The sequence below is a fragment of the Azospirillum oryzae genome (genome assembly GCF_900177515.1).
Lineage (GTDB): Bacteria > Pseudomonadota > Alphaproteobacteria > Azospirillales > Azospirillaceae > Azospirillum > Azospirillum oryzae_A.
In genome coordinates this window covers 655,212-765,730 of sequence record NZ_FXAK01000007.1, presented here as the reverse complement: position 1 = coordinate 765,730, position 110,519 = coordinate 655,212, and the positions used below count along the sequence as shown (strand labels likewise).

At 67.5% G+C, this 110,519-nt stretch carries 115 protein-coding genes (2 of these 115 cut by a window edge); 45 read left to right on the top strand and 70 right to left on the bottom strand.

Going from position 1 to position 110,519, the window contains the following annotated elements; genetic code table 11:
* From B9N97_RS16110 to B9N97_RS16100, 3 genes are all read right to left on the bottom strand, one after another.
* A protein-coding gene (locus tag B9N97_RS16110; protein WP_085090609.1) for a bifunctional enoyl-CoA hydratase/phosphate acetyltransferase crosses the window boundary here: on the bottom strand, positions 1–1,297 show its 5' portion. It extends 92 nt beyond the left edge of the window; the window shows 1,297 of its 1,389 coding nt (coding positions 1–1,297); it begins with the start codon at positions 1,295–1,297; its stop codon lies off the left edge, out of view.
* Positions 1,298–1,883: 586 nt separating this feature from the next.
* Positions 1,884–4,142: a CHASE domain-containing sensor histidine kinase gene (locus B9N97_RS16105; RefSeq protein ID WP_085088332.1), complete on the bottom strand. Its 2,259-nt coding sequence runs from the start codon at positions 4,140–4,142 to the stop codon at positions 1,884–1,886.
* A gap of 304 nt (positions 4,143–4,446) precedes the next feature.
* Positions 4,447–5,874, bottom strand: a complete 1,428-nt coding sequence (locus B9N97_RS16100) for an ATP-binding response regulator (protein WP_085090608.1) — start codon at positions 5,872–5,874, stop codon at positions 4,447–4,449.
* Between the two features lie 329 nt (positions 5,875–6,203).
* On the opposite strand from B9N97_RS16100, the gene B9N97_RS16095 reads away from it, so the two are divergent.
* The 3 genes from B9N97_RS16095 to B9N97_RS16085 all read left to right on the top strand — a co-directional run bounded on the left by B9N97_RS16095 (position 6,204) and on the right by B9N97_RS16085 (position 9,194).
* Entirely contained in the window at positions 6,204–7,745 is a 1,542-nt protein-coding gene (locus B9N97_RS16095) for a PAS domain-containing sensor histidine kinase (RefSeq protein ID WP_244560736.1), read from the top strand.
* A 113-nt stretch (positions 7,746–7,858) separates the two neighbouring features.
* Positions 7,859–8,350, top strand: coding sequence for an MmcB family DNA repair protein (locus B9N97_RS16090; protein WP_085088329.1), 492 nt, complete (start codon positions 7,859–7,861; stop codon positions 8,348–8,350).
* An 88-nt stretch (positions 8,351–8,438) separates the two neighbouring features.
* Positions 8,439–9,194 carry a response regulator gene (locus B9N97_RS16085; protein ID WP_085088327.1) on the top strand — a complete coding sequence of 252 codons (756 nt, stop codon included), beginning with the start codon at positions 8,439–8,441 and terminating at the stop codon, positions 9,192–9,194.
* Positions 9,195–9,219: 25 nt separating this feature from the next.
* Here the strand turns inward: B9N97_RS16085 and B9N97_RS16080 are convergent, their stop codons facing one another.
* Positions 9,220–10,458 carry a D-alanyl-D-alanine carboxypeptidase family protein gene (locus B9N97_RS16080; protein WP_244560735.1) on the bottom strand — a complete coding sequence of 413 codons (1,239 nt, stop codon included), beginning with the start codon at positions 10,456–10,458 and terminating at the stop codon, positions 9,220–9,222.
* A 478-nt stretch (positions 10,459–10,936) separates the two neighbouring features.
* On the opposite strand from B9N97_RS16080, the gene B9N97_RS16075 reads away from it, so the two are divergent.
* The gene (locus B9N97_RS16075; RefSeq protein ID WP_085090605.1) at positions 10,937–11,644 is read left to right on the top strand and encodes a hypothetical protein; all 708 of its coding nucleotides are present in this window, start codon (positions 10,937–10,939) and stop codon (positions 11,642–11,644) included.
* A gap of 18 nt (positions 11,645–11,662) precedes the next feature.
* Here the strand turns inward: B9N97_RS16075 and B9N97_RS16070 are convergent, their stop codons facing one another.
* A complete protein-coding gene (locus tag B9N97_RS16070) occupies positions 11,663–12,424 on the bottom strand; it encodes a proteasome-type protease (RefSeq protein ID WP_085088324.1) in 762 nt (253 codons plus the stop codon).
* Positions 12,425–12,922: 498 nt separating this feature from the next.
* On the opposite strand from B9N97_RS16070, the gene B9N97_RS16065 reads away from it, so the two are divergent.
* The 5 genes from B9N97_RS16065 to B9N97_RS16045 all read left to right on the top strand — a co-directional run bounded on the left by B9N97_RS16065 (position 12,923) and on the right by B9N97_RS16045 (position 18,269).
* Complete coding sequence (locus B9N97_RS16065; protein WP_085088322.1) at positions 12,923–13,435, top strand: phasin family protein; 513 nt, start codon at positions 12,923–12,925, stop codon at positions 13,433–13,435.
* A gap of 318 nt (positions 13,436–13,753) precedes the next feature.
* On the top strand, positions 13,754–14,233 hold the full coding sequence (locus tag B9N97_RS16060) for a phasin family protein (protein ID WP_085088319.1): 480 nt from the start codon (positions 13,754–13,756) through the stop codon (positions 14,231–14,233).
* 360 nt (positions 14,234–14,593) lie between these two features.
* Complete coding sequence (gene clpS / locus B9N97_RS16055) at positions 14,594–14,920, top strand: ATP-dependent Clp protease adapter ClpS (protein WP_014246998.1); 327 nt, start codon at positions 14,594–14,596, stop codon at positions 14,918–14,920.
* Positions 14,921–14,928: 8 nt separating this feature from the next.
* A complete protein-coding gene (gene clpA, locus B9N97_RS16050; protein ID WP_085088317.1) occupies positions 14,929–17,244 on the top strand; it encodes an ATP-dependent Clp protease ATP-binding subunit ClpA in 2,316 nt (771 codons plus the stop codon).
* A 236-nt stretch (positions 17,245–17,480) separates the two neighbouring features.
* A complete protein-coding gene (locus B9N97_RS16045; protein ID WP_085090604.1) occupies positions 17,481–18,269 on the top strand; it encodes an NAD kinase in 789 nt (262 codons plus the stop codon).
* 6 nt (positions 18,270–18,275) lie between these two features.
* Here the strand turns inward: B9N97_RS16045 and B9N97_RS16040 are convergent, their stop codons facing one another.
* The 3 genes from B9N97_RS16040 to B9N97_RS16030 all read right to left on the bottom strand — a co-directional run bounded on the left by B9N97_RS16040 (position 18,276) and on the right by B9N97_RS16030 (position 20,699).
* Positions 18,276–19,463 (bottom strand): PP2C family protein-serine/threonine phosphatase, encoded by a 1,188-nt coding sequence (locus B9N97_RS16040; protein WP_085088314.1) that lies wholly within the window; start codon positions 19,461–19,463, stop codon positions 18,276–18,278.
* Between the two features lie 10 nt (positions 19,464–19,473).
* Positions 19,474–20,301, bottom strand: coding sequence for an ATP-binding protein (locus B9N97_RS16035; RefSeq protein WP_085088312.1), 828 nt, complete (start codon positions 20,299–20,301; stop codon positions 19,474–19,476).
* Positions 20,302–20,384: 83 nt separating this feature from the next.
* Positions 20,385–20,699 (bottom strand): STAS domain-containing protein, encoded by a 315-nt coding sequence (locus B9N97_RS16030; protein ID WP_085088309.1) that lies wholly within the window; start codon positions 20,697–20,699, stop codon positions 20,385–20,387.
* 356 nt (positions 20,700–21,055) lie between these two features.
* On the opposite strand from B9N97_RS16030, the gene B9N97_RS16025 reads away from it, so the two are divergent.
* The 3 genes from B9N97_RS16025 to B9N97_RS16015 are packed head-to-tail and all read left to right on the top strand — an operon-like array spanning position 21,056 to position 27,587.
* Positions 21,056–23,488 (top strand): ATP-binding protein, encoded by a 2,433-nt coding sequence (locus tag B9N97_RS16025; RefSeq protein WP_085088305.1) that lies wholly within the window; start codon positions 21,056–21,058, stop codon positions 23,486–23,488.
* Positions 23,485–26,196, top strand: a complete 2,712-nt coding sequence (locus B9N97_RS16020; RefSeq protein ID WP_085088302.1) for an ATP-binding protein — start codon at positions 23,485–23,487, stop codon at positions 26,194–26,196. The genes B9N97_RS16025 and B9N97_RS16020 overlap by 4 nt, the downstream gene beginning before the upstream one ends.
* Positions 26,193–27,587, top strand: coding sequence for a DUF1329 domain-containing protein (locus B9N97_RS16015; protein ID WP_085088299.1), 1,395 nt, complete (start codon positions 26,193–26,195; stop codon positions 27,585–27,587). Before B9N97_RS16020 ends, B9N97_RS16015 begins: the two co-directional genes overlap by 4 nt.
* A gap of 30 nt (positions 27,588–27,617) precedes the next feature.
* Here the strand turns inward: B9N97_RS16015 and B9N97_RS16010 are convergent, their stop codons facing one another.
* Together B9N97_RS16010 and B9N97_RS35660 are read right to left on the bottom strand one after the other, a co-directional pair.
* Positions 27,618–28,244 carry a general stress protein gene (locus tag B9N97_RS16010; protein ID WP_085088296.1) on the bottom strand — a complete coding sequence of 209 codons (627 nt, stop codon included), beginning with the start codon at positions 28,242–28,244 and terminating at the stop codon, positions 27,618–27,620.
* Positions 28,245–28,316: 72 nt separating this feature from the next.
* The gene (locus tag B9N97_RS35660) at positions 28,317–28,475 is read right to left on the bottom strand and encodes a hypothetical protein (protein WP_167393317.1); all 159 of its coding nucleotides are present in this window, start codon (positions 28,473–28,475) and stop codon (positions 28,317–28,319) included.
* A gap of 110 nt (positions 28,476–28,585) precedes the next feature.
* Between B9N97_RS35660 and B9N97_RS16005 the strand changes: the two genes are divergently transcribed.
* The 3 genes from B9N97_RS16005 to B9N97_RS15995 all read left to right on the top strand — a co-directional run bounded on the left by B9N97_RS16005 (position 28,586) and on the right by B9N97_RS15995 (position 31,246).
* Positions 28,586–29,149 carry an ankyrin repeat domain-containing protein gene (locus B9N97_RS16005; protein ID WP_085088293.1) on the top strand — a complete coding sequence of 188 codons (564 nt, stop codon included), beginning with the start codon at positions 28,586–28,588 and terminating at the stop codon, positions 29,147–29,149.
* A gap of 42 nt (positions 29,150–29,191) precedes the next feature.
* A complete protein-coding gene (locus B9N97_RS16000; RefSeq protein WP_085088291.1) occupies positions 29,192–30,175 on the top strand; it encodes a CobD/CbiB family cobalamin biosynthesis protein in 984 nt (327 codons plus the stop codon).
* 141 nt (positions 30,176–30,316) lie between these two features.
* A complete protein-coding gene (locus tag B9N97_RS15995; protein ID WP_085088288.1) occupies positions 30,317–31,246 on the top strand; it encodes a DMT family transporter in 930 nt (309 codons plus the stop codon).
* A 4-nt stretch (positions 31,247–31,250) separates the two neighbouring features.
* On the opposite strand, the gene B9N97_RS15990 is transcribed toward B9N97_RS15995, so the two are convergent.
* The 3 genes from B9N97_RS15990 to htpX all read right to left on the bottom strand — a co-directional run bounded on the left by B9N97_RS15990 (position 31,251) and on the right by htpX (position 34,060).
* Entirely contained in the window at positions 31,251–31,970 is a 720-nt protein-coding gene (locus B9N97_RS15990) for a hypothetical protein (RefSeq protein ID WP_085088285.1), read from the bottom strand.
* A gap of 26 nt (positions 31,971–31,996) precedes the next feature.
* Positions 31,997–32,929: a DHH family phosphoesterase gene (locus B9N97_RS15985; protein WP_085088282.1), complete on the bottom strand. Its 933-nt coding sequence runs from the start codon at positions 32,927–32,929 to the stop codon at positions 31,997–31,999.
* 111 nt (positions 32,930–33,040) lie between these two features.
* Positions 33,041–34,060 (bottom strand): zinc metalloprotease HtpX, encoded by a 1,020-nt coding sequence (gene htpX / locus B9N97_RS15980; RefSeq protein WP_085088280.1) that lies wholly within the window; start codon positions 34,058–34,060, stop codon positions 33,041–33,043.
* Between the two features lie 93 nt (positions 34,061–34,153).
* On the opposite strand from htpX, the gene B9N97_RS15975 reads away from it, so the two are divergent.
* A complete protein-coding gene (locus tag B9N97_RS15975) occupies positions 34,154–34,342 on the top strand; it encodes a DUF1674 domain-containing protein (protein WP_143266733.1) in 189 nt (62 codons plus the stop codon).
* A gap of 9 nt (positions 34,343–34,351) precedes the next feature.
* On the opposite strand, the gene B9N97_RS15970 is transcribed toward B9N97_RS15975, so the two are convergent.
* The 5 genes from B9N97_RS15970 to B9N97_RS15950 form a co-directional block, all read right to left on the bottom strand.
* Entirely contained in the window at positions 34,352–35,416 is a 1,065-nt protein-coding gene (locus B9N97_RS15970) for a sn-glycerol-3-phosphate import ATP-binding protein UgpC (RefSeq protein ID WP_085088277.1), read from the bottom strand.
* Positions 35,417–35,441: 25 nt separating this feature from the next.
* The gene (ugpE, locus tag B9N97_RS15965; protein WP_085088274.1) at positions 35,442–36,290 is read right to left on the bottom strand and encodes a sn-glycerol-3-phosphate ABC transporter permease UgpE; all 849 of its coding nucleotides are present in this window, start codon (positions 36,288–36,290) and stop codon (positions 35,442–35,444) included.
* Positions 36,287–37,171 (bottom strand): sn-glycerol-3-phosphate ABC transporter permease UgpA, encoded by an 885-nt coding sequence (gene ugpA / locus B9N97_RS15960; protein WP_085088272.1) that lies wholly within the window; start codon positions 37,169–37,171, stop codon positions 36,287–36,289. Before ugpA ends, ugpE begins: the two co-directional genes overlap by 4 nt.
* 214 nt (positions 37,172–37,385) lie before the next feature.
* Entirely contained in the window at positions 37,386–38,741 is a 1,356-nt protein-coding gene (gene ugpB, locus B9N97_RS15955; protein ID WP_085088269.1) for a sn-glycerol-3-phosphate ABC transporter substrate-binding protein UgpB, read from the bottom strand.
* 297 nt (positions 38,742–39,038) lie between these two features.
* The gene (locus tag B9N97_RS15950) at positions 39,039–40,625 is read right to left on the bottom strand and encodes a hybrid sensor histidine kinase/response regulator (RefSeq protein ID WP_085088266.1); all 1,587 of its coding nucleotides are present in this window, start codon (positions 40,623–40,625) and stop codon (positions 39,039–39,041) included.
* A 269-nt stretch (positions 40,626–40,894) separates the two neighbouring features.
* On the opposite strand from B9N97_RS15950, the gene B9N97_RS15945 reads away from it, so the two are divergent.
* A complete protein-coding gene (locus tag B9N97_RS15945; protein ID WP_085088263.1) occupies positions 40,895–41,653 on the top strand; it encodes a M48 family metallopeptidase in 759 nt (252 codons plus the stop codon).
* A gap of 25 nt (positions 41,654–41,678) precedes the next feature.
* Here the strand turns inward: B9N97_RS15945 and B9N97_RS15940 are convergent, their stop codons facing one another.
* Entirely contained in the window at positions 41,679–44,951 is a 3,273-nt protein-coding gene (locus B9N97_RS15940; RefSeq protein WP_085088261.1) for a bifunctional diguanylate cyclase/phosphodiesterase, read from the bottom strand.
* Positions 44,952–45,366: 415 nt separating this feature from the next.
* Here B9N97_RS15940 and purB point away from each other — a divergent pair, with 415 nt between their 5' ends.
* From purB to rarD, 4 genes are all read left to right on the top strand, one after another.
* A complete protein-coding gene (gene purB, locus B9N97_RS15935) occupies positions 45,367–46,662 on the top strand; it encodes an adenylosuccinate lyase (RefSeq protein WP_085088258.1) in 1,296 nt (431 codons plus the stop codon).
* Positions 46,663–46,836: 174 nt separating this feature from the next.
* Positions 46,837–47,076, top strand: coding sequence for a BolA family protein (locus tag B9N97_RS15930; RefSeq protein WP_012973287.1), 240 nt, complete (start codon positions 46,837–46,839; stop codon positions 47,074–47,076).
* Positions 47,077–47,162: 86 nt separating this feature from the next.
* Positions 47,163–47,498 carry a Grx4 family monothiol glutaredoxin gene (gene grxD, locus B9N97_RS15925; RefSeq protein WP_085088255.1) on the top strand — a complete coding sequence of 112 codons (336 nt, stop codon included), beginning with the start codon at positions 47,163–47,165 and terminating at the stop codon, positions 47,496–47,498.
* A 158-nt stretch (positions 47,499–47,656) separates the two neighbouring features.
* The gene (rarD, locus tag B9N97_RS15920; protein ID WP_085088252.1) at positions 47,657–48,583 is read left to right on the top strand and encodes an EamA family transporter RarD; all 927 of its coding nucleotides are present in this window, start codon (positions 47,657–47,659) and stop codon (positions 48,581–48,583) included.
* 7 nt (positions 48,584–48,590) lie between these two features.
* Here the strand turns inward: rarD and B9N97_RS15915 are convergent, their stop codons facing one another.
* Positions 48,591–49,265: a TetR/AcrR family transcriptional regulator gene (locus B9N97_RS15915; protein ID WP_085088249.1), complete on the bottom strand. Its 675-nt coding sequence runs from the start codon at positions 49,263–49,265 to the stop codon at positions 48,591–48,593.
* A gap of 146 nt (positions 49,266–49,411) precedes the next feature.
* On the opposite strand from B9N97_RS15915, the gene B9N97_RS15910 reads away from it, so the two are divergent.
* Positions 49,412–50,527 (top strand): alkene reductase, encoded by a 1,116-nt coding sequence (locus tag B9N97_RS15910; protein ID WP_085088246.1) that lies wholly within the window; start codon positions 49,412–49,414, stop codon positions 50,525–50,527.
* A gap of 123 nt (positions 50,528–50,650) precedes the next feature.
* Here the strand turns inward: B9N97_RS15910 and B9N97_RS15905 are convergent, their stop codons facing one another.
* Positions 50,651–51,175 carry a hypothetical protein gene (locus B9N97_RS15905; RefSeq protein ID WP_085088244.1) on the bottom strand — a complete coding sequence of 175 codons (525 nt, stop codon included), beginning with the start codon at positions 51,173–51,175 and terminating at the stop codon, positions 50,651–50,653.
* Between the two features lie 311 nt (positions 51,176–51,486).
* Between B9N97_RS15905 and B9N97_RS15900 the strand changes: the two genes are divergently transcribed.
* From B9N97_RS15900 to nifW, 6 genes are all read left to right on the top strand, one after another.
* Entirely contained in the window at positions 51,487–51,882 is a 396-nt protein-coding gene (locus B9N97_RS15900) for a HesB/IscA family protein (RefSeq protein WP_085088241.1), read from the top strand.
* A 69-nt stretch (positions 51,883–51,951) separates the two neighbouring features.
* On the top strand, positions 51,952–52,875 hold the full coding sequence (gene nifU / locus B9N97_RS15895; protein WP_085088239.1) for a Fe-S cluster assembly protein NifU: 924 nt from the start codon (positions 51,952–51,954) through the stop codon (positions 52,873–52,875).
* 15 nt (positions 52,876–52,890) lie between these two features.
* Entirely contained in the window at positions 52,891–54,096 is a 1,206-nt protein-coding gene (nifS, locus tag B9N97_RS15890) for a cysteine desulfurase NifS (RefSeq protein WP_085088237.1), read from the top strand.
* A gap of 134 nt (positions 54,097–54,230) precedes the next feature.
* Complete coding sequence (gene nifV / locus B9N97_RS15885; protein WP_085088235.1) at positions 54,231–55,352, top strand: homocitrate synthase; 1,122 nt, start codon at positions 54,231–54,233, stop codon at positions 55,350–55,352.
* Entirely contained in the window at positions 55,349–56,188 is an 840-nt protein-coding gene (gene cysE / locus B9N97_RS15880; protein WP_085088233.1) for a serine O-acetyltransferase, read from the top strand. Before nifV ends, cysE begins: the two co-directional genes overlap by 4 nt.
* A gap of 13 nt (positions 56,189–56,201) precedes the next feature.
* On the top strand, positions 56,202–56,537 hold the full coding sequence (nifW, locus tag B9N97_RS15875; RefSeq protein WP_085088230.1) for a nitrogenase-stabilizing/protective protein NifW: 336 nt from the start codon (positions 56,202–56,204) through the stop codon (positions 56,535–56,537).
* Between the two features lie 55 nt (positions 56,538–56,592).
* Here nifW and B9N97_RS15870 read toward each other — a convergent pair whose 3' ends face one another.
* The gene (locus tag B9N97_RS15870) at positions 56,593–56,895 is read right to left on the bottom strand and encodes a hypothetical protein (RefSeq protein WP_085088227.1); all 303 of its coding nucleotides are present in this window, start codon (positions 56,893–56,895) and stop codon (positions 56,593–56,595) included.
* Between the two features lie 272 nt (positions 56,896–57,167).
* Here B9N97_RS15870 and B9N97_RS15865 point away from each other — a divergent pair, with 272 nt between their 5' ends.
* Positions 57,168–57,572 carry a response regulator gene (locus B9N97_RS15865; RefSeq protein ID WP_085088225.1) on the top strand — a complete coding sequence of 135 codons (405 nt, stop codon included), beginning with the start codon at positions 57,168–57,170 and terminating at the stop codon, positions 57,570–57,572.
* A gap of 84 nt (positions 57,573–57,656) precedes the next feature.
* Here B9N97_RS15865 and B9N97_RS15860 read toward each other — a convergent pair whose 3' ends face one another.
* The 5 genes from B9N97_RS15860 to B9N97_RS15840 all read right to left on the bottom strand — a co-directional run bounded on the left by B9N97_RS15860 (position 57,657) and on the right by B9N97_RS15840 (position 64,585).
* Entirely contained in the window at positions 57,657–57,950 is a 294-nt protein-coding gene (locus B9N97_RS15860) for a ferredoxin family protein (RefSeq protein WP_085088222.1), read from the bottom strand.
* Positions 57,947–59,248, bottom strand: a complete 1,302-nt coding sequence (locus tag B9N97_RS15855) for an FAD-dependent monooxygenase (protein WP_085088220.1) — start codon at positions 59,246–59,248, stop codon at positions 57,947–57,949. Before B9N97_RS15855 ends, B9N97_RS15860 begins: the two co-directional genes overlap by 4 nt.
* A 28-nt stretch (positions 59,249–59,276) precedes the next feature.
* The gene (locus tag B9N97_RS15850; protein WP_085088218.1) at positions 59,277–60,356 is read right to left on the bottom strand and encodes an electron transfer flavoprotein subunit alpha/FixB family protein; all 1,080 of its coding nucleotides are present in this window, start codon (positions 60,354–60,356) and stop codon (positions 59,277–59,279) included.
* Positions 60,357–60,381: 25 nt separating this feature from the next.
* The gene (locus B9N97_RS15845; RefSeq protein WP_085088215.1) at positions 60,382–61,233 is read right to left on the bottom strand and encodes an electron transfer flavoprotein subunit beta/FixA family protein; all 852 of its coding nucleotides are present in this window, start codon (positions 61,231–61,233) and stop codon (positions 60,382–60,384) included.
* A gap of 238 nt (positions 61,234–61,471) precedes the next feature.
* A complete protein-coding gene (locus tag B9N97_RS15840; RefSeq protein WP_085088212.1) occupies positions 61,472–64,585 on the bottom strand; it encodes a hybrid sensor histidine kinase/response regulator in 3,114 nt (1,037 codons plus the stop codon).
* A 189-nt stretch (positions 64,586–64,774) separates the two neighbouring features.
* Between B9N97_RS15840 and B9N97_RS15835 the strand changes: the two genes are divergently transcribed.
* Positions 64,775–65,620, top strand: a complete 846-nt coding sequence (locus B9N97_RS15835; RefSeq protein ID WP_085090602.1) for a BglII/BstYI family type II restriction endonuclease — start codon at positions 64,775–64,777, stop codon at positions 65,618–65,620.
* Between the two features lie 20 nt (positions 65,621–65,640).
* Here B9N97_RS15835 and B9N97_RS15830 read toward each other — a convergent pair whose 3' ends face one another.
* The 7 genes from B9N97_RS15830 to B9N97_RS15800 form a co-directional block, all read right to left on the bottom strand.
* Complete coding sequence (locus B9N97_RS15830) at positions 65,641–66,372, bottom strand: LysE family translocator (protein ID WP_244560734.1); 732 nt, start codon at positions 66,370–66,372, stop codon at positions 65,641–65,643.
* Positions 66,339–67,235, bottom strand: a complete 897-nt coding sequence (locus tag B9N97_RS15825) for an LpxL/LpxP family acyltransferase (RefSeq protein WP_085088210.1) — start codon at positions 67,233–67,235, stop codon at positions 66,339–66,341. The genes B9N97_RS15830 and B9N97_RS15825 overlap by 34 nt, the downstream gene beginning before the upstream one ends.
* On the bottom strand, positions 67,219–68,217 hold the full coding sequence (gene lpxK, locus B9N97_RS15820) for a tetraacyldisaccharide 4'-kinase (protein ID WP_085088208.1): 999 nt from the start codon (positions 68,215–68,217) through the stop codon (positions 67,219–67,221). Before lpxK ends, B9N97_RS15825 begins: the two co-directional genes overlap by 17 nt.
* Before the next feature lie 14 nt (positions 68,218–68,231).
* Positions 68,232–69,518: a 3-deoxy-D-manno-octulosonic acid transferase gene (locus B9N97_RS15815; RefSeq protein WP_085090600.1), complete on the bottom strand. Its 1,287-nt coding sequence runs from the start codon at positions 69,516–69,518 to the stop codon at positions 68,232–68,234.
* Between the two features lie 135 nt (positions 69,519–69,653).
* On the bottom strand, positions 69,654–70,277 hold the full coding sequence (locus B9N97_RS15810) for a LysE family translocator (RefSeq protein ID WP_085088205.1): 624 nt from the start codon (positions 70,275–70,277) through the stop codon (positions 69,654–69,656).
* Positions 70,278–70,362: 85 nt separating this feature from the next.
* Positions 70,363–71,361, bottom strand: a complete 999-nt coding sequence (locus B9N97_RS15805) for a glycosyltransferase family 4 protein (RefSeq protein WP_085088203.1) — start codon at positions 71,359–71,361, stop codon at positions 70,363–70,365.
* On the bottom strand, positions 71,358–72,179 hold the full coding sequence (locus tag B9N97_RS15800) for a UDP-2,3-diacylglucosamine diphosphatase (RefSeq protein ID WP_085090599.1): 822 nt from the start codon (positions 72,177–72,179) through the stop codon (positions 71,358–71,360). Before B9N97_RS15800 ends, B9N97_RS15805 begins: the two co-directional genes overlap by 4 nt.
* A 219-nt stretch (positions 72,180–72,398) precedes the next feature.
* Here B9N97_RS15800 and B9N97_RS15795 point away from each other — a divergent pair, with 219 nt between their 5' ends.
* The gene (locus tag B9N97_RS15795; RefSeq protein WP_085088200.1) at positions 72,399–73,382 is read left to right on the top strand and encodes a diacylglycerol/lipid kinase family protein; all 984 of its coding nucleotides are present in this window, start codon (positions 72,399–72,401) and stop codon (positions 73,380–73,382) included.
* Positions 73,383–73,388: 6 nt separating this feature from the next.
* Here the strand turns inward: B9N97_RS15795 and B9N97_RS15790 are convergent, their stop codons facing one another.
* The 4 genes from B9N97_RS15790 to B9N97_RS15775 all read right to left on the bottom strand — a co-directional run bounded on the left by B9N97_RS15790 (position 73,389) and on the right by B9N97_RS15775 (position 76,248).
* Positions 73,389–74,021, bottom strand: a complete 633-nt coding sequence (locus tag B9N97_RS15790) for a DNA-3-methyladenine glycosylase family protein (protein ID WP_085088197.1) — start codon at positions 74,019–74,021, stop codon at positions 73,389–73,391.
* A gap of 47 nt (positions 74,022–74,068) precedes the next feature.
* A complete protein-coding gene (gene purS / locus B9N97_RS15785; protein ID WP_014246942.1) occupies positions 74,069–74,311 on the bottom strand; it encodes a phosphoribosylformylglycinamidine synthase subunit PurS in 243 nt (80 codons plus the stop codon).
* Between the two features lie 54 nt (positions 74,312–74,365).
* Positions 74,366–75,130 carry a phosphoribosylaminoimidazolesuccinocarboxamide synthase gene (gene purC / locus B9N97_RS15780; RefSeq protein WP_042697247.1) on the bottom strand — a complete coding sequence of 255 codons (765 nt, stop codon included), beginning with the start codon at positions 75,128–75,130 and terminating at the stop codon, positions 74,366–74,368.
* Positions 75,131–75,474: 344 nt separating this feature from the next.
* Complete coding sequence (locus B9N97_RS15775) at positions 75,475–76,248, bottom strand: NRDE family protein (RefSeq protein ID WP_085088194.1); 774 nt, start codon at positions 76,246–76,248, stop codon at positions 75,475–75,477.
* A 160-nt stretch (positions 76,249–76,408) separates the two neighbouring features.
* Here B9N97_RS15775 and B9N97_RS15770 point away from each other — a divergent pair, with 160 nt between their 5' ends.
* Positions 76,409–76,729 (top strand): DUF1476 domain-containing protein, encoded by a 321-nt coding sequence (locus tag B9N97_RS15770; protein WP_085088192.1) that lies wholly within the window; start codon positions 76,409–76,411, stop codon positions 76,727–76,729.
* Positions 76,730–76,810: 81 nt separating this feature from the next.
* Here the strand turns inward: B9N97_RS15770 and B9N97_RS15765 are convergent, their stop codons facing one another.
* Entirely contained in the window at positions 76,811–77,677 is an 867-nt protein-coding gene (locus B9N97_RS15765) for an N-formylglutamate amidohydrolase (RefSeq protein ID WP_085088189.1), read from the bottom strand.
* Positions 77,678–77,945: 268 nt separating this feature from the next.
* On the opposite strand from B9N97_RS15765, the gene B9N97_RS15760 reads away from it, so the two are divergent.
* The gene (locus B9N97_RS15760; protein ID WP_085088187.1) at positions 77,946–78,899 is read left to right on the top strand and encodes a M14 family metallopeptidase; all 954 of its coding nucleotides are present in this window, start codon (positions 77,946–77,948) and stop codon (positions 78,897–78,899) included.
* A gap of 224 nt (positions 78,900–79,123) precedes the next feature.
* Here the strand turns inward: B9N97_RS15760 and B9N97_RS15755 are convergent, their stop codons facing one another.
* Positions 79,124–79,648 carry a CreA family protein gene (locus B9N97_RS15755; protein ID WP_085088185.1) on the bottom strand — a complete coding sequence of 175 codons (525 nt, stop codon included), beginning with the start codon at positions 79,646–79,648 and terminating at the stop codon, positions 79,124–79,126.
* A 125-nt stretch (positions 79,649–79,773) separates the two neighbouring features.
* Between B9N97_RS15755 and B9N97_RS15750 the strand changes: the two genes are divergently transcribed.
* Positions 79,774–80,919, top strand: a complete 1,146-nt coding sequence (locus B9N97_RS15750; protein WP_085088182.1) for an AI-2E family transporter — start codon at positions 79,774–79,776, stop codon at positions 80,917–80,919.
* A gap of 44 nt (positions 80,920–80,963) precedes the next feature.
* Here B9N97_RS15750 and B9N97_RS15745 read toward each other — a convergent pair whose 3' ends face one another.
* Positions 80,964–81,977: a DUF6352 family protein gene (locus B9N97_RS15745; RefSeq protein WP_085088180.1), complete on the bottom strand. Its 1,014-nt coding sequence runs from the start codon at positions 81,975–81,977 to the stop codon at positions 80,964–80,966.
* Positions 81,978–82,007: 30 nt separating this feature from the next.
* A complete protein-coding gene (locus B9N97_RS15740) occupies positions 82,008–83,057 on the bottom strand; it encodes an alpha/beta hydrolase (RefSeq protein ID WP_085088177.1) in 1,050 nt (349 codons plus the stop codon).
* A gap of 169 nt (positions 83,058–83,226) precedes the next feature.
* On the opposite strand from B9N97_RS15740, the gene B9N97_RS15735 reads away from it, so the two are divergent.
* From B9N97_RS15735 to B9N97_RS15720, 5 genes are all read left to right on the top strand, one after another.
* Positions 83,227–83,814 (top strand): septal ring lytic transglycosylase RlpA family protein, encoded by a 588-nt coding sequence (locus tag B9N97_RS15735; RefSeq protein ID WP_085088175.1) that lies wholly within the window; start codon positions 83,227–83,229, stop codon positions 83,812–83,814.
* Positions 83,815–84,279: 465 nt separating this feature from the next.
* Positions 84,280–84,729: a MaoC family dehydratase gene (locus B9N97_RS15730; RefSeq protein WP_085088172.1), complete on the top strand. Its 450-nt coding sequence runs from the start codon at positions 84,280–84,282 to the stop codon at positions 84,727–84,729.
* 128 nt (positions 84,730–84,857) lie between these two features.
* Positions 84,858–85,799 carry a bifunctional riboflavin kinase/FAD synthetase gene (locus B9N97_RS15725; protein ID WP_085088169.1) on the top strand — a complete coding sequence of 314 codons (942 nt, stop codon included), beginning with the start codon at positions 84,858–84,860 and terminating at the stop codon, positions 85,797–85,799.
* Between the two features lie 16 nt (positions 85,800–85,815).
* Entirely contained in the window at positions 85,816–85,992 is a 177-nt protein-coding gene (locus tag B9N97_RS35655) for a hypothetical protein (RefSeq protein ID WP_167393315.1), read from the top strand.
* Positions 85,993–86,150: 158 nt separating this feature from the next.
* Entirely contained in the window at positions 86,151–87,353 is a 1,203-nt protein-coding gene (locus B9N97_RS15720) for a multidrug effflux MFS transporter (RefSeq protein WP_085088166.1), read from the top strand.
* On the opposite strand, the gene B9N97_RS15715 is transcribed toward B9N97_RS15720, so the two are convergent.
* Positions 87,319–87,891: an MgtC/SapB family protein gene (locus tag B9N97_RS15715; protein ID WP_085088163.1), complete on the bottom strand. Its 573-nt coding sequence runs from the start codon at positions 87,889–87,891 to the stop codon at positions 87,319–87,321. The genes B9N97_RS15720 and B9N97_RS15715 overlap by 35 nt on opposite strands.
* Positions 87,892–88,330: 439 nt before the next feature.
* Here B9N97_RS15715 and B9N97_RS15710 point away from each other — a divergent pair, with 439 nt between their 5' ends.
* Entirely contained in the window at positions 88,331–89,467 is a 1,137-nt protein-coding gene (locus tag B9N97_RS15710) for a type III PLP-dependent enzyme (protein ID WP_085088161.1), read from the top strand.
* Between the two features lie 215 nt (positions 89,468–89,682).
* Here the strand turns inward: B9N97_RS15710 and B9N97_RS15705 are convergent, their stop codons facing one another.
* Positions 89,683–89,895, bottom strand: coding sequence for a DUF1127 domain-containing protein (locus B9N97_RS15705; protein ID WP_085088158.1), 213 nt, complete (start codon positions 89,893–89,895; stop codon positions 89,683–89,685).
* Between the two features lie 313 nt (positions 89,896–90,208).
* Between B9N97_RS15705 and B9N97_RS15700 the strand changes: the two genes are divergently transcribed.
* Together B9N97_RS15700 and B9N97_RS15695 are read left to right on the top strand one after the other, a co-directional pair.
* Positions 90,209–90,922 (top strand): HAD family hydrolase, encoded by a 714-nt coding sequence (locus B9N97_RS15700; RefSeq protein ID WP_085088156.1) that lies wholly within the window; start codon positions 90,209–90,211, stop codon positions 90,920–90,922.
* Positions 90,923–90,934: 12 nt separating this feature from the next.
* On the top strand, positions 90,935–91,285 hold the full coding sequence (locus B9N97_RS15695; protein ID WP_085088153.1) for a cupin domain-containing protein: 351 nt from the start codon (positions 90,935–90,937) through the stop codon (positions 91,283–91,285).
* A gap of 22 nt (positions 91,286–91,307) precedes the next feature.
* Here the strand turns inward: B9N97_RS15695 and B9N97_RS15690 are convergent, their stop codons facing one another.
* From B9N97_RS15690 to B9N97_RS15660, 7 genes are all read right to left on the bottom strand, one after another.
* The gene (locus tag B9N97_RS15690) at positions 91,308–91,541 is read right to left on the bottom strand and encodes a hypothetical protein (RefSeq protein ID WP_085088151.1); all 234 of its coding nucleotides are present in this window, start codon (positions 91,539–91,541) and stop codon (positions 91,308–91,310) included.
* Between the two features lie 111 nt (positions 91,542–91,652).
* Positions 91,653–92,369 (bottom strand): 7-cyano-7-deazaguanine synthase QueC, encoded by a 717-nt coding sequence (gene queC, locus B9N97_RS15685; protein ID WP_085088148.1) that lies wholly within the window; start codon positions 92,367–92,369, stop codon positions 91,653–91,655.
* Between the two features lie 85 nt (positions 92,370–92,454).
* A complete protein-coding gene (locus B9N97_RS15680; protein WP_244560733.1) occupies positions 92,455–94,377 on the bottom strand; it encodes a PAS domain S-box protein in 1,923 nt (640 codons plus the stop codon).
* Between the two features lie 146 nt (positions 94,378–94,523).
* Positions 94,524–95,339, bottom strand: a complete 816-nt coding sequence (locus B9N97_RS15675) for an alpha/beta fold hydrolase (protein WP_085088146.1) — start codon at positions 95,337–95,339, stop codon at positions 94,524–94,526.
* A 10-nt stretch (positions 95,340–95,349) separates the two neighbouring features.
* On the bottom strand, positions 95,350–96,684 hold the full coding sequence (locus B9N97_RS15670; protein WP_085088143.1) for an O-acetylhomoserine aminocarboxypropyltransferase: 1,335 nt from the start codon (positions 96,682–96,684) through the stop codon (positions 95,350–95,352).
* Positions 96,685–96,881: 197 nt separating this feature from the next.
* Positions 96,882–98,030: a carboxylate-amine ligase gene (locus tag B9N97_RS15665; RefSeq protein WP_085090598.1), complete on the bottom strand. Its 1,149-nt coding sequence runs from the start codon at positions 98,028–98,030 to the stop codon at positions 96,882–96,884.
* 25 nt (positions 98,031–98,055) lie between these two features.
* Complete coding sequence (locus tag B9N97_RS15660) at positions 98,056–98,913, bottom strand: N-formylglutamate amidohydrolase (protein ID WP_085088141.1); 858 nt, start codon at positions 98,911–98,913, stop codon at positions 98,056–98,058.
* Between the two features lie 119 nt (positions 98,914–99,032).
* Here B9N97_RS15660 and B9N97_RS15655 point away from each other — a divergent pair, with 119 nt between their 5' ends.
* The 3 genes from B9N97_RS15655 to B9N97_RS15645 all read left to right on the top strand — a co-directional run bounded on the left by B9N97_RS15655 (position 99,033) and on the right by B9N97_RS15645 (position 101,675).
* Complete coding sequence (locus tag B9N97_RS15655) at positions 99,033–99,722, top strand: MBT domain-containing protein (protein WP_085088138.1); 690 nt, start codon at positions 99,033–99,035, stop codon at positions 99,720–99,722.
* Positions 99,723–99,838: 116 nt separating this feature from the next.
* Positions 99,839–100,756, top strand: coding sequence for a DMT family transporter (locus B9N97_RS15650; RefSeq protein WP_085088136.1), 918 nt, complete (start codon positions 99,839–99,841; stop codon positions 100,754–100,756).
* A gap of 151 nt (positions 100,757–100,907) precedes the next feature.
* On the top strand, positions 100,908–101,675 hold the full coding sequence (locus B9N97_RS15645; protein ID WP_085090597.1) for a FadR/GntR family transcriptional regulator: 768 nt from the start codon (positions 100,908–100,910) through the stop codon (positions 101,673–101,675).
* 85 nt (positions 101,676–101,760) lie between these two features.
* On the opposite strand, the gene B9N97_RS15640 is transcribed toward B9N97_RS15645, so the two are convergent.
* The 19 genes from B9N97_RS15640 to rplB all read right to left on the bottom strand — a co-directional run.
* The gene (locus B9N97_RS15640) at positions 101,761–102,408 is read right to left on the bottom strand and encodes an adenylate kinase (protein ID WP_085088133.1); all 648 of its coding nucleotides are present in this window, start codon (positions 102,406–102,408) and stop codon (positions 101,761–101,763) included.
* Positions 102,408–103,748 carry a preprotein translocase subunit SecY gene (gene secY / locus B9N97_RS15635; protein WP_085088130.1) on the bottom strand — a complete coding sequence of 447 codons (1,341 nt, stop codon included), beginning with the start codon at positions 103,746–103,748 and terminating at the stop codon, positions 102,408–102,410. Before secY ends, B9N97_RS15640 begins: the two co-directional genes overlap by 1 nt.
* 123 nt (positions 103,749–103,871) lie before the next feature.
* Complete coding sequence (gene rplO, locus B9N97_RS15630) at positions 103,872–104,357, bottom strand: 50S ribosomal protein L15 (RefSeq protein ID WP_085088128.1); 486 nt, start codon at positions 104,355–104,357, stop codon at positions 103,872–103,874.
* A gap of 4 nt (positions 104,358–104,361) precedes the next feature.
* Positions 104,362–104,553, bottom strand: a complete 192-nt coding sequence (rpmD, locus tag B9N97_RS15625; protein WP_014246903.1) for a 50S ribosomal protein L30 — start codon at positions 104,551–104,553, stop codon at positions 104,362–104,364.
* A 2-nt stretch (positions 104,554–104,555) separates the two neighbouring features.
* A complete protein-coding gene (rpsE, locus tag B9N97_RS15620; protein ID WP_014246902.1) occupies positions 104,556–105,125 on the bottom strand; it encodes a 30S ribosomal protein S5 in 570 nt (189 codons plus the stop codon).
* Between the two features lie 12 nt (positions 105,126–105,137).
* On the bottom strand, positions 105,138–105,500 hold the full coding sequence (gene rplR, locus B9N97_RS15615) for a 50S ribosomal protein L18 (protein WP_085088125.1): 363 nt from the start codon (positions 105,498–105,500) through the stop codon (positions 105,138–105,140).
* Positions 105,501–105,505: 5 nt separating this feature from the next.
* Positions 105,506–106,039 (bottom strand): 50S ribosomal protein L6, encoded by a 534-nt coding sequence (gene rplF / locus B9N97_RS15610; protein WP_085088123.1) that lies wholly within the window; start codon positions 106,037–106,039, stop codon positions 105,506–105,508.
* 13 nt (positions 106,040–106,052) lie between these two features.
* On the bottom strand, positions 106,053–106,451 hold the full coding sequence (rpsH, locus tag B9N97_RS15605) for a 30S ribosomal protein S8 (RefSeq protein ID WP_085088120.1): 399 nt from the start codon (positions 106,449–106,451) through the stop codon (positions 106,053–106,055).
* Between the two features lie 13 nt (positions 106,452–106,464).
* Positions 106,465–106,770, bottom strand: coding sequence for a 30S ribosomal protein S14 (gene rpsN, locus B9N97_RS15600; RefSeq protein ID WP_012973218.1), 306 nt, complete (start codon positions 106,768–106,770; stop codon positions 106,465–106,467).
* Positions 106,771–106,785: 15 nt separating this feature from the next.
* A complete protein-coding gene (gene rplE, locus B9N97_RS15595; protein ID WP_012973217.1) occupies positions 106,786–107,328 on the bottom strand; it encodes a 50S ribosomal protein L5 in 543 nt (180 codons plus the stop codon).
* A gap of 10 nt (positions 107,329–107,338) precedes the next feature.
* Positions 107,339–107,656, bottom strand: coding sequence for a 50S ribosomal protein L24 (gene rplX / locus B9N97_RS15590; RefSeq protein ID WP_014246896.1), 318 nt, complete (start codon positions 107,654–107,656; stop codon positions 107,339–107,341).
* Positions 107,656–108,024, bottom strand: a complete 369-nt coding sequence (gene rplN, locus B9N97_RS15585; RefSeq protein ID WP_012973215.1) for a 50S ribosomal protein L14 — start codon at positions 108,022–108,024, stop codon at positions 107,656–107,658. Before rplN ends, rplX begins: the two co-directional genes overlap by 1 nt.
* A 19-nt stretch (positions 108,025–108,043) precedes the next feature.
* Positions 108,044–108,298, bottom strand: coding sequence for a 30S ribosomal protein S17 (gene rpsQ / locus B9N97_RS15580; protein WP_042694099.1), 255 nt, complete (start codon positions 108,296–108,298; stop codon positions 108,044–108,046).
* A 12-nt stretch (positions 108,299–108,310) separates the two neighbouring features.
* Positions 108,311–108,517 (bottom strand): 50S ribosomal protein L29, encoded by a 207-nt coding sequence (rpmC, locus tag B9N97_RS15575; RefSeq protein WP_012973213.1) that lies wholly within the window; start codon positions 108,515–108,517, stop codon positions 108,311–108,313.
* On the bottom strand, positions 108,514–108,945 hold the full coding sequence (gene rplP, locus B9N97_RS15570) for a 50S ribosomal protein L16 (protein WP_014246894.1): 432 nt from the start codon (positions 108,943–108,945) through the stop codon (positions 108,514–108,516). Before rplP ends, rpmC begins: the two co-directional genes overlap by 4 nt.
* Positions 108,946–108,957: 12 nt before the next feature.
* The gene (rpsC, locus tag B9N97_RS15565; RefSeq protein WP_085088119.1) at positions 108,958–109,707 is read right to left on the bottom strand and encodes a 30S ribosomal protein S3; all 750 of its coding nucleotides are present in this window, start codon (positions 109,705–109,707) and stop codon (positions 108,958–108,960) included.
* Entirely contained in the window at positions 109,707–110,102 is a 396-nt protein-coding gene (rplV, locus tag B9N97_RS15560) for a 50S ribosomal protein L22 (RefSeq protein WP_042694102.1), read from the bottom strand. Before rplV ends, rpsC begins: the two co-directional genes overlap by 1 nt.
* 3 nt (positions 110,103–110,105) lie before the next feature.
* On the bottom strand, positions 110,106–110,384 hold the full coding sequence (gene rpsS / locus B9N97_RS15555) for a 30S ribosomal protein S19 (protein ID WP_012973209.1): 279 nt from the start codon (positions 110,382–110,384) through the stop codon (positions 110,106–110,108).
* 12 nt (positions 110,385–110,396) lie between these two features.
* Positions 110,397–110,519 carry the 3' portion of a 50S ribosomal protein L2 gene (gene rplB, locus B9N97_RS15550; protein WP_012973208.1) on the bottom strand. It continues 705 nt past the right edge of the window, so the window shows 123 of its 828 coding nt (coding positions 706–828); the start codon falls outside the window, past its right edge; its stop codon occupies positions 110,397–110,399.

Genomic DNA, 110,519 nt, shown 5'->3' with positions numbered 1-110,519 from the left:
CGCGGCTGGTCAGGATGATCGGCACGCGGGCGCCCAGCACGATGCCGGCGGCGTCGGCATGGGCGAGGAAGGACAGCTGCTTGGCCAGCATGTTGCCGGCCTCAAGGTCGGGGACCAGCAGGATGTCGGCCTGTCCGGCCACATCGGACTTGATGCCCTTGGTGATGGCGGCCTCACGGCTGATGGCGTTGTCGAAGGCCAGCGGGCCGTCGAGGATGCCGCCGGTGATCTGGCCGCGGTCGGCCATCTTGCAGAGTGCGGCGGCTTCCAGCGTCGAGGCGATCTTGGTGTTGATGGTCTCGACCGCCGACAGGATGGCGACGCGCGGCACCTCGACGCCCAGCACCTTGGCGAGGTCGATGGCGTTCTGCACGATGCTGACCTTGTCCTCCAGCGTCGGGTAGATGTTGATCGCCGCATCGGTGATCAGCAGCGGACGCGGGTAGGTCGGGACGTTCATGACGAAGACGTGGCTGAGGCGGCGGCCGGTGCGCAGGCCCGTCTCCTTCCGCACCACCTCGCCCATCAGCTCATCAGTGTGCAGGCTGCCCTTCATCACCGCCTCGCACTCGCCGGTGCGGGCCAGCCGCACGCCGGTCTCGGCCGAAGCATGGCTGTGGGCGACGTCGACGATGCGGTAACGGGAGATGTCCAGGCCGAAGGTCTCGGCGACGGAGCGGATCTTGGACTCAGGACCGACCAGCACCGGGTCGATCAGGTTGGCCTCCGCCGCCTCGACGGCTCCGCGCAGCGAGCTTTCGTCGCAGGGATGGACGACGGCGGTCGGCACCGGCGGCAGCGACTCGCACTTCTTCAGCATCAGCTCGTGGCCGTCATGGCGGATCACCTGCACCTGCGGCAGTTCCGCCGCAGCGCGGCGCACCTTCTCGGTCGGGGCGATCACTTCGGCGATGCCGGTCGCCACCGTCTTGCCGTCCTGGTTGGCGGCGAGGCAGTCGAAGACGACCGTCTTGCGCTCCGCATCCTTGGACTTGGCGGTGACCGTCACGGTGACGATGTCGCCCAGCAGGACCGGACGCTCGAACCGCAGATCCTGGCCGACATAGACTGTGCCCGGGCCGGGCAGCAGGGTGCCGAGAACGGCGGAGATCAGCGAGCCCGACCACATGCCATGCCCGACCACCTTGTGGTCGACAGCGTAATCCTCGTCCACATGGGACGGGTTGAGGTCGCCGGACACCGTCGCGAACAGCTCGATGTCGGACATGGTCAGGCGGCGCGACAGGCTGGCCTGCTGGCCGATGTGGATTTCCTCGAACGTGACGTTTTCGATCATGGGGCTGCCGTTTTTGCCGGTCGGAACGAGGCCGCTGCGACCCGCCGGGACGGCGGAGGGGGCGGCGATGGCGGTGTCCATACTCAATGCTCCTGAAAAGGATCGCGGCGCCCGACCAACGGACCCGCCCCAGAACGGCGGAAGCCCGAATGCCGGTGACCGGAACGGATGCCCCGTTGGACCGGGGCATCCGTCGCGGCGGCAGGCCGTATCCTCCCAAGTCCGGTTCCCGTTGCCCCCGGCGCCCTCCTGGGGCGATGCCATGGCGACGGGCCGAACTCCGTCTTGTTGGGCTCCGTCGAAGCGGAACCTTCGCCCTCCAAGGATTTTCCAAGGAGTGTGCTTGTGCGAAAGAAATAGCCCCTATGGCAAAGGGGCCCAATGACCTACATCAATAAAGTTGCCAAGCTATTGTTGCAGCTGGGTTACTGGGTTCGTTTCGGCGCAGTGAGCAGCTGCAGCATAACCGAAACTTGCGCGAAGGCGGACGGGAAATGCGGACCCGCCGGCGGGACTGCCACCATTGCGCGCTGCGGCATCGGAAGGCAGGACGGGAGGGCGGGACGGGGAGACGGGCGGGTGCGGCTCACTCCGCGGCGGCGCAGCAGGAACATTCCTGCTCGATCAGTGGCACGCTGACCGCGAAAACGGTGCCGCGCCCCACCCGCGACCGCACAGTGACGGGATGGTCGAGCATCTGGGACATGCGGCGGACGATGGACAGCCCCAGCCCCAGCCCCCGGCCGCTGTCGCGCTGGTCGGTGCCGCAGCGGTAGAAATCCTCGAAGATCGCCGTCATTTCCGCTTCGGCGATGCCGGGGCCGGTGTCCCACACCTCGATGGACAAGCGGAATCCGCCGTTGGCATCGGAGCGGCGCCGGCAGCCCAGCAGGATCCGCCCTTCGGTGGTGTAGCGCAGGGCATTGACCAGCAGGTTGCGGATCATGCGCTCCAACAGGATCGGGTCGCTCTGCACCCGGGCGGAACAGCCGACGGTCCGCAGCTGAAGCCCGCGGTCGATCGCCTGGTCGCCGATCTCGATCGACAGCCGGGCGAGAATGTCCTGGATCTCGAATTCAGAGACCCGCGGCTTGACGTTGCCGACCTCCAGCGCGGAGGTGTCGAGCAGGGTGGACAGCAGCGTGTTGCCGGCGGTCAGCGCCTCCCCCAGCTTGTTCGCAACCTCCACCTGCTGGGGATCGTCCAGCTTGCTCATCAGGATGTGGTGGAACAGGCTCATCGCCTGGAAGGGCTGGCGGAGGTCGTGGCTGGCGGCGGCCAGGAAGCGGCTCTTCGCCTGGTTGGCCCGCTCCGCCTCGGCATGGGCGCGGGACAACGCATCCCGGATCTCGACCGATTCCGTCATGTCGATGGCGGCGCAGACGACGCCTGCCACCGCTCCGGTCTCGTCGCGCATCGGCTCCACCGACAGGTCGAGCACCCGCCGGCTGCCGCCATAGGTCAGCTCCAGCTCACAGCGGGTGCCGGTGCCGCTTTCCATCACCGACCGCTTGATGGCCGCCGTCCGCGCGGCCTCCGCCGCCGGGAACAGCTCGGCATCGGTCCGGCCGATCATCCGCTCCGGATGCAGGTCGGTGCGTGGGCAATAGATCCACAGATGCCGCAGGTCGCGGTCCTGGCTGAACAGCGAGACCTTGGAATAGCGTAACGCCAGCCGGAATCGCTCCTCGCTCTCGCGCAGGGCGCGGGCCATGGCGGCACGGGCACGCGCCTCGGTCCGCAGCAGGCGCTTGGTGCGCGCCTCCCGCAGGACATAGGCCGCGACACCTGCGGTCAGGAGGATCCCGCCGATCAGCATGGTCCAGGCCAGACGGTCGTCCGCGCTGAACAGCCGCGCCGCATCCGGCAGCACGTAGAGCCGCCAAACCCGCCCGGCGAAGGCGATGTCGCGGACGATGGCGTGCGGCGCTGCGTCTCCCGTCAACTGCTCGACGGTGAGGGGATCGACCGGCGGATGGGGCAGTTCTCCGGGACGGCCGATCGTCCCTTCGGCGGCCAGCATCCGTGGCGCGCCCATACCCGGCCGGGCCGGCGGCTCCAGAAGATAGACGTCGCCGATGGAGATGCCGACACGGCGCACCGCATCCTGCAGCAACTGCCCGATGTCGAAACTGGTCCACAGGAAGCCGGTCAGCAGGTCGCAGACGATAGGCTCGACCAGCCGGCCGGGATCATCTTCGACTTCGCGGGTGTAGACCGGCAGGTAGATCAGCACGGAACTCTCGCCCAGTTCCGCCCGCGGCAGCTCGCCTTCGGCCGCGACCAGCCGGTTCGCCGCGCAGGACCGCACCAGCACGTCGCGCTGGCCGGGAAGGCTGGCCATGTCGAGACCGATCAGTCCGGCGGCGGATCGCGGTTCGGCCAGCACATTGACGAACCGGTCGGCCGAAATCCCAGGGGCGCCGTGGTCCGGACCGCTCCCGCCATCGGCATTGCGAACCGCGAACGACGTGTAGCCGGCCGAACGCATCGCCCGCTCCAGCAGCGGTACGTTCCGTTCGGAAATCCGGCGCGCCCAGGCCACCGCCCGCAGATTGGGATAAAGCGGCAGCAGCGGTTCGGCCGCCGATGAGAAGCTCGCATCCGTCACCGGGGCGGGGCCGGCCAGCGGACCGCTGAGCGCACGCAGCAGCATGCTCTGGCGTTCCAGCCTCGCCTTCAGCTCGTCGTGGAGTTGGATCGCCTGACGGTCGGCCAGGGCATGTTCGGCTTGGCTCGTCGCGCTGCGGATCAGCAGAAAGGCCGAAAGCGACAGGAACAGCCCGGTGACGATGATCACCGGCAGCGCCGCCGTCCCTCTCCCTGCCCGATACCGCCGGTTCATCCGAACGCCCTCCACCCAATCCGTTCGAACAGTCAGTGTTCAAACTGGATCATAACGAAGGAAAAGCATAAATGGGCATGTTTAAGTTTACCATTGAACCAAAGGAAGAGCTCGATCCACCGATAGGAGGATAGGAATGGGCTTGCCTTGCGAATAAACGTCGCAACCTTGTTGCATTTTGCCGCATCCACCCTGCCTCTGTTTCAGTATTGTCATTGCACTGCAGCATGTACCGAAAGATGCGACACTAAATATTCGGTGCGCATTTCTTCAAGAGGTCAATTCCAGAATCAGATCTTTGTTATCAAAGGGGATCATGTCCGAGCAGGCGGACGACGGCGGCACGCAGGGCGAGCGGCGCGACCGGCTTGTGCAGCAGAGGGTATCCGGACAACCGGGCTTCGCGCAGGCGCTTGGGATCGGTATCGCCGGTCAGGATCATGCCGGGCACGGGACGGTCGAACAGCTTGGCGATCTGCCGGATCGCGACGATGCCGTTGGCAGCCCCCTTCAGCCGCAGATCGGAGATAATGAGGTCGAAGGGCGCCGGCGCCGGACCGATCCGTTCGACGGCCATGTCATAGGACTCGGCCCCGAGGACGCTGCATCCCCATTGCCCCAGCAGCGCCTCCAGCGCGGCCAGCACCATTGGATCGTCCTCGATCACCAGGATACGGGTGCGGCTGATGTCGGCGGTGCGGCTGTCCGGCGCCGGGGCTGCGACGGCCTCCTCCCGGCCGGAGGCGTCGGCCACATCGCCGCCCATTTCGACGGAGAGGGGAACCACGACGGCCATCACGGTGCCCCGCCCCTCCTCGGCACAGACCTCCAGTCCAAGACCGAGCTTCCGTGCAAGGCCGCGCACCAGGGTCAGGTCCAGCCCCAGCGCCCCCGCCCCTTCCCCGGCCGGCTTCGCCAGTTCCGTCCGCAAGGCGGCCAGACGTTGCGGCGACAGGCCGCGGCCACTGTCCCACAGCTCGATGCGCAGACGGTCGCCGCGCGTGCGGCAGCCCAGCAACACGCGGCCCCGGACCGTCGCGCGCAGGGCGTTGGCGACCAGGCCATGCAGCAGACGTTCGAGCAGCGCGGAATCCGTCCGCACCATGGCCGAACAGGGCATCACGGTGAAGCGCAGCCCACGGTCGGCGAAACGCGGCGCCACCTCCAGCGCAAGGCGCATCAGCACGCCGTTGACGGCGTGGGTGCGGATGTCCGGTTCGGTCAGGCCGCTTTCCAGCCGGACGAGGTCGAAATGGCCGTCGACCATGCTGCGCATGGATTCCACCGCCTGGGCCATCGAGCGCAGCAGGTCGCGATCCGGCCTGCCGTCAAGCCTGCCGTCGAGCGTGCCGATCAGCAGGGAAAGCGCCGCCAGAGGCTGGCGCAGGTCGTGGCTCGCGGCGGCGAACAGGCGCCCGGCAGGATCGCCCATCGGCGTGGCCGCCGCCTTGGGGGAGTCCGGCGACGGAGGCGATACGTCGAACCTCCACACCGCGCCGCCGCCGGCAAGCGGCAGGACCGTGCGCACCGGCGTCGCTCCGACCGGTGCGCTGGCCGACGCGCCGGAGGAGAGGCTGGCGTTCAGTTCATCGGCCGACAGTCCGATCGCCAGTCGACCGGCAAACGCCGGCAGGACCGCTGCCGCCGAAGTCCAATCGGTCAGCGCTCCACCGGCACCGAACACTAGAAGGGCCGGCACCGCACCGTCGGCGTCGTCTTGGCTGCCGTTCACGGTCACACCTGCATCCCATGCGTCATGCTCCGACAGGACTCAACACTATGGAAGGCGCGGCCCGTTGCAAAGCCCGCCATTCGGCAGACTCCACGCGAAGATCACAACGGCATCCTCAATCAAACCTTTCGTTGCTTTTTCGGCAAATCCTGAGCATTGCTTGAGCACTCGAATGCGGCTGTTACAATTCGACAAATATTCGATGACGCTCCAAGCCCGGCCTTCAGTGTTTTTTAGGAATGGCCCGCAATGATGGCTGAATGGATTGCGACGCGCAGACTTGTGCCGACGGAGGGCATGATGGAACCAAGACCGGGGAATTCCCGTCGGTGGATCCGCTGCTGTTCGGCATGTTGCAACTGCCGGACGCCGTTGCGCTCTTCAAGGCACATCATGATTGTACCGGCGCGCTGACGGATCTGGAATGGCAGTCTGCCAATCCGGCGGCGGAGCGGCTGCTGGGCGTCGCTCCGCTCACCGGCAAAAGGTTGCGCGGGGGTGGCACCGATGCCGCCTGCCCCGGGCTGTTCGCCGCCTTGACCGATGCCCTGCACGGCCCGGTGGAGCGCACCGTCGCCGCCCGGCGCGGGACGACGCCGGTGCGCTGGCGGGTGGCGGCCGGACCGGCTCCCGGCGGGCTGTGCGCCATCCTGACCGATCTCGGTCCCGAGAACCCGTCCGTGGCCGAGGCGCTGGCCGAAAGCCTGACCGCGGCGCTGGAACACAGCGCCGAGAGCTTCGCCCTGTTCGATCACGCGGACCGGCTGGTCCACGCCAACGGCCGGCTGAAGAAGGACCTGCCCGATCTGGCCGACCGGCTGGTTCCCGGCGTGCCGTTCGAAGAGCTGGCCCGCGGCTTCGCCTTGGCCGATCCGCGCCTGACCACCGACGAGGAACGCGCGGCCTGGATGACGGCGCGGCTGGAGCGCCATCGCCGCCTGGAGCCGCCGGTGGTGGTGCCGCTGCCCGACGGGCGCTGGCTGCTCAGCCGCGAGCATGCGGTGCCGGGAGGGGTGCTGGTCCATTACACCGACGTCACGACGCTGAAGCTGAACGAGGAGCGGCTGCGCGTTCGCGAGATGGAGGCACGGGCCGCCCGCGCGGACGCGGAAAGTGCCAGCCGCGCCAAGAGCGCCTTCCTGGCCCAGATGAGCCACGAGCTGCGCACGCCGTTGAACGCGGTTCTGGGCTTCTCGGAGATGCTGCTGACGGAGCCGTTCGGGCCGCTGGGCAACCCGCGCTACCGCAGCTATGCCGGCGACATCCGCGATGCCGGCACCCACCTGCTGGCGCTGATCGACGACATTCTGGAGCTGTCGCGCCTGGACGGCGGCGGCATGCCGCTGGCTGAGGAAGGGGTGGATCTGGACACGCTGTCGCTGCGGGTCGTCTCCGCCCTGAATGAGGTGGCGGCGGAAGGCGACGTGCGCATGCGCCGGGAGGTGCCGGCCGGCCTGCCGCTGCTGCAGGGCGACGCCCAGGCGCTGACCCAGATGCTGACCAACCTGCTGTCGAACGCCGTCACCCACACCCGTCCCGGCGGCGAGGTGGTGCTGACGGTGCATCTCATGCCCGACGGCGGGCTCGGGCTGATGGTGGCCGACACGGGCGTCGGCATCCCGACCGCCGATCTTCCCCGCATCCTCCACCCCTTCGAACCGTCGGACTCCACCATCGCCCGCAACTCCCGCGGGACGGGGCTGGGCCTGCCGATCGTCAAGCGGCTGGTGGAGATGCATGGCGGACGGCTGGAACTGACCAGCCAACCCGGCGTCGGCACCGCCGTGGTGCTGGTCTTCCCTGCCGAGCGCAGCCTGCCGCGCGACCGCTGCCGTCCGGCCCCCCTGCCCCCGGTCGTTCTGCCGGGCTGATCGGGGTGACCTGATCTCACCGGCCATCTTTTGCCCCTTGGCGACGACGCGCCGACAGGTCATTGTGGGGACATGTTCCCTACCCGTTCCTGTTTCGATGGTGGCACCGCGCCATGAGCGACGATATTGCCGTTCCGGTTTCCGACAGCGATCCCGGCCTCCCGGCCGGGGGGGCGCCGCCGATCTTCCGCGGCGTGCGGCGGGCACTGGCTCTGCGCGGCTATGCGACCCTGACCGAATTCCGGCTGGCGAGCGGCCGGCGGGCCGACGTGCTGGCCATCGACGAGGCCGGCAGCATCCTGATCGTCGAGGTGAAGAGCGGCGTTCCCGATTTCCGCTCCGACCAGAAATGGCAGGAGTATCGCGACTGGTGCGATGCCTTCTATTTTGCCGTCGACGACGGGTTCCCGACCGAACTGATCCCGGACGATTGCGGACTGATGGTCGCCGACGCCTATGGCGCGGAGGTCCTGCGCGAGGCGCCGGTCGCCAAGCTGGCCGCCGCCCGCCGCAAGACCCTGCTGCTGCGCGCCGCGATGACCGGCGCCGGACGGCTGCACCGGATCGAGGATCCGATGTTCACCCAGGCCTCGCCCACCGTTTGATCCCGCCGCTCCCCTGACCTTGGCGGTGCGCGGCGGCGCGGAACCGGGTAGACTGGGCGGCCACATCAACCAGGGAGAGCGGACCGGCATGACGGTGAACCGGACGGGCGGAGCCCACCCCTTGCAGATCCTGCTGGCGGAGGACGAGACGGTCACCCGCCTTGCCGCCCGCGCCCTGCTGGAACGTGCCGGCCATCGTGTGGTGGCGGTGGAGGATGGCCCGGCCGCCGTCGCGGCGGCTGCGCAGGGTGGCTTCGACCTCATCCTGATGGATCTGGACCTGCCCGGCCTGCCCGGCGACGAGGCGGTGCGCGCCATCCGCGGCCAGCCGAACGGCGCCGCCCCGCGCATTCTGATGCTGACCGCCAGCGCCACCGCCCAAGGGCGCTCCCGTTGCACGGACTGCGGCGCCGACGGCATGCTGACCAAGCCGCTGCGGCTGGACGCCTTGTTCTCCCTGCCGGAAAGCGGACCGCAAGCCGCACCGCCGGCAACCGGGCCGGATTTCGACGAGGGGGCGATCAAGACGATGCGGGAGATGCTGCCGCCCGTCCGTGCCGCCGAACTGCTCGACCGGACGGCAGCGGTTCTGGACCAGCACTGGCAGGCGCTGGACGCCGCTTTGAAGGCAGGGGATCTGGCAATGGCCGGGGCGCTGGCCCACAAGATCGCCGGAGTCTCGGGACAATATGGCTGTCTGGCTTTGCGCCGGGCGGCCCGTGCCCTGGAGGCGGGCCTGGAGCAGCCGGGCGCCGATCAGGCGCCGCCGGCCGGGGAACTGGCCGGCACGCTGGCGCCGGCCCTGGATTTCCTGAAACGGTGCGCCGCCGCGGCGCGGGGGTGAGACCGGCCGGCAGCGGCTGCCGTCGTCAGCCCCGCTCGCCCGGGGAGACGGCGACGCAATGGTGGCCGTGCTTGGTCAGAACGGCGCAGGCCTTGCGGGCGTCCTTCTCGTCCAGGCCGGTCAGGCGGGCACGGTAGACGGTCTCCTTGCCGGTCTTCGCCTGCACGACGCTGGGCTTGGCCGTCCGCAGCAGGAACGGCGCCTGCTTGACCGCCTGGCTGACCGCCTTGTTGCCGGCCGCCTTGCTGGAGAAGGCGCCGACCTGGACACCCCAATGCGAGGAGGCGCTGCCGCGGCTCGCCTTCTCCTCCTTCGCGGGGGCGACCGGGATCGCCGCCGTCTGCAGGGAGGCGCGAACCGGCCTGGCCTTCACCACCGGCTCCTCATCGTCATCCCCCTCGCCGTCGGTGGCGTCGGAGCGCGTGGTGTCGAGGCTCGCCATCACCGGCGCGTCCTCCTGGCCCCGGCTGGGCCGGCCGAAGGCCTGATCGAGCAGGGCCGCCATCTTGTTGTCGCGCGACACGGCCGACTTGCCGCCCATCACCACACCGACCAGACGCCGCCCGTCCCGCACCGCCGAGGCGGCGAGATTGAAGCCGGACGCCACGGTATAGCCGGTCTTGATGCCGTCCATGCCCTCGTAGCGGGACATCAGGTGGTTGTGGTTGGCCAGGGTACGGCCGCCGTAGACGAAGTTGCGGCGGCTGAAATAGGGGTAATATCTGGCATGGTCGCGCATCAGCGCGCGGGACAGCATCGCGTAGTCGCGGGCGGTCGTCACCTGCTCCATGTTCGGCAGCCCGGAGGCGTTGCGGTAGACGGTGTGGCGCATGCCGAGTTCGCGGGCCTTGCGCGTCATCATCTCGGCAAAGCGCGACTCGGTGCCGCCCAGCGCCTCCGCCAGCACCACCGCGGCGTCGTTCGCCGACTTGGTGACGAGGCCGAGGATCGCCGTCTCCACCTTCAGCGTCTGGCCGGCGCGCAGTCCCAGCTTGGTCGGCGACATGCTTTCCGCCCAGGACGAGACCGGCAACTGCTGGTCGAGGGTCAGGCGACCGTCGTCCAGCGCGTCGAAGGTCAGGTACAGGGTCATCATCTTGGTCAGGGACGCCGGATGGACGATCGCGTCCGCATCCTGGTCGATCAGCACCTGCCCAGTCCGGGCATCGATGACGATGGCTGCTGCCTTGGCCGCCAGCGCCTCTGCCGCGGACAGGCCGGACCCGACGGCCACCATGCCCAGCAGCGCAGCAGCCGCGAACAAATGGCGCCCAACACCCGCCGAACTCCGCCCCCCGTTCGTGTCCGCCGCGCGAAAGGCGAACGGAAACAATCCGTTACGAACGGTGTTGCGCGTTACACTCATGATGGCCCCGCCAACCGCTAGATACTGGTGCTTGGTTCAATGGTAAATTCGTGCGAAATCAGTGTCTAGCATGAATTCGTTAATTTACTGCTTTGGCTTTTCGCAGTTTCTGTGGCCAAAATTGCGGGTCCTGCATGACGAGGGAAAGGACGGCGGACAAGGGCACGGCGGAAGGGTTACGGCAGGGGGCAGACGGGGTACCGGCGCCCTCCGACAGGCCGAAGCCCGTCATCCGGGGCTTGCCGCAGCACCCGTTCTTCTCCACCTACCAGGGGCCGCAGACGCGAGGCAAGCGACAATGAGTCGTGGTCATCAAAGAACCGTTCCGGCCACCCTTTTCCGCCATGGCCTGGCCCACGGCGTCAAGGCGGCGGCCATGGCCGTCTCCCTGCTGGCGCTCGCCGGCTGCGGCTCGGTGGGGCCGACCGACAATCCGCTGGCGCGCAAGCTGACCTGGTTCAGCTATCTCAACGGCGACGATCTGCGGTCGCGCTGCGGCAAGGACGGCGCCGACCGCTTCCGGCTGATCTTCAACGCCGACTACAATCGGCACGTGCGAACCTACGACGTCGTCGGCGATTCCGACCGCGGCGGTGCGGCGGTGGAGGCGCATGTGATCGAGGCGACCGACCTCGCCCGCATGACGCTGACCGACCCGTTCTCCGCGGCGCGCGGCCGCACGGCCACCCTGCAGCTGACCGCGGCGCAATATGACAGCTTCATCGGCCGCCTGCGCGACGACGGGGCGTTCGACCCGCCGCCCCAAGGGCTGCGGCTGCCGTCCAACGGCTTCTATTGGCTGATCAACGGCTGCCGCGCCGGGCAGTGGTTCTTCACCGCCTTTCCCTACCCGTCCAGCCGCTTCACCAACGCCCACTTCCCGGAGCTTCTGCGCGGCCTCGACCCGACGGGCGTCGCCTTCCCCGGCCTGCCGGAACCCGACGACGCGCCACAGACCCTGCCCTCTTCCGGCCAGTTGGCCGACGGCGGGGTGTTCTTCGAAATCCAGGTCGGCCGCGACGGACTGGTTGGCCCGACCGCCCCCTTCGGGGCGCTGCTGCTGAGCGCCCTTCCGGGGAAGTGACCCCGGCCAAGTATCCCGTCAGACCGCTTCTTCGGCAGGCTGGCGCGGACGCATCTCTTCCGGGACCAGCGTCTCGACCCAGGGACCGTCCGGCATGCGGCGGGCCAGCTCCGTCAGGTTGCGGTTCCACCACTGGCGCTGTTCGCTGAGATCGTCATAGTCGTAGTTCGACTGGCGCCAGCTGCGCGACTCCGCATGGTAGGACACCATGTCGATGGGGAAGCCGACGTCGTTGGTGGAGAAGCGGGTGCTGTCGAAGGACAGATAGGCCAGCTTCAGCGCCGTCTGCATGTCGGTGCCGTAGGTCAGCGCGCGGTCCAGGATCGGCTTGCCGTAGGCGGTGGCGCCGATCGACAGGTAGGGCGTGCGTTCGTCCACCTCGATCCAGTTGCCTTCTGGATAGACCAGGAACATGTAGGGTTCGCGGTCTTCGGCCAGCTGGCCGCCGATGATGGCGTGCAGGTTGAAGTGCAGCTTGGACGCCTCCAGCGACTCCCGGTCCTCCGCGGCGACTTGCCGCAGGCAGGTGGTGAAGGCCGACACCGCGTCCAGCATGGTGGAGTAGGCCTCGCCCCGGCGCTTCTGCATGTCGCGGCGCAGATAGGCCAGCGTCTTGTCGCGGACGCTGCGCAGGCCCGAGTTCATGATGAAGAAGCGGTCGCCGCCGCTGCCCATCATCGTCACCTTGCGGGCCGACGACAGTTGCGATCCGCTGGTGATCCGGCCGTCCGACAGACCGATCAGGCCGTCGCGGGTCTTGATGCCAAGGCAATAGGTCATGGTCGAAATGGTCCCGAAGATGCGGCCTGATGAAGGGATGGCCCGGCGCGCCGCGTCCAAGCGCCGCACCTGACCAATGGCCGAGGCGAATCCCCTCCACGGCCACGCTACACTTGTCCCAGCGCCGGTAAAGTCTTCGTTAAGGACAGTCTCCATCGGAGACTTGCCGCCGCTTCCGCGACCGCCGCCCCCGCCCGCAACGAAAGCGGCGACGGTGTCACAGGATCTTCACGCATTCGGAGTAGGTTCGGCGCAAGGGATTAAGCCGCATACCCGCCGAACGGACTGTTGACACCGCGCAGTGCTTAGCCCATAAAACTCTTATATTGCAGTGCAGCATTTTCCGGGGCGCATCCGCGTCCACCGGGAAAATCGTGACAACGGCTGCACAACGTAAAAAACGCAACGCACACCGCTGCCGGCCGGCCCCGCGCCACGCTTTGCGGCGGCCGGGTCCACTCTCCATACGCCGGCATCAGCCAGGAAGGAACGCGCGTCATGAACCAGTTTACGCCGAAGTCGCTCGAAACCGTCGCCGCCCAGGCCAAGGAGCAGTACGAGGGTCTGGTGAAGGCCGGCCAGGAGCAGACGGTCAAGCAGTTCGAGCAGACCGCGACCGCCGCCAAGGAGCAGTTCGAGAAGACTGCCGCCCAGCTGCTGAAGAGCTATGAGGACCTGCAGGCCACCGGCAAGGCCAATGTCGAGGCGCTGATCGCCAGCAGCACCATCGCCGCCAAGGGCGCCGAGGATCTCGGCCGCGAGGTGGTCGCCTATGGCCAGTCGGCGCTGGACAAGTCCATCACCACCGGCAAGGCCCTGCTGGCCGCCAAGACCCTGCAGGAAGTGGTGGAGCTGCAGAACGACTTCATGAAGTCGAGCTTCGACGCGATGCTGGCCGAGACCAGCCGCCTGCAGGAGCTGACCACCAAGGTCACCAACGAGGCACTGGCCCCGCTGAACGCCCGCGTCACCGCGACGGTGGAGACCTTCTCCAAGCCGATCGCCGCCTGACCGGCGCGAACGGACGAGACCTGACGGCCGGGGTTCAGCCATGACCCCCGGCCCCGCAGACGGCCCGGCGACCTCCACGCGGTTGCCGGGCCGTTTTGCGTTCCGGGCTCCGCTCCCAGCACGCCGACGGATTTTGTGCAGTGCACAATACCCATTGACTCCGCGCCCGGATTTTCCTACATTCAGCTTATGTTGCAGTGCAGCATATCTCGGGCGCCCGGTTCTTCGGGGTCCGAGGGCCTCAACCCACTCCGCGCCCGGTCGCCGCATCGCCGGGGCCGCGCGGTTGACCCCTGAGAGAGCGCGAGGAGCATAGCCATGTCCGACCAGATCGCCGCCGTCACCAAGTCCGTCGAAGACGCCATCGCCACCGCCAAGCAGAACCTGGAAGGCCTCGTGAAGGCCCAGCAGGAGCAGATGGAAAAGGCCTCCGCCCAGGTGCTGAAGGGCTATGAGGAGCTGACCGCCCTCACCAAGGGGAATGTCGACGCGTTCGTGCAGTCCGGCACCGTCGTCGCCAAGGGCGCGGAAGAGGCCGGCAAGCAGGTCGCCGCCTTCACCCAGTCCTCGCTGGAAAAGAGCGTGTCGAACGCCAAGTCCATGCTGGCGGTGAAGACGATCCAGGAACTGGTCGAGCTGCAGAAGGCCTACACCAAGGCGAGCCTCGACGCCTTCGTGTCCGAGAGCACCAAGATGCAGGAGCTGACCGTCAAGGTCGCCAACGAGGCGCTGGCTCCGCTGAGCGCCCGTGTCAACGCCACGGTCGAGGTTCTGTCGAAGAAGCCGGTCGCCGCCTGATCGGCGCCCACGGGCCTGGACTGATCCTCCCGGCTTGATCGGCGGGCATCCTATGCCCACCTGAACGACCGCATCGCAGCGGCCCGGCATCCCGGACAGGGGTGCCGGGCCGCTTTTTTTGCGTCCGGAAGCCCCTCTGCCTGAGCCTAGCCCAAGCGATGCACACAAAGGCTTAGGGTTTCCCGCCGATTGCGGTCCGAAGGCAAGAGGTATCTCCTATTTAGGGGTATCGGAAGGCTGACCGGACCAAAGGAGGGTCTGCCAAATGGAGAGAGACCGAAAACGGCCCCTTCCCACCGCGCCCGAAATGACCATATCATTCACAGTGACAGTGCATCGCGATGACATTCGACTGGGACCATGGCCGACTCTGACAAGCAGGGCAACGACGGCACGAACAGCGGCGTGGTCGTAAAGGCCAAGCCGAAGACCAAAAAGCCGTCGATGTATAAGGTCTTGATGTTGAACGACGATTATACTCCGATGGAGTTCGTCGTTCTCGTTCTCGAACGCTTCTTCAGCAAATCGCGGGAGGAAGCGACCCAGATCATGCTGCATGTGCACCGGCGGGGTGTGGGGTTGTGCGGCGTGTTCACCTACGAGGTGGCGGAGACGAAAGTCACGCAGGTGATGGACTTTGCGCGCCAGAACCAGCATCCGCTGCAATGCACGTTAGAAAAGGATTAGACCCACACATGCTGTCGCGTAACCTGGAACAGACGCTGCACCGAGCCCTGGCCCACGCGAACGAGCGCAGGCATGAATACGCGACGCTCGAACATCTTTTGCTCGCGTTGACCGAAGACTCCGATGCTACTGCCGTCTTGCGCGCTTGCGGGATCGACCTCGACCGTCTGCGCGCGGAACTGTCGGATTACCTCGACAACGAACTGGCGAACCTTATCACGAACAGGCCTGATGATGCCAAGCCGACGGCTGGTTTCCAACGGGTTCTGCAGCGTGCGGCCATCCACGTCCAGTCGTCGGGACGTGAGGAGGTGACGGGAGCAAATGTGCTCGTTGCCTTGTTCTCTGAACGCGAGAGCCATGCGGTCTATTTCCTGCAGGAGCAGGAGATGACCCGGTTCGATGCGGTCAACTACATCTCTCACGGAATCGCGAAGGCTCCGGGCCGCTCGGAAACAAAGCGTGTCTCGGGCGCTGACGACGAGGCGGCGGCGGAGAAGGTCGTGAAAAAAGGCAGCGAAGCGCTAGAGGCGTATTGTGTCAACCTGAACAAGAAGGCGTCCGGCGGGAAGATCGATCCGCTGATCGGCCGGGAGCAGGAGGTCGAACGGACCATCCAGATCCTGTGCCGGCGGTCGAAGAACAACCCGCTCTACGTCGGCGACCCCGGTGTCGGTAAGACCGCCATCGCCGAGGGCCTTGCCCGCCGCATCGTCCAGCAGGAAGTGCCGGAGGTGCTGCGCAACGCCACCATCTTCGCGCTCGATATGGGCTCGCTGCTGGCAGGCACCCGCTATCGCGGCGATTTCGAGGAGCGGCTGAAGGCCGTCGTGTCGGAACTCGAGGCGACGGAGGGGGCCATTCTCTTCATCGACGAGATCCACACGGTGATCGGCGCCGGCGCCACCTCGGGCGGGGCGATGGACGCCTCGAACCTGCTGAAGCCGGCCCTGGCGTCGGGTTCGCTGCGCTGCATCGGGTCGACCACCTACAAGGAATACCGCAGCTACTTCGAGAAGGACCGGGCGCTGGTCCGCCGCTTCCAGAAGATCGACGTCAACGAGCCGTCGGTCGAGGATGCGGTGAAGATCCTGCAGGGCCTGAAGCCCTACTACGAGAAGCACCACAAGGTCACCTACACCAACGACGCCATCCGCGTCGCGGTGGAGCTGTCGGCCAAGTACATCGGCGACCGCAAGCTGCCCGACAAAGCCATCGACATCATCGACGAGGTCGGTGCGGCGCAGATGCTGCTGCCGGAGAACAAGCGCCGCAAGAAGATCGGCGTGAAGGACGTGGAGGCGGTGGTCGCCAAGATCGCCCGCATCCCGCCGAAGTCGGTCAGCCGCGACGACAAGGAAACGCTGCTGAACCTTGAGCGTGACCTGAAGACCATGGTCTTCGGCCAGAACAAGGCGATCGACGCGCTGGTGTCCGCGATCAAGCTGGCCCGCGCCGGCCTGCGCGAGCCGGAAAAGCCCATCGGCAACTACCTGTTCACCGGCCCGACCGGTGTCGGCAAAACCGAGGTGGCCCGCCAGCTCGCCATGACGCTGGGCATCGAGCTGACCCGCTTCGACATGTCCGAGTACATGGAGCGGCACACGGTGTCGCGCCTGATCGGCGCCCCTCCGGGCTATGTCGGCTTCGACCAGGGCGGCATGCTGACCGACGCCATCGACCAGCACCCGCACTGCGTCCTGCTGCTGGACGAGATCGAGAAGGCCCATCCGGATCTGTTCAACATCCTGTTGCAGATCATGGACCACGGCAAGCTGACCGATCACAACGGCAAGATCGTCGATTTCCGCAACGTCATCCTGATCATGACCTCGAACGCCGGGGCCGCCGACATGGCCAAGCCCGCCATCGGCTTCGAGCGTGACCGCCGGGTCGGCGAGGACATCGAAGCGGTCGAGAAGATGTTCACGCCGGAGTTCCGCAACCGCCTGGACGCGATCATCCCCTTCGCGCCGCTGACGCAGGAGGTCATCAACCGCGTCGTCGACAAGTTCATCATGCAGATGGAAGCGCAGTTGGAAGACCGCGGCGTGTCCATCGAGCTGAACGACGAGGCGCGCGAGTGGCTGGGCAAGAAGGGTTACGACCCGCTCTATGGCGCCCGCCCGCTCGGCCGCGTGATCCAGGAGTACATCAAGAAGCCGCTGGCGGAAGAGCTGCTGTTCGGCAAGCTCAGCAAGGGCGGTCTGGTCAAGGTCACCGTCAAGGACGACAAGCCGGCCTTCGAGTATGCCGAAGGCAACCGGCCGAAGCGCACCTCCGGCGACGACGACGAGGAGATGGTGTCGGAGATGGTCGAGTAACCTCGGCCGATCCGTCCCACGCCGCTCGTTCCACATGGTAAAAAAGGGGGCCGTCCGCGGCCCCCTTTTTCCATTGCGCGACAGGCGGATGCACTCATTTGCATCGCTTCGTCACCGCGCGAAACTTTTGCGCGACTGCCGGACTGCGCTATGGTCGCGGCATGACCGATCCCGTCGCCATGCAGTCCGCCGCTGCGCCCGCCCTTCCCCACTCCGCCGATGCCCAGGCGCCCCTGATGCCCGCGCCCGACGCGCTGCGCATCGCCTTCGCCTGCGCCGATACCGACGAGGCGCGGGCGGCCCGCACGCGGCTGGTCCACCGCTACGGCAACGCCACCGCGGACGAGGCCGACGTGATCGTGGCGCTGGGCGGCGACGGCTTCCTGCTGGAGACGCTGCACCGGGCGCTGACCCGCGACCGCCAGCGGCCGACGCCGGTCTACGGCATGAACCGCGGCTCGGTCGGCTTCCTGCTGAACGTCTACCGCGAAGAGGATCTGGCGGAGCGCATCGTGGCGTCCCAGCATGTCCATCTGCACCCGCTGCGCATGGTGGCCACGCGGGTCAATGGCGAGCGGGTGGAGGCGCTGGGCATCAACGAGGTGTCGCTTCTGCGCGAGACGCGGCAGGCGGCCAAGCTGCGCATCACCATCGACGGGGTGGTCCGGCTGCCGGAGCTGATCTGCGACGGCGCCCTGGTTGCGACGCCGGCCGGCAGCACCGCCTACAATCTGTCGGCCCATGGCCCGATCGTGCCGCTGAACGCCGGCGTGCTGGCCCTGACCCCGATCAGCGCCTTCCGTCCGCGGCGCTGGCGCGGCGCCCTGCTTCCCCATGCCGCCCACATCTGCTTCGACGTGCTGGAGGAGACCAAGCGCCCGGTCAGCGCCGTCGCCGACTTCACCGAGGTGCGCGAGGTGCTGCGGGTCGAGGTGCAGGAATGCCGCGACGTCGGCCTGACCCTGCTGTTCGACCCCGAACTGAATTTCGAGGAACGCATCCTGAAGGAGCAATTCGCACCCTGACGCCCCCTATGCCCGTCTGGCGACCCAGACGGCGGTCAGATCGTCGCGCAGCGGCAGGCTGGTGCGGGCATAGAAGCTGTCCATCATCGGACGCAGCGGATGCTGACGGTCGCGGGCCAATCCGTCGCGGACGAAATTGGGCACCGCCTCTTGCCCCAGTGGGCCGCACTCGTCGCCGCCGCATTCGATCAGGGCATCGCTGTACAGGAACAGGAAGCCGCCGCGCGGCAGGCGATGGCTCTGGTCGACATACTGCGCCCGGCGCGATGCCCCCAGCACCAGCCCCGCCGAATCGAGCAGGCGGATGTCCGGCGCGTTCCCCCTGGTGGCGGGCGGCGTCCCCAGCACCGGGTTGGGCGAACCCGCCGCGGCGAAGGTCAGCGTGTCGATGGCAAGGTCGAGGATGCCGAAGAAGGCGGTGGCGAACTGCCCGGTCGGCAGCACGTCCTTCAAGGCGGCGTTCAGTTGCGCCAGCCATTGCGACGGCGCCATGTGCTGCATCGGGAAGCGGTCGATCAGCGTGTGCAGGCGGAAGGTGTTGATCGCCGCGGTGATGCCGTGCCCGGCGAAATCGACCATCAGCAGCCCCAGCCGCCGGTCGCCCAGCGGGTAGAGGCCCCAGAAATCGCCGCCAAGCTCCGACGACGTCTCGAAATGCGCGTCCAGCGTCAGGCCGTAGCGGTCGGCCACCTCGGCCAGCCGGCGGTTCTCCGGCAGAAGCGAGGTCTGCATGGCGCGGGCATGCGACAACTCGCGCTGGACCCGCTCGCGGAAGGCGGCAAGGTCACCGAACAGCTTGCGCTTCTCCAGCTGGTGGCGGACGCGGGCCACGCATTCGCCCGGCTTGATCGGCTTGGAGATGAAGTCGCTGCCGCCGGCCTCGAAACAGCGCACCTGCTCCTCGTCGCTGTCCAGCGCGGTCTGGAACAGCACCGGAAGCTCCTCGTGGGTGGAATTGCGGCGCAGCGCCTCGCACATCTCCCAGCCGTTCATCACCGGCATGTCGACGTCGAGCAGGACGAGGTCTGGACGGAAACGGTCGACGGCCGCCAGCCCTTCGCGGCCATTCTCGGCGAAGGCGATGTCGGTGATGCCGGCGCGGCGGATCACCAGGGCAAGGGATTTGCGGTTGAATTCGTTGTCGTCGACGATCAGGACGCGGCAGTCCGACAGCGACAGGGCAGGCCCGGCCATGGACGCTCCGTCAGCGGTCGAACTGCAGGACGGTGCAGCGCCCGCCGTCGGTCACCGTCACCCGGGAGGCCAGCGTGCGCATGAAGACGAAGCCGCGGCCCGACCGCGCCCTGTTGCCGCTGACGGCCGGAGCCAGTTCGGTGTCGAAGCCGCCGCCCTGGTCCACCACCGCGATGGCGATGCTGCGCTCGTTCCAGCGGCAGAAGATGTCCAGCCTGCGCCGCACGACGGCGGGATCGCCCAGCCGGTCGCGCATCATCTCGCTGAAGCGGCGGTAACCGCCCGGCTCCCCCTTCACCGAGCTGGAAAGGCCGAGATTGCCGTGGACGATGGCGTTGGCCACCGCCTCGTGCAGGCAGAGTTCGACATTGGAACGGCGCTGCGGGTCGAGCGCGCCCCGCCGCACCAGTTCGTCGCAGACCAGCACCGGACATTGCAGGCCATAGGCGCTGCCGGTGGTCAGCGACAGGTAGAATCCGGGCAGGTCCGGATGATCCGCCGCCGGAGCGCCCGACCAGTCGTCCAGCAGGGCCGCCGCCTCGTCGGCCCCCTCACCCAGTTCCACGGTCAGGAACGGGCCGCGGTCGAAGGCGGCGCGCAGCCGGTCGCGGTCCGCCCGGTCCATCAGCAGCGTTTCCACCACAGGTTCGCGTGGCGGTTCGTTCTGCCGCGCGCCCGGTGCCGCGGAGACATCCGCCGGAAGCTGGTCCGCTCCGCCGAAGCGCGCGGCCACGCGGGCGGCCATATCGGCAGGCACCCGGTCGCGCAGCAGGCTGAAGCCACGCAAAGCCGCGTCGGCCGGAGGCTCGGCCCTGCGGTCGTGGTGAGCGGCGTCCATGCGGCAAACTCCCATCGGACGGAAACCGGCAGGCGGGCGGGCGGGATCGGATCGGTCCGTCCCCGCAGTTCGAATTCAGCCGCTCAGGGCTCGATGGTGATGATCTCGCTCAACCGCGCGAGTTCGATCGACCGCCTGACGTCTCCCGCCGGGCCGCTGACAATCATCTTGATTTCGCGGCTCTCGGCCTCTTCCTGAAGGATCAGCAGCATGCCGAGACCGGCGGAGTCGATGAACTCCAGCGCCGACATGTCGATGACCAGACGACGCCTGCCATTCCCCGCCATCTGGTCCAGCAGCTCGACGATGTCGGGTATCTTGTCGTGGTCGGTGAACTCCAGGCGGCCCGTCAGCCTGACGTCGGTCGCATCGCCTGTATTGGTCGTCTTGAAATCCATAAATCCCCTCAACCGGTCCACAGCCCTGGCCGCATCCATACGAATGCGCGCGAAACCCAGGCATATTGCTTATGCACAGTAGTGCATTCCGCCATCTTGTCTCAAGTGCCGATGCTGAGACTGTGCAGCATTTCCCCGGAGCGGCGTCACCGCATCCATGGACTGCCTCGGGATTCACCCCCATGGACGGGTTACGCGCAACAGAGTAGAACATATCCGGGAAGGCACGCGCGCCGCGTGCCGAACCGGCAGCGCCGGCTCCAGACACACCAGCCGCGGACGTCCACCGCCGGGCACCGCCCGTTCCGCACGTCCCGTCCAACCGCCCTTACCCAGAACCTCCGGAACGGCAACGCATGACCAGGATCGCTGAGGCGTGGCGTTGTGTCCCGACGGTATCGGCCAAGTTCCTTCTGATCCTCGTGCCGAGTCTGGTGGTCACCGTCTCGCTGTGTTCCGCCCTGTTCTATTACGACCGCTACAAGGATCTTCAGGCCGGGCTGCGGGAGAAGGTGGCGGCCATCGCCGACGTCAACGCGGCGGCGCTGACCAACAGCCTATGGACCTTCGACGTCCCGGCGATCCGCAACGTCATCCAGGCCATCGGCGCCAACCGGGAACTGGTCTGCGTCGAGGTCAGCGACGATCTGGCGGAGGGGCGGTTCGTCTGGCCGGGATCGGACTGCCCGGCCGCCGACGACGCCCTTGTCGAGCGCCGTGCGATCCGGGTGCAGAACCTCCAGGTCGGCACCCTCACGCTGCATTACAGCCAGGACGTCGTGCGCGAACAGCTGCGGCAGGAGGTGATGAACACGGCGGCACTGCTTCTGCTGATGCTGGCCGGCACCATCGCGGCGGCGCTGGCGGCGTTGCGGCTGACGGTGGGGCGGCCGCTGGGGCGGCTGATCGCCTCCATCCTGGAAGCGGAGCGCGGCGGCGGGCACGAGCCGGTGGACTGGGGCGCCGCCGACGAACTGGGCCGGGTGATCCAGGCCTACAACGCGATGCTCGCCCGGCTGGGGCAGGAGGAGGCCGCCCTGCGCAAGAGCGAGCAGCGGCTGGCGCTGGCGATCACCGCGACCCGGTCCTCCGTCTGGGACTATGACCTGCACACCGGGCATTATTGGTGGTCGAAGGAATTTCCCGCCCTGCTCGGCTATGGCTCCAGCGAATTGCCGATGACGGCGGCGACCTGGTCCTCGCTGCTGCACCCGGACGAGGCGGAACGGGTGATGGCCGAATCGCGCCGGCGCCTGCGCGATCACGCCATGGCCTACACCGCCGTCTACCGCATGCGCCGGCGCGACGGGAAATGGGCCTGGATCGAGGATCGCGCCACCGCCCAGCGCGATGCCGACGGCCGCGCGCTGCGCCTGACCGGAACCATGTCCGACGTCACCGAGCGGGTGCGGGCGGAGCTGGATCTGGCGCATGAACGCAACGTGCTGCAGGTGACGCTGGACAACACCGACCAGGGCATTATCAAGGTCGACGGCGACGGGCGCGTGGTGACGGCCAACCGCCGGGCCGCGGAACTGCTGAACATCGCGCCGGAGGTGCTGTCCGGCAACCCCCGCTTCGCCGACATCGTGGCGATCCAGCGCCGCCAGGGCGAGTTCGGGGAAATGGGCGACGATCCCGACCTTTATCTGAGTTTCGGGACCGGCCTGGGGGGTGCGGGCCTGGGAGGCAACGGTCTGGGGGCCGCCGGAGCGGGGTCCGACGACGGATTCGGGATTCCGCTGGGCGAGCCGGCGGGGATGATCGACCAGCCCTTCACCTTCAAGCGCCGCCGCCCCGACGGCCGCATCGTCGAGGTGCGCACCAACCCCCTGCCGGAGGGCGGCTTCGTCCGCACCCTCACCGACGTGACGGTGGAGGCGCGCTCGGCCGAGGAGATCTTCAATGCGATGCAGGAGCTGGAGCGCGCCTACGCCGACCTGAAGGAGACCCAGGCCAGTCTGGTCCAGGCGGAGAAGATGGCCTCGCTCGCCCTGCTGGTCGCCGGCGTCGCGCACGAGATCAACACCCCCATCGGCATCGCCTTCGGCTGCGCCACCCACCTGTCCGGGCGGACGGCGGTGCTGGCCGACGCGTTCGAAGGCGGTACGATGAAGAAGTCCGAACTGGCCGCCTATGTCGCCACCGCCGGCGAATCCTCCCGTCTGATCGAACAGAACCTGACCCGCGCGGCCGAACTGATCCAGAGCTTCAAGCGCGTCGCCGTCGACCAGACCAGCGAGGAGCGGCGCCGCTTCGACCTGCTGGCCTATCTGGAGGAGGTGGTGACCTCGCTCGGCCCCACCCTGCGCAAGAGCCGCCACCGCGTCGCCATCGCCTGTTCGCCCGGCATCGTGATGGACAGCTTCCCCGGCGCGCTGAGCCAGGTGGTGACCAATCTGGTGATGAACGCGCTGACCCACGCCTTTCCGGCCGACAGCAAGGGACACATGGTCATCGACGTGGACGAGACGGCGGACGGCGAGGTGGAAATCCGCTTCGCCGACGACGGCGTCGGCATCGCCGCCGAGAACCTGCCGAAGGTGTTCGAGCCCTTCTTCACCACGCGGCGCGGGTCGGGCGGCAGCGGGCTGGGGCTGCACATCGTCTTCAATCTGGTGACGCAGTCGCTGGGCGGGCGGATCTCGGTTGACAGCGTTCCCGGCGATGGAACTACCTTCACCCTGCGCATCCCGAAGACCGCAGCAGCCGCCTCGCCCCCCACAGCTTCGCTCACGACGACGCCCGTTTCGCTGGAGCCCGCATCGCAGGAGAAGGAACCCGCATGAGCAGCGGCGCCTACGACGACGACGAGATTCTGTTCGCCGACGAGGAGGCGGACGGCGCCGCGGCCGGGCATGGCGCGGTGGCGGCGGCGCGCGCCGCCATCGTCGACCCGGCGGCGGCGCCCTGGCCAATCCTGGTGGTCGACGACGAATCCGACGTGCATTCCATGACCGGGCTGCTGCTGGCCGACGTCACCTTCCAGCGGCGGCGGCTGAACCTGATCAGCTGCTTCACCGCGGCGGACGCCCGCAACGTTCTGGAACACCGGCGCGATATCGCCGTGATCCTGCTGGACGTGGTGATGGAGGAGGACGATTCCGGCCTGAAGCTGGTGCGCTGGATCCGCGACGAGCTGGGCAACCGCGACATCCGCATCATCCTGCGCACCGGCCAGCCGGGACAGGCGCCGCAGCGCGACGTGATCGTCGATTACGACATCAACGACTACAAGCCCAAGGCCGACCTGTCGGCCGAAAGCCTGTTCACCGCGGTGATCGCGGCCCTGCGCGCCTTCGACCAGATCCAGTCGATCGAAACCCGGGTGGCGGAGCGCACGCGCGAGCTGCGCGAGAGCCGCGAGCAGGCGGAAGAGGCGACCAGGGCCAAATCCGCCTTCCTCGCCACCATGAGCCACGAGATCCGCACGCCGATGAACGGGGTGCTGGGAATGCTGGGCCTGCTGGAACGGACCGACCTGGACGAGCAGCAGCGCGACACCGTCGGCACCATGCGCGAATCGGCCAACGCCCTGCTGCGGATCATCGACGACATCCTGGACTTCTCGAAGATCGAAGCCGGGAAGATGGATCTGGAGCGGGTGGCGCTGTCGGTGCCGGCCCTGGTCGAGGGGGTGGCGGAAACGCTGGCGCCGGCCGCCGGGGGCAAGGGGCTGACGCTGCTGACCTATGTGGACCCTGCGATTCCGCAGGCGGTTTTGGGCGATCCGGTGCGGCTGCGCCAGATCCTGTTCAATCTGGCCGGCAACGCCATCAAGTTCACCGAGGCGGGCCGGGTCGTGCTGCGCGCCGAACTGGAGCCGCCCGGCGCACAACACGGCGCGGCCGGGCCGCTGCTGCGCATCGCCGTGTCCGACACCGGCATCGGCATCGCCGAGGACAGCTGCCAGCGCCTGTTCCAGCCCTTCACCCAGGCCGAAAGCTCCACCACCCGGCGTTTCGGCGGCACCGGACTGGGGCTGTCGATCAGCCGGCGGCTGGCGGCGCTGATGGGCGGCGAGATCGGGGTGGAGAGCAAGCCCGGCGAAGGCTCCACATTCTGGCTGCGCCTGCCGGCGGACCGCGCCGCGGGGCCGGCGTCGGCGGAGGACGGCCAGGACGCCATCGGGCTGGACGGGCTGACGGTCCTGCTGGGGGTGCCCGACGACATGGAGCGCGGCTTCCTCGCCCGCTATCTGGAACAGGCCGGCGCCCGCGTGCTGCCGGCCGCCTCGCCGCCCGAACTGGCGGCCCAGGCCCGCATCGCGCGGGAGGCCGGCTGCGCCGTCGGAGTGGTCGCCATCGACGAGGCGCTGCACATCCCCGCCGCCGCCTGCGCACCGGAAGAGCTGGGCCGCCGCAGCGGCGAGGCCCGGCCGCCGGTGGTCCTGCTCTGCCACGAAACCGGCGGAAAGCCCGGTCCCGACTCCCTCCCCGGCACGCGGGGGGCGGAGCCGGGCACGATGGTGCTGAGCCGGCCGTTGCGCCGGCTGGTGCTGCTGCGCGCGGTGGCCATCGCCGCGGGGCGTCTGTGCCCTTCCCAACCGGCGGCCCAAACCGGTTCCGACCGTTCCCCGACGGCGCAGTCCTCGACCAGGGCCGGGCGCGGCCAGACCGGCCCGGCAAATGGTCAGGGGGCACCCACCGTCGAGGAGGCGATGGCCCAGGGGCGGCTGATCCTGGTGGCGGAAGACAACCCGGTGAATCGCAAGGTCCTGCAGATGCAGTTGCAGGCGCTGGGCTATGCCGCCGAGATGGCGCCGGGCGGGGCGGAGGCGTTGGAGGCGCTGGACGCCATGCGGCAGGGCCGGCGCCGCTATGCCATGCTGCTGACCGACGTCCAGATGCCGGAGATCGACGGGTTCGAACTGACCCGTCAGGTCCGCAGCGGCGAGGCGTCGGCCGGCGCGGGCAGCCGCCTGCCCATCGTCGCCATCACCGCCAACGCCGCACCGGCCGACATCGAGAGCTACCGCGCCGCCGGAATGGACGATGTGCTGAGCAAGCCGTTGGAACTGTCGCAACTGGCGGTGACGCTCGCCCGCTGGATGCCGCCGGCCCCGGCCGATGCCGCGATGCCCGATGCGGCACCGGCGCCTGTGCCCACCGCCACCGCCGCCACCGCGGCCGGCAGCGCCGCCTTGGTCGACCTCGGCAATCTGCGTGCGCTGTGCGGCGGCGATGCGGCGATGCTGGCGGAACTGCTGAACGATTTCGTCACCATCGGCCGTGGCGTGCTTGCCGACCTGGGGACGGCGCTCGGCAACGGCGACCGCGATTGGGTGCGGGCCTGCGCCCACAATCTGAAGGGCTCCTCCCGCAATGCCGGCGCCAAGCCGCTGGCGGAGGCGGCCCGCCTTCTGGAACAGGCCGCCAGCGAAGGCGCCCCGCCCGACCGTCTGGCGGAGGCGGCCGACCGGCTGCGCGACAGCTTCGCCGCGACCTGTGCCGCCATCGAACGGGACCTTGCCGGAACGGAGCGGTCAACGGCATGAGTGATCCGATGGATTTCCGGCCCGATTTCCGACCTGACCGGCGGGAGGCCCTGGGTCTGCTGCTGGGGGCTGCCGCCACGACCGCCGCACCATGCGCCTTCGCCCAGGACGCTCCGCCTGACGTCGGCATGCCGCGGCTGGGCGAGGAGTTGACGCCCTTCGGGGCGGTTCAGGCCGGCAACCGCACGCGGGCGATCCCGCGCTGGACCGGGGGGCTGACCACCGCGCCGCGCGGCTATGTGCCCGGCCGGCCGCCGCCCGATCCCTACATCGAGGATGTCCGCTGGTTCACCGTCGGCGCCGCCGATGTCGAGCGCTACAAGGTCCGGCTGACCGCCGGGCAGCAGGCGCTGCTGGCGAAATATCCGGAAAGCTTCGAACTGGCGCTGTTCCCCTGCCACCGCAGCGCCGCCGCACCGCAAAGGATCTATGACGCATCACTCGCCAACGCCGACCGCGCCAATCTCGGCGACAACGGGCTGGCGTTGCACGACGCGTCGGTCGGCGTGCCCTTTCCCATCCCGGCCAACGGCGTGCAGGCGATGTGGAACCACAAGCTGCGCTGGCGCGGCGGCAGCGTGGCGCGCACCAGCCTGACCGTGGTCCAGTCCGGCGACGGCAGCCGTTCGACGACGAAGCTGCGGGAGGAGTTCGCCTCCCCCTATGCCGACGGCGACATGGCGGCACCGCCGCTGCTCTATCGCCGCACCATCCTGGAACCGAGGGAGCAGGCCGGCAGCAGCCTGATCCTGCAGGGGACGCTCGATCCCATCGCCGCGCGCACCCACGCCTGGGCGCGGGAGGGGGAGCGCGGCCGTGTGATGAGGGCTCCCGACTTCGCCTATGACACGCCGGACCCGGTGACCGGCGGCATCTGCACCGCCGACATGCTGGACATGTTCAGCGGCGCGCTCGACCGCTTCGACTACACGCTGGTGACGCGGCGCGAGATGTATATGCCCTACAACGCCTACCGGCTGTCCAACCCCGGCCTGACGATGCGGGACATCCTGTGGCCGGGCCATCCCAACCCGCAGTTCCTGCGCTATGAGATGCACCGGGTCTGGGTGGTCGATGCCCGGCTGAAGCCGAATTTCCAGCACGCCCTGCCCGACCGCACCTATTACCTGGACGAGGACAGCTGGCAGATCCTGGCGTCGGAACACTACAACGGCAAGGGCGACCTGCTGCGCTACGCCGAGGCGCACCCGGTGCAGCATTGGCAGGTTCCCGCCCTGGTGCCGGCGGTCGAGTTCGCCTTCGACCTGACCGCCGACCGCTACACCGCCCGCGGCCTGGACAACGGCCTGCCCCCGCCGGAGTTCGGTGCGCCGCTGACGCCGCAGGATTTCACCCCCGACGCCCTGGTCCGCCGTGGCCGGCGGGGCTGACGGATCCCCAGCGCGATCAATCCGGAACGATCACTCGGATCCGGTCTGGCGGACCTCGTGCACCTCGGCCGGATGGGCGGCATGGCGGTTCAGGACCTCCAGCGCAATGCGTTCACGGGCGGCGTCGCCGACATTGACCCAAAGCAGGATGCCGCCCTTGTCGAGTTGCTGCAGCATCGGCTCGTTGCGCTTGTCGGTGATCCATTGCGACAGGAAGGATCCGGCCGCGCCGCTGCCCACACCGGCCGCCGCGGCAGCCGCGGCGGCGGCAAGCGCCGTGCCGCCGGTGGCCAGCACCGCGCCGGTGGCGATGATCGCCCCGACATAGGCGGGGAAACCGACCGCAGCGCCCTTGCCGCTGCCGACATCCTCCGGCGAGATGTAGGACTGCCGCGGTGCGTCGGGGTCATGGGCGAGGCTGCCGACATCGCCGGGAACGCCGCCCAGACGGTCGCGGATCGTCTCGTCATTGGCCAGCACGCTCAGCTCGTGGCGCTGGAATCCGGCCAGGGACAGGTCGTCGATAGCGCTCTGCAGGGCCTCACGGCTGTCGAAGACCGCCACGGCCTCGCGCACCGCAGCATTGGTGTCTCCGGTGTCTCCCGTCCAGGCGCTGGAATCGATCGTGGTCGGGTTCTGGTCGCGGCTCTCGATCATGCCTCCACCCCTTCGCTTCGCAGGAAGTCCGAACAATCCGGATCCAACCGCAAATCGGGCGTAAGGTTCCGCTCAGGGTCGCGATGATGTGGCCGATGATGAGGCAGGTGGCGGCACAATCCCGCGCGGTTCCGGCATGGCGCCCAGGAACCACCACAGCCCCAACCCGATCAGCATGGCCTTCACCAGCAGGAACAGCGCGATGTGGCGGGCCAGCGGATTGTGGAGCATGAGCTTCAACCTGTCGACGCAGCAGGCATGGAGATGAATGCCGATCTGGCAAAAGCACCGGTCTTTTGGCTAGTATCCGGCACCCCTGCTGTCAAGGAAGGATACCCGCCATGAAGCGGCTCCTGCTCGCCACCCTGTTCGCCGCCGGCCTGTCCGCCGGCTCCGCCGCCCCGGCCCTCGCCCAGATCAGCCTGTTCCAGGACACCGGACTGATGCAGGCGGTCAACGACGGCGACGTCGCCAAGGCGAAGGGCGCCCTGTTGCGGGGCGAGAACCCGAATCAGTCCGACATCCACGGCAAGACCGCCCTGCTGGCCGCCGTCGACCGTTCCAGCCCGGCAATCGCCAAGCTGCTGCTGGACAGCGGCGCCAACGTCAACCGCGCCGACAAGGCGGGCAACACCCCGCTGCTGGCCGCGGCGGAGAACGGCAATCCGGAGCTGATCGACCTGCTGCTGAAGAAGGGCGCCAAGGTCGACATGGAGAACCGCGAGGGCATGACCCCGCTGATGGTCGCCGCCCGCAGCGGCCGGGCCGACGTGGTGGAACGGCTGCTGAAGGCCGGGGCGCAGGTCGACCGCTCCGACTTCACCGGCCGGACCGCGCTGAACTGGGCGCAGGACAGCCGCAACGCCCGCGTCGGCACGCTGCTGCGCCAAGCCGGCGCGCGCTGATTCGCGTCCGCTGGCGGTCGGACACTACCTCGCGGAGACCTCATGTTCGGTTCGGCCTTTGGCGGTCCCGGCCCGCTGCTGCTCCTGCTGCTGGCGCTGGGGATCGACGCGCTGTTCGGCGACTGGCTGGACCGCATCCTGCCCGATCCGGCGGGGCTGGCGCGGCGCTTCTGCAACGCCGCCGATGCCCGGCTGAACCGGGCGGAGCGGGGAAAGTCGGCCCAAGTGATCCGCGGGGCTCTGGTGGTGCTGGCGCTGGTGCTGATCGCAGTGGCGGCCGGGCTGCTGGTCGAATGGATCGGCTCCATCGGCCGCGGCTGGATGGTGGAGCTGCTGGCCCTGCTCTGCGGCCTGCGCGGCCGGGCCGCCTGGACCCGCATCCGCGCGGTGCGCCGCGCCCTTGAAAGCGGCGGTGTGGTGCCCGGCCAGGAGGCGATCCAGTCGCTGACCCGCCGCCATGTCTACGGCCTGGACGAGCACGGCATTGCCCGCGCCGCGGTGGAGGCCGCCGCCCGCGCCTTCGACCGCAAGCTGGTGGCGCCGGTTTTCGGCTATGCCCTGCTTGGCGTGCCGGGGCTGTTCGTCTGGACCGCATTGGACGGCGCCGACGCCGCGCTCGGCAGCCCCGGTGTCCGCCATGGCCGCTTCGGCCTGACGGCGGCGACGCTGGACGACGCGCTGAACGCCCTGCCCGCCCGGCTGGCCGGACTGCTGCTGGCGCTGGCCGCGCCCTTCATCGGCACCGCCAAGGCCGGCGCCGCCCTCCGCGCGCTCAGCCGTGATGCGCGCAAGCACCCGTCGCTGAACATGGGCTGGCCCATCGCCGCGATGGCGGGCGCGCTGGGTCTGGCCCTGGGCGGGCCGCACCGCGACGGCGGCGTGGTCATCACCGAGAACTGGATCGGCGACGGCCGCGCCCGCGCCACCCCCGCCGACATCGGGCGAGCGCTCGCTTTATCGGCGGTCGCGGCATTGCTGCTGGTCGGGCTGGTGGCGCTGCTGCTGTGGGGCGTGGCGGGGATTTAGTCACCGCCGGACAGCCCTGCGCATAGGGCACGGCAATGTCACGCCTTTGGCAAGGCATCGCACCTCGGTCGCCCATATACTAATATGGCAACCTTGGGGAAAAGCGGGGCCATGGGGACGGGGGAGACGACGGCTGCGGGGATGCGGGCCAGTCCCGGCAATGCGGCGCAGGTGGAGCGATCCTTGCCGGAGCATTCGTTGGCCGAGCGGCGGGCCGGCCGGGCCGGCATCTTCTGGATGATCCTGACCACGTTGCTGTTCGTCACCCAGGACGCCACCACCCGTATCCTGGCCAAAAGCTATCCGGTGATGGAGGTCGCTTGGGCGCGGTTCGCGGTCCATATGTTGCTGGTCGGCATCGTGGTCGCGTGGCGCAGCCCGCATCTGATGGTGTCGCACCGCCTGCCCCTGCAGCTTGTCCGCTCCTGCCTGCTGCTGGCGACCACCCTGCTCGCCGTCCTGTCTTTGCGCAGCATCACCTTTGCAGAGGTGCAGGCGATTGCCGCTGCGGCCCCGGTGTTGGTGACGGCGCTGTCGGTGCCCTTGCTCGGCGAGAAGGTCGGTTGGCGGCGCTGGGTCGGCGTGCTGGCCGGCATGGCCGGTGCGCTGCTCATCGTCGGCCCGGTGGGCGGAACTTTCCAATGGGCGCTGGCCCTTCCGCTGGGCGCAGCCTTCTGCAACGCGCTGTACCAGATCGCGACGCGCAAGCTGAAGGGTGTCGATTCGCCGACCACCACCATCTTCTACACCGGCATGGCCGGTACCGTGGTCTGTACGCTGGCCCTGCCCTTCAACTGGGTGACGCCGGACCTGAACGGTGTTGCCCTGATGGTGCTGTTGGGAACGCTGGGCGGCATCAGCCATTTCTGCCTGATCCGTGCCTACAGCGCCGCGCCCGCCGCCACCGTGGCGCCCTTCGGCTACACGACACTGGTTTGGGCGGCGGTCTATGCGCTGATGCTGTTCGGTGAGGATTTGCGCCTGTCGACGATCGCCGGCACGATCATAATCGTCGGCAGCGGCGTCTACATCTTCTATCGGGAGCAGACGCGGGCGCGCCAGGCATCTTGAGCCGTCAGGCCGCCTGCGGCCCGACATCCTCCACCATGTAGAACGGCCCCCGCCGGTCGCGCTCCACCCGCAGGATGAAGCGGCTGATCCCGCCGGCCTTGATGGTCCAGAGGTCGTCGCCGTCATCCAGCGGACGAAGCTCCAGCTCGTCCGGCACCGGCGCCTCGCCAAGCCGTTTCAGGATGCGGTCGGCGCGGGTGCGGTCGATGGATGGCAGGCTTTCGGCGGCGCGGGCGTCGAAGCGGTCGCTCTTCACATAGCGGGTGCCGGCGCCCTGGATCGGGCTGGACGGCCGGCCCGGCTGCAGCCGCGCCCGTGCCGCCATCAGGCGCCAGCGCGCGATACCGCAGGCCTGCACCGCCGCGGCATGGACGGCGGCGACGCGCTCGATCAGGTCCGGGAACAGCGGCATCAGTTCGCGCCGCTTGTAGGCGACGCGGCTCATCAGGTCGTGGATCGAGCGTTCGGCGGTCGCGGCGGCGTCGGGCAGTTCCACCGTCTCCGCCGCCAGCAGGGCCGGGATGGCGTCGAGCGCCGCCCCCCTCACCAGCGCGTCGATGCGGGCCAGCGCCGCCGCACCGGCCGCGTCGGTGCGGGCGATGGCGTCGGCCACCACCGGGCGGGCGCGGTCGAGCGCCTCGTCCCTCGGCACCTCGTCGGACAGGGCGGACAGCCAGCCGGCGTCGAACAGGGTGCCGTCGGGGAAGGGAGGAAAGGCGCTCAATCGCTCAGGATCCGGTCGGTGGCGTGTCAGCCGTCCGCGCGCATGCGGGCGACGATGGCCTCCAATACCTCTTCGGCCCGGTCGTTGTCGACCTGACAGGTGCCGGCCGCCTGATGGCCGCCGCCGCCATACTGCAGCATCAGCGGGCCGATGTCCGTCTTCGAACTGCGGTTCAGGATCGACTTGCCGCAGGCCAGAACGGTGTTCTGCTGCTTCAGGCCCCACAGGACGTGGATCGACACGTTGGTGTCGGGGAACAGCGCGTAGATCATGAAGCGGTTGCCGGCATAGATCGTCTCCTCCTTGCGGAGGTCGAGCACGACGACATTGCCGCGCACGGTGGCGCAGCGCTTCAGCTGGTCGACGAACAGCTCGGCATGCTGGGTGTAGAGCTCCACCCGCTCCTTCACATCCGGCAGTTCCAGGATCTGCGCGATGGAGTGGGTGCGGCAGTAGTCGATCAGGTCCATCATCAGCTGATAGTTCGACACCCGGAACTCGCGGAAGCGGCCCAGGCCGGTGCGCGCGTCCATGATGAAGTTCAGCAGGGTCCAGCCGGTGGGGTTCAGGATGTCGTCGCGCTGGTACTGCGCCGAGTCGGCCTGATCGACCGCCTGCATCATCTCGTCGGAGATGGTGGGGAAGCGCTCCTTCCCGCCATAGTAATCATAGACGACGCGGGCGGCCGACGGCGCCTTGGGGTCGATGATGTGGTTCGGCTTCTCGCCGACGCGCATGGTCTCCGACAGGTGATGGTCGAACACCAGATGGGCGCCTTCGACATAAGGCAGGTTGGTGGTGATGTCGCGGCCGGTGATCTCGACCTTGCCGTCCTGCATGTCCTTGGGATGGACGAACTTGATCTCGTCGAGGATGCCCAGCTCCTTCAGCAGGACGGCGCAGACGAGCCCGTCGAAGTCGGACCGGGTAACGAGGCGGTATTTCGCGGCGTCGGACATGCAAACTTCCCCTGGCGACCGTCATGGTTGAGCGCGTGCCGGAAGGGTAGTCGCCTACCCCTTCGGCGCGCAATGCTTTACCAGAGGATTGTTGCTGAGATCAGCCCCGGATCAGCCCCACGGGCCGCGGCGGTTCTGCGGCATGAAGCCGCCCTGCCCGCCCTGATTGCCGCCCTGCGGCGGCGCACCCCAGGGGGAGCGGCCGTCGCGCGGCGGGGCGGTCCGGCCGCCGCCAAAGCCGCCACCGAAGCCACCGGTAAAGCCGCCGCTCTGGGGCGCCATGGCGCGCAGCCGCGCCACCCGCTCGCCCATGTCGGGGTGGGTGGAGAACAGGCTGGCCATGCTGGCGCCGCTGAGCGGGTTGGCGATGAACAGGTGGGCGGTCGCCGGATGCGCCTCCGCCTGATAATTGGGGATATGGTTGGCGCTGTTGTGGATGTTGGTCAGGGCATCGGCCAGCCAGTTGGGACGGCCGCAGATCTCGGCACCGATGCGGTCGGCCTCGAATTCGCGGGTGCGGCTGATCGCCATCTGCACCAGCGTCGCGGCGATGGGGGCGAGGATGGCGGCCAGGATCGCACCCACCATGCCCAGCGGGTTGCCGCCGCGCTCGTCGTTGCTGGAGCCGCCGAAGAACAGGCCGAAATTGGCGAGCATCGACACCGCACCGGCGATGGTCGCGGTGATCGTCATGATCAGGGTGTCTCGGTTCTTCACATGGGCCAGCTCATGCGCCATCACGCCGGCGATCTCCTCCGGCGTCAGGCGCTGCAGCAGGCCGGTGGTGGCGGCGACCGCCGCATGCTCCGGGTCGCGGCCGGTGGCAAACGCGTTGGGCTGGTCGTTCTGGATGATGTAGACGCGCGGCATCGGCAGGCCGGCGCGCTCCGCCAGCCGGGCGACGATTCCGTGGAACTCCGGCGCCGAATAGGCGTCGACCTCGCGGGCGCCGTACATCGACAGCACCATGTCGCCGGAATTCCAATAGCTGAACAGGTTCATGCCCAGCGCGAAGACGAAGGCGATGATCAGGCCGGTCTTGCCGCCCAGCAGGAAGCCGACCGCCATGAAGATCGCCGTCAGGCCGGCAAGGAGAATGGTGGTCTTCAGATAGCTGGTCATGATCGCCATATCGGTTCAGGATGGGCCGAGGCGGGGTAACCCGCCCTGATCCGAGATATGGGCCCGATCCGCGCCCCCGTTCAAGATGCCCGCAGCAGTGCGATGGATATGATGACCGAACCGACCAAGCCACAGCAGGACACCGCCGAGACGGTGACCGCCACCAAAACCACGGAGACCACGGAAACCAAGGGCCCCGAACAGAAGCCCGGCGAGATCGGCGGCCCGAAGGGACCGGAACCGACCCGCTACGGCGACTGGGAGTTCAAGGGACGCTGTTCGGACTTCTGATCGCCAACCTCACTCCATCCGGCGCCCCGTCACCGCGTCGAACAGGTGCAGGGCGCCGTCCTGCGGGGCGACGGTCAGGCGATCACGCTCGCGCACGGTGGGGATGCCGGCCATGCGGACCAGCAGGGTCTCGCCGTCCGGCAGGCGGCCATAGACCACCGTGTCGGCCCCCAGCGCCTCCACCAGTTCGATCTCGATGGAAAAGCCTTCCGCGGCGACGGCCATATGCTCCGGCCGGATGCCCAGCTTCACCGGGCGGCCGGCGTCGGTCGGGCGCGGCCGCGGCAGGAGCAGACGCTGTCCGCCGGGCACCAGCACCGCCTCGCCGCGGTCGTCGATGCGGCCGTCCAGCACATTCATCGGCGGCGAGCCGATGAAGCCGGCGACGAACAGGCTGGCCGGGCGCTGGTAGACCTCCAGCGGCGTACCGATCTGCTCGGCCACGCCATGGTTCATCACCAGAATGCGGTCGGCCAGCGTCATCGCCTCCACCTGATCGTGGGTGACGTAGAGGCTGGTGATGCCGAGCCGGTCCTGCAGCCGCTTGATCTCCACCCGCATCTGGGTGCGCAGCTTGGCGTCCAGGTTCGACAGCGGTTCGTCGAACAGGAAGGCGGCGGGTTCGCGCACGATGGCGCGGCCCATGGCGACGCGCTGGCGCTGGCCGCCCGACAGCTGGCTCGGCCGGCGGTCGAGGAAGCGACCGAGTTCGAGGATCTCCGCCGCCTTGTCGACGCGGGCGCGGATTTCCGCCTTCGGGATCCCGCGGATCTTCAGGCCATAGGCCATGTTGTCGAAGACCGTCATGTGCGGGTAGAGCGCGTAGTTCTGGAACACCATCGCGATGTCGCGGTCCTTGGGGTCCAGGTGATTGACCACGCGCCCGCCGATGGCGATCTCGCCACCGGTGATGCCCTCCAGCCCGGCGACCATGCGCAGCAGGGTGGACTTGCCGCAGCCGGACGGCCCGAGCAGGACGAGGAATTCGCCGTCCTGGATCGCGATGTCGATGCCCTTGATCGCTTCGACCGGGCCGTAGGACTTGCGGACGTTGCGGATTTCAACGGTTGCCATTGTTCTTCTTTCCCTTCGCCCGCGCTTACTTTTCGCTGTCCACAAGACCTTTGACGAACCAGCGCTGCATGAACACCACCACCGCCACCGGCGGCAGCATCGCCAGAACCGTGGTCGCCATGATGATGTGCCAGTCGTTGGCCGATTCGCCGGTTCCGATCATCTTGGTGATGCCGGTCACGATGGTTTCCATGTCGCCGCTGCTGGTGACCAGAAGCGGCCAGAGATACTGGTTCCAGCCATAGATGAAGAGGATGACGAACAGCGCCGCGATGTTGGTGCGCGACAGCGGCAGAACCACGTCGATGAAGAAACGCACCGGCCCGGCACCGTCGATCTTCGCAGCCTCCAGCAGCTCGTCCGGGATGGTCAGGAAGAACTGGCGGAACAGCAGGGTCGCGGTGGCCGAGGCGATCAGCGGGATCGCCAGCCCGGCATAGGTGTTGATCAGCCCCAGATCGGCGACGACCTTGTAGGTCGGGATGATCCGCACCTCCACCGGCAGCATCAGCGTGATGAAGATTAGCCAGAAGAAGGCCATGCGCAGCGGAAAACGGAAGAAGGCCACCGCGTAGGCCGACAGGATGGAGATGGCGATCTTGCCCAGCGCGATCGACAGCGCCATCACCAGGCTGTTCAGCATCATGGTGCGGACGGGCGTGTACATGGCGCGGTCGCCCGCCTCGCCCACCCAGGCCTGGGCGTAGTTGGCCACCCCCTCCCCGCCCGGCCACAGCGGCAGCCCGCCGCGCCCGATGGTGCCGGAATCCCAGGTGGAGCCGATCAGCGTCACATAGATCGGATAGGCGAAGATCAGCACGCCGACGATCAGGACGATGTGCGGCACCAGATCGATGAAACGGGTCTGCTTCATGAGTAATGGACCTTGCGCTCGACGAAGCGGAACTGCACCGCGGTCAGCGCGATGACGATCACCATCAGGATCACCGACTGGGCCGACGACCCGCCGAGGTCGTTGTTGACGACGCCGTCCTGGTAGACGCGGAAGATCAGCGTCTCCGTCGCCTTGCCCGGCCCGCCCTGGGTCAGGGCATGGATGGTGCCGAAGGTCTCGAAGAAGGCATAGACCATGTCGACCACCAGCAGGAAGAAGGTGGTCGGCGACAGGAGCGGGAAGGTGATGGTCCAGAAGCGCCGCACCGGTCCGGCGCCGTCGATGCTGGCCGCCTCCATCACCGAGCGCGGGATCGCCTGAAGCCCGGCCAGGAAGAAGATGAAGTTGTAGGACACCTGCTTCCAACTGGCGGCGAGGATCACCATCAGCAGCGCCTGCCCGCCGTTCAGCCGGTAATCCCAGTCATAGCCCATCGCCCGCAGCGCCCGGCCGAAGGACCCGATATCGGGATTGAAGATGAACATCCACAGCACCGCCGCGACGGCCGGGGCCAGCGCGTAGGGCCAGATCAGCAGCGTCTTGTAGGCGCTGGCGCCCTTGATCTTGGAATCGGCGAGCACCGCCAGCAGCAGCGCCACGCCCATCGCCAGCACGGTCACCGCAACGCTGAAGATCACCGTGGTCTGCAGCGTGTCGAGATAGTTCGGATCGCTCAGCACATAGGTGAAATTCTCGAACCAGACGAACTCGCTGCGGATGCCGAAGGCGTCCTGAAGATGCACCGATTGCCAGACCGCCTGGGCCGCCGGCCAGATGAAGAACACCAGCGTCACCGCCACCTGCGGCGCAAGCAGCAGATAGGGCAACAGCCGGCTGTCGAAGGTGACGCGACGCTGCAAGGGTTGGTCTTTCGTGGGTTGGGCGTTGCGTTCGGGGGCGCCGCTCCCCGGCTTCCCCCTCTCCCCCCGGGGAGAGGGTCGGGGTGAGGGGGTGGCATGGGGTGGATTGGTCGGGAACGGGGAGTGCGCGATGCTTGAAGATCCTCGCCGCGCATCCCCCTCACCCTAACCCTCTCCCCGGGGGGGAGAGGGGATCCTGGAGAGGTTCAGCGGATCAGCCCTTGTTGGCCCGCTCGAAGTTGCGGAGCACGGCGTTGCCGCGCTTCACCGAGGCGTCCAGCGCTTGGCGGGCGTCCTGCTGGCCCTGGAAGGCCTTCTCAAGCTCTTCCTGGATGATGTTGCGGATTTCCGGCAGGTTGCCCAGGCGCAGGCCCATGCTGTTCTCGGTGGTCGGCGTGCGGGTCAGCTGCGCGGCCGGAACGTCGGCACCCGGATTCTTCTCGTAATAGCCCTGGGACTTGGCCAGCTCGTAGCCCTTCATCGTCACCGGGACATAGCCGGTGTCCATGTGCCACTTGGCATCGACCTCGGGCCGGGCGAGATAGCTGAAGAACTGCGACACCGCCTTGTACTCGGCCGGGGTACGCTTGGGCGCGGTCATCACCCAGAAGGCGGCGCCGCCGATGATGCTGTTCTTCGGGCCGTCCTTGGCGAATTCCGGCCAATAGGGCAGCGGGGCGGCGCCCCAGGCGAAATTCGCCTCCTTGATGATGCGGCTGCGCAGGCCGGACGAGCCGTGGATCATCGCGCATTCGCCCGACGGGAACAGGGCGTCCGGCTTGTTGTCGCGGCCGCCATACTTGAACAGCCCGTCCTTCTGCATGTCGATCAGCGTCTGGACATGCTTGACGTAGAGCGGGGCATTGATCTTCAGCTCGGCGTTCAGGCCGCCGAAGCCGTTCTGCTGGGTGGCGAAGGGCGTGTTGTGGATGGCGCCCAGCTGTTCGAACTGCGCCCACACCGGCCAGGAGGTGGTCAGCGGGCAGGTGGAGCCCGACGCCTTCAGCTTCTTCGTCGCCTCGATCATCTCCGGCCAGGTCGCCGGCGGCTTGTTGGGGTCGAGGCCGGCCTTCTGGAAGGCGTCCTTGTTGTAGAACATGATGGTGGTGGAGCTGTTGAACGGCAGCGCCATCATCTTCCCGTCCTTGGACGAGTAATAGCCCTTGACCGCCGGGATGTAGGCGTCGGGGTCGAAGGACGCCCCGGTCTCCTGCATCAGTTGATAGACCGGCTTCACCGCCGGGCCGGCGGCCATCATGGTGGCGGTCCCGACCTCGAACATCTGCACGATGTGCGGCGCGTTGCCGGCACGGAAGGCGGCGATGGCCGCCTGCATCGTCTCCGGATAGCTGCCCTTGTAGGAGGCGTTGACCTGGACCGTCTGCTGGCTGTCATTGAAATCCTTGACGATCTGCTCCAGCTGGCCACCCAGCGGCTGCGGCAGGCCGTGCCAGAAATCGATCATCGTTTTCTGCTGCGCCAGCGCAGTGCCCGGCAGGGCGGCGGCGAACAGCAGCGCGCTGGTGGTGGCTGCGCCCGTCAGGAGGGCAAGCTTGCGGCGGGTCAACATGCGGTGGGTCTCCCTATCCCGGTATGGTTCGCGGTTGTCATGAGGGCAACGGGTTGCCGTCCCGCGACGCTTTCGTGAAGTTTTGGTGGCAGACGCATTCGGCGCCATGTGGAGGCGATGTGTGCGCTTGCGAAAAAGACCGGCTGCTCGATGATCGTTTTCGAAACTGTTTGGTTGCTCTAAGCGTCACACTGCGCACGCATACCGGGGTCTGTCAAGACGCCGCATTACAGTTTTATGACGTGAAAACCGCAGCAGGGAAATGTTGCGGAGCGAAAATGCGCGGACGCGGAATGTCTAACGCGGGCAGGCGGTATCAGGCCGGCGGACGGGTGGCAGACTGCGGCTCAGCAGGCGGCGCAGGGCGGCGGGGTCGCAGGGCTTGTGGACCAGGGGAAAGCCGCTGCGGTCGACGCTGCGCAGCCGGTCGGGATCGGTGTCGCCGGTGACGATGACGCCCGGCACCCGCCGGCCGCAGCGGGCGCGCACCACCTGGATGGCGTCGATGCCGGTCTCCGGCCCGGACAGCCGCAGGTCCGACAGCACGAGATCGGGGGTCGCGGCGCCCCCCTCCAGCCCGGCGCAGGCCTCGTCGATGCCGCGGGCGGGGATGACCGCATAGCCCCAGCCCTGCAGCAGCAGCCCGATCCCCTCCAGCTGCATGGCATCGTCCTCGATCACCAGCACGGTGCCGGCGGCAGCGGGCGCGGCGGCCCCGGCGGTAGAAGATTGGCCGGCCGCCGGGTCAGGGTCGCCGTCGGCGGAGTCGTCACCCGACCGGTCGCCGTCATTGCCGGCCAACGGCACCTCCACCGCGAAGACCGATCCCTTGCCGGGCTTGGAACGCACGGTGACCGGATGCCCCAGAACCTGGGCCAGCCGCCGCACGATGGCGAGACCGAGGCCGAGCCCCTGCTTGCGGTCACGCCCCGGATTGCCGAGCTGGTGGAAGTCCTCGAAGATCACGGCATGGTTGGACGGATCGATGCCGACGCCGGTGTCCCACACCTCGATGCGCAGGTTCGCACCGCGCCGCCGCGCCGCCAGCAGGATGCCGCCCGTCAGGGTATAGCGCAGGGCGTTGGCCATGATCGGCCGCAGCAGCCGTTCCATCAGCACCGGATCGCTGGTCACCTGGGCGTCGAGCGGGTGGACGTTGAAGCGCAGCCCCTTGGCCTCCGCCTCCGGCCCGAACTCCTCCAGCATCTTGGCGAGCAGTTCGTCGACCGGGAAGGTCTGCGGATTGGCGGTGACCAGCCCGGCCTCCAGCGCCGACACCTCCAGGAGGGCGCGCAGCAGGGTCTCGCCGCCAATGATCGCCTGCTCCAGCTTGTTCGCCAGCTCGATGGAGGCCGGATCGGTCAGCCGGCCGCTCAGCAGATGGTGGAACAGGTGCATCGCCTGGAAGGGCTGGCGCAGGTCGTGGCTGGCGGCGGACAGGAACTTGCCCTTGGCGGTGCGGGCGCGTTCGGCATCGGCGCGCGCCTGCGCGGTTTCCGCCCGCGCTTCGGCCAGGGCGGCGGCACCGGCATCGGCGGCCAGCGCCACCGCGCGGACGCTCCCGCCGGCATCCGCCACCGGGGTCAGCGCCAGCGCAGACGGCAGGCCGGGGAGCGGGCCGGCGGCGCTGGCCGGCCTACCTGTGGTCATCACCTGCCGCCGCAGCTTCTCGATCCCATCGGCGGTGCCGGCCTGCAGCCCGGCCTCCGCCAGCGTCCTCCCCTCCACCGCATCCGGCGGGCAGCCGAGAGCGTCGGCGAAGGCACGATTCGCCACCAGCAAGCGACCATCCTCGCCAAGCAGGGCCTGGGGCGAGCCGTTGGCCGACAGCAGGGCGTCCAACAGATCCTCGCGTGTCGGCGTTTGTCCTGGGATCAGAGGCATCGGCATGTACTCGGCAAGGCTATGGGAAAGACCAACGACAGGAAAACGGGCGGCGGGACCCGCGATAAAGGGATGTCCACAGACCACCGCGTTACCTCTGCTTTATCTTGTGCTCCGATCGATCGTGTCAAATGTGACCTCAGTCCACCCCATGGCCTAAGTTCGTTCGAAAGCCTTAAGACTTAGATCAGAAGCCACGCCGCCGCGCCATTCCGACAAAGGGCGGAGGACGCTTCCGCATCCGGCGTCGGCCGCGCTATAAGACGCCCATGGTGCAACGCCGCCCCTCCCCGTCCCGTCGCCGCAAGCGATCCGCCGCCCGACCGCCCCAGCCGCCGCGGGCGCTCGAGATTTCCGGCCTGCCGATGCCGCTGGAGTTGCGGGAGAGCGCGCGCGCCACCCGCATGACCCTGCGCGTCGATCCCGGGCGCGGGCTGGTCCAGGTGGTGGTGCCTGTCGGCGTGTCGGAGACCGACGCCCGCCAGTTCGTCGGCCGGCATGACGGTTGGCTGCGGGCACGGCTGGCGGCGATGCCGCCCTCCCTGCCCTTCGCCGACGGCGCCAGCGTGCCCTATCTCGGCGTCGAGCACGTCATCCGCCATGACCCGGCCCTGCGCGGCGCGACCCGGATCGAGGACGGCGCCCTGCTGGTCGGCGGCCAGCCGGAGCATATCGCCCGCCGCATCCGCGATTTCCTGACCGCCGAGGCCAAGCGCGAACTGGCGGCCCGCGCCCGGCTGAAGGCGGCGACCATCGGCGCCCGCGTGGCCGCCGTCACCATCCGCGACACCAAGAGCCGCTGGGGCAGCTGCTCGTCCACCGGCCGGCTGTCCTTCTCCTGGCGCCTGATCCTGACGCCGGAGCCGGTTCTGGATTATGTCGTCGGACATGAGGTGGCGCATCTGCGCGAGATGAACCATTCCTCGCGCTTCTGGGCGCTGTGCGCCAGCCTGACCGACGGCACCGGCGTGGAGTGGCCGCGGGCGTGGCTGAAGGCGAACGGGACAAGGCTGCTGCGCTACGGGTGATGGCCATAAGAGAGGGTAGAGGCGCCTAGTCCATCGCCTCCGCCATCAGCAGCCCGGCTGTGGCGGCATCGCGGCGGACGAACTCCAGGAAATCCTCGTAGGGCATCGGGCGGCCCAGCAGATAGCCCTGGCATTGGTCGCAGCCCATCCCGGCGAGGCAGTCGTACTGCTCCTCCGTCTCCACCCCTTCGGCCAGCGTCTGCATGCGCAAACTGCGGGCCATGCCGATGATCGCCTCGGCGATGGCGCCGCTGTCCGGGTCGTCGGCGCGCAGGCCGCTGACGAAGCTGCGGTCGATCTTCAGCTTGTCCACCCGGAAGCGCTTCAGATAGGCCAGCGAGGAATAGCCGGTGCCGAAATCGTCGATGGCCAGCGGCACGCCCATCTCGCGCAGTTGCGAGAAGGTTTCCGACACGACGTCGGACTCGTCCATCAGGACGCTTTCCGTCACCTCCAGCTCCAGCGCCGACGGCGGGATGCCGTAGGCGGACAGCCAGCCGGCTACCCGCTCCGCCAGTCCGGGGCGGCGCACCTGCACCGCCGACAGGTTGATGGCGATCAGCAGGTCGCGGTGGCGCAGCAGTTCCGACACCCGGCGGCAGGCCTCGCCCAGCACCCAGTCGCCGAGGGGCAGGATCAGGCCGGTATCCTCGGCCACCGGAATGAACTGGCCGGGCATGATCAGCGTGCCGTCGGGCTGACGCCAGCGCACCAGCGCCTCCGCCCCGACCAGCCGGCGGTCGTCCAGCGAGAACTGCGGCTGGAAATGCAGCTCCAGCTCGTTGTTGGCCAGGGCGCGGCGCAGGTTGTTTTCGGTCCACATGCGATCCGACGCGCGGCGGTTCAGCTCCGGCGTGAAGAAGCGGTAGGTCGCGCGCCCGGCCTCCTTGGCGGCATACATCGCCATGTCGGCGCTCTTCAGCAGCGCGTCGATGCCGATGCCGTCGTCGGGATAGACCGCGATGCCGATGGAAGGCGTGACCTGCAGCTCGTGTCCGTCGATCAGATAGGCTTCCGACAGGGCGTGCAGCACCTTGCGCGCAACGATGTCGGCGGCGTCGGGGCTGTCCATGTCGCTGATGAGGATGATGAACTCGTCGCCGCCCTGCCGGCTGACCGTGTCGCTGGCCCGCACCGTGCCGGTCAGCCGCACCGCCACCTCGCGCAGAAGGCCGTCGCCGACCTGATGGCCGAGGCTGTCGTTGATGGTCTTGAAGCGGTCGAGGTCGACGAACAGCAGCCCCACCTTGGTGCCGTGGCGCCCGGCGGCCAGGATCGCCCGCTCCAGCCGGTCGCGCAGGAGGAAGCGGTTGGGCAGGTCGGTCAGGAAGTCGAACTGCGCCAGATGGCGGATGCGCTCCTCCTGCGCGCGGGTCTCGGTGATGTCGGCGAAGGCGGCGATGTAGTTGGCGACGGCACCGTCCTCGTTCCTCACCAGCTTGACGCTCAGCCATTCCGGAAACACCTCGCCGTTCTTGCGGGTGCTCCAGATCTCCCCGGCCCAATGGCCTTGCGCGCGCAGCTGCGCCCAAAGCTCTTCATAGAATTCCGGCGGATTGCGGTCGGAACGCAGGAATTCCGGGCCGCGGCCCAGCACCTCGTCCCGCCCATAGCCGGTGATGCGGGAGAAGGCGTCGTTGGCGGCGACGATCTGCCGGTGTTCGTTGGCGACGAACATGCCCTCCGCCGCGTTGTCGAACACCTTGGCCGACAGCCGCAGCTGCCATTCCGCCCGCTTGCGCTCACTGATATCGCGGGCGATGGCGGAGTAATAGACGTCGCCCTCGTAGGTGATGCGGCTGGCGGTGACCTCAAGCTCCAGCATGCGGCCGTCGGCGGTGAGATAGGCGGTCTCGTAATGGCTGGCCGCGTCCTCCCCCTCCGCGGCGAAGCGCTTCAGCAGGTCGGCCTGCCCCATCACCAGATCGTCCAGCCTCCCGCCCAGCGCCTTGCAGCCGAAGGGATTGACGTAGGCGATGCGCAGGCCGGCGTCGGCCAGCACGACGATCTCCGACACATGGTCGATGAAGAAGTTGGCGAGATAGAGCTGGCGCGCTCGTTCGCGCAGCATGCTGTCGCTGTGCCGGACCCGCAGCTGGTAGCTGCCGACGATGCGCCGGATCCAGCCGGTGACCAGCCACGACACGCCAACCGAGGCCGCCAGCGCCACGCCCAGAACGGCGACCGTGGTCCAGACCCGCTGGTTGACGCCGCGGCTGATCTCCGCCCGGCGGGCCTCCATCTCGCGGCCGACATCGTCGATGTAGGAGCCCGCGACCAGGATCCAGCCCCAGACGTTGGGGGCGGAGACATAGGCCATCTTCGGTGTCGGCCGCGCCGAGACCGGATGGATCCAGTCATAGCGCAGCTCGCCGCCGCCCTTGCGCCCCAGCTCCAGCATGCCGGTGACGATGTCGCGCTCGGTCTTCCATGGCAGGTCGCGGGCGTTCATCCCTTCCGACGCCGGGGCGGTGGGCGACAGCAGCACCTGCCCGTCCTGGCGCAGCACGCCGATGAAGCCGGTCTCACCGAACCGGAAGGCGCGCAGGCGATCCAGCGATTCATTCTGCAGCCGCGTCTCCACGGCGCTCAGCGAATCGCTGGCGCCGATCAGCCAGTCATAAGGTTCGAACAGGCGGACGAAGGCCAGCTTGTCGACGGTCTGCGCCGGATCGTCGGGCAGGCTCACGCGATAGCGGGCAAAGCCGCGCCGATTGGGGTCGTGGGCCGCCCGCATCAGTTCGCTGACGACCGAATCCTCCGCCGTGTCGGGCACGGCGGAGGGCGACGTTCCGTCCTTCGGCGCCCCCTCCCGCGACGGGTCCACCGGCATCAGGACCGAGTTGCCGGTCATGTCGTGGATGAAGTAGTAGCCGCGGCCGCCGGAAAAGCGCAGCGGCCGCAGGGTCTGCTTGATCGACTCCTTCACCGCCGCTTCGGGCAGGATGTTCCGTTCCCGGTCATGGACGCTGCGGGCGATGGCATAGGCCTCGTTCACCTGGGTGCGCAGATGGTCCTTCAGCAGCGGTTCGACGCGCGAGCGCATGTAGGCCAGATAGGACTGCGCATTCTCCACCTCCTGCATCAGCGCCTGACGCTGCTCCTGGAGATAGCGTGTCTCGCTCTGGCGCAGGTCGTGCTCCAGATCGGCCCAATGCTGCCAGACGAAGTAGAAGCCAAGCCCGAGGACGAGCGCCGACACCAGCGCCATCGACGCCAGGAACTGCAGGCGGTAGAGCCGGGCCTCGTCGGACGAGCGCGACGGCGCACGGACCAGTTCGACGACGGGGTCGGACAAGAAAGGCTCCCTTCGGATAGGCTCTCCGGATCCGGGTTTGGGCCGGCCCCGATGCGCTGTGCAAGTGTTGCTTAATGCTCGCACCGATTCAACTGCAAGCGAATCAAATCCACCGCGGCGCGACTCTTTGACTGTTTTCCTCTCCCCTGGATCGCCACGGGGTAGCGCCGCCGCGAACGGACAGGGAATCGGCGGATTGTCGGTTCATCCACCTTTAGGCGCGGATTCCCTTCGGTCGGCAACGGTTCGGCCGCAAAGTTTAATGCCGGAGCCAGTTGGGTCCGGTGTGGTCCATCGTGAGGCTTTAAAACGCCTCCCGGCACGGCTATGGTCGCGCGCGCGTGGCTTTGAGACCCGCAAGCCTTCCCCGACCCAGCGCCCGAGACCCAGCGCCCGCATCCTCCGGAGAGTGCCGATGATCCCCCGCTATACCCGCCCCGAAATGGCCCGCATCTGGGAGCCGGAAAACCGCTTCCGCATCTGGTTCGAGATCGAGGCGCACGCCTGCGACGCGCAGGCCGAGCTGGGCGTGATCCCGAAGGAGGCCGCCAAGGCGGTGTGGGAGCGCGGCAAGTGGGAGATCGACCGCATCGACGAGATCGAGCGGGAGACCCGTCACGACGTCATCGCCTTCCTGACCAACCTCGCCGAATATGTCGGCCCCGAGGCCCGCTTCGTCCACCAGGGCATGACCTCCTCGGACGTGCTGGACACCTGCCTCGCCGTGCAGATGACCCAGGCCGCCGACCTGCTGCTGGCCGACATCGACGCCCTGCTGGCCGCGCTGAAGCGCCGGGCGTACGAGCACAAGAACACCGTCACCATCGGCCGCAGCCACGGCATCCATGCCGAGCCGACGACCTTCGGCCTGAAGCTGGCCGGCCATTACGCCGCCTTCGCCCGCGGGCGCGAGCGTCTGGTCCAGGCGCGCGCCGACATCGCCACCTGCGCCATCTCCGGCGCCGTCGGCACCTTCGCCAACATCGACCCGCGGGTGGAGGAGCATGTCGCCGCCAAGCTGGGCCTGTCGGTGGAGCCGGTGTCGACCCAGGTCATCCCGCGCGACCGCCATGCCTTCTTCTTCTCCGTGCTGGGCGTGATCGCGTCGAGCATCGAGAATCTGGCGACGGAAGTCCGCCACCTGCAGCGCACCGAGGTCCGCGAGGCGGAGGAGTATTTCCACCCCGGCCAGAAGGGCTCGTCGGCGATGCCGCACAAGCGCAACCCGGTCCTGTCGGAGAACCTGACCGGTCTGGCCCGCATCGTCCGCTCCGCCGTGGTCCCGGCGCTGGAGAACGTCGCGCTGTGGCACGAGCGCGACATCTCCCACAGCTCGGTCGAGCGGATGATCGGCCCCGACGCCACCGTCACGCTGGACTTCGCCCTGGTGCGCCTGACCAGCATGATGGAAAAGCTGGTGGTCTATCCGGAGCGCATGCAGAAGAACCTGGACGATCTGGGCGGCCTGGTCTTCTCGCAGCGCGTCCTGCTGGCGCTGACCCAGGCGGGGATGAGCCGCGAGGACAGCTACAAGGCGGTGCAGCGCAACGCCATGCAGGTGTGGGAGAAGGGCGGCAATTATCTGGATCTGCTGTCGGCCGACCCCGACATCGCCCAGCACATCGGTCGCGACAAGCTGGAGCCGATGTTCGACATGTCCTACCACACCAAGCATGTCGACACCGTGTTCAAGCGCGTGTTCGGCGAGTGACCTGCCAACGCTGTTGAACGAGGGCGGCGCGGGCCGTCACGGCGTCTTCCGCAGATCGGCAAATATTTGCCGGTGGATGACAAACGGCCCGGCCATACCTAATCTATCTCGAGAAGCAAGTGCCCGGGCGGGGCAATCCTGAACAGAGCCCTGAACAGAACGAGGATTGGACCCATGGCGATGGAAGCCGCCACGATCGAAAAGCTCATCAAGGAAGGCATCCCCGACGCGGTCGTGGAGATCGCCGACCTTCGGGGCGACGGCGACCACTATGCCGCGCTCGTCACCTCCGCCGCCTTCAAGGGAAAGAGCCGGGTGCAGCAGCACCAGATGGTCTACGCGTCCCTGCAGGGCAAAATGGGCGGCGAACTGCACGCCCTGGCGCTGACCACCGCGGTGCCGGAAGGCGCCTGAGAACAGATGCCGGAAGGCGCCTGAACACAAGTCGTAACGGACAAGGCCGCGGCATTGCCGGGCCGAATCGGAAGGGTCATCGAGTCATGGTCGATCAGAACGTCGTCGAGCGCATCGAGCAGGACATCAAGAACAACGATGTCGTGCTCTACATGAAGGGGACCCCGGTGTTCCCGCAGTGCGGCTTCTCCGCCGCCGTCGTCCAGGTGCTGAGCCACACCGGCGTCAAGTTCAAGGGCGTCAACATCCTGGAGGATCCGGGCCTGCGCCAGGGTCTGAAGGAATACTCGAACTGGCCGACCTTCCCGCAGCTCTACGTCAAGGGCGAGCTGGTCGGCGGCTGCGACATCGTCCGCGAGATGTACGAGTCGGGCGAGTTGCAGACCCTGATGGCCGACAAGGGCGTCGCCACCGCCGCCTGATATGGCGGCGGTTTCGGGATCGAAACGAGAAACCCCGCTCCGGCGGGGTTTTTTGTTGCGTGAAAGGGGCGCGGGGCGGGAGTGATGCCGGTTGCGCAGCCCGGCCATGTCAGCCCGGCCGCTGCCGGATTGCACAAACTATGTGCTAAACGGACGGTATGGTTCAAACTCCGCCGCCCGCCAAGGCCCCGACCTCCACAACCGCAGCGTTTGTCGCGGCACTGGCCTCCTACCTGATCTGGGGGCTGGTCAACCCCGTCTTCTTCAAATTGCTGGGCAATGTCGGCGCGGTGGAGATCGTGGCGCACCGCGTGATCTGGACGGTGGTGCTGGTCGGCGTCGGCGTGCTGGTGACCCGCGGGCCGGCGGCCGTCGTCGCCGCGGTGGGCAACTGGCGCCGGCTGGGCATTCTGGTGGTCACCACGCTGCTGGTCTCCGTCAACTGGACCGTCTTCATCTGGGCGGTGGTGAACAGCCGGCTGGTGGAGGCCAGCCTGGGATATTTCATCAACCCGCTGGTCAATGTGCTGCTGGGCGTGCTGTTCCTGCATGAACGGCTCAGCCGCGGCCGGATGCTGGCGGTCGCCATCGCGGCGGCCGGCGTCGGCAGCCTCGTCGTCAGCTATGGCGCCGTTCCGTGGGTCGCCCTGTCGCTGGCGCTGTCCTTCGGCTTCTACGCCCTGGTGCGCAAGAAGGCGGCGATCGACCCGGTGATCGGGCTGCTGGTCGAAACCGCGCTGCTTCTGCCGGTGGCGCTGGGCTATCTGCTGTGGTTGGGTGGCGGCGGGACCTTCGGCCATGAATGGGGCGACAGCATCCTGCTGGTGCTGGCCGGGCCGATGACGGCGGTGCCGCTGGTTCTCTTCATGATCGGCGCGTCGCGGCTGACCATGACCACGCTCGGGCTGCTGCAATATGTCGGGCCGACCGGACAGCTTCTGCTGGGCGTGCTGGTCTATGGCGAGGCCTTCACCCAAAGCCACGCCATCACCTTCGCCTGCATCTGGGTGGCGTTGGCCGTCTTCACCGCCGACGCGGTCCACAGCCACCGCAGCAGCACCCGCACCGCCGCAGCCGCGGAGTAACCGCGGCTTACCGCGGCGTCAGGCCATGGGCGATGGTGTGGGCCAGCGTGCCGACCATCGCGCAGATGCCGGCATCGTCGCGGCCGAACACGACCTGATCGAGGAAGCCCAGCCCGAAGCTGAGCGTCGCGATGCCGGCCGCCACATTGGCGAGGTCGGCATCGGCGGCGATGGCGCCCCGTGCGCGGAAGCCTTCCAGCCGTCTCAGCAGGCAGGGGATGCGGCTCTGCGACAGGGTGCGGGCCATCTCGTCCGCCACCGCCTGATCGACCAGGGCGCGGGCCAGCACCACGCGGGTGAAGTCGCGGCATTTCCAGCTGTGCTTCAATTGGGCGTGCAGGAAACGGGCGAGGTCGGTCTCCAGATCCTCGTGCAGCGGCGGCAGGTCGCAGCCGCCCGACTCCTCGCGCCAATAGCGCTCCACCACCGCCAGCAGCAGCCCGCTCTTTCCTGAGAAATAGCGCTGGATCAGCTGTTCGTTGACCCCGGCCCGCCCGGCGATCTCGCGCGTCGTCGCCGCATCGAAGCCGCGTTCGGCGAACACCAGCTTGGCGGCGTCGAGCAGCGCGCCCTCGGTCGCGGCGCGGTCGCGCTTGCGTGCCCCGCCCTCGCAGGCGCCCTCGGTGCCGTTGATATTGCCGTTACTGGGGCAACTGCCGTCAGCTTCCGTGCTTGCGTCCAAAACCCGTCCCTCTCCGGTGCGTCCCGTCGGCTTCATAATAAGTATGCAGATACATACTTGACAAGCGGCGGGCTCCGGTTCAAGTATGTACTCACATACATACAAGCCGATTTGCCCGACAGGGGCCAATAGGGGGTAGTCCCGCCATGCCGCAAAGCACTGCAAAGCCTGACCTGTTCACCCCGCTGCGCCTCGGCGCCATCGAGCTGCCGAACCGCGTCGTCATGGCGCCGATGACCCGCAGCCGCGCCGGCGAGGGCAACTGCCCGACCGCGCTGACCGCCGAATATTACGCGCAGCGCGCCTCCGCCGGCCTGATCATCACCGAGGCGACGCAGGTCTGCGACACCGCCCAGGGCTATCCCAACACGCCGGGCATCCACACCGACGCCCAGACCCTGGCTTGGCGCGCGGTGGCGGACGCCGTGCATGACGCCGGCGGGCGGATCGTCACCCAACTCTGGCATGTCGGCCGCATCTCCCACCCGCGCTTCCAGCCGAACGGCGCTGCCCCGGTCGCCCCGTCGGCGATCGCGGCGAAGGGCCAGCTCTACACCGGCGCCGGCATGGAGCCCTTCCCGGTGCCGCGCGCCCTGGAGACCGCAGAGATCCCCGCCCTGGTCCGTCACTTCGCCGATGCCGCCAAGCGCGCGGTGTTCGATGCCGGCCTGGATGGCGTCGAGATCCACGCAGCCAACGGCTATCTGATCGACCAGTTCCTGCGCGACGGCACCAACACCCGGACCGACCAGTATGGCGGGACGGTGGAGAACCGCTGCCGCTTCCTGCTGGAAATCCTGGAGGCCACGGCCCATGCCGTCGGCGCCGACCGCATCGGCGTCCGCCTGTCGCCGACCGGCGTGTTCAACGACATGAAGGACAGCGACCCGCTGCCGCATTTCCTGGCGATCACCAAGGCGCTGAACCCCTTCAACCTCGCCTATCTGCATGTGATCGAGGGCCGGCCCGGCCACCATATGGCCCCGCCGGAGGGGGCGCCGCATGTGGCGTCCGCCTTGCGCGCAGCCTTCAAGGGCCCGCTCATCCTGAATGGCGGCTACAGCCGGACCGACGCCGACACCGCCTTGGCGAACGGCGAGGCGGACGCGGTCAGCTTCGGCGAGGCCTTCATCTCCAACCCGGACCTGCCCGTGCGCTTCCGTGCCGATGCGTCGCTGGCCGAGCCGGACCGCACCACCTACTACGGCGGCGACGCCAAGGGCTACACCGACTATCCGGCCCTGGAATCCGTCGCCGCCTGACCGGATTGCGGTCCCACCACCCCGGCAGGGCCGCAATTGCTCTCGACATGAGAGCGCGTCGTGAGACGCAAATCCCCGCTGCCCCCGGCCCGGTTCCCCCCTGGGCCGGGGGCCTTTTTCGTATTACGCCGCCCCGCCCTCGCCATCCAGCCCATCGCCCAATCCACGGGCCAGCGCGGCGATGGTGCCGTAGCCGACCTGATCTGCCGGGTCGATCTCCGCCATCTTGGCAAGAATCGCCAGCGCCCTGTCGCGGTTGTGGCGGCGCAGTTCGATGAAGGCCAGCGCCTTCATGGTGAACAGGAAGAAGCGCGCCGGCCCGGCCGCCGTCCAGTCGGTGGAACCGGCGGTCAGTTGCGACCAGTCGGCCGGAAAGCCGCCCTGCAAGGCCGCGGCATCCAGCCCGATGCGGGCCACCCGCTCCGCCTCGCCCAGCTTCTTGCGGTTGAAGTAGAATTTGTAGAGCGCGTAGAAGACCGGCAGCACCCGCGGCCCCTTGCGGTGCGCCTCCCACAACAGCGCCTCGCAGGCGTCGGGCACGTCACGGGCTTTCACCGCTTCCTGCAGCAGTTCGTCGATCTGTTCGGGCACGTCGCCGAAGGCCATGCGGCCGTTCGACATCCTGAGTTCGATCGGTTCGTCGCTCATCGCTTCCCTCGCCTGTATTTCCTGCTGACGCAATCAATCATCCGACGCACCGACGACGTCCCATGGTACGCGCGCAGGCACGGGGAAAGACCACACTATTTTTGTGCGGCGAAGTGTCGCGGCTGTCGCAAAAGCGACACGCGCCAAACCCGACAAAAACGTTGGAAGGCGAAACATTGTCGGACTCTCGCCAAGCCATTTCAGCCTGACAATCGTTTAAAATCAATGAGTTGCCGGTTTGGCACAGCCCTTGCTCTACTTCCCGTCAGATCGGCCGGCACCCCCGGCAACGCGGCTTGAGGAGGCGGGACATGGTGACTCTGACGGATGCGGCGGTTTCCACTCTGGAGCAGGTGCTGGCGAAGTCGGGCGGTGCCGCCGCCGGCCTGCGGATCGCGGTCACCGACGGCGGCTGCGCCGGCCTGAAATACCAGATGGGCCTGGAGGCGGCGGCCAGCGACGACGATGCGGTGCTCAGCTTCGGCCCGGTCACCATCTTCGTCGACGCCAACAGCCAGCCCTTCCTGAGCGGCGTGGTGGTCGATTTCGTCGAGGGCATCGAAGGCTCCGGCTTCAAGTTCGACAACCCGAACGCGACCAGCAGCTGCGGCTGCGGCAAGTCCTTCTCGGCCGGTGAAGGCGGGGGCGGCTCCTGCTCGACCTCCTCGTCCAGCTGCGGGTCGTCGGCCCCCTATTCGACCCATTAATCGGGGCCACTGACACCGCCCCCGACACTCTTCCCCAAGGCGCGCACCCCACGGAAAGGCAGCAGCGACATGTGGAACTACACCGACAAGGTCAAGGAACACTTCTTCAACCCGAAGAACTCCGGTGTCCTGGACAGCGCCAACGCGGTCGGCGAGGTCGGCTCCATCACCTGCGGCGACGCGCTGCGTCTGATGCTGAAGGTCGATCCCGACACCCAGATCATCCAGGACGCGAAGTTCCAGACCTTCGGCTGCGGCTCGGCCATCGCGTCATCTTCCGCGCTGACCGAGATGATCATCGGCAAGACGGTGGACGAGGCGCTGACCCTGACCAACCGCGACATTGCCGAGTATCTGGGCGGCCTGCCACCGGAGAAGATGCACTGCTCCGTCATGGGCGCCGAGGCTCTGCGCGCCGCCATCGCCAACTACAAGGGCGAGGCGTGGGAAGACGACCATGAAGAAGGCGAGCTGGTCTGCAAATGCTTCGGCATCGACGCCGCCATGATCGAGCGCGCGGTGACCGTCAACGGCCTGACCACGCTGGAAGAGGTCACCCACTACACCAAGGCCGGCGGCTCCTGTCAGACCTGCCACGAGAAGATCGAGGAGGTGCTGGAAGAGGTGCTGGCAAAGACCGGCGCCCTGAAGCCCGCCAAGAAGCACACCCCCGGCACCGTCGGGCTGGACGCAATCAAGCCCCTGGAGCCGAAGGCCGAGCCGGTCACGGCGCCCAAGCTGACCAATGTCCAGCGCATGCAGGCCATCATGTCCGCCATCGAGGAGATGCGCCCGCAGATCCAGCGCGACGGCGGCGACGTTGAACTGGTCGACATCGACGGCAAGGACATCTACGTCCGGCTCTCCGGCGCCTGCTCCGGCTGTTCGCAGTCGGCCGGCACGATGATGGGCGTGCAGATGAAGCTGGTCGAGAAGCTCGGCGAGTTCGTGCGGGTCAAGCCCGCCTCTCTGATGCCGGCCCATGTGGGTTAAGGGGAGCCTGATATCATGAGCCAGGGCATCTATCTCGACAACAACGCCACCACCCGCGTCGATCCGGAAGTGCTGCAGGAGATGCTGCCGCTCTTCACCGAGCATTTCGGCAACCCGTCCTCCATGCACGGCTTCGGCGCCGCGGTGGGCGGCAAGATCGAATGGGCGCGCAAGCAGGTCCAGGCCCTGCTCGGTGCCGCCCATGACAGCGAGATCGTCTTCACCTCCGGCGGGACGGAGAGCGACAACACCGCCATCCTGTCGGCGCTGGAGGCCTATCCGAAGAAGCGCGAGATCGTCACCAGCGTGGTCGAACACCCCGGTGTGCTGGCGCTCTGCGAGTATCTGGAGAAGAAGCGCGGCTACAAGTTCCATCGCATCCCGGTGGACAACCGGGGCAACCTCGACATGGAGGCCTACCGCGCCGCCCTGTCCGATCAGGTCGCCATCGTCTCCATCATGTGGGCCAACAACGAGACCGGGACGATCTTCCCGGTGGAGGAACTGGCGCGCATGGCCAAGGAGGTCGGCGCCCTCTTCCACACCGATGCGGTGCAGTCGGTCGGCAAGATCCCGATGAAGCTGGCCGACAGCGCCATCGACATGCTGTCGCTGTCCGGCCACAAGCTGCACGCCCCCAAGGGCATCGGCGCGCTCTACGTCAAGCGCGGCCTGCGCTACCGCCCAATGCTGCGCGGCGGCCATCAGGAACGCTCGCGCCGCGCCGGGACGGAAAATGCGCCCGGCATCGTCGGGCTGGGCGCCGCTGCCCAGCTGGCGCTGGTCCATATGGGTGACGAGAACACGCGGGTGAAGGCGCTGCGCGACAAGCTGGAGCAGGCGATCCTGGCGGCGGTGCCGAGCTGCTTCGTCACCGGCAACCCGGACAACCGCCTGCCCAACACCTGCAACATCGCCTTTGAATATATCGAGGGCGAGGCGATCCTCCTGCTGCTGAACGAGGCGGGGATCGCCGCGTCCTCCGGCTCCGCCTGCACCTCGGGCTCGCTGGAGCCGAGCCACGTCATGCGCGCCATGGGCGTGCCCTACACCGCCGCCCATGGGGCCACCCGCTTCTCGCTGTCGCGCGATACGACGGAGGAGGAGATCGACCGGGTCATCGCCGTGGTGCCGGGCATCATCGCCAAGCTGCGCAGCCTGTCGCCCTACTGGCAGCAGGGCGCGGATCGGCCGAAAGAGTTCGCGCCCGTTTATTCGTAACACCGGAATCGCAGGCCGGGTCGATGGCCCGTCCCGGCACCCCGCCCGACGACACCCCGTCGGGGCGGGTCCCCGGCCCGGCCTGCGACACTTCTCATGGGGGTAGCTTTTCCCCCTGCGCGCGAGGTGCCCCCATGCCCACCACCTTCGCCACCATCAACGACACCACGCTGCGCGACGGCGAGCAGACCGCCGGCGTCGCCTTCACGCTTGACGAGAAGATCGCCATCGCCCGCGCGCTCGACGCCGCCGGCGTGCCGGAGCAGGAAATCGGCATCCCCGCCATGGGCGAGGAGGAGCGCGAGGGTATCCGCGCCGTGGCGTCGCTGGGGCTGAAGGGCCGGCTGATGGTGTGGTGCCGCATGCACGACACCGACCTGAAGGCGGCGCTGTCCTGCAATGTCCGCTTCGTCAACCTGTCGATGCCGGTGTCCGACATCCACATCACGAGGAAGCTGAAGCGCACCCGCGCCTGGGCGCTGGCGGAGATCGAGCGCCGGGTGAAACAGGCGCGCGACCATGGGCTGGAGGTCAGTGTCGGCGGCGAGGATTCCTCCCGCGCCGACATGGATTTCCTGATCGCCGCCGCCACGGTGGCGCAGGAGGCCGGTGCGCGCCGCTTCCGCTTCGCCGACACGCTGGGCGTGCTCGACCCCTTCCAGACGCGTGCCTGCATCGAACGGCTGCGCCGGGCCACCGACCTGGAGATCGAGATCCACGCCCATGACGATCTGGGCCTCGCCAACGCCAACTCGCTGGCTGCGGTGCTGGGCGGCGCCACCCATGTCAACACCACGGTGAACGGCCTGGGCGAGCGCGCCGGCAACGCCCCGCTGGAGGAGGTGGTGGTGTCGCTGAAACACCTCTACCACATCGACAGCGGCGTGGAGACGCGGTCGCTCGGCGCCATCAGCGATCTGGTGGAGCGGGCCTCCAACCGGCCGGTGGCGGTCAACAAGTCGATCGTCGGTTCCGCCGTCTTCACCCACGAGGCCGGCATCCATGTCGACGGCCTGCTGCGCGACCGTACCACCTACCAGAATTTCGACCCGGCCGAGGTCGGGCGCGAGCACCGGATCGTGCTGGGCAAGCATTCCGGCACCGCGGCGGTTAAGTTGGCCTATGAACGGCTGGGCATCGCCTGCGACGACGCCATGGCGCAGGCGGTTCTGCCGCGCGTGCGGGCGCTGGCCACCCGCGCCAAGCGGCCGCCGACTCCTGAGGAACTGCACGCCTTCCTGGAGGCGGCGACATGAGCAAACCCGAAAGTAGGCCCGGCATCATCGCCCTGCTGCGCGAGGACGTCGCCTGCGTGTTCGACCGCGACCCGGCGGCGCGCAACGTCTTCGACGTGCTGACCTGCTATCCCGGCATCCATGCGCTGGTGATGCACCGCTTCGCCAATGCGGCCTGGCGGCGGGGACTGCGCTGGCCGGCACGCTTCCTGTCCTATGTCGCCCGTGCGGTGACCAACATCGACATCCACCCCGGCGCCGGCATCGGCCGCCGCTTTTTCATCGACCATGGCGCCGGCGTGGTGATCGGCGAGACGGCGGAGATCGGCGACGACGTGACGCTCTACCATGGCGTGACGCTGGGCGGCACCTCCTGGACCAAGGGAAAGCGGCACCCGACGCTGATGAACGGCGTGCTGGTCGGCGCCGGCGCCAAGATCCTGGGGCCGATCACCGTCGGCGCCAACGCGCGGGTCGGCGCCAATTCGGTGGTGACCAAGCCGGTGCCGGACGGCATGACCGTGGTCGGCATCCCCGGCCGGGTGGTGCGTCCGGAAAAGCAGCGGCAGCTGTCCGGCCATCAGCTGTCAGATCACGGCATCGACCTGGAGCATCATCTGATGCCGGACCCGGTCGGCAAGGCCATTGCCTGCCTGATCGACCACATCAACCGCATCGAAGCCCGGCTGGAAGCCCACACCGCAACGGAAACGTCACAGTTTCCTGCTAGAAACATCAGCCTTTCGGAATTTCGGCTGAGCGATATACGTTTGGACGGTGTGGCCTGCAGCTCGTGTGGCAACATCTGCGACCAGGAGGGGTGCGGCCCCTCCCCCTCCACCCAGCAGCATGCGTGAGGAGCCTTCGACGATGAGCGATTTCACCGACGACCTCGACGATCTGGAAACCGCGGAAGACTTCCTGCGCTTCTTCCACGTCACTTACGACCAGCGCGTGGTCAACGTGAACCGCCTGCACATCCTGCAGCGCTTCCACGATTACCTGTCGGCGGACAATGGGATGGAGGGGCTGGACGACGACGGCATGTCGTCGCGCTACCGCTTCCACCTGGAACGCGCCTATCAGGATTTCGTCGTATCGAACGCCATCGCGGAAAAGACCTTCAAGGTCCACAAGGAAGAGGCGCGCAAGATGGCCGACCGCTTCGTCCCGCTGGACAGCCTGCTGGGATCGCCGGTCGGCTGAAGCGCCGGCGCAAAAGCTTTGACGGAGGGGGCGTCTTGCGGCGCCCCCCTTGCCGTCAGTGGATCTTGCTCTCGTTCCGCCCGCCGTCGCGCCGATAGACATGGACGTGATAGGCCGCCATCGGGTTCTCGTCGATGTAGCGCAGCAACTCCTGCTCCGTCCGTGGGGTGGCGTCGCGGATCAGCACCTGCCAGGCGGGCTCCATCGTCGCGCGCATTGTCTCGTCATGGGGCAGCATGATGAAGCCGGCCCATTCCGGGTCGAAATCCGCGAGATAGCTCTTGGTGTAGTGTTTCATCATCGCCGCGTCGTTGACGTTGACGCTTTCCATGTTTTCGAAACAGACTCGCAGGTCCATCGCCGGTCTCCTCATGGAAAAGGGAGCGGCCCCGCCCGCCATCCGTAATGAACAGGCGCGGGTCCGCAATGCTCGCTGGTGAGAACAGCCCTGGGACAGAGATGGTGCGCCCAGCGGGTGAAAAACAAGGGTGCGGCGATACCCTGCGACGCTTCCGCTCCGTCACCCATGCATCCGGCGCAGGTTGCGCCATTGGTCATAATCCTGCGCTTTTTGGTTTGCCGATCATCCTGCTCCTGTAAAATCGCTGTGACAGCCCTCAAGCGATCACGATGACAGATCTCACGCCTGCCTCCGACGCTCCCCTGCGCATCCTCATTGTTGAAGACGAGAGCCTCGCCGCCATGGCGTTGGAGGAGATTCTCGGAATGCTGGGATTCGCCGTCGTCGGAATCGAGGACAATGCCGACGCCGCGGTCGAGGCGGCCGAACGGCTGCGTCCGGACATCGTGATGATGGACATCCGCCTGCTGGGGTCCCGCGACGGGATCGAAGCGGCGGCGGCGATCCGCGCGCGGACCGGCATCCGCTGCATCTTCACCTCCGCCTTCGGCGACCCCGAGACCCGCCACCACGCCGCGGAGTGCGATCCCTTCGGCTTTGTCCGCAAACCCTACTTCCCGGCCGAGCTGCAGCGGGCGCTGGGGCATGCGGTGGAGGTTTTGAGGGGGCGTTGACTTGCCCCCACCAAACAAAGCGGCCCCCGCGCAAGACCGCGCGGAGGCCATCCAGTTCCGGGGGAAGACACCAAGCAGACCCGATCAGCCGAACTTGTAGCTGATGCCGTAGCCGCCGCGCGGATAGTCCCAGGCGATGTTGCCCTTGTCCTGGCAGACGACGCGGCAGGTGCCGCATTCCAGGCAGCCGTCCGTCACCAGCGTCACGCCGCCGGTCTCGTTCTTGCTGTAGCAGGCGGCCGGGCAGCAGAAGGTGCAGGCCTGTTTCTCGCAGCTCTGGCAGGCCTCCTCGCTCTTGATCTGGATGTGCGGCCGGCTTTCATCGACGATGTAGCGGTTCTGATAAAGCTTCTCTTCGACCTTGACCATGATGCTCATCGCACGGCCCTCACCAGCTTGATTGCGTCACCGACAAGTCCCATCACCGAGCGGCGCTTGATGAAGGACTTCATGATCTGCTTTTCCTTCGACTTCTTGTCGATGCTGTCCACGGTGAACCAGTTATGGGCCGCCGCGGTGATTTCGTCGGGATAGGCGCCGAAGAACTGCTTGTTGCCGTGCATGATGCCGGGCAGTTCGCGATACTTCTTCAGGTCCTTCATGATGAAGCTGTCGTCCAGCTTCTTCTTGTAGGCGGCCAGGTTCGATGCGGTGAAGCCCTTGCCGGCTGCCTTCAGCTCGATCACCGTCTCCGCCGCCATCCGGCCCGACGCCATGGCGAGATTGGAGCCCTCTCGGTGGGCGGCGTTGTTGAAGTGGGCAGCGTCGCCGACCACCATCCAGCCATCGCCGTAAAGCTGCGGAACCGCCTTGTAGCCGCCCTCCGGGATCATGTGGGCGGCATATTCCTTCATCTCCGCCCCTTCGATCAGCGGCTTGATGACGGGGTGGTTCTTCAGGTCCTCCAGCATCCGGTAAGGCGGGCAGTCGCCGTTCTTGAAGTCGGAGATCAGGCAGCCGATGCCGATCGTCAGCGATTCCTTGTTGGTGTAGAGGAAGGCGGTGCCGACCATCCCCTTGGTCACCTTGCCCATGATCTCGATGACGACGCCTTCGTCCTCCTTGATGCCGAAGCGCTGCTGGATCAGCTCCGGATCGATGAAGAGGATTTCCTTCACCGCCAGCGCCACATTCTCCGGCGCCGCTTCGGCCTGAAGGCCCGCGCGTTTGGCCAGCAGGGCATTCACGCCGTCGGCCATGATGACGACGTCGGCATGGATCTCCCCGCCCTCGCGGTCGGTGCGCACGCCGATCACCTTGCCGGACGGGTCGCGGATCAGTTCCGTCACCGTGGTCTCGCAGATCTGCAGGCCGCCGACCTTGCGGATCTGCTCGCCCCACCATTTGTCGATGTTGGCGCGGATGATGGTGTAGCGGTTCGGCTTGTCGCTGTTGAAGGCTTCCGAGCGGTAGTTGGTACCGACATAGCTGTCGTCGCCCAGCAACCAGACGCGCTGTTCGATGATGTGGCGCTCGGTCGGGCAGTCGTCCCGGAAATCCGGGATGATCTTTTCCAGCTCATGCGAATACATGATGCCGCCCTGGACGTTCTTGGCGCCGGGATATTCGCCGCGCTCCAGCTGCAGGACCTTCAGCCCCTGCTTGGCCAGCGTATAGGTCGCGGCGTTGCCGGACGGGCCGGCACCGATGACGATGGCGTCGAACTTTTCGACCATGTCGACAGGCTCCTTTCTCGTCCGGCGATCAGCCGGCCATGCGGTTGACGGACAGGCGGCGACCGAAGGCATCGGTCAGCGCCGGCAGGATCTTCAGCGCGTCGCCGACCACCCCGAGATGGGCGAAGTCGAAGATCGTCGCGTTCGGATCGGTGTTGATCGCCAGGATCAGGTCCGACTTCTCCATGCCGACCCGATGCTGGATGGCGCCGGAGATGCCGGCGGCGATGTAGAGCTTCGGCCGCACCGTCTTGCCGGTCTGCCCGACCTGACGGTCGTTGGTGGCCCAGCCGGCCTGGACCAGCGGGCGGGTCACGCCGACCTCGGCGCCCAGGACTCGGGCGAGGTCGAAGACCAGCTTCATGTTCTCGACCTTGCCCAGCCCCTTACCGGCCGACACGATGATGTCGGCGAAGGCCAGTTGCGCCTCGTTCTGCTCGCGGTCGGCGATGAAGTTCAGGACCTTGGTGACGATGTCCTCTTCGCGGAGATCCGGCTGGATTTCGACGACGCGGCCGGTGCGGGCGTCGTCGCGCTCCGGCATCGCCATGACGCGCGGGCGGACGGTGGCCATCTGCGGCCGGTAGGCCAAAGTCTGGATGGTGCAGAGCAGCGTGCCGCCGAAGGTCGGCCGGGTGGCGGCCAGCGAGCGGTTGTCGGCGTAGATGTCCAGCTCGGTGCAGTCGGCGGTCAGGCCGGTCGCCAGCGTGGTGGCGATGGCGCCGGCCAGATCGCGGCCCAGCGTGGTGGCGCCCAACAGCACGATCTCCGGCTTGTGGGTGTTCACCACCTCGGTCATGACGCGGCAATAGGGGTCGGTGCGGTAGTCGGCCAGCGCCGGGTCGGTCACCTTGTAGACGATGTCGGCGCCATAGCTGATGGCGTCGCCGCAGATGCGGTTCAGGTCGGGGCTTTCGGCGCCCAAAACCACGGCGCCCACCTCCACCCCCAGCTTGTCGGCCAGCTTGCGGGCTTCGCCCAGCAGTTCCAGCGACACGGAATGGACGATGCCGCGCTCCTGCTCCACGATCACCCAGACGTTCTTGTAAACCTTTAGGTGTTCGGGAAGCTGGAACTTGCGGCCCTGGGGCTTGCTCGGTTCGCTCATCGTCGGGTCTCCCGCGGATGGATCGTCAAAGCCCGGCCGCGGCGCGGGCGAGCAGGTCGCCGGCCAGCTTGGGCTGGGCGGCGAAGATGGCGTCGATGGCGGCGGCGGCCATCGCGTCGGGGGTGTCGGCATCGGCGACGATCATCTTGGCCTTCTCGGCGCGCGGCTTCGGCACGAACACCTTCGACACCACGGTCGGCGAGCCCTTCAGCCCGACACGCCCCTCTTCGGCGCCGGTGAAGTCGCGGCTCCAGGTCTTCAGCTCGTAGCGGGCGGCGCGGAACAGGTCGTCCATCTTGCCGAAGCGGATGGTGTTGGTGCCCTCCAGCATGGTGATCATGCAGGGCAGCCTGGTCTTCAGCACCTGCACGCCGCCTTCGGAGCGGCGCTGCACCACGATCTCCTTGGACGCGGTGTTCAGGTCCTCGATCTTGGTGATGTAGGTCAGCTGCTCGAAGCCGAGACGGGTGGCGATGCCGGGGCCGACCTGCGCGGTGTCGCCGTCGACCGTCTGCTTGCCGCAGAAGACGATGTCGACCGGCTCCTCCTCCGCCAGCTTCTGAATGGCGGAGGTCAGGGCATAGGAGGTCGCCAGCGTGTCGGAGCCCGCGAACTTGCGGTCGGTCAGCAGCACCGCATCGTCGGCGCCAAGCGACAGCGCCTTGCGCAGCGAGGTCTCCGCCATCGGCGGCCCCATGGTCAGCACGGTGACGCGGGCGCCGACCTTGTCCTTCAGCCGCAGCGCCTCTTCCAGCGAGAACAGGTCGAACGGGTTGATGATGGCGGGCACGCCCTGCCGCATGATGGTGTTGGTGACGGGATGGATGCGGATCTGGGCGCTGTCGGGCACCTGTTTGATACAGACGACGATGTGCATCCCGTTCTCCTTGGCTTCCGCTCTCGCTGTGGCGCGCATGTGGGTTTGGGGCCGGCACCGGGCCGGGATACACCCAGAACAGCAAGCGGCGTGCCAGCCGGCGGACCCCGGCCAAGCCACGGGAAACACAGGATTTTTCTGAAGAGCGGGATGCGCCGCACACTTGTCGCAAAGGCGACAAGGGGACGCTCATGTCGGTTTCGCTACAGCCTCGACCACAGCCCCTGCGGGTGCGGGATCAGACCGCCTCGATATGGGCGATGACGCGGTCCAGTTCGACGCCGACGCGGGCGACCAGGGCGGCGATGCCCTCCAGCCGCCGGTCGATCACCGCCAGTTCCACCGCCTCGGCAGCAGCGGCGAGGTCGCGGGCGCCGACGGTGCGCGAGGACCCCGCCAGCTTGTGAGCCGCCTGCCGCACCTCGTCCCAGATCTCGCCGGCCAGCGCGTCCATCAGCCAGCGGTGCGAGGCACTGTTGGAGGTGACGAACTCGCCCAACAGATGCCGGACGAACTCGCCGTCGCCGTCGAACAGCACGGTCAGCGCCTCCAGGTCGAGCGGCGGCAGATCAGCTGACGGCAAATCGGCGATTGCGGGGGTTGGCGGAGATGCCGGTCGATGCACGGGTTGCGGCAACTCCTCGGTCATCGCTTCCATGCTTTCCGAAGCTTTGCAGGGGTCCTCCCCGTCCCAGCCCTCGCCGTCCGTCGGGGGCAGGTAACGGTCGACCACCCTGCGCAGGTCGGCGAGGCTGACCGGCTTGGCCAGCGTGTCGTCCATGCCCGACGCCAGGCAAAGCTGCGCTTCGTTCTCCGTCGCATTGGCGGTGATGGCGACGATGGGCAGGCGGGTGCCGGTCCCGGTCTCCGCCTCGGTGGCGCGGATGCTGCGGGCCAGTTCCATGCCGTCCATCTCCGGCATCTGGCAATCGGTCAGCAGCAGGCCATGGCCGCCGGCCTGCCACATGGCCAGCGCCTGGGCGCCGTCCTCCGCGGTCTCCATCACATGGCCGAGCAGGGTCAGCTGGCGCTGGATGACCTGACGGTTGGTCGGATGATCCTCCGCCACCAGGATCAAGCGGCCCTGTGCCCGCGCCTCCTCCACCGTGGGCAGGCGGCGCCGGCCGGCCGCCGGGGTGGCGGGCTCCGGTTCGGAATGGCGATCGGTACGGCCGCCCTCCCCCGCCGCCATCCGCCCGGCGGCGGCCAGGATGGCGCGGACCAGTCCGCCCCGCCGCACCGGCCGGCCGAGCACCACAGTCCCGGCGCCGGACGCGCCCAGTTCCGCCGCGTCGCCGGCGCTCAGCGCGTCGCCGCCGATCAGCACGCGCCCGCGCACCCGGCCGCGCGGATCGCTGTCCAGCGCCGCAAGATCGGTGCCCAGCGTGGAGATCAGCACGTCGCAGGCGGCGGTCGGCAGCAGGGTGCGCAAGGCCGCGTCGGCGTCGGCCGCCTCGACCAACTGGGCGCCGTCGGCGTTCAGGTAGCGGGCGAGGAAGCCGCGCTCCTGCGCATCCGCCGCCAGAAGCAGCACGGTCACCCCCTGCAGCGGCGCCCGCTGCGTCGGGGCGGGCTCGACCGCCGCGACCAGATCGGCGGCGAAGGTGAACCAGAAGGTGGAGCCGACATTGACCTCGCTGGTGACGCCGATGTCGCCGCCCATCAGTTCGGCCAGACGCCGGCAGATCGACAGCCCAAGCCCGGTGCCGCCGAAACGCCGGGTGGTCGATGCCTCCGCCTGGGTGAAGGGGCGGAACAGGCGACCCTGATTTTCCTTGGAGATGCCGATGCCGGTGTCGGTCACCGCGACGCGGATGGTGACGCGGTCGCCGTCGAAATGCGCCAGTTCCACCCGCATGGTCACCGAACCGGACTGGGTGAACTTCACCGCATTGCCGGTGATGTTGAACAGAACCTGCCGGATGCGGACGGGGTCGCCCACCACCTCCGCCGGCAGATCGGGGTCGATGTAGGTGACCAGCGACAGCCCCTTGGCCCGGGCGCCCGGCGCCAGCGTTTCGGCCACCCCCTCCACCACGTTGGCCAGCGGAACCGGCACCCTTTCCAGGTCGAGGCGCCCGGCCTCGATCTTCGAGAAGTCGAGGATGTCGTTGATGATGGTCAGCAGCGCCCCTGCCGATTCCCGCACCACGCTGACCAGCTCGCGCTGGTCGCCGGTCAGGCTGGTGTGCTCCAGCAGTTCGAGCATGCCCTGGATGCCGTTCATCGGCGTGCGGATCTCGTGGCTCATCGTCGCCAGGAACAGCGACTTCGCCTGGTTTGCCGCCTCCGCCTCCGACCGCGCCGCCTCAGCCGCCTCGCGCGCCGCCACGAGGTCGCGCGTGCGTTCCGCCACCTGGCCCTCCAGGCTGCGGTTCAGTTCGGTCAGTTCCTCGTACAGGTGGACGTTGTCGAAGCCGATGGCGACCTTGGCGCAGAACACCTCCAGCAGCCTGCGCTCGTCGGCGGTCAGCGCCCGCCCATGGCCGAGATACACCGCGGTGTCGTGCCGCCGGGAGGCGGAGCGGAAGACCAGAACGCTGTGGCCGCGCTCATACCGGTTGCGGCCGTCGGCCAACGCCGCCGTCACCGCCTGCACCGCATCGGGCGGCAGGGCCAGGAACAGCGGCGTCCCCTCCATCCCGGCATGGCAGCCGGCGCCGCCCAGCACCAGCGGCTCAGCCGGCCGCGGCCCGTCGGACAGGCGGCTGACCAGCGCCACCCCGCCCAGCGTCATTCCATTGGCCGGCGGGCAGACGCCGACGATCTGCGCCACGGCATGGCGCACGAACTCCGACATCGTCCGTTTGCCCAGCAGGGTGGAGGAGGAGTAGAGGATGCGTTCCAGCCCCTCGCGATGGTCCTCGATGGCGGTGATGTCCTGGTAGCCGCGCAGAGCCGCGACGACGGAGGTGAACAGCTTCTGCGCCGTCAGCTCCGTCTTCGATTTGTAATCGTTGATGTCGTAGCTGAGGATGACGTCGCGTTCCGGCGCCTGTCCCGGCTGGCCGGTGCGCAGGATGATGCGCACACGGCGGTTGTTCAGCTCGTTGCGGATGTAGCGGACCAGACGCAGGCCGGCATCGTCGGATTCCATCACGACGTCCAGCAGGATCACAGCGATGGCCGGGTTGTCGCGCAGAACGCCGCGCGCCTCCGCCGCGGTGGCGGCCGACAGGAACTGTGCCGGGCGTCCTTCGAAGGCGAAGCCGCGCAGCACCATCTTGGTGGTGGCGTGGATGGCGGGGTCGTCGTCGACGATCAGGATCAGCCAGGGTTCGACCGGTTCGGCAGCCTCCGCCGCCACCTCTACGGCGGGCTCCTCCTCCGCGAACAGGAATTCGTCGCTCATCACGGTCCCCCGGCGAAACAGCCGCGCTTTTTCCATTCCGGCGCGCGGGCGACCTTATCACAGCTGCGGGAATGGCCGCCAGTTCGGCCCCCGGCCGGCACCATAAGGTGGTGCCATCAGGCGGAAAGGGTGGATTTGCCGGGCGGCAGCCGCCATGGTGGCGCCGTTTTCCATCGCGCATGTGCCGTCATGAACCTGCTTGCCTGCATCCACGACAAGGCCGCGCTGATCGAGGCGCGGGATCCCGACCTGGGCGACCTGTTCCCGCCGGGGTTCCTTGACCTGTACGAGGTGCATAGCTACCGCAACGCCGCCCGCATCCTGGCTCATGCCTGCACGGCCGAGTTCCGCGAGATCACCGAACGGCTGATGGAGTTCCGCATCCGGACGGAGGACATCGTGGCGTCGGGCGGCAACAAGTCGCAGATCGCCAAGACGATGGAGCGGATGCTGAACCCGCTGGGCTGGAACGAGACGCGCATCCGCGGCGACCTGTTCATCACCAAGATGATCGTGACGCACGAGGAGAAACGCCGCATCGCCGGCAAGAACCGCGGCCAGACCGTGACCGAACAGCGCCAGCGCGAGGAGCTGTACAAGGTCAACGGCTTCATCGACGGGCACAAGATCGACTTCGTGAAGGAGCGCGTGTCCTTCGACCTGGAATGGAACAGCAAGGACCAGACCTTCGACCGCGACCTCTATGCCGCCCGCACCTTCTATGAATGCGGCATCATCAACGCGGGCGTGCTGCTGACCCGCAGCGCCGAACTGATCCCGCTGTTCACCGAGGTGGCGCGGCGGGTGGAGATGAAGAACTTCCAGAACAAGTACGGCGCCAGCACCACCTGGATGAAGAAGCTGCTCTACCGCCTGGACGCCGGCCGCGGCGGCGGCTGCCCGGTGCTGGCACTCGGCATCCGCCCGGCGGTGGTGTCGGATTTCGAGGAATGGAAGGACAGCCACCCGGTCGTCCGCCAGACGGCGACCTTCGATGTCGATACCGGGGCGGAGGACGAGGACGATTTGTGGTGAGGGGGGTCTAACCTATCCCTTCACGCGAATTTGCGATCCGTCAGCAGCAACCGCACCGCGAATCCCAGGAACAGAACGCCGGCGAGGCCGTCCATCGCCGCGCGCACCCGCGGGCTGGACAGCACCTGCCGTGCGGCCCCGGCGCTGAGCGCCGCGATGCCGACCAGATAGACGCCGCCCAGCACCGAGATGATGTTGCCGAGGATGAAGGTCTGCAGCGCCACATGGCCCAGGTGCGGGGCGATGAACTGCGGCACGAAGGCCAACTGGAACAGGATGATCTTCGGGTTCAGCAGGTTGGTCAGCAGCGCCTGGACGAAGACGCGGCCCGCAGGCGCCGGGGCCGGCGCCCCGACGGCGGGGACCGGTTCGGCGCCGCGGCTGGTCCAGACGCTCCACAGCGAGCGCAGGCCGATCCACGCCAGATAGGCGCCGCCGGCATAGCGCAGCAGGTCGAACAGCGATGCCGAGGCCGCGATCAGGGCGGAGATCCCGGCGGCGGCCAGCAGCGAATGGACGGTGTTGCCGACGCAGATGCCCAGCGTCGCCACCACGCCGGCCTGCCGGCCGTCGGCGATGCTGCGGGTCAGCACCAGAAGCGAATCCGGCCCCGGCGCCAGAACCAGGACGCAGACGGCGATCACATAGAGTTGCAGCAGATGGAGGTCGAGCGGCAGGGCCATCGCGGGCGAACCTTGAAGGACGGTGGAGCGGGCGTTCAGTCGGGCCAGCGGCGGTGGATCCACAGCCATTGCGCCGGCTTGTCGCGGATCCAATCCTCCAACAGACGGTTCAGCCGTTCCATCAGAATTCGCGCATCCGCATTGCGGTCGCCGCTGGTCGGGTATTCCTCCGGCGGCAGGACGGTGACGCGGAAATGTGCGCCCTCCAGCCGTTCCGTCCGCGCCGGGCACAGCGGCAACCGCATCTTCATGCCGAGGACGGCGGCGGCCGGCGCGGTCATGGCGTCGCGGCCGAAGAAGGGGACGGGAATGCCGTCATTCATCTTCTGGTCGATCAGCATGCCGACATGGCCGCCCTTGGTCAGGTGGCGCAGCAGGATCCTGGCACCGTCCGGCCCCTTGGGGATCTGCATGCCGGTCGCAGCCCCGCGCAGCTTCACCAGCAGCCCGCCGACGATCGGGTTGTTGGGCGCCCGGTAGACCAGCCCCAGCTCCAGCCCGTGCATGCGGGAAGCGACCGACTGCACCTCCCAGTTCGCCAGATGGCCGGAGACCAGGATGCCGGCCTTGCCGTCCTCGCGCAGCATGTCGACATGCTCGATGCCGACCAGTTCGATCCGCTCGCGGCCGATCTGTTCCAGATGCGGGTATTCGGCGATGGTGCGGCCCAGATTGTCCCACATGCCGCGCAGGATCGCGTCGATCTCCGCCCCGCCCTTCTCCGGGAAGGCCCGCGTCAGGTTGCGCCGCGCGCGGGCGCTGTTGGGCAGCAACGGCCCCACCGTCCGCCCGATCCAGCCGCCGAGCGCCGATGCGCGGTCGAGCGGCAGCGCCCGGAACAGCCGGCAGACGGCATGGACGAGCACCGCCTCCACCGGATAGCCGATCCGGCGCGTCAGCCATTTCTGCAGCGGACTACGCGGCTTGGCCATCGGGACTTCCCTTCAGCAACACGGAGGTCAAAAGCGTGGCAAGCCCCCGCTCGTCGGCCCAGCGGACCGACACCGGCAGGACGGCGACCTTTGCCCGCAGCTGCGGCGGCAGGCGAACGGCGTCCTTGGCGGTGGTGACGGGCACCGCGCCCAGCGCCGCGGCGCGGTCGATCAGGGCCGCCACCTCGGCCGGGCGGTAGGGGTGATGGTCGGCGAAGGGCACCCGCTCCGCGATGCGGGCGCCGAGCGACTCCAGCGTGGCGAAGAACTTCTGCGGCCGGCCGATCCCGGCGAAGGCCAGCACGTCGCGGCCGGCAAGCCGGGCGGCGGCCTCGGGATTGGGTTCCAGCCGCGCCGCCAGCACTGGACGCCCGCCGGCCAGCGCCGCCAGGCCATGTCGGTCCTCGCCCAGGATCACCAGCGCGTCGGCGCGGGCGAGGCCGTCGGCCACCCGCTCCCGCAGCGGTCCTGCCGGTACCAGCCGGCCGTTGCCGAAGCCGACCGCGCCGTCGGCGACGATCAGAGCCAGATCCTTGTGCAGGGCCGGGTTCTGGAACCCGTCATCCATGACGATGGCCCCGGCCCCGGCGGCGACCGCACGCTCCGCCCCCGCCAGCCGGTCGCGCGCCACCCAGCAAGGAGCGGCACCCGCCAGCAGCAGAGCCTCGTCACCGACATCGGCGGCGGCGTGGCGGCCGGGGTCGACCGCAAGTGGACCGGCCTCCCGCCCACCATGGCCGCGGGTCAGCGCATGGACGGCGATCCCGCGGGCCTGCAAGGCCGCAATCAGCGCCAGCCCGACCGGAGTCTTGCCCGCCCCGCCCGCCACCAGATTGCCGACGCAGGCCACCGGAACGCCGACCCGGCGCGGAACGGTCCCGGCAATGCGCCGCCGGCCGGCCAACCCATAGAGCGCCCCCAGCGGCGCCAGCAGGGTGGAGGCAAGGCCGGGCGGCCGATACCAGAAGGCGGGGGTCTTCACGGTTCCGTGTCCCCTCAGGCGGCAGTCCGGATGCCGGCGGCGCCCAGCACCGGGGACAGCGCCCCCAACGCCCGGTCGATGATCCGCCGGTTGTCCGCCGTCACCCGCGCGGCACCCGCGACGATGCGTTCGCGCGCCCGGTCGTCGGTCAGCAGCCGCCGGGTCTCGCGGGTCAGCGCATCGCCGTCCGCGACCGGCAGGGCGCCGCCGGCGGCCTCCAGCATGTGGGTGATCTCGCCGAAATTGAACATGTGCGGGCCGTAGAGCACCGCGCAGCCCAGCTGCGCCGGCTCCACCGGGTTCTGCCCGCCATGGGGAATGAAGGAGCCGCCCATGCACACCACCGGAGCGGCACGGTAGAACAGCCCCAACTCGCCCATGGTGTCGGCGATGTAGACGGCATGCTCCGGTCCCGGCAGCAGATGCCCGGCCGTGCGCTGAAGAACCGCCAGCCCGCGCGCCCGCATCAGTTCGGCGATGGCGTCGCCGCGATGGGCATGGCGCGGCGCGATGACGGTCAGCAGGCCGGGCAGAGCCGGCGCCAGCGCGGCATGGACCGCCGCGGCGATCTCGTCCTCCCCCGGATGGGAGCTGGCGAGCAGCCAGACGGGGCGGCCGGCCAGGGATGCCCGCAGCGGCTCCATCGCGTCGGCGGCGGCGGGCGGCGGCTCGGCGGAGAATTTCAGGTTGCCGACGCTGGCGACGCCGGAGGCCCCCAGCCGGCGCAGCCGCTCCGCATCGCCTTCGGTCTGGGCCAGCGTGACCTGGAAGGTGGACAACAGCCCGCCGATCAGGCCGGGCGCGTTGCGCCAGCGCGAGAAGCTGCGTTCCGACATGCGGGCATTGACCAGCGCGGCCGGGATCGAGCGGGCACGGATGCCGGCCAGCAGGTTCGGCCAGATCTCCGATTCCGTCCACAGCACCGCGTCGGGCCGCCAATGGTCGAGGAAGCTGTCGACCGCACCCGGCAGATCGACCGGCACATATTGATGGATCGCGCGCTCCGGCAGCCGCCGTCCCATCAGCTCGGCCGAGGTGACGGTGCCGGTGGTCATCAGCACGGTCAGGTCGGGCGCGCTGTCCAGCAGCCGGCCGATCAGCACCAGGACCGAGTTCGCCTCCCCCACGCTGGCCGCGTGGATCCAGGCCAGCGGACCGTCCGGCCGGGCGCGCGAGGCCATGCCGAACCGCTCCGCCTGACGGGCGGGGTCTTCCTTGCCGGCAGCGCGGCGGCGGTCGAGATAGAGGCGCACCGCCGGCCCGGCGACGGTCGTCAGGCCACGGTAGAGGGATTGCAGCATCGAGGCCCGGAACAGGAGACGGACGACAACGGGCGCGTTGCCGGTCCCCCTGATACGGAACACCGGCGACGCGCCCGGCGGCACCTTAGCACGCGGCAACCATTCCGTAACAGGGGACGGTGCAACGCTGATCCCTTACCGCTCCGCCAATGCCAGCTTGGCGCCCAGCGCCGCGAAGGCGGCGGCGAAGCTGCGGCGCATCCAGGCCATCACCCGCGGGCGGGACACCACCTGGTCGCGCACCGCGGCGGCGAACAGGCCGTAGAGGACGAAGACCACGAAGGTCAGCGCCATGAACACGCCGCTGAGTTCCAGCATGCGGGCGACCGGCTGCGGGTCGGTCTCGCTAACGAACTGCGGCAGGAAGGCCAGGAAGAAGATCGACAGCTTCGGGTTCAGCACATTGACCAGCACCGCCCGCAGGATCATCCGCCCGGCCGAACGCTTCGTCCCGTCCGCCGTCCCGTCCGTCCCGACGCTCAGCGCCCCCTGCTCCTTCAGCGTCATCCAGGCCATGTAGAGCAGATAGAGCACGCCCAGGATCTTCAGCCCCTGGAACGCCAGCGCACTGGTGTGCAGCAGGGCGGCCAGCCCCAGCACCGCCGCCGCCATGTGCGGGACGATCCCCAGCGTGCAGCCGAAGGCCGTCACCGCGCTGGCCCGCACCCCCTGCGACAACCCCGCTGCCAGCGTGAGCAGCACCCCGGTGCCGGGCGAGGCGACGACGATCAGGGAGGTGATGAGGAATTCGGGGGTCATGGCCGGGAACCTCGCGTCGGGGTGGCGATCCGGCGAAATGGAACCACGGCACCCGTCCTTCGCCAAGCGGAATGCTGTCACTCGTTTAAGTGAAGGGCCGCAGGTTCGACAGGAACTGTTCGGCCGACCGGCGCCAGGAATAGCCCAGCGCATAGTCCCGGCAGGTCTGCGCCGGGATCGTCAGCGCCCCTTCGACCGCCCGCTTCAGATCCTCGTCCAGGCAGCCGGCACCGGAGCCGTCGACAACGTCGAGCGGTCCCGGCACCGGGTAGGCCGCCACCGGCACGCCGGACGCCAGCGCCTCCAGCAGAACCAGCCCGAAGGTGTCGGTGCGCGACGGGAAGACGAAGACGTCGGCGGCGGCGTAATGCTTCGCCAGATCCTCGCCATGCTTGGCGCCGACCCAGTGGACGCCGGGGTATTTACGCTGCAACTCCTCCCGCGCCGGACCGTCGCCGACCACCACCTTGGTGCCGGGCAGGTCGAGGCGCAGGAAATCCTCCAGGTTCTTTTCCACCGCGACGCGGCCGACATACATCGACACCGGGCGCGGCAGATCGAGGAAGCCCTTGTCGCGGGGATGGAACAGCTCGGTATCGACGCCGCGGGTCCAGCGGCGGATGTTGGCGAAGCCGCGGTGCGTCAGCGCATCCTCGATGGTCTGGGTCGCCACCATCACCGCCGAGGACGGCTTGTGGAAGCGGCGGACGACCGCATAGGACAGCGCCAGCGGGATCGGCGCACGGTCGCGCACATATTCGGGAAAGCGCGTGTGATAGGCGGTGGTGAAGGGCTTGCCATGCTTCAGGCAATAGGAGCGCGCGGCGAAGCCCAGCGGCCCTTCGGTGGCGATGTGGATGCAGTCGGGCCGCATGCCCTCGATCATCGCCCACAGCCGCCGCTTCGCCCCCAGCGCCAGCCGGATTTCCGGGTATGTCGGCATCGGCAGGGTGCGGAAGCGGTCGGGACCGATCACCTCGACGCTGTGGCCCATCGCCTCCAGCTCATCGCGCACGGTGCCGATGGTGCGCACGACGCCGTTCACCTGCGGGTGCCAAGCGTCGCTGACGATCAGGATGTTCACGCCGCTTCCCGTTCCTTCGCCGTCACCTTGCCCGCATTGGGACCAGGGGCCGGCAACCGCTGCGTCATGACCTCCGTCCAGTGGATGATCTCCAGAGCGCCGCTGTCGTGCTCGACCAAGGCGGTACAGGACTCGACCCAATCGCCGTCGTTGCAATAGAGGATTCCTTCGATATCGCGCATCTCGGCGGTGTGGATATGGCCGCAGACGACTCCGTCGACCTTGCGGCGGCGGGCTTCCTCGCCCAGCGCTTCTTCGTATTTGCCGATGAACTCGACCGCGGTCTTGGCCTTGTGCTTCAGATAGGCCGACAGCGACCAGTAGCTGAAGCCCAGCTTGCGCCGGACCCAGTTGAACAGCGTGTTGACGTGCAGCAGCGTGACATAGGCGTGGTCGCCCAGCAGGGCCAGCCACTTGGCGTAGCGCACCACCGCGTCGAACTTGTCGCCGTGGGTGATCAGCAGGCGCCGGCCGTCGGCGGTGGTGTGGACCCATTCGTCCACCACATGCACGCCGCCGAACTGCAGCCCGACATAATCGCGCGCCGCCTCGTCATGGTTGCCGGGGATGTAATAGACCTCCACACCCTTGCGGGCACGGCGCATGATCTTCTGCACCACGTCATTGTGCGCCTGCGGCCAGTACCAGCTTTTCTTCAGCCGCCAACCGTCGACGATGTCGCCGACCAGGAACAGGTGATCCGATTCGGTGTGTTTCAGGAAATCGAGAAGCAGCTCCGCCTGACAGCCGCGCGTTCCCAGATGAACGTCGGATATCCAAATGCTGCGGTAGCGCTTGACCGCTGGGACGGCGTCCATCTTCCGCTCCGTCGTCGCCATGGCCGGTGGCCATCAAGACAACTGCCGTATAAAGGAAAGCAGCATGCCTTGACAATGATTTGGAACACCCGCACCTATTCGTCACCGATATTTTGTCTACCGTCATTCATTTGCATTTTTACTGAAACAGAACCGCCGTGAGTTCTTCACGGTTCTGCAACAGAAGGCGCCCACGCGCCGGTCAGGGAGAACGAATCGGTGCGCGACACGGTGCTGATGGACGAGAGCCCGGCGGCTGGCGCCGGCAATGGCGAGGGCGCGCCGATCGATGTGCGGCGGCTGCTGGTGATCCACAACCCGACGGCCGGCAGGCGGCGGGCGCGGCGACTGCGCGCGGTGGTCGCCCGGCTGGAGGCACGCGGGCTGAGCGTCGCCGTCAGGCCGACGACCAAGCGCGGCGATGCCGAGGCCTTCGCCCGGGAGGCCGATCCCGCCGACATCGATGCGGTGGTGGCGGCCGGCGGCGACGGCACCATCAACGAGGTCATCAACGGGCTGTCGGTCCATGCCGACGCGGGTCGGCCGTTGCCACTCGGCATCGTGCCGATGGGCACCGCCAATGTGCTGGCCGCCGAGTTGGGCCTGACCACGGATCCGGAACGCGTCGCCGCGGCGATTGCCGGCGGGCGGCGGACGATGATCTGGCCTGCGCTGGCGAACGGACGGGTGTTCTCGCTGATGGCCGGCGTCGGGCTGGACGCGCGGGTGGTGGAGCGGGTCGATCCACGGGTGAAGCGGCTGATCGGCAAGGGCGCCTATGTGGCGGAAACGCTGGTGCAGCTGGCGACCCGGCCGGACCACCGCTATCGCGTAACGCTGGATGAGGGCGACGGCTGGGGCGAACCACAGGAGGTGGCGTCAGTGATCGTCGCCAAGGGGCATTTCTACGGCGGCCGCTTCATCTGCGCGCCGGACGCGCGGCTGACCGAGCCGGCGCTGCATGTCTGTCTGTTCCCGCGCGGCGGGCGGCTGAACGCGCTGCGCTATGTCTGGGGCGTCACCGCCGGGCGGCTGGCGCGCTTTCCGGAGTATCGCGTGGTGACGGCGAAGCGCGTACGGATCGAGGGGCCGGCGGGCGACGGGCTGTTCGCCGATGCGGTGCAAGGCGACGGCGACGTGCTGGCGCGGCTGCCGGTGGAGATCACGCTGGCGGGATGGCGGTTGCCGGTTCTGGCCGGGTGAGAGTAATCACCGCGACGGCGGCAGGCCTCTCGCCGCCCTCGCCTGCTCCTGCAACGCGACGTAATGGTGCCAGACCAGCCGCGCCGCCAGCGAGCGGTAGGGCCGCCAGGGCTCGGCCACCTCGATCAGCTGTTTCGCCGTCGGCTTGTCGGCCCAGCCCTTCAAACGCTGGACGCCCAACTGGATCGCCAGATCGCCGATGGGCCAGATGTCCGGCCGGTCGAGCGTGGTCATCAGATAGACCTCGGCGCTCCAGCGGCCGATGCCCTTCAGCGCGACAAGTTGGGCAATCGCCTCCTCGTCGGGCAGGTCATGGATGATGTCGAAATCGAGCCGGCCGCTCGCCACCGCCTCGGCAAGGCCGCGGGCATAGCCGATCTTCTGGCGGGAGAAGCCGCAGGCGCGCAAGCTTTCGTCGTCCAGCGCCAGAATGGCCTCGGGAGTGACGGCGCCGCCCAGCCGGTCCTGCAGCTTGGCCCACAAGGCCAGCGCCACCTTGGTGGAGAGCTGCTGCTCCATCACCATGCGCAGCAGGCCGACGAAGCCGGTCGGCCGGGTGAAATCGCGGATCACCGGGCCGCCGACGCGCAGGCATTCGGCGAAAATAGGGTCGAGCGCGGCCAGATGTTCAACGCTCATCGGCCGCGCTCCACTCCAGAAAACGCTTGATCAAGACTGCCGGTGGATCAGGCTACCAACTCGATGGCGTAGTCCTCGATCACGGTGTTGGCGAGCAGCTTGCTGCACATCGCCTCGACTTCCTTGCGGGCGGTCGCCTCGTCGGTGCTCTTGAGCTGCAGCTCGATCACCTTGCCGGCGCGGACGTCCTCGACGCCGTCGAAGCCCAGCGTGTGCAGCGCGTGCGCGATGGCCTTGCCCTGGGGGTCGAGAACGCCGCGCTTGAGGGTGACGTGAACCTTGGCCTTCATCGGATGTCCGCTCGCTTTGGGGTGTTGGGTGGAGGGGTGGTTACTGAACACGAATCACTGGATGGTCTTGGGACCCTTGACGTCGCTCGGCCCGCCTTCCGGCAGGATGCCGAGGCGGCGCGCGACCTCCTGATAGGCTTCCTCGACGCGGCCCAGATCCTGGCGGAACCGGTCCTTGTCCAGCTTCTCGTTGGTCTTGACGTCCCACAGGCGGCAGTTGTCGGGGCTGATCTCGTCCGCCAGGACGATCCGCATCTCCTCGTTCTCCCACAGCCGGCCGAACTCCAGCTTGAAGTCCACCAGCTTGAGCCCGATACCGAGGAAGAGGCCGGACAGATAGTCGTTCACGCGGAGCGACAGCGCGACCATGTCGTCGAGATCCTGCGGAGCCGCCCAGCCGAAGGCGGTGATGTGCTCCTCGGAAACCATCGGATCGTTCAGCTCGTCCGACTTGTAGTAGTATTCGATGATCGACCGCGGCAGCGGCGTGCCTTCGGGAATGCCGAAGCGGCGCGACAGGCTGCCGGCGGCGACGTTGCGCACCACGACTTCGATCGGGATGATCTCCACCTCGCGCACCAGCTGCTCGCGCATGTTCAGGCGGCGCATGAAGTGCGTGGGCACGCCGATCTCGGACAGCCGGCTCATCAGATATTCGGAGATGCGGTTGTTCAGCACCCCCTTGCCGGTGATGACGCCCTTCTTCTGGTTGTTGAAGGCGGTGGCGTCGTCCTTGAAGTACTGCACCAGGGTGCCCGGCTCCGGCCCTTCGAAGAGTACCTTGGCCTTGCCTTCGTAGATGCGCCGGCGTCGTGTCATCGCGTGATCGTCCAAATACGTAAGGACCGGTCAAGCGAGCTTGCCGGCCCAGGAATGTGCCAGAGTGATATAGCAAGCCGGGTGCACGAACACAACGATGGGGGCGGGAGGGCAGGATTGTGCGGTCGCTGGTCCCGAAAGGCGCGGCGTCGGAGGCAAGATCTCCACGGATGTCACGGATTTGAACACGGATTTCACGGATGTGGCGTTCCGAAGCTGTGGATTGCCCGAATCGCCGGTCTGTCCGCAGGATCAGAAAAATCCGTGTAATCCGTGTCTAAATCCGTGACATCCGTGTCGATCTTGTTAGCCGGTATGCGGCTGCCCCGGCAATCGACCGCCCCTCACAGCTCCACCGGCGCGTATTCCACCGCGTGCGGACAGCCGGGGGCGAAGTGCCAGATCGGGTTCAGGTCGGGCCGCTCCACCCGCGGCACCGCCAGCAGCGAACTGGACGAGGTGCCGAAGCCGTTCGGCAGCAGGAAGTCCATGGCGCCGCGCTCGTCCGGCGTGCCTTCCCAGATGCGGCTGCCCATCAACTCCGGCCAGCCGCCCCAGGCGAAGGAGTCCGCGTCGGGGGCGTCGGTGGTCGGCGGCACCGCATGCTCGAACAGCGGGCGGTAGAAGGCGGTGCGCGGGTCCTGCGGGTCGTCCAGTTCGAAGGCGGTCAGCATATGGACGCCGGCGGGGATCGACGATACCTCCGGCCGGTGGCGCGGGTTGGCGCCGCGATGGACGACCAGATAGGCGTCGCGGTTGTCGGCGATCACCAGATTGAAGGGACGATAGGCGCGGATGTCGAGATGGGCGAAGCTGCGCGCGGCGTCGGCGGCGTCGGCATGGTCCAGCGCGTCCAGCACCAGTTCGCCGCGCGACCGCTTGCCGGCCTCCGGCCCCAGCGTTCCGAAGCGGTTGAGGATGACCGCCACCACCCCCTCGTCGTTCAGACCCATCCAGGATCCGCCGGCCAGCTCGTCCAGTCCGGCGACCACATTCGGCCGATCGGGCCAGTGGCGGGCGGGAGGAAGCCAGGGGCGCCCGGTCATCTCGTCACGGTTTCCGGCGACGACCAGCGGCCAGGTTGCGTCGGGTCGCCGCAGGAGGATCACGCTGCACATGCCATGCCTTGTCTTTTGTGGTGCCCAAGGGTATCCCGCCGCCCGAGGAAACTCTGCAGAATATCCGCGGCTGCGATGCGGCGGGACAGTGACGACAACCGCTTCCGGGCTATATAATCATTGGAAACGGGAGCGAAACCAATAAGGAGCCTGGGTCCCCATGACGACCTTCGACGACCGCGAAAAGGCCTTCGAGAACAAGTTTCAGCACGACGAGGATCTGCTCTTCCGCATCCGCGCCCGGCGCGATCGGCTGGCCGGCGAGTGGGCCGCCGACCTGATGGGGCTGTCCGGGGCGGAGGCCGAGGCCTATGCCCGCCAGATCGTGGACACCGACATCGCCACCCCCGGACCGCACGACATCCGGGACAAGCTGTGCACCGACCTGCACGCCCGCGGAGTCGACATCTCCGATCACCGGGTGGAAAAGCAGATGGCGCATTTCCTGGACGTCGCACGCGAGCAGATCAATCAGGCCTGAACAACGGGCAGGCCTGAATAGGAAGCCTCCCTTGTCGCGGTCCTCGCGGACCCGCCGCCACACCCCGTTGCGGCGGGCCGCCTACTCCGCCGCGCGGTGCAGGACGCGCTGGCCCGCATAATCGGCGATGCGGCCGATCAGCGTGTCGATCTCGCCCTTCAGCCGGGCGAAGCCGTCGTGGCGTTCCAGCGTCTCCTCGTTCATGTAGAGGCGGCGATTTATCTCGAGCTGGATCGAATGACGGCCGCGCGCCGGATCGCCGTAGCGCGCCAGCAGTTCCACCCCCTTGTACGGGTCGTTGAGCGCCACGCGATGGCCGAAGCCGCGCAGGGTCTCCGCCACCAACCGGACGAATCCGGGCTCGCTGGTGGTGCCGTCGCGGTCGCCGATGACGAAATCGACCGCCAGAGGGTCGCGCCCGTCCGGCCGCAGCGACGACGGCATGGAGTGGCAATTGACGTGCCACACCGCGCCGAACCGCGCCGCCAGACCATCCAGCGCCAGCCGCATCTGGGCGTGGTAGGGCCGGTAATAGCGGTCGATGCGGTCGGCCACCACCGACGCCGGCAGCTTTCCGTCATAGAGCGGCACGCCCGGCCGAAGCATGCTGCGGATCAGCCCCATGCCCAGCGTGCTGCGCGGAGTCGGCCGCAGTGGTGCCGGCCAGTCGCCGTCGATCAGCGCCGGGTCGATGTCGTCGACCGCGCGGTTCACGTCGATGCAGGTGCGGGGAAACAGCGCGCACAGCAGAGTGGCGCCATGGTCGGGCGCCGTGGCGAACAGCTCCTCCACATGGGTGTCCTCGCCCTGGCGCAGCAGCGGATGCGGACAGACCACCCGGAAATCGGCGGGATAGACGCTGCCGCTGTGCGGCGAATCGAACAGCACCGGAAGGCGCTCGCCGACCGGGTCGTTGCGGACAAGAACGTCATCGATCACGAAGCTCATCGACCTGCCCCGACCAGACGACCGGATGGTAACAACCGCCAGTTCAATTGCCGCAAAGTCAACCGCCGCCCTGATTGATCAGGAGATTCCTATAACCCAAGCGTCAAGCCCCAGTCGACGGCCATTCGTCATGATCCTGCCATGCCGCCGCAACATCGCACAGTGCGCATCAGCCAAAAAAACCGCCGTACACAACCGGCCCGCACTGGCGCGGAGTCGCTTGGTTCGTCATACTGATTGGAGCGCCCACCGCTGGCGAGCTTGCCGCTTGACCGACCCGCTCTTCGCCCCCGTCGAACTCTCCCCGCCGGACATCGCGCCCCACCGGCGCGGCAACACCGGCATCGACCACGTCACCAGCCTGTCGGCGGTGGAGCCGGGGCCGCATGTGGTGCTGAACGCGCTCGTCCACGGCAACGAACTGTGCGGCGCCATCGCCCTGGATGCGCTGCTGCGGATGGGTCTGCGGCCGACGCGGGGACGGCTGACCTTCGTCTTTGCAAACACCGCCGCCTACGCCACCTTCGACCGACAGAATCCCTATGCCTCGCGCTATCTGGACGAGGATTTCAACCGGCTGTGGTCGCCGGAGCATCTGGATGGCCGGCGCGACAGCGTGGAGCTTCGGCGTGCCCGCGTCCTGCGGCCGGTCTATGAGTCGGCGGACCTGCTGCTCGACCTGCATTCGATGACGGCGGACACGGCGCCGCTGACCCTGTGCGGCCGGACCACCCGCGGGCGCGACCTTGCGCTCGGCCTCGGCTATCCGGCCTGGGTGGTGGCGGACGGCGGCCATGCCGGGGGCAAGCGGCTGATCGATTACGGCAATTTCGCCGAGCCGGAGGGGTCGCACACCGCCATCCTGGTCGAATGCGGCCAGCATTGGCGGACCGAGACCGCGACGGTGGCGCTGGAAAGTTGCCTGCGCCTGCTTCTCGGCCTGGAGATGATCGATCCACCGCTGAACGGCCCCCGCCTGCGCCCGCGCAGCGATCCGCAGCGGGTGGTGGAGGTCACCGACGCCGTCACCGCCTCCACCGAGCGGTTCCGCTTCACCGCCCCCTTCGTCGGCATGGAGGTGATCGGCCGCGCCGGCACCGTCATCGGCTGGGACGACGGCCGCGCGATCCTGACGCCTTATGACGACTGCGTCCTGATCATGCCCGCCCGCCGTGTGAAGTCCGGCCAGACGGCGGTGCGGCTGGGGCGGATCGTCGGGTGAGGCCGGCCGATCCTTGCCGCGTCCCGCGGGGGCGGGCAAGATCGACACGGATTACACGGATTGGAGCACGGATTACACGGATGTGGCGTTGCCCGGGTGCCAGTCTGACGGGAGAAGCCAGGGCGTCCGCAAGATCAGAAAAAATCCGTGTAATCCGTGTCTAAATCCGTGACATCCGTGTAAATCTTGCCCCGAAGCCGCAAGTTCCCAAGTCGCCAGCCTCCTCACTTCGCCGCCGGCTTGCCCTTCGTCCAGGTCGCATTCGCGGCGAACAGCGGCACGGTGGAGATCGAGGTCTTGGCCGAGGCGTCCTTCACCTGTCGGCTGTACACCACATAAACCATCGTGTCGTTCGGCCGGTCGTAAATGCGGCGAATGGCGATCGATTTGAAAATCAGGCTCTTCCGTTCGGAGAAGACCTCCTCCCCCTTCTGCGACAGCTCAATGTCGCCGACGGTCACCGGCCCGGTCTGACGGCAGGCGATGGAGGCGTTGGACGGGTCCTCGAACCAGTTGCCCTTGCTCAGCCGGTCGATCAGGCTGCGGTCGAAATCGACCAGATGGCAGGTGATCCCCTTCACCTTGGGATCCTCGATTGCCTGGATCTCCAGCCCGTTGCCGGTCCAGTCGTTGGAGAAGCGGCCGACCACCTCGTCGGCCGCCGCCGTGCGCAGCGGAAGCGCGGCATTCAGCAGGCCCAGAACCAAAAGGCCGGCGGAAACGTTCATCAGGGGAAACGGGCTGCGCATCTCGATCGGGTCTCCGGCAAGGACGGGCGGGGACCGCAAGGTGCGCGGCCCGGAAAAACACTCCCCTAGATCGGAGGGTCGGGCGCCGCCGTCAAGCGCCTCCCTCCGGAGGTCCGGCCACCGCGATGACAGACCGCAGACCACTCGCCGCGCTTCCCCCCGCCCCAGAGGCCCCGCTTGCCGGCACGCCGGAACCGGTGACCGAACCGTTGCCCTCACCCGGCCACCGCCGCGATCCGCTGACCATCGCCGCCGTCGGCCTGTTCGTCATCGCCGTGCTGTTCACCCTCTATTTCGGGCGCGACGTCCTGCTGCCGATCATGCTGGCGTTGATTCTCAGCTTCCTGCTGCGCCCGCTGGTCCGCGCGCTCTATCGCGTCGGGGTGCCCGAAGGGCTCGGCGCCGCCGTCATGGTCGTCATGCTGTTCGGCGGCGTGCTGTTGGCGGTCTATACCCTGTCCACCCCGGCGGCGGAGTGGGTGAACCGCATGCCGCGGGTCCTGCATGAGCTGGAGTTCAAGCTGGGCGACATCCGCGCCGGCATCGAACGCGCCCGCGAAGCCTCCCGACAGATCGAGCAGATCACCAAGGAGACCGGCAGCGACGGGCCGGTGCGCGAAGTGGTGGTGCGCGGTCCGACGCTGATGGAGCAGGCGGTCAGCCAGGTCGAATCGGTTCTGGCCAATGTCGTGATCCTGCTGGTGCTGCTCTATTTCTTCCTCGCCCGTGGCCGCCATTCGCTGGAGGCGCTGATCGGCACCATGCGCAACGTCGACGACCGCGTGCATTACGCCATGGTCGCGGCGACGCTGCAGCAGAACATCGCCGCCTATCTGCTGACCATCACCGTCATCAATGCGGTGCTGGGGCTGGCGACAGGGCTGGTGATGTGGATGTGGGGACTGCCGAACCCGGCCTTGTGGGGGGTGATGGTGGCGCTGGCCAACTACATCCCCTTCATCGGGCCGGCGGTGATGACCGGCGTGTTCTTCCTGGTGTCGGTCCTGACCTTCGACGGCCTCGGCACCATCATCCTGCCACCGCTGTCCTTCGTGGCGCTGACCACGCTGGAAGGCAATTTCCTGACGCCGATGATCGTCGGCCGCCGGCTGTCGCTCAACCCCATCGCGGTGTTCGTGTCGATCCTGTTCTGGGGCTGGCTGTGGGGCATTCCCGGCGCACTGCTGGCCGTGCCGATCCTGGCGATCCTGAAGATCCTGTTCGACGCGCACGAGCCGCTGAAACCGGTGGGCGCGCTGCTGGGGGATTGAGGAGGCCGACGCCTCCTCACGCCCCCCTTCTCACGCCCCCCTCCTCACGCCACCGAAGCCAGCGGCAGATTGACCAGCAGGTTCTGCGGCTTCAGCTTCAGCCGCCGCCCTTCCGTCATCGCCAGCCCCAGATAGACCGGCCGTCCGGCGAGGTCGGGGCGCATGGCGGCGGGGTCGGCGAAGTCCAGGCGGAACAGGGCGAGGATGCGGGCAAGCCGGTCCTCCCCCACCTCCACGCCATTGTAGAGATCGTTGAGGATCGCAGTGGCCGAACTGTCGAGCCCGACATGCCAGACCCACCGGTCGTCGCGGATGTTCTGCACCGGCTGGATGCCGACCGTCACGCCCAGGAAATGCCCGACCCAGGCCTCCAGCACGCGGGCAAGCGCGTCCAGCCCGGCGGCGGCGAAGGTGATGTCCAGCACGGTGTCGTGCCGGGCGTCGCGGCCCCAATAGAGCGGATGGTTGGTCTCGTCCAGGATGTCCAGCTCGACGCTGCGGGGCGCCGTGCCGGCCTCCACCACCAGACGGCCGAGCGAGCCGAAACCGCCGGAGGCCGCCATCGTCTCCACCGTCTCGGAGTCGGCGACGCGGACGCGGCCATCCTCCACCGACACCGTCTGTTCGCGGAAGAACAGCTCCCCCGCCCGCGCGCGCAGGCCCGACGGCGTTTCATCCAGGATGCCGCGCAGGATGGCATGCACCAGCTGGTCGATGAACAGGCCAGGCACCCCGCGGGCACCCTCGCGGAACAGGCGGATGTAGCAGCCCTCCAGCGTTCCGGCCGCGAGCAGCCGGTCGCGGAAGGCCAGCCAGACCTGGAAATTCTCCCGCGCATCCGCATCGGCGATGGCGTCGAGCAGCGGAGCGGGCACCGTCCGCGCCGGATCGTCCAGCAAGGCCGCATACAGCGTGCGCTCGGCATCGCAGGCCTCCTCCGGCGGGCGCATCTCCGGCCGGAGAAGATAGGCGCGCAGGAAATCGGGCGTCACCGCCAGATGGTTGTCGGCATCGCGGGTCAACAGGTGGAAACCGGACGCCGTCCAGAAATCGGTCATGCTGCTGGGCACCTTTGGTCCTGAAGGCGCCTATCCCACGACAGAGCCGCCGGCCGGCGCAAGGGTATTGTGCTGAAGCGTCTTGTCGAGAAAGGCCTCGATGTCCACCCACACCCGGTCGCGGATGGCGTCGCATTCCATCAGGACCTCGTGCCGCGCGCCGGGATACTCGATGAGATGGGCGTTGCCGAGCCGGGCGACCACCGCGCGGTGCGCCTCCGCCCGCACGACCCGATCCTCCGGCGCGCTCAGCAGCAGCACCGGCGTGCGCACCCGCTCCAGCGGAAGGTTGTGGCGCAGCGCATCCTCCGCATCCAGGGCGGCGGCGACCCAGGCGAAGCTGACGCCGCCCACACGCAGTTCCGGCCGCTCGGCATAGGGGCCGTGGAAGGCGGCGTAGCGTTTGGGATCGGCGGTGATCTTGTTGTCCGGGCTGAAGCGACCCTCCGCCGGGTCGTAGTCGCCCTGCCCCAGCGCATAGCGGGCACCCAACCCGCAGGCAAGCCCGAGGCTGGCAAGCGCCCGCACCAGCCAGCGCGGCAGCGGCCCGCTGTGGATGGCGTACATCGGCGCCGACAGCAGGACGGCGGCATAGCGGTCGGGATCGTCATCGGCATGGCGGGCCAGCGCCAGCGTCGCCACCAGCCCGCCCATGGAGTGGGCCAGCAGGATCACCGGCCCGCCCGTCTGCGCGGCGACGGGTGCCACCACCTGCCGATGAACCTCGTCGAGATCATCCACCAACGTCGCGAAGTCGGTCAGATGGTGGACCTGCCGGTTGGGCAACGGCCGGTCGGACAGGCCCTGGTTGCGCCAGTCGAGCGCCACCACGCGGAAGCCGCGGGCGGCCAGCGCCTCCGCGGTTTCGGCATATTTCTCGATGAACTCCGCCCGGCCGGTCAGCACCAGCGCCGTGCCGCGAACCTGCTCCGGCACCGGCCAGACGGCGACGCGCAGCCTTGCCCCGTCCGGCATCGCGACGAAGCGCATCTCCACCGAACCGGAGACCGGGCTGGCAACGGTTTCATCGGCAGGCTTCGCCGCAAATTCGGATGCAGTCCAAGCGGCATCGTCGGCCATGCTTTCTCCCCCGACCGTTGTGTTGCAGACCGGAAGGGCCCCTGGAGAGCCCACCCATTTCGAATTCGTCAAGATATTGGAAACCGGAAATAGTAGCGATGTCTTGTGTCGACCGCGAGAGGGAACTCTTTTCCTTGAATGGCGTTGGTCCGCCGTTGGAGGTGAACCGATGAAGACAACACGCATCATCGTCCTGGCGCTTGCCGCCGCGACCCTGAGCGGGACTGCCGTCCCCGCGCTGGCGAATGGAAAGGCCAAGGTTCCGCCCGTGCATGTCGAGCATGAGGATGGCGAGGAGATCCTCGTCCACAAGGGGGAAGCGTCCTTCTACAGCCAGAAATTCCATGGCCGCACCACCGCGAGCGGCGAAACGATGAACCAGAACAAGGCGACCGCCGCCTCGCGCACCCTGCCGCTCGGCGCCAAGGCGACCGTCACGAACGAGGAGAACGGCAAGAGCGTCGACGTCATCGTCAACGACCGCGGCCCCTATGTCGACGGCCGCGTCATCGACCTGTCGCGCTCCGCCGCCAAAAAGTTGGACATGATCGACGACGGCACCGCGCCGGTGACGGTGGAGGTCAAGCCTTCGGAGCAGCCGACCGACGCCGCCCGCGATAAGGTGGAGGACAAGGTGGACCAGCTTACCCCCGACAGCCAGGTCGCCCAGGGGGACACCCGCCGGAACGGCAGCAGTGGGGGCAGCAGCGGGAGAGGAAAAAGCGACACAGTGTCGCACTCCGGGTCCGGCAAGTAATGCTGCGGTGCGGCGAAGACGGCTTCCGATTCGCCGCATCCGCTGCCGGATTTCCGTTAAATCGCCGAACCAACAGTCACTGTCTGGTCAGGCACTTGAAAAGAAACGGACTTTGGCACCAGGGCACGACGGGGCGACGGCAAAGTCGCCCCAACGCCGCCGCAGCCGGTCCAGGGCTGTGAATTTTGCCGGTAAGCCACTGATCCGGCATCGTTTCCATTGCTATACCTTCGAGACGAAGTAATCCACCGGCACCACGGCGGCTTCCATTGCGACGAAGCCTGCCGAAGGGGGCAACCGCCATTCCTGCAGACTTGTGCGGAACGTTAGAGATTTTTTTGCATTTTTGGAGGAGACGTGGTGCCATTCCCATCGCTGCGGCGCACACGACGCATTGCAGCGAACGGCGCGGCGCCCAGGCGTCAGACGCCGGAACAGGCACCGAGAGAAAGAGGAATTGCTGCGATGGACGACGTGCGTCAGGTCCGCAAGGATATCGAAGGCTACTGCATCGAAGACCTGTCCGTCGGCATGACGGCCAGCTTCGCCAAGACGGTGACGGAAGCCGACATCGTCCTGTTCGCGGGCATTTCCGGCGACACCAACCCGGTCCACATCAACCAGGAATATGCCGCCACCACCATGTTCCAGGGCCGCATCGCCCACGGCATGCTGACGGTCGGCTTCATTTCGGCCGTGCTGGGCACCAAGCTGCCGGGGCCGGGCTGCATCTACATGAGCCAGACGCTGAAGTTCAAGGCGCCGGTCCGCGCCGGCGACACCGTCACCGCCCGCGCCACCATCACCGAACTGATCCCGGAAAAGCGCCGCTGCGTCATCAAGACCGTCTGCAGCGTCGGCGAGACCGTGGTGGTCGAGGGCGAGGCACTGCTGATGGTGCCGTCCCGCGGCTGATTGGCCCGCAGACTGGCCCGCATCCGAGCGTAAAACACGCCGGCGCGTTTACCCCGCGCCGGCGTCGGTCTATATAGACGCCCGAGCAAGCGGACCCGCCGGGGTCCGCCCACAGCACCGGGGCGCGCATGCGACTGTACAGACACACCGCCGACCTGCCGGCCGAAGAGCGGGGCGCCGTCGTGGCGCTCGGCAATTTCGACGGCGTGCACCGCGGGCATCAGACGGTCATCGGCACCGCCCAGCGCCTTGCGGCGGAGATGGGCGTGCCGTCGGCCGTCGTCACCTTCGAACCGCACCCGCGCAGCGTCTTCCGCCCCGACGACCCGCCCTTCCGCCTGACGCCCTTCCGCGTCAAGACCCGCCATATCGAGGCGCTGGGCGTCGACCAGCTGATCGTCTGCCATTTCGACGACGGCTTCCGCCACAAGTCGGCGCAGGCCTTCGTCGACGAGATTCTGGTCTCCGGGCTGGGCGTGCGGCACGTCGTCTGCGGCTATGATTTCCTGTTCGGACACAAACGGTCTGGCGATCCGGCCTTTCTGCTGAAGGCCGGCCGGGCACAGGGCTTCGGCGTGACCGAGGTCGGGCCGGTTTCCGACGAGCAGGGCGGCGTCTATTCCTCCACCCGCGTGCGCGACGCGCTGACCGCAGGCCGGCCGCGCGAGGCCGCCTTCGTTCTGGGCCACCCCTGGGAGATCGAGGGACGCGTCGTCCACGGCGACCAGCGCGGCCGCACCATCGGTTTCCCCACCGCCAACATCGAACTGGGCGAATATCTGCGCCCGGCCTTCGGCGTCTATGCGGTGCGCGCCGGCATCGACCGCGCCGGCGAGACCGTCTGGCTGCCCGGTGTGGCCAATCTGGGCGCCCGCCCCACCGTCGACGGCACTGTCGCCCGGCTGGAGGCCCACCTGTTCGACGTCGACCTTGACCTGTACGATCTGCATCTGCGGGTCCAGATGATCGACTTCCTGCGGCCGGAGATGAAGTTCCCCAGCTTCGACGTGCTGAAGGACCAGATCGTGAAGGACGCCGTCGCCGCCCGCGCCGTGCTGGCGGCCGGCTGACCGGAGGGCGTGCGGGATGGAGCGCGTGTTGATGCTGCTGTTCATGCTGAACCAGGGTGGTCCGACCACGCTGGATTTTGCGAGCATGGAGCAATGCAAGGCGGCCGAGCCGATCATCATCCAGAATTACCGCGAGATGACCGGCAATACCGTCCTGGCCCGCTGCATCCGCATGGTGCTGCCGGCCAAGTGACCCGGGCTCGGTTGATCTGGGCTCGGTTGATCTGGGCGCGGTTGATCTGGGCCCGGTTGATTTGGGCCGAGTGACAGGGTTGCAAGCGATCCGCGCTGGCGGCGGTGGTTTCATCTGATACAGTGCCGCCCCGTTTCCGCTTCCCTCCAAAGCCCCCAATGCCCCGTCCCGATTCCCTGACCATCCGCGTCCTGCTGACGGCGCTGGTCGCCTTCGGCCCGCTGTCCACCGACCTGTATCTGCCGTCGCTGCCGACTCTGGTGCGGGTGTTCGACACCGACGTCGCCACGGTGCAGCTGACTCTGTCGATCTTCCTGGTCGGCTTCGCGGTGTCGCAGCTGGTCTATGGCCCGATGTCCGACCGCTTCGGCCGGCGCCCGACCCTGCTGGTGGGGGTGGCGATCTATCTGGCGGCCAGCGCCGTCTGCGCCATGACCAGCAGCATCGAGGCCCTGATCGCCGCCCGCTTCTTCCAGGCGCTGGGCGCCTGCTGCGGCCCGGTGGTGGCGCGTGCGGTGGTGCGCGACGTGTTCGGGCGCGACCGGGCGGCAACGGTGCTGGCCTATATGTCGATGGCGATGGCCTTGGCCCCGGCGGTGGGGCCGATGCTGGGCGGCGTGCTGACGGAGTGGTTCGGCTGGCGCGCCAACTTCATGCTGCTGACCCTGTTCGCCTGCGGCATCCTGGCCGCGGTGTGGTCGATGCTGGGCGAGACCAACGCCCACCGCGACGAGGAGGCGCTGCGGCCGGGCCGGCTCGCCGCCAACTACCTGCTGCTGATGCGCAATCGCGGCTTCGTCGGCTATGTGCTGGTGGTGGCCTTTTCCTACAGCGGCATCTTTTCCTTCATCTCCGGCTCGTCCTTCGTCCTGATCGGGCAGTTGCACCTGACCCCGGCGCAGTATGGCGCCAGCTTCGGCGCGGTGGTGCTGGGATACATGCTGGGCACCTTCCTGGCCGGGCGGCTGACGCCGCGGCTGGGCGGCGCGCGGATGATCCGCATCGGCACGCTGCTGTCGCTGGGCGGCGGGCTGGTGGGCGGGGTGCTGGCGCTGGCAGGCGTGCTGCACCTGCTGGCCATCGTGGTGCCGGTCTTCCTGTTCATCCTGGGTGCCGGGCTGACCCTGCCCAACGCCACTGCCAACGCGGTCGGGCCCTACCCCACCATGGCCGGGCTGGCGTCGTCGCTGCTTGGCTTTGCGCAGATGGCCATCGCCGCGGTCGTCGGCATCGTCGTCGGCCATCTGAACGACGGCACCGCCCTGCCGATGATGGGAGCCATCGGGCTGGTGGGCTTGGGCGCGCTGCTGGCGCACCGGCTGCTGGTCATCCCCGCGGCGCGTGGCGGGCGATCCGCCTGATCCGGCCCTGACGAAGGGTGGCGTGGCGGCGGTGGCGCGGCTTTCGGCGTTCGTCCTCGGAATCCTCTTCGGCCTCCGCCGCTCCCAACTGCGGGAAGCGGTCCATCACGATGGTGAAGAGGATGGTCACCACCAGGCACAGGGTCAGCGTCATGCCGGCCAGCACGTAATAGCCGGCGCCGCAGGCGATGCCCAGCCCGCCCGCCACCCAGATGATCGCGGCGGTCGTCGCCCCGCGCACGCTGTCGCCGGAGCGGAACATCACGCCCGCGCTGATGAAGCCGACAGCCTGCGCCACGCCCTGGATGACGCGCACCGGGTCGCTCGGCCGCTCGTCGCCGCCGGTCTGCAGGCCGGTGAACAGTTCCAGCGCGACCATCGTGGTAAGGGCGCAGCTGATGGAGATCAGCGTATGCGTGCGCAGCCCGGCCGCCTTGCCCCGCATTTCGCGGTCTAACCCAAGCAACGCACCGCAGAAGGCCGCCGCCAGCAGCCGCAACCCCATCTCCTCCGCCGTCAAATCCGCAGTCAAGCCCATGAAATCACTCCGGTTTTTCCGCCTGCCAAACGGTCTGCCACTTTTTTGAGACGCACCGCATTTTTCACTTTGAAATCGATCGCGTTGGATCTATGTAACGCGAACTCGCAAGCGCACGTGCCGCTGGCCCGCCCCTCGGCGTCTCCGAGATGTGGTTATGCAACGACGTAACGCGTGATCCCCGACCGTCCCTTAAACAAGGCGGCGACTTGGAGGTTACGATGGTTGATGTTGTTGTGGGTGGGCGCGTGCTCACCCGTCTCCGAAATCTGCCGCTCCTGGACCATACGGACAGAACAGGGTTCTGTACGGGGCAATCCAGTATTGGCGGCTTGAGCGCCTGATCAGCTTTCTCAGTTGCTGATCGGCCCGCTCGGCCGCTCCGTTCCCCCCGACTTCACCCTTTCCGTTCCATCATCTTGCGTCCCAGGAGACTGAGATGACCCAGAAGATTGCGCGCTTTTTCGAAGAGCAGCGCCCGCAGACCCCTTGCCTCGTCATCGACCTGGATGTCGTCGAGCAGAACTACAACGATCTGCACGACGCCCTGCCCGACGCCCGCATCTTCTATGCGGTGAAGGCGAACCCGGCCGCGGAAATCCTCAGCCTGCTGGCCCGTCTCGGCTCCGCCTTCGACTGCGCCTCGGTCCCGGAGATCCAGATGGCGCTGGCTGCCGGCGCCACCCCGGAGCGCATTTCCTTCGGCAACACCATCAAGAAGGAAAGCGACATCCGCCGCGCCTATGAGCTGGGCGTGCGCCTGTTCGCCTTCGACAGCGAGCCGGAACTGGAGAAGATCGAGCGCGCCGCCCCCGGCGCCCGCGTGTTCTGCCGCATCCTGACCTCGGGCGAGGGCGCCGAATGGCCGCTGTCGCGCAAGTTCGGCTGCGACCTGCCGATGGCCCGCGACCTGCTGCTGAAGGCCCGCGACATGGACGTGCAGCCCTATGGCGTGTCCTTCCATGTCGGGTCGCAGCAGAAGGACCTGATGCAGTGGGACCATGCCATCTTCCAGGTGGCGCAGCTGTTCCGCGAGCTTGAGGTGCTGGGCGTCGATCTGGGCATGATCAACCTGGGCGGCGGCTTCCCCACCCGCTACCGCACCGACGTGCCGGAATGCACCGCCTACGGTCAGGCGATCTTCGACTCGCTGCGCACCCACTTCGGCAACCACCTGCCGGAAACCATCGTGGAGCCGGGCCGCGGCATGGTCGGCAGCGCCGGCATCATCGAGAGCGAAGTGGTCCTGGTGTCGCGCAAGTCGGCCGAGGACCCCAAGCGCTGGGTCTATCTGGACATCGGCAAGTTCGGCGGCCTGGCCGAGACGATGGACGAGGCGATCCAGTACCCGATCGAGGTGCTGGGCGATGAGCAGGATGACGATCGCGAGGCGGTGATCCTGGCCGGCCCGACCTGCGACAGCGCCGACGTGCTGTACGAGCGCGCCGACTACAAGATGCCGATGGGTCTGAAGGCCGGCGACCGCGTGCGCATCCATGCCACCGGCGCCTACACCACGACCTACTCGGCCGTCTGCTTCAACGGCTTCGCGCCGCTGCACCACTACTGCATCTGAGAAGGTGGCGGGGCGGCGCCCTGCCCTTCTTCTCAGTCCCGCCAAGAAAAAGCCCGCCTGCCGGTTCCACCGGCGGCGGGCTTTTCTCTTTCCAGATGCCGCTTTTCTGTGCAGCCTAATTTTTCAGCACGTCGAGCATCGGACAATGAAAAAGGCCGCCTCCGATCAACGGAAGCGGCCTTTTCCGGTGCGTTCGCCGGCCGGCGTGCAGGCGCTCATTCGCGCCAGAACGGCTTCGACATCTCGCGCTCGGCATCCAGGCGGCTGAAGCCGATGTCCTGGAGCATACGATCGTCCAGATAGCCCAGCTCGCGGCGGGTCACGATGCGCTGGCGCCACAGGCCCAGCAGGTTCGAAGCCGCTTCGACGACATGGGCGAAGGTGGAGGTGCTGTGGCCGGTCTCGGCCGAATGCAGAAGGGTTGCCATGATGGAGATTCCTGAGATGTCTTGTTATGGAGGGTCCGCCGGTCGGCGATCACGTCCTCCTTGTGTGGAAATATAATTATGCTTCTTCGAGCCATGTTGCCACCCCCGACGGCAACATGCCCGCTTTGCAGGCAGCGAAGAACTCGCCATGGAATGTCACCGATCTGTGGCAAAATCGTCATTGCGGATACTTACGGTCCGCTATGCTGACAATAAAGCACCCCTGCATCGACACCCCCTGGACAAGGCCGGCCCACTTGGGCGATGTATTGTTTTACTTACTGATCAATCCTGCGGACCAGTGGACAGGCTCATGAACAGCACCCTCACCCCTGCCGGCCAGACCTTCGACACCATCGGCTTCGATGGCGACGATACGCTCTGGCACAATGAATCGCTGTTTTCGATGACGCAGGACCGCTTCCGCGCCCTGCTGGCCCATGCCGCCGATCCCACCGACCTCGACCGCCGCCTGCTGGAGGCGGAGCGGGCGAACCTCCGCGTCTATGGCTACGGCATCAAGGGCTTCGTGCTGTCGATGATCGAGACGGCGATCGCCGTCACCGACGGCCATGTCCCGGCCCGAGACCTGCAGAGCCTGATCGACTTCGGCAAGGCGATGCTGGAGCATCCGGTGGAACTGCTGCCCGGCGTGGCGGAGGTGGTGGAGGCGCTGGCCGGCCGCCACCGGCTGGTCCTGATCACCAAGGGCGACCTGTTCGACCAGGAGAGCAAGATCGCGCGCTCCGGCCTGTCGGAACTGTTCCATGCAGTGGAGATCGTCAGCGAGAAGGATCCGGCCACCTACCGGCGGGTGATGGACCGCCACGGCATCGATCCGGCCCGTTTCCTGATGGTCGGCAATTCGGTACGCTCGGACATCCTGCCGGTGCTGGCCACCGGTGCCCACGCCGTCCACATCCCCTATGCCATCACCTGGGCGCATGAGGAGGCGGAGGTGCCCGACGATCACTATCGCCGGCTGGACTCGATCCGCGACCTGCCGGCGCTGCTGGCCGACTGGTGAGGAGTTCTGTCGATGACCCTTTCTCCCCTGCCCGACCTCGACGGCATCACGCCGGAAACCGGTGCCCCGGCCGCCGACCGTATCCTGGCCGGGTCACCGGTTTTCACCACCTGGAACGGCTACGAGTCGGATGACGGCAAGCGGTTCGCCGGCACATGGCGGTCGACGCCCGGATCCTGGCGCATCGTCTATGACGAGTGGGAATATTGCGAAATCCTGGAAGGCGAGAGCGTCGTCGCCCATGACGACGGCCGCTCCTGGACGTTGAAGGCCCGAGACCGTTTCGTCATCGAACCGGGTTTCACGGGAAGCTGGACGGTGGTCGAGGCCACCACCAAGCGCTATGTCGTGGTCCTGTCCTGAGCCAAATCCAGAGCCAGAGCTCTCAGCCGACGATCTCGACCGAATGCTGAGCGGCACTATGGCTGAGGATGGTGACCGCCTTGCGCCCGATCTCCACCGCCAGCACGCCCAGCACCAGCATGGAGGCAACCAGCATCAGGCGGGCGATGTCACGGGACCAGCCACGCTTGCGAGCGTTGGCGCGGCGATGCTCGCGCAGCACCGTCCGCGCCGGCCGGCCGATCAGGCGCTGTCCCATCCAGGAGGTGGCGGCCATGATGCGCTCCCTCGTCATCCCGAACAAATCGATACGCTTTTATATAAAATTGTATCTTGTTTGGCAAGTGGGGATTTCCGCCGCGAAGGACCCGGGAGCGGCAGAAGGGAATTACTTATCCGTTCCGCTGGCGTAACGAATCGGGTCAGTCGTTCCGGCTTCGGAAAAGCCCTTCAGGCGCAAGAGGCAGCTGTCGCAGGCGCCGCAGGACAGCCCCTCCGGCGTCGGGTCGTAGCAGGAATGGGTGAGGCTGTAGTCGACACCCAGCTCCAGCCCGCGGCGGACGATGGCCGCCTTGTCCATCTGCATCAGCGGCGCATGGATCTTGAACCGGCTGGTGCCCTCAACCCCGGCCTTGGTGGCGAGGTTCGCCAGCGTCTCGAAGGCCGCGATGTATTCGGGGCGGCAGTCGGGATAGCCGGAATAATCGAGCGCATTGACGCCGATGAACAGGTCGGACGCCCCCAGCGTCTCCGCCCAGGCCAGCGCGAAGGACAGGAAGACGGTGTTGCGCGCCGGCACATAGGTGACGGGAATGCCCTCCCCCAGCCCGGCCGCGTTATCGTGCTTCGGCACATCGATGGCATCGGTCAGGGCGGAGCCGCCGAAGGCACGCAGGTCGATGTCGGCGATCACATGCCGCTCCACCCCGATTGCCGCGACCACCCGCCGCGCCGCCTCAAGCTCCACAGAATGGCGCTGGCCATAGCGGAAGCTGAGCGCGTTGACCCGGTAGCCCTCGGCCTTGGCGATGGCGAGCACCGTCGTCGAATCGAGGCCGCCGCTGACCAGAACCACCGCCTGCCTGGATTCGCCCAAATCCGCCATCGCACACCTGCCTTTTTGAAACCGTCCGTCCGCCGGGCGGACCCTCTGCGACAGCTTCTGACACATCCGGCCGGCGCAGGCCAGTTCAGGACATCGCCGCCAGCATCTCTTCAATGGTCATGATGCGCGACGGCGGCAACCTAATGGTGGCGGTACAGCCCTGCCCCGGTGCGCTGTCCAGCCCCAGCGTGCCGCCATGGGCCTCCACCAGACGCAGCGCCAGCGGCAGGCCAAGCCCGACGCCCTCGTGACGGCGGGTGGCACTCTGGTCGATCTGGGCGAAGGGGGTCATCGCCGTGCCGATGTCCTCCGGCCGCATGCCGACGCCGCGGTCCTGCACCGAAAGCGCGACCCAGCCATCGGCGGCCGGTGCCGCCGTCAGGGTGACGGTATCTCCCGGATGGCTGAACTTGATGGCGTTGGACAGCAGGTTGCCCAGCGCCTGGACCAGGCGCCGTTCGTCGCCACGGATCGGCGGCAATCCGCCATCGGCCGTCACCTCGACCGTCACCTTCTGGCGGCTGGCGTGAAAGTGCAGGTTTGCCACGGCCTGTTCGGCGACCGCCGACAAATCGACCGGTCCTTCGATCAAGGACAATCCGCCGGCGTCGACGCGGGCCATGTCGAGGATGTCGTCGATGATCGCCAACAGCTGTTCGCCGGCCTGACGGATCGCACCGACGCAATCGCGCATCCGATCGTTCCGCTGCGCGTCGCCAACCGATTCCCCGGCCTGCGCCTCCAGCAGTTGTGAGAACCCGATCACCGCATTCAGCGGGGTGCGAAGCTCGTGGCTCATCGCCGCGATGAAGGTGGATTTGGCGCGGTCGGCCGCCTCCGCCGCGTCCTTGGCCGCCAGCAACTCGGCCTCCGCCCGGCGGCGTTCGGTGACGTCGCGGAGAATGGCGGTGTAGAGCCGCCGCCCCTCCACCTCGCTGGCGCTGACCGACAGCTCCACGGGAAAACGGGTGCCGTCGGCACGCTCCGCCTCCGCCGCGCGGTCGCGGGCGATCAGGGCGGTGGTCTGGCCCGGCGCGAACTCCAGCCGGATACCGCCCTCCTCCCGCAGGTCGGTCAGCGGGATCAGACGGTCGAGCGGGCGCCACAGCAGGTCCCCGGCCGCAACGCCGAACATCGCCTCCGCAGCCCGGTTGAAGCTGTGCAGCACGCCGACCTCGTCGATGGTCAGGATCGCGTCGGCCGCGGTGTCGAGGATCGCCTCGTTGCGCGCCTCGGACAGGCGCAGGGCATTGGCGGTGTGCACATATTCACTGACGTCGGTGATGGTGGCGATGGAGCCGCCATCCTCCAGGGGCATGCGCTGGCACAGCACGCGCCGGTCGGCGCCGGGCCCGTCGGAGTCGTGAAAGCGGAAGTCGGTCGGCGCCGGATCGCCGGCCGCGTCAAGCCGCCAGTCGGCAGCGACCCGCGCCCGGTCGTCGGGATGGACGGCGTCGAGCCAGCCGCTGCCGAGCAGCCGGTCGGGCTCCAGCCCGGTGATGCCGGCAAGCCGGGCATTGGCGAACAGCACCTGCCCGTCGGCGCCGGCCTGGAGGATGCCGACCGGCACCGCCTCCGCCAATGTGCGGTAGCGCGCTTCGCTGGCGCGCAGCCGTTCAGATAGGGCGATGTGGTCGCTGATGTCGCGGATGTTCAACACCAGCCCGCCGATGGCCGGATCGGCCAGTTCATTGCGGGTGGTGATCTCCAGCCAGCGCCAGCCGCCATCGGCATGACGGAAGCGGAAAACCGCACGGCCGCTGCTGCCGGCCGGCGCCACCGCACGCAGATGGAGCCGGCGCCGCGCCTCCTCAACATCGTCGGGATGGATATGGCCGTCGAGCGACGCGCCGGTCAGCATATCCGGCCGGTGGCCCAGCAGGTCGGTGACGGCCTCGCTGATCTGGAGCACCCGCCCGTCGGGCGACAAGAGCGCGACGATCTCCCGGCAATCACGGAACAGGGCGCCGACAGCCGGTGCGGTCGCGCGACGCTCGCCATCCTCCAAGATGATACCCCCCGACCCTTCTGCGAACGGCGGGATCGCTTCGATCCCACCCTGCAGAGTAATCAGAAGTCATCAATCGTTCATGTCAGGATTAACCCCACTCCGAGCCACGGATTTCGACACTGAAATCCTTATCTCCTGCACCATTATTCCCGGTGCAAGGACAGGAAGGATGTCAGCGCATCCAGCACTGCGTCGGGGGCTTCGGTCATCACCATGTGGCCGGTCTGCGGCAGGACGACGACCTGTGAAGTCTTGACGCGGGCCGCCAGCGACCGCCCGGCTTTTGCCGGAGTCATCTTGTCCAGGGCCCCCAGCAGGAACAGCGCCGGGCAGCCGACCGCCGCGGCGGAATCGGCCCCATGCCCATAATCGTTGCAGGCGGCCAGATCGACGCCCAGCACGCCCGGGCGAACCGACGCCATCAGCCGGCGCCCGCCGGGGATCAGCGCCAGCCCCGGCATCGGGCAGCCGCCGCCCTGGGCACCGCCATGGCCGCGCGGACCAAAGCCCCAGCCGACCACCATGTCGATGGCCGACCGTTCGCCGGCATGGGCGGCGGCAAGCAGGTCCGGGTGGACCGGCATCCGCTCCGCAATGCCCAGGAGCGCGACGGACTCGACCCGCCCGCTATGTCGGGCGGCGGCATCCAGCGCGACCAGAGCCCCCATGGAATGGCCGATCAGCGCCGCGCGCTCCAGCCCGGCGGCGTCGAGCAGGGCGATCACCCAATCGGCGAGCGCGGCGATGCTGTCCAGCGGCTCCCCGCCGGAACGGCCATGGCCCGGCAGGTCGACCGCCAGCACCGAGCGGCCATGGTGGGCGAGATAGCGGCTTTGCAGGCTCCACACGCTGTGGTCCATGCCGGCGCCGTGGATCAGCACGACTGCCGGCCGCGCGGGATCGATGTCCCGGCCGCCGGTGTGGACGAAGACGGGGGTTCCGTTGACGGTCAGCTGCATGGCGCGGCCCTCAGCCCTTGGTGGCGGCGCGCAGCGCCTGCTTCAGGTCGTCGATCAGGTCTTCGCAATCCTCCAGCCCGATGGACAGGCGGATCATGTCCTCCCCCACCCCGGCGGCGGCGAGCGCCTCGGCATCGAGCTGGGCATGGGTGGTGCTGGCGGGATGGATGACCAGCGACTTGGCGTCGCCGACGTTGGCGAGGTGCGAGAACAGGCTCAGCGACTCGATAAAGCGGCGCCCGGCCTCGCGGCTGCTCCCTTGGCCTCCATGCGCACCCGCACGGATCCCGAAGGAGATGATGGAGCCGGCGCCATGCGGCAGCAGCCGGGCCGCCAGGGCGTGGTCGGGATGGTCCACCAGCTCCGGATAGGAGACCCAGGCGACCGCCCCCTTCTCCGCATTCAGTTCCCCTTCCAGGAAGCAGACGATCTTGCGGGTGTTGTGGATGTGCGCCTTCATCCGCAGCGGCAGCGTTTCCACGCCTTGCAGGATCTGGAAGGCGTTCATCGGGCTCATGCAGGCGCCGAAATCGCGCAGCCCCTCGGCACGGGCGCGGGCGATGAAGGCGGCCGGGCCGTATTCCTCGGCGAAATCGATGCCGTGATAGCCGGCATAGGGTTCGGTCAGGGTCGGGAACTTGCCCGACGCCTCCCAGTCGAAGCGGCCGCCGTCGATCACCACGCCGCCGATGGCGGTGCCGTGCCCGCCCAGCCACTTGGTGCAGGAATGCATGACCAGATCGGCGCCATGCTCGAACGGGCGGCAGAGATAGGGGGTGGTGAAGGTCGAGTCGATCAGCAGCGGAATGCCGGCCTCATGGGCGATGGCCGCGACCTGCGGCACGTCCAGCACCTCCAGCCCCGGATTGCCCAGCACCTCGCCGAATACCAGCCGGGTCTCCGGCCGAATCGCCGCGCGGATGCCGGCGAGGTCGCGCGGATGGACAAAGGTCGTGGTGATGCCGAACCGCGGCAGCGTATAGGCCAGCAGGTTGCGGCTGCCGCCGTAGATGGAGGAGGAGGCGACGATGTGCCCGCCCGCCCCCATCAGCGTCATGATGGCGAGCGTCAGCGCCGCCTGTCCGCTGGCGGTGCAAACGGCACCCACCCCGCCTTCCAGCGTCGCCAGCCGCTCTTCCAGCACCGCGACGGTGGGGTTGGAGATGCGCGAATAGATGTGGCCCGGCCGTTCCAGGTTGAACAGGGCCGCCGCCTGATCGACGTCGCTGAAGACGTAGGAGGATGTCAGATGGATCGGCACCGCCCGCGCCCCGGTCGCCGGATCGGGCCTCTGCCCCGCATGCAGGCTCTGCGTATCGAACTTCAGGAACTTGGCGCCGGCCATGCTCCTCCCTCCCCTCGATGTTGAAAGAGGGCCGCCAATGACGAGCGGCCCTCTTCGCTTTTCAGCTTTTTATTTGCCAGCCCTGTTCAACCCGCATTCCAGCGGCATCGACGGTGCGGAAGCGTATGGAGACATGACGCGCGCGTCAAGGTGGTTGGGAGGGGGCGGTTGGGAGGCGCGGTGCCGCAGCCTATCCCTCAGCTCGCCACCCCCACCATCGTCTCCTCCGCCAACCAGTCCACCACCCGGCGCAGCGCCTCGTCCTCGTCGGCGCCGTCGGCGAGCGCCGCCTGGAAGATCTCGATCTGCCGATGGGCGCTGGTGCCGCGCTTGACGATCTCGCGCGCCCGTTCGACCTCGGCGGTGCAGCCGAAATGCTCGGCATCCTCGCGGGTCAGGTCGATGATCTCGTCCAGCAGATCGGCATATGGGACGATGCGGCCCTGCCCGAAATCGACCAGCCCGCTGTCCAGGCCATAGCGCTGGGCGCGCCAGCGATTTTCCTCGATCAGCAGGTTCTTGTAGGGTCTCCAGGTGACATTGCGCGCCTTCAGCCGCCACAGCATGCGCAGCAGGCAGCGATACAGCGCCGCCACCGTCACCGCGTCGTCCAGCCGGGTGCAGATGTCGGTGATGCGCATTTCCAGCGTCGGGAAGCGCGAGGATGGCCGGATGTCCCACCACAGCTTGCTGGCATCCTCGATCACCCCGGCATTCACCAGCACGGCGACGTGGCTCTGATACTCGCCGAAGCTCTGGAAGCCGGCGGGCATGCCGGTGCGCGGCAGTTCGTGCCACACGCTGAGCCGGTAGGAGCGGCGCTCCATGTCGCGCCCGCGCCAGAAGGGCGAGGAGGTCGACAGCGCCAGCAGATGCGGCAGGAAATAGCGGACCTGGTTCATCAGGTCGATGCGCAGGTCGTCATCCTCGATCCCGACATGGACATGCATGCCGCAGATCATCAGCCGGCGGGCCGGCGCGCCCAGGTCGCGGGCCAGCATGTTGTAGCGGTCGCGGTTGGTGTGCTTCTGCGGCTCCCACGCGGCGAAGGGATGGGTGGAGGCGGCGATCGGCGCCAGCCCATAACGGTCGGCAACCCCGGCCACCGTGGCCCGAAGCGCCGCCAGCTCGGTCCGCGCCTCCTCAAGCGTCCGGCAGACCGGTGTTCCCACCTCGATCTGGCAGCGCAGGAATTCCGGGTGGATGCGGCCGGGCGCCTGTTCCTGGCAGGCTTCCAGCATTTCGTCCGGAGGGCTGGGCACGATGTCGCGCGTGCCGCGGTCGACCAGCAGATATTCCTCCTCCAGGCCGAGGGTGAAGGAGGGTTCGGTCGCGGCGCTTTTCATGGACACGGCGCTTTCCATTCGGTGTTCAGGCTCGCGGATAATGGTGGATGGTCGCCAGCGACGGCAGGGACAGCAGCGGTTCCAGCGCATCGCCGATCACCTGTGCCCACAACTCGGCACCTTCCGGTGTGGCGATCAGATCCTGCCGAACCTCCAGCAGGACATTGGGGTAGCCGGCGGGCGTCGCGTGGGTCTCCACGGTGCCGCCCAGCGTGCCGCGGCCGGAATAGGGCTGGTTGTCGCCGACGCACCAGCGGCCATCGGCCTTCAGCGCCTCGATCAGCGGCACCGGCAGGCGCGGATCGTTGTCCCACAGCACGCCGATGTGCCAGGGCCGCGCCACGCCGCGCATGGCCGGGGTGAAGCTGTGGACCGAGACCAGCACCGGCACCTGTCCGCGGGCACGGATCGCCGAGACGGCCGCCGCCACCGCGGCGTGATAGGGCTTGAACAGCGCCTCCACCCGCTGTGCCTGCGCATCGGCATCCAGCGCGCGGTTGCCGGGAATCACCACGTCGTCGCTGACCACCGGAATCGCGGTCGGGTCCTCCAGAGCGCGATTCGGGTCGATCACCAGACGGGAGAAGCCGGACAGCACCGCAGTGGCGCCGAAGCGGCCGGCCAGCCGCCGCGTCACCTCCGCCGCGCCGATGTCGTAGGCGATGTGTCGGCAGAGCTGTTCCTCCGGCAGGCCGAGGTCGCCGAGTGACACGGGAATTGCTCGCGACGCATGGTCGCACACCAGCAGCAGCGGATTGCCGGCGTCCGGGTTCAGCGTGGTCGCCGGCGGCGGATCGTCCGGGCCCAGCAGTGGGCTTGCCGCACGGGGCGCCGGTGCGGGAGATGTCACGGGCTGGCGATGTTCGGAAGGTGATGAGGCCATATGCCACACTAACGCAACCGCCGCGCCGGGCGGAAGCGCGGCCGATGGTGGTAGCCCGAACGGCAAGCTGATACGCTCCGACTCCCTCTCCGCGCGAACCCACCCGGAAGACACCCCGCATGCTCCGCCTGCTCACCCTCTGCCTTGCCGTGATGGCGCTGCTCAGCGCTTGCGGACCCGTTTACGAGACGCAATACAGCCTGATCCCGCCGTCGTCGTCGCAAGGAAGGCTCTGCGTCAACCAGTGTCAGCAGAACCGCAATTTCTGCCGGCAGAATTGCGGCATGTCGCAGCAGGCCTGCGTGAACGAGGCGCGGACCCGCGCACTGTATGAGTATCAGGCCTATGTGAACCGCCAGCAGGCGGAGAAGAAGCCGATCAAGAAATCGGTGAGCGACTTCGATCGCTCCTATTCCTGCGGCAACAGCAGCTGTGAAGCGCGGTGCGACGCGGATTATCGCGACTGCTTCGGCGGAAGCTGCGGTGGGCAGGTGATCGCCAAGCGCGTCTGCACCGCCTTCTGCGACCAGGAGAAGCCGGCCCCCGCGCCGGCAGTCGCGCCGATGCTGAGCCCCATCCCGCCGGGCGCCGCCCAAGCCCCCATGGCACCGGCCCCCAACGCCGGCTATCAGGCCGGTGCCTCGCTGTGCCAGCCCGGCATGCGGGTGGAGGTCCAATGGAAGGGTGACTGGTATCCGGCGACGGTGAAGGACAAGCCGCGCAAGGACGGCCGCTGCCCGGTCCATTACGACGAGTACAGTGCCGAAGACGACGAGGCGGTGTCGCTTCGCCGCATCCGACCGCGCTGATCCGCAGCCGGTGCAAAGGCCCCGCCCGACAGCCTGCGGGGGAGCCGCCGGGGCGCACGGCAGCCATGACTTGCGTCCCGCTGGCCCGGCGGCGGGCCGGCGGATATAAGCGGATCATGCCAGACGCCATTGCCCTACCTGTCGACCATGCGTACCGGACGCAGCGCATCGCCCTGATCGCGCTGCTGATCGGCGCCTTGGGCATCGCCTTCGCGCCGATCTTCGTCCGCCTGTCGGAGGTCGGTCCGGTCGCCACCGGCTTCTGGCGCACGGCACTGGCCACGCCGGTCCTGGCCCTGTGGATGGGCAGCGAGTCGCGGCAACGGAGCGGACGGGCCAGCCGACGCCCCTCGTCGCTCTCGGATTATGGCCGATTGTCGCTGGCCGGGCTGTTCTTCGCCGGCGATCTTGCGATCTGGCACACGTCGATCCGCTATACATCGGTCGCCAACTCCACCCTGCTGGCGAACTTCGCCCCGTTGTTCGTCGCACCGGCCGCATGGTTCCTGTTCAAGGAGCGGATCACCGGCCGGTTCGTCCTGGGCATGCTGCTGGCGCTGGCCGGCGCCGTCGTGCTGATGGGCCAGAGCTTCCGCCTCAGCGCAGACCATCTGTTCGGCGATGCGCTGGGCCTGCTGACCGCTGCCTTCTATGCCGGCTATATCCTGTCGGTCGGGCGCCTGCGTGCCGAGTTCTCCACCGCAACCATCATGACCTGGAGCGGGGCCATCACCGCTGTCGTGCTGCTGCCGCTCGGCCTGTCCGACGGCGAGGCGATGCTGCCGGCGACCGCCGCCGGCTGGGCCGTGCTGGCCGGCCTCGCCCTGTTCAGCCATGCGGGAGGCCAGAGTCTGATCGCCTACGCCCTCGCCCACCTGCCGGCGTCCTTCTCATCGGTCAGCCTGCTGTTGCAGCCGGCGGCGGCCGCGATCCTCGCCTGGATCCTGCTGAACGAACCACTGGGACCCTTGCAGGCGGTCGGCGCCGCTGTGATCCTGGTGGGCATCCTGATGGCCCGACGCGGCAGCCGCTGAGACCCCGTCTTCGCGACGTCGCCTCTCTGTTTTTCCGTCCCGCGGGCAAGGCGCCGCAGCGTGGCTGTGCCCCATTGACCGCACCCGCGGGGACCGTTACCGGTATGACCATCCATCGATGAACCGTCTTCCGATCAAAGGGGAACAACCCGTGCCCGGCACCGACGACAGCGCTCACGTCCCCTCCTCCTCGCAGCGCATTTCGGAGTGGGTGGCCCAACAGCTTCTCGACCGCATTGCGCGTGGCGAGCTGGTGCCGGGGGAGCGCCTGCCGGGCGAACGCCAGTTGGCTGAACAGCTGCATGTCAGCCGGGTATCCGTCCGCGCCGCCCTGCAGAAGCTGAAGACCCAGGGCTTCCTCACCGCGGTCCAGGGCGGCGGCACCCGCGTGGTGTCGTCGGCCGGCGTGATGGACGGCGCCCTGACCACCATGGTGCGCAGCACCCACCAGAATTTGTGCGACCTCGTCGAAATCCGCATGGCGCTGGAAAGCTGGGCCGCCCGCCGCGCGGCCGAGCGCGCGACCCAGGAACAGATCGACACCATCGGCCGCATCCTGGCGGCGATGAGTGAGACCAACCGCGACGGCGGCCGCGCGGCCGATGACATGGACTTCCACGTCGCCGTCGCCCAGGCGTCCGGCAGCCCGGTCTATCTCCACCTGCTGTCGACCATCCGCGACATCCTCGGCAACATGGTCGAGATGAAGCACACCGAGCCCTTCATGGAAAACCATGAGGCGCTGATGATCGAGCATCACCGCGCCATCCACCAGGCCATCGCCCGGCGCGATCCCGACGCCGCGGCCAATGCCGTCACGGCACATCTCGGCTGGATTCTGGCGCGCTACCGCACCATGACCGACGAGCCGGCTGCCCAGGCGAGCACCCCGCCCTCCCCCGACGACGCCGGCGTCTGACCCCCACGTTCGACCCCGCTGACGAAAAAGGCCGCAGCCTCCCGACGGAGGCTGCGGCCTTTTCACATCCGACCCGCGGCGATCCTCAGTTGGCGAGGATCGTCTCGATCTGCTTGGTTACTTCATCGATGTCGGCCATGCCGTCCACCACCTTCAGCACGCCGCGGCCCTGGTAGTAGGGAAGGATCGGCGCCGTCTGCTGATGGTACTGGGCCAGACGGGTGGTCACCGTCTCCGCATTGTCGTCGGCGCGCCGCTTGAACTCGGTGCTGCCGCAGACATCGCAGACGCCCTCGACCTTCGGCTTCTCGAAGCTGTCGTGATAGCCCTTGCCGCATTTGGCGCAGGTGTAACGGCCGGTGATGCGTTCCACCAGCACGTCGTCGACCACCCGCATCTCGATAACGTGGTCGAGCTTCAGGCCCTTCTCGTCGAGCATCTTATCGAGCGCCTCGGCCTGGGCCACGGTGCGCGGGAAGCCATCGAGGATGAAGCCGTTCTTCACGTCCGGCTTCGAGATGCGCTCGGCGATCATGCTGACCATCAGCTCGTCCGGCATCAGCTTGCCGGCGGCCATGATCTCCTTCGCCTGCTGCCCGAGCGGCCCGCCTTCCGCCACCATGGCGCGGAGCATGTCGCCGGTCGACAACTGCACCAGACCACGAGTGTCTTCCAGACGGCGCGCCTGGGTCCCCTTCCCGGCGCCCGGCGGACCGAGCAGTATGAGGTTCATTACTTTCTCCCCCGAAGCTTAGATTTCTTGATCAATCCCTCATACTGGTGGGCCAGCAGGTGGGAATGAATCTGCGCGACCGTGTCCATCGTGACGGTGACCACGATCAGCAGGCTGGTGCCGCCAAAATAAAACGGAACCGAGTGCTGGGATATCAGGATTTCGGGGAGGAGACAAACCGCCACAAGGTAGGCGGAGCCGATGACCGTCAGCCGCGTCAGCACATAATCGATGTGGTCGGCGGTGTTCTTGCCCGGACGGATGCCCGGGATAAAGCCGCCATACTTGCGCAGGTTGTCGGCCGTCTCCGTCGGATTGAAGACAATGGCGGTGTAGAAGAAGCAGAAGAACACGATCAGCGAGGCGTACAGCAGCATATAGAGCGGCGTGCCGTGCGCAACGTAGCGCGAAACCGCCTGCAGCCACTCCGGCCCCTCACCGCCGGCGAAGCCCACCGCGGTCAGCGGCAGCAGCAGCAGCGACGAAGCGAAGATCGGCGGAATGACGCCGGCCGTGTTCATCTTCAGCGGCAGGTGCGACGCTTCGCCGCCGAACACCCGGTTGCCGACCTGTCGCTTCGGGTACTGCACCAGCAGACGACGCTGGGCGCGCTCCATGAAGACGATGAAGAACACCACGCCCACGGCCATCAGCAGCATCAGGATGATGAAGACGGTGGACAGAGCGCCCTGGCGGCCGAGTTCCAGCGTGTTGACCAGCGCGCGCGGCAGTTCCGCGACGATGCCGGCGAAGATGATCAGCGACGTGCCGTTGCCGATGCCGCGGGCGGTGATCTGCTCACCCAGCCACATCAGGAACATGGTGCCGCCGACAAGCGTGATGACCGTCGCAATGCGGAAGTACAGGCCGGGGTCCATCACCGCCGCACCGGTCGAGCCGCGCATCGACTCGAGACCAACCGCAAGTCCGTAGGCCTGCACCGTGGCAAGCGCCACCGTGCCGAATCGGGTGTACTGGTTCAGCTTCTTGCGCCCGGCCTCGCCTTCCTTCTTCATGGCCTCCATCTGCGGCGACACGGCGGTCAGCAACTGCACGATGATGGACGCCGAGATGTACGGCATGATGTTGAGCGCGAAGATGGTCATGCGGCTGAGCGCGCCGCCAGCCAGCATGTCGAACATGCCGAGGATGCCGCCACCTTGCTGCTTGAAGACGTCGCTGAGAATCGTCGGGTCGATGCCCGGCAGCGGGATGTAGGTGCCCAGCCGGTAGACGATCAGGGCCGCCAAGGTGAACCAAATCCGCTTTTTCAGCTCGGTCGCCTTGGAGAAAGCCCCGAAATTGATGTTGGCGGCAAGCTGCTCGGCCGCTGATGCCATGGTCCAATCCCTGTCCCGTAAGCGCGAACGGGGCGGCACTGCATGACGCAGGCCGCCCCTCGCGACTTCGCTTTTTGTAGTGCCACGAAAGCCCGTGCGCAAGCACGGGCTTCACATGGAACCTTACTCGGCGGCTTCGGCGGCGGGCGCGGTCAGCGTGACGCTGCCACCCGCCTTTTCGACGGCCTCGATCGCCGACTTGGACGCGCCGGCGACCGTGAAGGAAACCTTCGCGGTCAGCTCGCCCTTGCCCAGCAGACGGACACCGTCCTTCTTCACCTTGCCGGTGACACCGGCGGCGTTGAGCGCCGCGGCATCGATGGTCTCGGCGGCGTTCAGCTTGCCCAGGTCGATGGCCTTCTGGACCATGCTCAGGTTAACCACCGAATATTCCTTGGCGAAGATGTTCCGGAAACCGCGCTTCGGCAGGCGGCGGTGCAGAGGCATCTGCCCGCCTTCGAAGCCGTTGATCGCCACGCCCGTGCGCGAGGTCTGACCCTTCACGCCGCGGCCAGCGGTCTTGCCCTTGCCCGAACCGATACCGCGACCGACGCGCATGCGCGCCTTGCGGGCACCGGCGTTGTCACGCAGGTCATTAAGCTTGGTCATGATCTCAGCCCTCGTTCTCGACGCGGACCAGGTGCGCGACCTTGGCGATCATGCCCCGCACGGCCGGAGTGTCCTCCAGCTCGCGGGTCCGGTGCAGCTTGTTGAGACCCAGACCGACCAGCGTCTCGCGCTGGTCGTGCTTGCGGCCGATCGGGCTGCCGATCTGGGTCACGACGACGGTCTTCTTCTCCGCCATGATCAGGCCTCCTGTCCGGCGCCGGCCTCGCGACGGCCGAGGATGTCGCTCACGCGACGACCGCGACGCGCCGCGACGGACCGCGGGCTGGTGACCTGGGTCAGGGCGTCGAAGGTCGCCTTGATCATGTTGTGCGGGTTCGACGTGCCGATCGACTTGGTCACGACGTCAGCGACGCCGAGAGCCTCGAAGATCGCGCGCATCGGACCACCGGCGATGATGCCGGTACCGGCCGGAGCAGCCCGCAGCACGACCTTGCCGGCACCGAAGTGGCCGTTGGTGTCATGATGCAGCGTGCGGCCTTCGCGCAGCGGAACACGGATCATGCCGCGCTTGGCCTGATCGGTCGCCTTGCGGATGGCTTCCGGGACCTCGCGGGCCTTGCCCGAGCCGACGCCGACCCGGCCCTTGCCGTCGCCAACGACGACCAGAGCGGCGAAGCCGAAGCGACGACCACCCTTGACCACCTTGGCGACGCGGTTGATGCCGACGAGCTTTTCGATCAGCTCGCTTTCTTCCCGCTCGCGCGGCTGCCGGTCGCGGTTATCCCGCTCCCCACGTTCACGTGCCATATCCGGGCCTCCTTAGAACGACAGCCCGCCCTCACGGGCGGCGTCGGCCAGGGCCTTGACCCGGCCATGGTAAATGTAACCACCGCGGTCGAAGACGACCTCGGTAATCCCAGCGGCCTTGGCGCGCTCGGCGATCAGCTCGCCGATGCGCTTGGCAGCATCGACGTTTCCGCCGTGCTTGAGCTGCTCGCGCAGCTCCTTCTCGACCGACGAGGCGGACGCGAGCGTCTTGCCGTTTTCGTCGTCGATGATCTGGGCGTAGATGTGCAGATTGGACCGGAAGACCGAGAGGCGAACGCGCCCGCCGGCCTTCTTGGCAATCTGCGCGCGCACGCGCTGCTTGCGGCGCTCGTGGAGTTGCTTTGGCTTCAGCATGGCGGTTACTTCTTCTTACCTTCCTTGCGCAGGACGGTTTCGGTCTCGTACTTGATGCCCTTGCCCTTGTAGGGCTCCGGCTTCTTCCAACCACGGATCTCGGCGGCAACCTGGCCGACCTTGTGCTTGTCATAGCCGCTGACCGAGATGGCCGTCGGCTTGTCGCACTTGATCGTGATGCCTTCCGGGATCGGGTACTTCACGTCGTGCGAGAAGCCGAGCTGCATGACCAGCTCCTTGCCCTGCACGGCCGCGCGGTAACCGACGCCGTTGATTTCCAGGTTGATCGTGTAGCCCTGGCTAACACCGGTGACCATGTTGTTGATCAGGGTGCGCGAGGTCGCCCACATGACGCGGGCGCGCTTGCTGTCGTTTGCCGGCTTCACCACCACCTTGCCGTCTTCCAGCGAGGCGGTGATGTCGTCGATCAGGGTCATGCTGAGTTGCCCCAGCTTGCCCTTGGCCGTGACCTGCTGACCGTCGACCTTCACGTCGACGCCAGCCGGGACCGGCACGGGATGCTTGCCAATGCGCGACATCTGCCAATCCCCCTTAGAACACGCGGCAGAGGACTTCGCCGCCAACGTTGGCGGAGCGGGCCTCATTGTCCGACATCACGCCGCGCGGGGTCGACAGGATCGACAGACCAAGCCCGTTGTAGACACGGGGCAGGTCGGCGATCTTCGAATACACGCGACGGCCGGGCTTGGACACACGGGCGATCTGCTTAATGACAGGCTCGCCTTCGTGGTACTTCAGCTCGATCTTCAGGTTCTTGACGCCCGGACGCAGTTCTTCCTCGGACCAGCCGCGGATGAAGCCTTCACGCTTCAGAACTTCCAGGACGTTGACGCGCAGCTTAGACGCCGGGGAAACCACAACGGACATGCGGGCGTGCTGACCGTTGCGGATGCGGGTCAGCATATCGCCGAGCGGATCGCTCAAAGACATTCTCGGACCCTCCTTACCAGCTCGACTTCGTCATGCCCGGGATCTGGCCGGTCGAGGCCAGTTCGCGGAGCGTGACGCGGGACAGCTTGAACTTGCGATAGAACGCGCGCGGACGCCCGGTCATTTCGCAGCGGTTCCGGATGCGCACCTTCGAGGAGTTGCGCGGCAGTTCGGCCAGCTTGAGGCGGGCAGCGAATTGCTCTTCCGGCGGGAGGGTCTTGTCGTTCGCGATTGCCTTCAGGCGCGCACGCTTGTTCGCGTACTGCTTGGCCAGCTTGGCGCGACGCTTGTTCTTTTCGATGGCACTGGTCTTAGCCATGGTCGTGCTCCAGCCTCAGCTCACGAACGGCATGTCGAAGCCCTTCAGGAGAGCCTTGGCTTCCTGGTCGGTCTTCGCCGAAGTGACGATGATGATGTCCATGCCGCGGATCTGATCGATCTTGTCGTAATCGATCTCCGGGAAAATGATCTGTTCCTTGACGCCCATGGCGTAGTTGCCACGGCCGTCAAAGCTGTCACCCGGGATACCGCGGAAGTCACGGACGCGCGGCAACGCAATCGTCACCAGGCGATCCAGGAACTCGTACATGCGGTCGCGGCGGAGCGTGACCTTGCAGCCGATCGCCATGCCTTCGCGCAGCTTGAACTGGGCGATCGACTTGCGCGACTTGGTCACCACCGGCTTCTGACCGGTGATGGCGGCCATCTCGGCCACGGCGAGCTGGATCTTCTTGGAGTCGGCGACAGCCTCACCGACACCCATGTTGACCACGATCTTCTCGATCCGCGGAACTTCCAGGTCGTTCTTGTAGCCGAATTCCGACTTCAGAGCGGCGCGGATCTTGGAGTCGTAAACTTCTTTCAGACGTGCGGTCATGCCCGGGTCCTCACAGGTCAATGACTTCGCCGGACCGCTTGGCGACACGCACCTTGCGGCCATCCTCAAGGATCTTGAAACCGACGCGGGTCGGCTTGCCATCCTTGGGATCGACGTGAGCGAGGTTGGAGACGTTGATCGGCGCCTCCATCTCGATGATGCCACCCTGCGAGCGGGCGCTGGCACGCTGGTGCTTCTTCACCACGTTCACGCCCTGCACAACGGCACGGTTCTCCTTCGGGAAAACCTTCAACACCTCGCCGGTCTTGCCCTTGTCACGGCCGGTCAGGACAACGACCTTGTCCTTGGTCTTGATCTTGGCGGCCATTACAGCACCTCCGGCGCCAGCGAGATGATCTTCATGAACTTCTTGCCGCGCAGCTCGCGAGTGACCGGCCCGAAAATACGGGTGCCGATCGGCTCGCCCTGCTTGTTGATCAGCACGGCGGCATTCCGGTCGAAACGGATCGCCGACCCGTCCTCCCGACGCAGTTCCTTCGCGGTGCGGACGATGACGGCGCGATGCACGTCGCCCTTCTTGACGCGGCCCTTCGGAATGGCCTCCTTGACCGAGACGACGATGACGTCGCCCACGGTTGCGACCTTCCGCTTGGACCCGCCAAGCACCTTGATGCACTGCACCCGGCGCGCCCCGCTGTTATCGGCGACTTCCAGGTTGGTTTGCATCTGGATCATTGTTTACGACCTTTCGTTATCACGCGGCGCCGCTGTCGGCGGCGGACTCCGTCACGACCGTCCAACGCTTGGACTTCGAGATCGGGCGGCATTCGATGATCGAAACGGTATCGCCGACCTTGAACTGGTTGCCCTCGTCGTGGGCGGCGTACTTCTTCGACTGACGAATGAACTTCTTGTACACGGGGTGCATGACACGGCGCTCGACAAGAACCGTAACGGTCTTGTCGCACTTGTCGCTGACCACCGTGCCCTGCAGAACGCGGCGAGGCATGGATGATCCCCCTTACTTGCCGGCGTCGGCGGAGCGGGCACGCTCGCCGAGGATGGTCTTGATGCGGGCGATGTCGCGGCGCACCGTGTTCACCCGCGCGGTGTTCTCCAGTTGGCCGGAAGCCTTCTGGAAACGCAGGTTGAACTGCTCCTTCTTGAGCTGGAGGAGCTGATCGTTCAGCTCATCCGCGCTCTTCGTACGAATGTCTACGGCCTTCATGCCGCGGTCTCCTCGACACCGCCCAGGCGGGTCACCAGCTTCACCTTGATCGGCAGCTTCGCGGCCGCCAGAGCGAAGGCGGTTTTTGCCACATCTGCCGGCACGCCGTCCAGTTCAAACAGGATGCGGCCGGGCTTCACGCGGGCCGCCCAGTACTCCGGCGAACCCTTACCGGAACCCATGCGGACTTCGGCGGGCTTGGTGGAGACCGGGAGGTCCGGGAAAATGCGGATCCAGACGCGGCCCTGACGCTTCATCGCACGGGTGATCGCGCGGCGGGCCGCTTCGATCTGACGGGCGGTGATGCGCTCCGGCTCCAGGGCCTTGAGGCCGAAGGAGCCGAAATTCAGGGCGGTGCCGCCCTTGGCGTTGCCATGGATGCGGCCCTTGTGGGCCTTACGGAATTTCGTGCGCTTGGGAGAAAGCATCGCTCGGCCCCTTTACTCGCGTTCGGAGCGCTCGGAGCGCTCGCGACGGTCGCGACGATCATGCCGATCGCGGCGCGGCTCGCCGTCGGTCGACACCGGCTCGGAACCCATGCGCTTGTCCTGCGCCATCGGGTCGTGAGCCATGACCTCGCCCTTGAACACCCACACCTTGACACCGCAGGTGCCGTAGGTGGTCTTGGCGGTGCCCACACCGTAATCGATGTCGGCGCGCAGGGTGTGCAGCGGAACGCGGCCCTCGCGGTACCACTCCATGCGGGCGATTTCCGCACCGCCGAGACGGCCCGAGCAGTTGATCCGGATGCCCTGGGCGCCCAGGCGCATGGCGGACTGCACGGCGCGCTTCATGGCGCGACGAAACGCCACACGGCGCTCCAGCTGGCTGGCGATGTTCTCGGCGATGAGGCGAGCGTCGATTTCCGGCTTGCGGATCTCGACGATGTTCAGGCTCACCTCGCTGCCGGTCATCTTCGACAGCTCGAGACGCAGCTTCTCGATGTCCGCGCCCTTCTTGCCGATCACCACGCCCGGACGGGCCGAGTGGATGGTGATACGGGCCTTCTTGGCCGGACGTTCGATGACGACGCGCGAGCAACCGGCCTGCTGCAGCCGGCCCTGCAGATAGCCGCGCAGCTTCAGGTCCTGGTGCAGCAGGTTGGCGTAGTCGCGCTTGGCGAACCAACGGCTGTCCCAGGTCCGGTTGATGCCGAGGCGCAGCCCGATCGGATTGATTTTCTGACCCATTACTCGGCCCCCTCGGCAACGGCGGCGTCACGCTCGCGGACGATGATCGTCAGGTTGCTGAACAGCTTCTCGACCCGGGCGCCACGACCGCGGGCACGGGCGTGGAAGCGCTTCATCACCAGAGCGCGACCGACAGTCGCCGACGACACGTACAGACGGTCGACGTCGAGCTGGTGGTTGTTCTCGGCGTTCGCGATCGCGGCCTGCAGGACCTTCTTCACCTCGCCGGCGATGCGGCGCTTGGAGAAGGTCAGCTCGGCCACGGCGCGGCTGGCATCCATGTTCCGGATGAGCTGGGCGACGAGGTTGAGCTTCCGCGGGCTGGTGCGGATCATCGGATTGCGGGCCAGAGCCTCGTTCTCCGCGACCCGGCTGGGGTTGGCAGGCTTGCCCATGGCTTACTTCCTCTTCGCCTTCTTGTCCGCCGCGTGGCCATAGAAGGTCCGCGTCGGAGCGAACTCGCCGAACTTGTGACCGATCATGTGCTCGGTAACCAGAACCGGCAGGAACTTGTGGCCGTTGTAGACGCCGAACGTCAGACCGACGAACTGCGGCAGGATGGTCGAACGACGCGACCAGATCTTGATGATCTCGTTGCGGCCCGAAGCCCGGCTCTTGTCCGCCTTCTTCAGCAGATAGCCGTCGACGAACGGGCCCTTCCAAACGGAGCGTGCCATCGTTCGACCTCCTTACTTCGAATGACGGCGGCGCAGGATCAGGCCATCCGTCTTCTTGTTGTGACGAGTCTTCTTGCCCTTGGTCGGCTTGCCCCACGGCGTGACCGGATGACGGCCGCCCGAGGTGCGACCCTC

Coding starts and splice junctions, on each gene's coding strand:
- B9N97_RS16105 (WP_085088332.1), bottom strand. CDS start 4,142: ATGAACCGGCGGTATCGGGCAGGGAGAGGGACGGCGGCGCTGCCGGTG.
- B9N97_RS16090 (WP_085088329.1), top strand. CDS start 7,859: ATGAGCGACGATATTGCCGTTCCGGTTTCCGACAGCGATCCCGGCCTC.
- B9N97_RS16085 (WP_085088327.1), top strand. CDS start 8,439: ATGACGGTGAACCGGACGGGCGGAGCCCACCCCTTGCAGATCCTGCTG.
- B9N97_RS16075 (WP_085090605.1), top strand. CDS start 10,937: ATGGCCGTCTCCCTGCTGGCGCTCGCCGGCTGCGGCTCGGTGGGGCCG.
- B9N97_RS16070 (WP_085088324.1), bottom strand. CDS start 12,424: ATGACCTATTGCCTTGGCATCAAGACCCGCGACGGCCTGATCGGTCTG.
- B9N97_RS16065 (WP_085088322.1), top strand. CDS start 12,923: ATGAACCAGTTTACGCCGAAGTCGCTCGAAACCGTCGCCGCCCAGGCC.
- B9N97_RS16060 (WP_085088319.1), top strand. CDS start 13,754: ATGTCCGACCAGATCGCCGCCGTCACCAAGTCCGTCGAAGACGCCATC.
- clpS (WP_014246998.1), top strand. CDS start 14,594: ATGGCCGACTCTGACAAGCAGGGCAACGACGGCACGAACAGCGGCGTG.
- clpA (WP_085088317.1), top strand. CDS start 14,929: ATGCTGTCGCGTAACCTGGAACAGACGCTGCACCGAGCCCTGGCCCAC.
- B9N97_RS16045 (WP_085090604.1), top strand. CDS start 17,481: ATGCCCGCGCCCGACGCGCTGCGCATCGCCTTCGCCTGCGCCGATACC.
- B9N97_RS16040 (WP_085088314.1), bottom strand. CDS start 19,463: ATGGCCGGGCCTGCCCTGTCGCTGTCGGACTGCCGCGTCCTGATCGTC.
- B9N97_RS16035 (WP_085088312.1), bottom strand. CDS start 20,301: ATGGACGCCGCTCACCACGACCGCAGGGCCGAGCCTCCGGCCGACGCG.
- B9N97_RS16030 (WP_085088309.1), bottom strand. CDS start 20,699: ATGGATTTCAAGACGACCAATACAGGCGATGCGACCGACGTCAGGCTG.
- B9N97_RS16025 (WP_085088305.1), top strand. CDS start 21,056: ATGACCAGGATCGCTGAGGCGTGGCGTTGTGTCCCGACGGTATCGGCC.
- B9N97_RS16020 (WP_085088302.1), top strand. CDS start 23,485: ATGAGCAGCGGCGCCTACGACGACGACGAGATTCTGTTCGCCGACGAG.
- B9N97_RS16015 (WP_085088299.1), top strand. CDS start 26,193: ATGAGTGATCCGATGGATTTCCGGCCCGATTTCCGACCTGACCGGCGG.
- B9N97_RS16010 (WP_085088296.1), bottom strand. CDS start 28,244: ATGATCGAGAGCCGCGACCAGAACCCGACCACGATCGATTCCAGCGCC.
- B9N97_RS35660 (WP_167393317.1), bottom strand. CDS start 28,475: ATGCTCCACAATCCGCTGGCCCGCCACATCGCGCTGTTCCTGCTGGTG.
- B9N97_RS16005 (WP_085088293.1), top strand. CDS start 28,586: ATGAAGCGGCTCCTGCTCGCCACCCTGTTCGCCGCCGGCCTGTCCGCC.
- B9N97_RS16000 (WP_085088291.1), top strand. CDS start 29,192: ATGTTCGGTTCGGCCTTTGGCGGTCCCGGCCCGCTGCTGCTCCTGCTG.
- B9N97_RS15995 (WP_085088288.1), top strand. CDS start 30,317: ATGCGGGCCAGTCCCGGCAATGCGGCGCAGGTGGAGCGATCCTTGCCG.
- B9N97_RS15985 (WP_085088282.1), bottom strand. CDS start 32,929: ATGTCCGACGCCGCGAAATACCGCCTCGTTACCCGGTCCGACTTCGAC.
- htpX (WP_085088280.1), bottom strand. CDS start 34,060: ATGGCGATCATGACCAGCTATCTGAAGACCACCATTCTCCTTGCCGGC.
- B9N97_RS15975 (WP_143266733.1), top strand. CDS start 34,154: ATGGATATGATGACCGAACCGACCAAGCCACAGCAGGACACCGCCGAG.
- B9N97_RS15970 (WP_085088277.1), bottom strand. CDS start 35,416: ATGGCAACCGTTGAAATCCGCAACGTCCGCAAGTCCTACGGCCCGGTC.
- ugpE (WP_085088274.1), bottom strand. CDS start 36,290: ATGAAGCAGACCCGTTTCATCGATCTGGTGCCGCACATCGTCCTGATC.
- ugpB (WP_085088269.1), bottom strand. CDS start 38,741: ATGTTGACCCGCCGCAAGCTTGCCCTCCTGACGGGCGCAGCCACCACC.
- B9N97_RS15950 (WP_085088266.1), bottom strand. CDS start 40,625: ATGCCTCTGATCCCAGGACAAACGCCGACACGCGAGGATCTGTTGGAC.
- B9N97_RS15945 (WP_085088263.1), top strand. CDS start 40,895: ATGGTGCAACGCCGCCCCTCCCCGTCCCGTCGCCGCAAGCGATCCGCC.
- purB (WP_085088258.1), top strand. CDS start 45,367: ATGATCCCCCGCTATACCCGCCCCGAAATGGCCCGCATCTGGGAGCCG.
- B9N97_RS15930 (WP_012973287.1), top strand. CDS start 46,837: ATGGCGATGGAAGCCGCCACGATCGAAAAGCTCATCAAGGAAGGCATC.
- grxD (WP_085088255.1), top strand. CDS start 47,163: ATGGTCGATCAGAACGTCGTCGAGCGCATCGAGCAGGACATCAAGAAC.
- rarD (WP_085088252.1), top strand. CDS start 47,657: ATGGTTCAAACTCCGCCGCCCGCCAAGGCCCCGACCTCCACAACCGCA.
- B9N97_RS15910 (WP_085088246.1), top strand. CDS start 49,412: ATGCCGCAAAGCACTGCAAAGCCTGACCTGTTCACCCCGCTGCGCCTC.
- B9N97_RS15905 (WP_085088244.1), bottom strand. CDS start 51,175: ATGAGCGACGAACCGATCGAACTCAGGATGTCGAACGGCCGCATGGCC.
- B9N97_RS15900 (WP_085088241.1), top strand. CDS start 51,487: ATGGTGACTCTGACGGATGCGGCGGTTTCCACTCTGGAGCAGGTGCTG.
- nifU (WP_085088239.1), top strand. CDS start 51,952: ATGTGGAACTACACCGACAAGGTCAAGGAACACTTCTTCAACCCGAAG.
- nifS (WP_085088237.1), top strand. CDS start 52,891: ATGAGCCAGGGCATCTATCTCGACAACAACGCCACCACCCGCGTCGAT.
- nifV (WP_085088235.1), top strand. CDS start 54,231: ATGCCCACCACCTTCGCCACCATCAACGACACCACGCTGCGCGACGGC.
- cysE (WP_085088233.1), top strand. CDS start 55,349: ATGAGCAAACCCGAAAGTAGGCCCGGCATCATCGCCCTGCTGCGCGAG.
- nifW (WP_085088230.1), top strand. CDS start 56,202: ATGAGCGATTTCACCGACGACCTCGACGATCTGGAAACCGCGGAAGAC.
- B9N97_RS15870 (WP_085088227.1), bottom strand. CDS start 56,895: ATGGACCTGCGAGTCTGTTTCGAAAACATGGAAAGCGTCAACGTCAAC.
- B9N97_RS15865 (WP_085088225.1), top strand. CDS start 57,168: ATGACAGATCTCACGCCTGCCTCCGACGCTCCCCTGCGCATCCTCATT.
- B9N97_RS15860 (WP_085088222.1), bottom strand. CDS start 57,950: ATGAGCATCATGGTCAAGGTCGAAGAGAAGCTTTATCAGAACCGCTAC.
- B9N97_RS15855 (WP_085088220.1), bottom strand. CDS start 59,248: ATGGTCGAAAAGTTCGACGCCATCGTCATCGGTGCCGGCCCGTCCGGC.
- B9N97_RS15850 (WP_085088218.1), bottom strand. CDS start 60,356: ATGAGCGAACCGAGCAAGCCCCAGGGCCGCAAGTTCCAGCTTCCCGAA.
- B9N97_RS15845 (WP_085088215.1), bottom strand. CDS start 61,233: ATGCACATCGTCGTCTGTATCAAACAGGTGCCCGACAGCGCCCAGATC.
- B9N97_RS15840 (WP_085088212.1), bottom strand. CDS start 64,585: ATGAGCGACGAATTCCTGTTCGCGGAGGAGGAGCCCGCCGTAGAGGTG.
- B9N97_RS15835 (WP_085090602.1), top strand. CDS start 64,775: ATGAACCTGCTTGCCTGCATCCACGACAAGGCCGCGCTGATCGAGGCG.
- B9N97_RS15830 (WP_244560734.1), bottom strand. CDS start 66,372: ATGGCTGTGGATCCACCGCCGCTGGCCCGACTGAACGCCCGCTCCACC.
- B9N97_RS15825 (WP_085088210.1), bottom strand. CDS start 67,235: ATGGCCAAGCCGCGTAGTCCGCTGCAGAAATGGCTGACGCGCCGGATC.
- B9N97_RS15815 (WP_085090600.1), bottom strand. CDS start 69,518: ATGCTGCAATCCCTCTACCGTGGCCTGACGACCGTCGCCGGGCCGGCG.
- B9N97_RS15810 (WP_085088205.1), bottom strand. CDS start 70,277: ATGACCCCCGAATTCCTCATCACCTCCCTGATCGTCGTCGCCTCGCCC.
- B9N97_RS15800 (WP_085090599.1), bottom strand. CDS start 72,179: ATGGACGCCGTCCCAGCGGTCAAGCGCTACCGCAGCATTTGGATATCC.
- B9N97_RS15790 (WP_085088197.1), bottom strand. CDS start 74,021: ATGAGCGTTGAACATCTGGCCGCGCTCGACCCTATTTTCGCCGAATGC.
- purS (WP_014246942.1), bottom strand. CDS start 74,311: ATGAAGGCCAAGGTTCACGTCACCCTCAAGCGCGGCGTTCTCGACCCC.
- purC (WP_042697247.1), bottom strand. CDS start 75,130: ATGACACGACGCCGGCGCATCTACGAAGGCAAGGCCAAGGTACTCTTC.
- B9N97_RS15775 (WP_085088194.1), bottom strand. CDS start 76,248: ATGTGCAGCGTGATCCTCCTGCGGCGACCCGACGCAACCTGGCCGCTG.
- B9N97_RS15770 (WP_085088192.1), top strand. CDS start 76,409: ATGACGACCTTCGACGACCGCGAAAAGGCCTTCGAGAACAAGTTTCAG.
- B9N97_RS15765 (WP_085088189.1), bottom strand. CDS start 77,677: ATGAGCTTCGTGATCGATGACGTTCTTGTCCGCAACGACCCGGTCGGC.
- B9N97_RS15755 (WP_085088185.1), bottom strand. CDS start 79,648: ATGCGCAGCCCGTTTCCCCTGATGAACGTTTCCGCCGGCCTTTTGGTT.
- B9N97_RS15750 (WP_085088182.1), top strand. CDS start 79,774: ATGACAGACCGCAGACCACTCGCCGCGCTTCCCCCCGCCCCAGAGGCC.
- B9N97_RS15745 (WP_085088180.1), bottom strand. CDS start 81,977: ATGACCGATTTCTGGACGGCGTCCGGTTTCCACCTGTTGACCCGCGAT.
- B9N97_RS15740 (WP_085088177.1), bottom strand. CDS start 83,057: ATGGCCGACGATGCCGCTTGGACTGCATCCGAATTTGCGGCGAAGCCT.
- B9N97_RS15735 (WP_085088175.1), top strand. CDS start 83,227: ATGAAGACAACACGCATCATCGTCCTGGCGCTTGCCGCCGCGACCCTG.
- B9N97_RS15730 (WP_085088172.1), top strand. CDS start 84,280: ATGGACGACGTGCGTCAGGTCCGCAAGGATATCGAAGGCTACTGCATC.
- B9N97_RS15725 (WP_085088169.1), top strand. CDS start 84,858: ATGCGACTGTACAGACACACCGCCGACCTGCCGGCCGAAGAGCGGGGC.
- B9N97_RS35655 (WP_167393315.1), top strand. CDS start 85,816: ATGGAGCGCGTGTTGATGCTGCTGTTCATGCTGAACCAGGGTGGTCCG.
- B9N97_RS15720 (WP_085088166.1), top strand. CDS start 86,151: ATGCCCCGTCCCGATTCCCTGACCATCCGCGTCCTGCTGACGGCGCTG.
- B9N97_RS15715 (WP_085088163.1), bottom strand. CDS start 87,891: ATGGGCTTGACTGCGGATTTGACGGCGGAGGAGATGGGGTTGCGGCTG.
- B9N97_RS15710 (WP_085088161.1), top strand. CDS start 88,331: ATGACCCAGAAGATTGCGCGCTTTTTCGAAGAGCAGCGCCCGCAGACC.
- B9N97_RS15705 (WP_085088158.1), bottom strand. CDS start 89,895: ATGGCAACCCTTCTGCATTCGGCCGAGACCGGCCACAGCACCTCCACC.
- B9N97_RS15700 (WP_085088156.1), top strand. CDS start 90,209: ATGAACAGCACCCTCACCCCTGCCGGCCAGACCTTCGACACCATCGGC.
- B9N97_RS15695 (WP_085088153.1), top strand. CDS start 90,935: ATGACCCTTTCTCCCCTGCCCGACCTCGACGGCATCACGCCGGAAACC.
- B9N97_RS15690 (WP_085088151.1), bottom strand. CDS start 91,541: ATGGCCGCCACCTCCTGGATGGGACAGCGCCTGATCGGCCGGCCGGCG.
- queC (WP_085088148.1), bottom strand. CDS start 92,369: ATGGCGGATTTGGGCGAATCCAGGCAGGCGGTGGTTCTGGTCAGCGGC.
- B9N97_RS15675 (WP_085088146.1), bottom strand. CDS start 95,339: ATGCAGCTGACCGTCAACGGAACCCCCGTCTTCGTCCACACCGGCGGC.
- B9N97_RS15670 (WP_085088143.1), bottom strand. CDS start 96,684: ATGGCCGGCGCCAAGTTCCTGAAGTTCGATACGCAGAGCCTGCATGCG.
- B9N97_RS15665 (WP_085090598.1), bottom strand. CDS start 98,030: ATGAAAAGCGCCGCGACCGAACCCTCCTTCACCCTCGGCCTGGAGGAG.
- B9N97_RS15660 (WP_085088141.1), bottom strand. CDS start 98,913: ATGGCCTCATCACCTTCCGAACATCGCCAGCCCGTGACATCTCCCGCA.
- B9N97_RS15655 (WP_085088138.1), top strand. CDS start 99,033: ATGCTCCGCCTGCTCACCCTCTGCCTTGCCGTGATGGCGCTGCTCAGC.
- B9N97_RS15650 (WP_085088136.1), top strand. CDS start 99,839: ATGCCAGACGCCATTGCCCTACCTGTCGACCATGCGTACCGGACGCAG.
- B9N97_RS15640 (WP_085088133.1), bottom strand. CDS start 102,408: ATGAACCTCATACTGCTCGGTCCGCCGGGCGCCGGGAAGGGGACCCAG.
- secY (WP_085088130.1), bottom strand. CDS start 103,748: ATGGCATCAGCGGCCGAGCAGCTTGCCGCCAACATCAATTTCGGGGCT.
- rplO (WP_085088128.1), bottom strand. CDS start 104,357: ATGACCAAGCTTAATGACCTGCGTGACAACGCCGGTGCCCGCAAGGCG.
- rpmD (WP_014246903.1), bottom strand. CDS start 104,553: ATGGCGGAGAAGAAGACCGTCGTCGTGACCCAGATCGGCAGCCCGATC.
- rpsE (WP_014246902.1), bottom strand. CDS start 105,125: ATGGCACGTGAACGTGGGGAGCGGGATAACCGCGACCGGCAGCCGCGC.
- rplR (WP_085088125.1), bottom strand. CDS start 105,500: ATGCTGAAGCCAAAGCAACTCCACGAGCGCCGCAAGCAGCGCGTGCGC.
- rplF (WP_085088123.1), bottom strand. CDS start 106,039: ATGTCGCGCATTGGCAAGCATCCCGTGCCGGTCCCGGCTGGCGTCGAC.
- rpsH (WP_085088120.1), bottom strand. CDS start 106,451: ATGTCTTTGAGCGATCCGCTCGGCGATATGCTGACCCGCATCCGCAAC.
- rpsN (WP_012973218.1), bottom strand. CDS start 106,770: ATGGCTAAGACCAGTGCCATCGAAAAGAACAAGCGTCGCGCCAAGCTG.
- rplE (WP_012973217.1), bottom strand. CDS start 107,328: ATGACCGCACGTCTGAAAGAAGTTTACGACTCCAAGATCCGCGCCGCT.
- rplX (WP_014246896.1), bottom strand. CDS start 107,656: ATGGCCGCCAAGATCAAGACCAAGGACAAGGTCGTTGTCCTGACCGGC.
- rplN (WP_012973215.1), bottom strand. CDS start 108,024: ATGATCCAGATGCAAACCAACCTGGAAGTCGCCGATAACAGCGGGGCG.
- rpsQ (WP_042694099.1), bottom strand. CDS start 108,298: ATGCCTCGCCGCGTTCTGCAGGGCACGGTGGTCAGCGACAAGTGCGAC.
- rpmC (WP_012973213.1), bottom strand. CDS start 108,517: ATGAAGGCCGTAGACATTCGTACGAAGAGCGCGGATGAGCTGAACGAT.
- rplP (WP_014246894.1), bottom strand. CDS start 108,945: ATGCTTTCTCCCAAGCGCACGAAATTCCGTAAGGCCCACAAGGGCCGC.
- rpsC (WP_085088119.1), bottom strand. CDS start 109,707: ATGGGTCAGAAAATCAATCCGATCGGGCTGCGCCTCGGCATCAACCGG.
- rplV (WP_042694102.1), bottom strand. CDS start 110,102: ATGGGCAAGCCTGCCAACCCCAGCCGGGTCGCGGAGAACGAGGCTCTG.
- rpsS (WP_012973209.1), bottom strand. CDS start 110,384: ATGGCACGCTCCGTTTGGAAGGGCCCGTTCGTCGACGGCTATCTGCTG.